This window comes from Burkholderia sp. BCC1047 (assembly GCF_902833155.1).
Classification (GTDB): Bacteria; Pseudomonadota; Gammaproteobacteria; order Burkholderiales; family Burkholderiaceae; genus Burkholderia; species Burkholderia sola.
The window spans coordinates 1-114,015 of the sequence record NZ_CADFEH010000027.1 but is presented as its reverse complement, the minus strand read 5'-3'; the positions used below and the strand labels follow the sequence as shown (position 1 = coordinate 114,015).

At 67.3% G+C, this 114,015-nt stretch carries 108 protein-coding genes and 1 tRNA gene (1 of these 109 only partly in view); 75 read left to right on the top strand and 34 right to left on the bottom strand.

Features of this window, described 5'->3' with window-relative positions; genetic code table 11:
- The 17 genes from mraZ to lpxC all read left to right on the top strand — a co-directional run.
- Positions 1-138 carry the end of a division/cell wall cluster transcriptional repressor MraZ gene (mraZ, locus tag HWX55_RS25440; RefSeq protein WP_006487094.1) on the top strand. Its footprint begins 291 nt before the window's first position, so the window shows 138 of its 429 coding nt (coding positions 292-429); its start codon lies beyond the left edge, outside the window; it ends in the stop codon at positions 136-138.
- Between the two features lie 23 nt (positions 139-161).
- On the top strand, positions 162-1,103 hold the full coding sequence (gene rsmH / locus HWX55_RS25435; RefSeq protein WP_175977713.1) for a 16S rRNA (cytosine(1402)-N(4))-methyltransferase RsmH: 942 nt from the start codon (positions 162-164) through the stop codon (positions 1,101-1,103).
- Positions 1,100-1,441, top strand: coding sequence for a cell division protein FtsL (gene ftsL / locus HWX55_RS25430; protein ID WP_089488145.1), 342 nt, complete (start codon positions 1,100-1,102; stop codon positions 1,439-1,441). Before rsmH ends, ftsL begins: the two co-directional genes overlap by 4 nt.
- Positions 1,438-3,285 carry a penicillin-binding protein 2 gene (locus tag HWX55_RS25425; protein ID WP_175977712.1) on the top strand — a complete coding sequence of 616 codons (1,848 nt, stop codon included), beginning with the start codon at positions 1,438-1,440 and terminating at the stop codon, positions 3,283-3,285. Before ftsL ends, HWX55_RS25425 begins: the two co-directional genes overlap by 4 nt.
- Positions 3,282-4,829, top strand: a complete 1,548-nt coding sequence (locus HWX55_RS25420; RefSeq protein WP_175977711.1) for a UDP-N-acetylmuramoyl-L-alanyl-D-glutamate--2,6-diaminopimelate ligase — start codon at positions 3,282-3,284, stop codon at positions 4,827-4,829. The genes HWX55_RS25425 and HWX55_RS25420 overlap by 4 nt, the downstream gene beginning before the upstream one ends.
- Positions 4,826-6,232 (top strand): UDP-N-acetylmuramoyl-tripeptide--D-alanyl-D-alanine ligase, encoded by a 1,407-nt coding sequence (murF, locus tag HWX55_RS25415; protein ID WP_175977710.1) that lies wholly within the window; start codon positions 4,826-4,828, stop codon positions 6,230-6,232. The genes HWX55_RS25420 and murF overlap by 4 nt, the downstream gene beginning before the upstream one ends.
- Positions 6,233-6,248: 16 nt before the next feature.
- Positions 6,249-7,418 (top strand): phospho-N-acetylmuramoyl-pentapeptide-transferase, encoded by a 1,170-nt coding sequence (gene mraY, locus HWX55_RS25410; protein WP_006477019.1) that lies wholly within the window; start codon positions 6,249-6,251, stop codon positions 7,416-7,418.
- 28 nt (positions 7,419-7,446) lie between these two features.
- Complete coding sequence (gene murD, locus HWX55_RS25405; RefSeq protein ID WP_175977709.1) at positions 7,447-8,955, top strand: UDP-N-acetylmuramoyl-L-alanine--D-glutamate ligase; 1,509 nt, start codon at positions 7,447-7,449, stop codon at positions 8,953-8,955.
- Positions 8,952-10,235, top strand: a complete 1,284-nt coding sequence (gene ftsW, locus HWX55_RS25400) for a putative lipid II flippase FtsW (RefSeq protein WP_174386157.1) — start codon at positions 8,952-8,954, stop codon at positions 10,233-10,235. The genes murD and ftsW overlap by 4 nt, the downstream gene beginning before the upstream one ends.
- Complete coding sequence (murG, locus tag HWX55_RS25395) at positions 10,232-11,335, top strand: undecaprenyldiphospho-muramoylpentapeptide beta-N-acetylglucosaminyltransferase (protein WP_175977708.1); 1,104 nt, start codon at positions 10,232-10,234, stop codon at positions 11,333-11,335. Before ftsW ends, murG begins: the two co-directional genes overlap by 4 nt.
- On the top strand, positions 11,332-12,729 hold the full coding sequence (gene murC, locus HWX55_RS25390; protein WP_175977707.1) for a UDP-N-acetylmuramate--L-alanine ligase: 1,398 nt from the start codon (positions 11,332-11,334) through the stop codon (positions 12,727-12,729). Before murG ends, murC begins: the two co-directional genes overlap by 4 nt.
- Position 12,730: 1 nt before the next feature.
- Positions 12,731-13,672, top strand: a complete 942-nt coding sequence (locus HWX55_RS25385; protein WP_175977706.1) for a D-alanine--D-alanine ligase — start codon at positions 12,731-12,733, stop codon at positions 13,670-13,672.
- Between the two features lie 19 nt (positions 13,673-13,691).
- A complete protein-coding gene (locus tag HWX55_RS25380; RefSeq protein WP_006477014.1) occupies positions 13,692-14,444 on the top strand; it encodes a cell division protein FtsQ/DivIB in 753 nt (250 codons plus the stop codon).
- A 26-nt stretch (positions 14,445-14,470) separates the two neighbouring features.
- Entirely contained in the window at positions 14,471-15,703 is a 1,233-nt protein-coding gene (ftsA, locus tag HWX55_RS25375) for a cell division protein FtsA (RefSeq protein WP_006487138.1), read from the top strand.
- A 112-nt stretch (positions 15,704-15,815) separates the two neighbouring features.
- Positions 15,816-17,012, top strand: coding sequence for a cell division protein FtsZ (gene ftsZ, locus HWX55_RS25370; RefSeq protein WP_006487140.1), 1,197 nt, complete (start codon positions 15,816-15,818; stop codon positions 17,010-17,012).
- Positions 17,013-17,201: 189 nt separating this feature from the next.
- A complete protein-coding gene (locus HWX55_RS25365) occupies positions 17,202-17,708 on the top strand; it encodes a peroxiredoxin (protein WP_006477011.1) in 507 nt (168 codons plus the stop codon).
- 240 nt (positions 17,709-17,948) lie between these two features.
- Positions 17,949-18,866 (top strand): UDP-3-O-acyl-N-acetylglucosamine deacetylase, encoded by a 918-nt coding sequence (lpxC, locus tag HWX55_RS25360; protein ID WP_175977705.1) that lies wholly within the window; start codon positions 17,949-17,951, stop codon positions 18,864-18,866.
- Between the two features lie 83 nt (positions 18,867-18,949).
- On the opposite strand, the gene HWX55_RS25355 is transcribed toward lpxC, so the two are convergent.
- Positions 18,950-19,426, bottom strand: a complete 477-nt coding sequence (locus HWX55_RS25355) for a DUF721 domain-containing protein (protein ID WP_006487136.1) — start codon at positions 19,424-19,426, stop codon at positions 18,950-18,952.
- Between the two features lie 256 nt (positions 19,427-19,682).
- On the opposite strand from HWX55_RS25355, the gene secA reads away from it, so the two are divergent.
- The 4 genes from secA to HWX55_RS25335 all read left to right on the top strand — a co-directional run bounded on the left by secA (position 19,683) and on the right by HWX55_RS25335 (position 25,193).
- Complete coding sequence (gene secA / locus HWX55_RS25350) at positions 19,683-22,481, top strand: preprotein translocase subunit SecA (protein ID WP_175977704.1); 2,799 nt, start codon at positions 19,683-19,685, stop codon at positions 22,479-22,481.
- Between the two features lie 142 nt (positions 22,482-22,623).
- Positions 22,624-23,865, top strand: a complete 1,242-nt coding sequence (argJ, locus tag HWX55_RS25345) for a bifunctional glutamate N-acetyltransferase/amino-acid acetyltransferase ArgJ (protein ID WP_175977703.1) — start codon at positions 22,624-22,626, stop codon at positions 23,863-23,865.
- A gap of 18 nt (positions 23,866-23,883) precedes the next feature.
- Positions 23,884-24,753, top strand: a complete 870-nt coding sequence (locus HWX55_RS25340; RefSeq protein WP_175977702.1) for an ATP-binding protein — start codon at positions 23,884-23,886, stop codon at positions 24,751-24,753.
- A complete protein-coding gene (locus HWX55_RS25335; RefSeq protein ID WP_124556623.1) occupies positions 24,750-25,193 on the top strand; it encodes an NUDIX domain-containing protein in 444 nt (147 codons plus the stop codon). Before HWX55_RS25340 ends, HWX55_RS25335 begins: the two co-directional genes overlap by 4 nt.
- 72 nt (positions 25,194-25,265) lie before the next feature.
- Here HWX55_RS25335 and HWX55_RS25330 read toward each other — a convergent pair whose 3' ends face one another.
- The 9 genes from HWX55_RS25330 to HWX55_RS25290 form a co-directional block, all read right to left on the bottom strand.
- Positions 25,266-25,466 (bottom strand): DNA gyrase inhibitor YacG, encoded by a 201-nt coding sequence (locus tag HWX55_RS25330; protein WP_021159902.1) that lies wholly within the window; start codon positions 25,464-25,466, stop codon positions 25,266-25,268.
- Between the two features lie 28 nt (positions 25,467-25,494).
- Complete coding sequence (zapD, locus tag HWX55_RS25325; protein ID WP_175977701.1) at positions 25,495-26,250, bottom strand: cell division protein ZapD; 756 nt, start codon at positions 26,248-26,250, stop codon at positions 25,495-25,497.
- Between the two features lie 109 nt (positions 26,251-26,359).
- On the bottom strand, positions 26,360-26,968 hold the full coding sequence (gene coaE, locus HWX55_RS25320) for a dephospho-CoA kinase (protein ID WP_175977700.1): 609 nt from the start codon (positions 26,966-26,968) through the stop codon (positions 26,360-26,362).
- A 1-nt stretch (position 26,969) separates the two neighbouring features.
- A complete protein-coding gene (locus HWX55_RS25315) occupies positions 26,970-27,881 on the bottom strand; it encodes an A24 family peptidase (protein ID WP_050013891.1) in 912 nt (303 codons plus the stop codon).
- Between the two features lie 46 nt (positions 27,882-27,927).
- Positions 27,928-29,139, bottom strand: coding sequence for a type II secretion system F family protein (locus HWX55_RS25310; RefSeq protein WP_175977699.1), 1,212 nt, complete (start codon positions 29,137-29,139; stop codon positions 27,928-27,930).
- Positions 29,136-30,413, bottom strand: coding sequence for an ATPase, T2SS/T4P/T4SS family (locus HWX55_RS25305; protein ID WP_175977698.1), 1,278 nt, complete (start codon positions 30,411-30,413; stop codon positions 29,136-29,138). Before HWX55_RS25305 ends, HWX55_RS25310 begins: the two co-directional genes overlap by 4 nt.
- Before the next feature lie 122 nt (positions 30,414-30,535).
- Complete coding sequence (locus HWX55_RS25300; protein WP_175977697.1) at positions 30,536-31,828, bottom strand: HlyC/CorC family transporter; 1,293 nt, start codon at positions 31,826-31,828, stop codon at positions 30,536-30,538.
- A gap of 141 nt (positions 31,829-31,969) precedes the next feature.
- Positions 31,970-32,046: transfer RNA gene (locus HWX55_RS25295), tRNA-Pro, on the bottom strand.
- A gap of 149 nt (positions 32,047-32,195) precedes the next feature.
- Positions 32,196-33,191 carry a polyprenyl synthetase family protein gene (locus HWX55_RS25290; RefSeq protein WP_175820613.1) on the bottom strand — a complete coding sequence of 332 codons (996 nt, stop codon included), beginning with the start codon at positions 33,189-33,191 and terminating at the stop codon, positions 32,196-32,198.
- A gap of 210 nt (positions 33,192-33,401) precedes the next feature.
- Here HWX55_RS25290 and rplU point away from each other — a divergent pair, with 210 nt between their 5' ends.
- From rplU to proB, 4 genes are all read left to right on the top strand, one after another.
- A complete protein-coding gene (gene rplU / locus HWX55_RS25285; RefSeq protein WP_004194344.1) occupies positions 33,402-33,713 on the top strand; it encodes a 50S ribosomal protein L21 in 312 nt (103 codons plus the stop codon).
- Between the two features lie 24 nt (positions 33,714-33,737).
- Positions 33,738-34,001, top strand: coding sequence for a 50S ribosomal protein L27 (gene rpmA, locus HWX55_RS25280; RefSeq protein ID WP_006476999.1), 264 nt, complete (start codon positions 33,738-33,740; stop codon positions 33,999-34,001).
- A 187-nt stretch (positions 34,002-34,188) separates the two neighbouring features.
- Positions 34,189-35,301, top strand: a complete 1,113-nt coding sequence (gene obgE / locus HWX55_RS25275; RefSeq protein WP_175977696.1) for a GTPase ObgE — start codon at positions 34,189-34,191, stop codon at positions 35,299-35,301.
- 97 nt (positions 35,302-35,398) lie between these two features.
- Complete coding sequence (gene proB, locus HWX55_RS25270; RefSeq protein WP_175977695.1) at positions 35,399-36,517, top strand: glutamate 5-kinase; 1,119 nt, start codon at positions 35,399-35,401, stop codon at positions 36,515-36,517.
- 98 nt (positions 36,518-36,615) lie between these two features.
- On the opposite strand, the gene HWX55_RS25265 is transcribed toward proB, so the two are convergent.
- Complete coding sequence (locus HWX55_RS25265; protein ID WP_050013884.1) at positions 36,616-37,224, bottom strand: CNP1-like family protein; 609 nt, start codon at positions 37,222-37,224, stop codon at positions 36,616-36,618.
- 13 nt (positions 37,225-37,237) lie between these two features.
- Positions 37,238-37,882 carry an RNA pyrophosphohydrolase gene (locus HWX55_RS25260; protein ID WP_050013883.1) on the bottom strand — a complete coding sequence of 215 codons (645 nt, stop codon included), beginning with the start codon at positions 37,880-37,882 and terminating at the stop codon, positions 37,238-37,240.
- Between the two features lie 218 nt (positions 37,883-38,100).
- Here HWX55_RS25260 and HWX55_RS25255 point away from each other — a divergent pair, with 218 nt between their 5' ends.
- Entirely contained in the window at positions 38,101-39,837 is a 1,737-nt protein-coding gene (locus HWX55_RS25255) for a proline--tRNA ligase (RefSeq protein ID WP_175977694.1), read from the top strand.
- Positions 39,838-39,858: 21 nt separating this feature from the next.
- On the top strand, positions 39,859-40,467 hold the full coding sequence (locus tag HWX55_RS25250) for a MarC family protein (protein WP_050013881.1): 609 nt from the start codon (positions 39,859-39,861) through the stop codon (positions 40,465-40,467).
- An 89-nt stretch (positions 40,468-40,556) separates the two neighbouring features.
- Here HWX55_RS25250 and HWX55_RS25245 read toward each other — a convergent pair whose 3' ends face one another.
- Both HWX55_RS25245 and ffh read right to left on the bottom strand, forming a co-directional pair.
- On the bottom strand, positions 40,557-41,108 hold the full coding sequence (locus HWX55_RS25245) for a hypoxanthine-guanine phosphoribosyltransferase (protein ID WP_023477519.1): 552 nt from the start codon (positions 41,106-41,108) through the stop codon (positions 40,557-40,559).
- A 94-nt stretch (positions 41,109-41,202) separates the two neighbouring features.
- The gene (gene ffh / locus HWX55_RS25240) at positions 41,203-42,570 is read right to left on the bottom strand and encodes a signal recognition particle protein (RefSeq protein WP_089434517.1); all 1,368 of its coding nucleotides are present in this window, start codon (positions 42,568-42,570) and stop codon (positions 41,203-41,205) included.
- An 89-nt stretch (positions 42,571-42,659) separates the two neighbouring features.
- Here ffh and ccsA point away from each other — a divergent pair, with 89 nt between their 5' ends.
- The 7 genes from ccsA to HWX55_RS25205 all read left to right on the top strand — a co-directional run bounded on the left by ccsA (position 42,660) and on the right by HWX55_RS25205 (position 50,594).
- Positions 42,660-43,553: a cytochrome c biogenesis protein CcsA gene (ccsA, locus tag HWX55_RS25235; protein WP_050013879.1), complete on the top strand. Its 894-nt coding sequence runs from the start codon at positions 42,660-42,662 to the stop codon at positions 43,551-43,553.
- A gap of 13 nt (positions 43,554-43,566) precedes the next feature.
- The gene (locus tag HWX55_RS25230) at positions 43,567-43,887 is read left to right on the top strand and encodes a PP0621 family protein (RefSeq protein ID WP_124556627.1); all 321 of its coding nucleotides are present in this window, start codon (positions 43,567-43,569) and stop codon (positions 43,885-43,887) included.
- Positions 43,884-44,474 (top strand): 1,6-anhydro-N-acetylmuramyl-L-alanine amidase AmpD, encoded by a 591-nt coding sequence (gene ampD / locus HWX55_RS25225; RefSeq protein WP_050013877.1) that lies wholly within the window; start codon positions 43,884-43,886, stop codon positions 44,472-44,474. Before HWX55_RS25230 ends, ampD begins: the two co-directional genes overlap by 4 nt.
- A 452-nt stretch (positions 44,475-44,926) precedes the next feature.
- Complete coding sequence (locus HWX55_RS25220; protein ID WP_175977693.1) at positions 44,927-47,929, top strand: ribonucleoside-diphosphate reductase subunit alpha; 3,003 nt, start codon at positions 44,927-44,929, stop codon at positions 47,927-47,929.
- 365 nt (positions 47,930-48,294) lie between these two features.
- The gene (locus tag HWX55_RS25215) at positions 48,295-49,506 is read left to right on the top strand and encodes a ribonucleotide-diphosphate reductase subunit beta (protein ID WP_012327871.1); all 1,212 of its coding nucleotides are present in this window, start codon (positions 48,295-48,297) and stop codon (positions 49,504-49,506) included.
- An 82-nt stretch (positions 49,507-49,588) separates the two neighbouring features.
- Positions 49,589-49,915, top strand: a complete 327-nt coding sequence (locus HWX55_RS25210) for a hypothetical protein (RefSeq protein WP_080334256.1) — start codon at positions 49,589-49,591, stop codon at positions 49,913-49,915.
- A gap of 28 nt (positions 49,916-49,943) precedes the next feature.
- On the top strand, positions 49,944-50,594 hold the full coding sequence (locus HWX55_RS25205; RefSeq protein WP_175977692.1) for a histone H1-like DNA-binding protein: 651 nt from the start codon (positions 49,944-49,946) through the stop codon (positions 50,592-50,594).
- Positions 50,595-50,847: 253 nt separating this feature from the next.
- Here the strand turns inward: HWX55_RS25205 and HWX55_RS25200 are convergent, their stop codons facing one another.
- From HWX55_RS25200 to HWX55_RS25155, 10 genes are all read right to left on the bottom strand, one after another.
- Positions 50,848-51,321: a glycine zipper 2TM domain-containing protein gene (locus tag HWX55_RS25200; protein ID WP_006476977.1), complete on the bottom strand. Its 474-nt coding sequence runs from the start codon at positions 51,319-51,321 to the stop codon at positions 50,848-50,850.
- Between the two features lie 19 nt (positions 51,322-51,340).
- Positions 51,341-52,279 (bottom strand): carbohydrate kinase family protein, encoded by a 939-nt coding sequence (locus HWX55_RS25195; RefSeq protein WP_175977691.1) that lies wholly within the window; start codon positions 52,277-52,279, stop codon positions 51,341-51,343.
- 85 nt (positions 52,280-52,364) lie between these two features.
- On the bottom strand, positions 52,365-52,868 hold the full coding sequence (gene tpx / locus HWX55_RS25190; RefSeq protein ID WP_006476975.1) for a thiol peroxidase: 504 nt from the start codon (positions 52,866-52,868) through the stop codon (positions 52,365-52,367).
- A gap of 71 nt (positions 52,869-52,939) precedes the next feature.
- Entirely contained in the window at positions 52,940-54,400 is a 1,461-nt protein-coding gene (locus HWX55_RS25185; protein ID WP_175977690.1) for a zinc-ribbon and DUF3426 domain-containing protein, read from the bottom strand.
- 45 nt (positions 54,401-54,445) lie between these two features.
- Positions 54,446-55,348, bottom strand: coding sequence for a 50S ribosomal protein L11 methyltransferase (gene prmA, locus HWX55_RS25180; RefSeq protein WP_175977689.1), 903 nt, complete (start codon positions 55,346-55,348; stop codon positions 54,446-54,448).
- A 2-nt stretch (positions 55,349-55,350) separates the two neighbouring features.
- Positions 55,351-56,718: an acetyl-CoA carboxylase biotin carboxylase subunit gene (accC, locus tag HWX55_RS25175; protein WP_050013869.1), complete on the bottom strand. Its 1,368-nt coding sequence runs from the start codon at positions 56,716-56,718 to the stop codon at positions 55,351-55,353.
- A gap of 87 nt (positions 56,719-56,805) precedes the next feature.
- Positions 56,806-57,276 carry an acetyl-CoA carboxylase biotin carboxyl carrier protein gene (accB, locus tag HWX55_RS25170; RefSeq protein ID WP_050013868.1) on the bottom strand — a complete coding sequence of 157 codons (471 nt, stop codon included), beginning with the start codon at positions 57,274-57,276 and terminating at the stop codon, positions 56,806-56,808.
- A 66-nt stretch (positions 57,277-57,342) separates the two neighbouring features.
- Positions 57,343-57,795, bottom strand: coding sequence for a type II 3-dehydroquinate dehydratase (aroQ, locus tag HWX55_RS25165; protein WP_027783493.1), 453 nt, complete (start codon positions 57,793-57,795; stop codon positions 57,343-57,345).
- 194 nt (positions 57,796-57,989) lie between these two features.
- The gene (locus tag HWX55_RS25160) at positions 57,990-58,544 is read right to left on the bottom strand and encodes a TlpA disulfide reductase family protein (RefSeq protein WP_175977688.1); all 555 of its coding nucleotides are present in this window, start codon (positions 58,542-58,544) and stop codon (positions 57,990-57,992) included.
- A gap of 7 nt (positions 58,545-58,551) precedes the next feature.
- Complete coding sequence (locus HWX55_RS25155) at positions 58,552-59,196, bottom strand: UDP-N-acetylmuramate--alanine ligase (protein WP_175977687.1); 645 nt, start codon at positions 59,194-59,196, stop codon at positions 58,552-58,554.
- A gap of 246 nt (positions 59,197-59,442) precedes the next feature.
- Between HWX55_RS25155 and mpl the strand changes: the two genes are divergently transcribed.
- The 18 genes from mpl to HWX55_RS25065 all read left to right on the top strand — a co-directional run bounded on the left by mpl (position 59,443) and on the right by HWX55_RS25065 (position 79,309).
- The gene (mpl, locus tag HWX55_RS25150) at positions 59,443-60,828 is read left to right on the top strand and encodes a UDP-N-acetylmuramate:L-alanyl-gamma-D-glutamyl-meso-diaminopimelate ligase (protein ID WP_175977686.1); all 1,386 of its coding nucleotides are present in this window, start codon (positions 59,443-59,445) and stop codon (positions 60,826-60,828) included.
- Positions 60,825-61,394: a YqiA/YcfP family alpha/beta fold hydrolase gene (locus HWX55_RS25145; protein ID WP_050013864.1), complete on the top strand. Its 570-nt coding sequence runs from the start codon at positions 60,825-60,827 to the stop codon at positions 61,392-61,394. Before mpl ends, HWX55_RS25145 begins: the two co-directional genes overlap by 4 nt.
- An 80-nt stretch (positions 61,395-61,474) precedes the next feature.
- Positions 61,475-63,565 carry an RNB domain-containing ribonuclease gene (locus HWX55_RS25140; RefSeq protein ID WP_175977685.1) on the top strand — a complete coding sequence of 697 codons (2,091 nt, stop codon included), beginning with the start codon at positions 61,475-61,477 and terminating at the stop codon, positions 63,563-63,565.
- Positions 63,562-64,428, top strand: a complete 867-nt coding sequence (gene aroE / locus HWX55_RS25135; protein ID WP_124651628.1) for a shikimate dehydrogenase — start codon at positions 63,562-63,564, stop codon at positions 64,426-64,428. Before HWX55_RS25140 ends, aroE begins: the two co-directional genes overlap by 4 nt.
- 14 nt (positions 64,429-64,442) lie before the next feature.
- The gene (gene mtgA, locus HWX55_RS25130) at positions 64,443-65,180 is read left to right on the top strand and encodes a monofunctional biosynthetic peptidoglycan transglycosylase (RefSeq protein WP_175977684.1); all 738 of its coding nucleotides are present in this window, start codon (positions 64,443-64,445) and stop codon (positions 65,178-65,180) included.
- 423 nt (positions 65,181-65,603) lie between these two features.
- Positions 65,604-67,214, top strand: a complete 1,611-nt coding sequence (locus HWX55_RS25125; protein ID WP_175977683.1) for a peptidase S10 — start codon at positions 65,604-65,606, stop codon at positions 67,212-67,214.
- A gap of 80 nt (positions 67,215-67,294) precedes the next feature.
- The gene (locus HWX55_RS25120) at positions 67,295-67,696 is read left to right on the top strand and encodes an EF-hand domain-containing protein (RefSeq protein WP_175977682.1); all 402 of its coding nucleotides are present in this window, start codon (positions 67,295-67,297) and stop codon (positions 67,694-67,696) included.
- Positions 67,697-68,046: 350 nt separating this feature from the next.
- Entirely contained in the window at positions 68,047-68,946 is a 900-nt protein-coding gene (locus HWX55_RS25115) for an IclR family transcriptional regulator (RefSeq protein WP_011694140.1), read from the top strand.
- Positions 68,943-69,968, top strand: a complete 1,026-nt coding sequence (locus tag HWX55_RS25110) for a 2-dehydro-3-deoxygalactonokinase (RefSeq protein WP_050013857.1) — start codon at positions 68,943-68,945, stop codon at positions 69,966-69,968. The genes HWX55_RS25115 and HWX55_RS25110 overlap by 4 nt, the downstream gene beginning before the upstream one ends.
- A gap of 22 nt (positions 69,969-69,990) precedes the next feature.
- Entirely contained in the window at positions 69,991-70,668 is a 678-nt protein-coding gene (locus HWX55_RS25105) for a 2-dehydro-3-deoxy-6-phosphogalactonate aldolase (RefSeq protein ID WP_124556651.1), read from the top strand.
- Positions 70,668-71,447, top strand: coding sequence for an SDR family oxidoreductase (locus tag HWX55_RS25100; RefSeq protein WP_175977716.1), 780 nt, complete (start codon positions 70,668-70,670; stop codon positions 71,445-71,447). The genes HWX55_RS25105 and HWX55_RS25100 overlap by 1 nt, the downstream gene beginning before the upstream one ends.
- A 111-nt stretch (positions 71,448-71,558) precedes the next feature.
- The gene (locus HWX55_RS25095; protein WP_050013854.1) at positions 71,559-72,554 is read left to right on the top strand and encodes an arabinose ABC transporter substrate-binding protein; all 996 of its coding nucleotides are present in this window, start codon (positions 71,559-71,561) and stop codon (positions 72,552-72,554) included.
- Between the two features lie 67 nt (positions 72,555-72,621).
- The gene (gene araG, locus HWX55_RS25090; RefSeq protein ID WP_175977681.1) at positions 72,622-74,133 is read left to right on the top strand and encodes an L-arabinose ABC transporter ATP-binding protein AraG; all 1,512 of its coding nucleotides are present in this window, start codon (positions 72,622-72,624) and stop codon (positions 74,131-74,133) included.
- A gap of 88 nt (positions 74,134-74,221) precedes the next feature.
- The gene (araH, locus tag HWX55_RS25085) at positions 74,222-75,235 is read left to right on the top strand and encodes an L-arabinose ABC transporter permease AraH (RefSeq protein ID WP_069616785.1); all 1,014 of its coding nucleotides are present in this window, start codon (positions 74,222-74,224) and stop codon (positions 75,233-75,235) included.
- Positions 75,236-75,263: 28 nt separating this feature from the next.
- Complete coding sequence (locus tag HWX55_RS25080; protein WP_175977680.1) at positions 75,264-76,073, top strand: SDR family oxidoreductase; 810 nt, start codon at positions 75,264-75,266, stop codon at positions 76,071-76,073.
- A 49-nt stretch (positions 76,074-76,122) separates the two neighbouring features.
- Positions 76,123-77,184, top strand: coding sequence for an aldose 1-epimerase (locus tag HWX55_RS25075; RefSeq protein WP_175977679.1), 1,062 nt, complete (start codon positions 76,123-76,125; stop codon positions 77,182-77,184).
- 39 nt (positions 77,185-77,223) lie between these two features.
- On the top strand, positions 77,224-78,051 hold the full coding sequence (pyrF, locus tag HWX55_RS25070) for an orotidine-5'-phosphate decarboxylase (RefSeq protein ID WP_050013849.1): 828 nt from the start codon (positions 77,224-77,226) through the stop codon (positions 78,049-78,051).
- 199 nt (positions 78,052-78,250) lie between these two features.
- Positions 78,251-79,309, top strand: a complete 1,059-nt coding sequence (locus HWX55_RS25065) for a haloacid dehalogenase-like hydrolase (RefSeq protein ID WP_175977678.1) — start codon at positions 78,251-78,253, stop codon at positions 79,307-79,309.
- 32 nt (positions 79,310-79,341) lie between these two features.
- Here the strand turns inward: HWX55_RS25065 and HWX55_RS25060 are convergent, their stop codons facing one another.
- The 3 genes from HWX55_RS25060 to thiL are packed head-to-tail and all read right to left on the bottom strand — an operon-like array spanning position 79,342 to position 81,407.
- A complete protein-coding gene (locus tag HWX55_RS25060; protein ID WP_175977677.1) occupies positions 79,342-79,842 on the bottom strand; it encodes a CinA family protein in 501 nt (166 codons plus the stop codon).
- 31 nt (positions 79,843-79,873) lie between these two features.
- Entirely contained in the window at positions 79,874-80,419 is a 546-nt protein-coding gene (locus HWX55_RS25055) for a phosphatidylglycerophosphatase A (protein WP_175977676.1), read from the bottom strand.
- Entirely contained in the window at positions 80,409-81,407 is a 999-nt protein-coding gene (gene thiL, locus HWX55_RS25050) for a thiamine-phosphate kinase (protein ID WP_175977675.1), read from the bottom strand. Before thiL ends, HWX55_RS25055 begins: the two co-directional genes overlap by 11 nt.
- Positions 81,408-81,583: 176 nt before the next feature.
- On the opposite strand from thiL, the gene HWX55_RS25045 reads away from it, so the two are divergent.
- The 3 genes from HWX55_RS25045 to HWX55_RS25035 all read left to right on the top strand — a co-directional run bounded on the left by HWX55_RS25045 (position 81,584) and on the right by HWX55_RS25035 (position 85,272).
- Entirely contained in the window at positions 81,584-83,884 is a 2,301-nt protein-coding gene (locus HWX55_RS25045; RefSeq protein WP_050013844.1) for an NADP-dependent malic enzyme, read from the top strand.
- 376 nt (positions 83,885-84,260) lie between these two features.
- Positions 84,261-84,692, top strand: coding sequence for a ribonuclease (locus tag HWX55_RS25040; RefSeq protein WP_175977674.1), 432 nt, complete (start codon positions 84,261-84,263; stop codon positions 84,690-84,692).
- 16 nt (positions 84,693-84,708) lie between these two features.
- Positions 84,709-85,272, top strand: coding sequence for a barstar family protein (locus HWX55_RS25035; protein ID WP_006476945.1), 564 nt, complete (start codon positions 84,709-84,711; stop codon positions 85,270-85,272).
- 107 nt (positions 85,273-85,379) lie between these two features.
- On the opposite strand, the gene HWX55_RS25030 is transcribed toward HWX55_RS25035, so the two are convergent.
- From HWX55_RS25030 to speE, 3 genes are all read right to left on the bottom strand, one after another.
- Entirely contained in the window at positions 85,380-86,147 is a 768-nt protein-coding gene (locus HWX55_RS25030) for a 16S rRNA (uracil(1498)-N(3))-methyltransferase (RefSeq protein WP_175977673.1), read from the bottom strand.
- 17 nt (positions 86,148-86,164) lie between these two features.
- Positions 86,165-86,581 (bottom strand): glyoxalase/bleomycin resistance/extradiol dioxygenase family protein, encoded by a 417-nt coding sequence (locus tag HWX55_RS25025; protein ID WP_069616776.1) that lies wholly within the window; start codon positions 86,579-86,581, stop codon positions 86,165-86,167.
- 87 nt (positions 86,582-86,668) lie between these two features.
- On the bottom strand, positions 86,669-87,526 hold the full coding sequence (gene speE / locus HWX55_RS25020) for a polyamine aminopropyltransferase (RefSeq protein WP_175977672.1): 858 nt from the start codon (positions 87,524-87,526) through the stop codon (positions 86,669-86,671).
- A gap of 215 nt (positions 87,527-87,741) precedes the next feature.
- On the opposite strand from speE, the gene tkt reads away from it, so the two are divergent.
- Both tkt and gap read left to right on the top strand, forming a co-directional pair.
- Complete coding sequence (tkt, locus tag HWX55_RS25015; protein WP_175977671.1) at positions 87,742-89,814, top strand: transketolase; 2,073 nt, start codon at positions 87,742-87,744, stop codon at positions 89,812-89,814.
- 86 nt (positions 89,815-89,900) lie between these two features.
- The gene (gene gap / locus HWX55_RS25010; protein ID WP_175977670.1) at positions 89,901-90,911 is read left to right on the top strand and encodes a type I glyceraldehyde-3-phosphate dehydrogenase; all 1,011 of its coding nucleotides are present in this window, start codon (positions 89,901-89,903) and stop codon (positions 90,909-90,911) included.
- Positions 90,912-90,988: 77 nt separating this feature from the next.
- On the opposite strand, the gene HWX55_RS25005 is transcribed toward gap, so the two are convergent.
- On the bottom strand, positions 90,989-91,879 hold the full coding sequence (locus HWX55_RS25005) for a LysR family transcriptional regulator (RefSeq protein WP_175977669.1): 891 nt from the start codon (positions 91,877-91,879) through the stop codon (positions 90,989-90,991).
- A 153-nt stretch (positions 91,880-92,032) separates the two neighbouring features.
- On the opposite strand from HWX55_RS25005, the gene HWX55_RS25000 reads away from it, so the two are divergent.
- Entirely contained in the window at positions 92,033-92,806 is a 774-nt protein-coding gene (locus HWX55_RS25000; RefSeq protein ID WP_175977668.1) for an SDR family NAD(P)-dependent oxidoreductase, read from the top strand.
- Positions 92,807-92,819: 13 nt separating this feature from the next.
- A complete protein-coding gene (locus HWX55_RS24995) occupies positions 92,820-93,878 on the top strand; it encodes an L-idonate 5-dehydrogenase (RefSeq protein ID WP_175977667.1) in 1,059 nt (352 codons plus the stop codon).
- A 156-nt stretch (positions 93,879-94,034) separates the two neighbouring features.
- On the opposite strand, the gene HWX55_RS24990 is transcribed toward HWX55_RS24995, so the two are convergent.
- Positions 94,035-94,757, bottom strand: a complete 723-nt coding sequence (locus HWX55_RS24990) for an FCD domain-containing protein (protein ID WP_175977666.1) — start codon at positions 94,755-94,757, stop codon at positions 94,035-94,037.
- Positions 94,758-94,967: 210 nt separating this feature from the next.
- Between HWX55_RS24990 and HWX55_RS24985 the strand changes: the two genes are divergently transcribed.
- The 3 genes from HWX55_RS24985 (at position 94,968) to HWX55_RS24975 (ending at position 97,946) form a co-directional block, all read left to right on the top strand.
- Positions 94,968-96,287 (top strand): C4-dicarboxylate transporter DctA, encoded by a 1,320-nt coding sequence (locus HWX55_RS24985; protein WP_175977665.1) that lies wholly within the window; start codon positions 94,968-94,970, stop codon positions 96,285-96,287.
- A gap of 103 nt (positions 96,288-96,390) precedes the next feature.
- Entirely contained in the window at positions 96,391-97,398 is a 1,008-nt protein-coding gene (gene alc / locus HWX55_RS24980) for an allantoicase (protein WP_175977664.1), read from the top strand.
- A 14-nt stretch (positions 97,399-97,412) separates the two neighbouring features.
- Complete coding sequence (locus HWX55_RS24975; protein ID WP_175977663.1) at positions 97,413-97,946, top strand: ureidoglycolate lyase; 534 nt, start codon at positions 97,413-97,415, stop codon at positions 97,944-97,946.
- A 91-nt stretch (positions 97,947-98,037) separates the two neighbouring features.
- On the opposite strand, the gene fur is transcribed toward HWX55_RS24975, so the two are convergent.
- The gene (gene fur / locus HWX55_RS24970; protein WP_006400349.1) at positions 98,038-98,466 is read right to left on the bottom strand and encodes a ferric iron uptake transcriptional regulator; all 429 of its coding nucleotides are present in this window, start codon (positions 98,464-98,466) and stop codon (positions 98,038-98,040) included.
- A 141-nt stretch (positions 98,467-98,607) separates the two neighbouring features.
- Here fur and bamE point away from each other — a divergent pair, with 141 nt between their 5' ends.
- The 9 genes from bamE (at position 98,608) to HWX55_RS24925 (ending at position 108,039) form a co-directional block, all read left to right on the top strand.
- Positions 98,608-99,405, top strand: coding sequence for an outer membrane protein assembly factor BamE (gene bamE, locus HWX55_RS24965; RefSeq protein WP_050013833.1), 798 nt, complete (start codon positions 98,608-98,610; stop codon positions 99,403-99,405).
- Positions 99,406-99,471: 66 nt separating this feature from the next.
- On the top strand, positions 99,472-100,269 hold the full coding sequence (gene dapB / locus HWX55_RS24960; protein ID WP_175977662.1) for a 4-hydroxy-tetrahydrodipicolinate reductase: 798 nt from the start codon (positions 99,472-99,474) through the stop codon (positions 100,267-100,269).
- A 17-nt stretch (positions 100,270-100,286) separates the two neighbouring features.
- Positions 100,287-100,955 (top strand): MotA/TolQ/ExbB proton channel family protein, encoded by a 669-nt coding sequence (locus HWX55_RS24955; protein ID WP_175977661.1) that lies wholly within the window; start codon positions 100,287-100,289, stop codon positions 100,953-100,955.
- Between the two features lie 24 nt (positions 100,956-100,979).
- Positions 100,980-101,438, top strand: coding sequence for a biopolymer transporter ExbD (locus tag HWX55_RS24950; RefSeq protein ID WP_175977660.1), 459 nt, complete (start codon positions 100,980-100,982; stop codon positions 101,436-101,438).
- A gap of 400 nt (positions 101,439-101,838) precedes the next feature.
- On the top strand, positions 101,839-104,433 hold the full coding sequence (gene leuS / locus HWX55_RS24945; protein ID WP_175977659.1) for a leucine--tRNA ligase: 2,595 nt from the start codon (positions 101,839-101,841) through the stop codon (positions 104,431-104,433).
- Positions 104,434-104,471: 38 nt separating this feature from the next.
- Positions 104,472-105,023, top strand: coding sequence for an LPS assembly lipoprotein LptE (lptE, locus tag HWX55_RS24940; RefSeq protein WP_050013828.1), 552 nt, complete (start codon positions 104,472-104,474; stop codon positions 105,021-105,023).
- 18 nt (positions 105,024-105,041) lie between these two features.
- Positions 105,042-106,136 (top strand): DNA polymerase III subunit delta, encoded by a 1,095-nt coding sequence (gene holA, locus HWX55_RS24935; protein ID WP_069616762.1) that lies wholly within the window; start codon positions 105,042-105,044, stop codon positions 106,134-106,136.
- Positions 106,137-106,321: 185 nt separating this feature from the next.
- Positions 106,322-107,593, top strand: a complete 1,272-nt coding sequence (locus tag HWX55_RS24930) for a glutamate-5-semialdehyde dehydrogenase (protein WP_175977658.1) — start codon at positions 106,322-106,324, stop codon at positions 107,591-107,593.
- A gap of 23 nt (positions 107,594-107,616) precedes the next feature.
- The gene (locus HWX55_RS24925) at positions 107,617-108,039 is read left to right on the top strand and encodes a CopD family protein (protein WP_175977657.1); all 423 of its coding nucleotides are present in this window, start codon (positions 107,617-107,619) and stop codon (positions 108,037-108,039) included.
- Positions 108,040-108,126: 87 nt separating this feature from the next.
- Here HWX55_RS24925 and HWX55_RS24920 read toward each other — a convergent pair whose 3' ends face one another.
- Entirely contained in the window at positions 108,127-108,975 is an 849-nt protein-coding gene (locus HWX55_RS24920; protein ID WP_050013824.1) for a MurR/RpiR family transcriptional regulator, read from the bottom strand.
- Between the two features lie 294 nt (positions 108,976-109,269).
- Here HWX55_RS24920 and edd point away from each other — a divergent pair, with 294 nt between their 5' ends.
- The 4 genes from edd to HWX55_RS24900 all read left to right on the top strand — a co-directional run bounded on the left by edd (position 109,270) and on the right by HWX55_RS24900 (position 113,868).
- The gene (edd, locus tag HWX55_RS24915) at positions 109,270-111,126 is read left to right on the top strand and encodes a phosphogluconate dehydratase (RefSeq protein ID WP_050013823.1); all 1,857 of its coding nucleotides are present in this window, start codon (positions 109,270-109,272) and stop codon (positions 111,124-111,126) included.
- A gap of 19 nt (positions 111,127-111,145) precedes the next feature.
- Entirely contained in the window at positions 111,146-111,772 is a 627-nt protein-coding gene (gene eda / locus HWX55_RS24910) for a bifunctional 4-hydroxy-2-oxoglutarate aldolase/2-dehydro-3-deoxy-phosphogluconate aldolase (RefSeq protein WP_006483410.1), read from the top strand.
- Positions 111,773-111,989: 217 nt separating this feature from the next.
- On the top strand, positions 111,990-113,351 hold the full coding sequence (locus tag HWX55_RS24905) for a GntP family permease (protein WP_175977656.1): 1,362 nt from the start codon (positions 111,990-111,992) through the stop codon (positions 113,349-113,351).
- 13 nt (positions 113,352-113,364) lie between these two features.
- Positions 113,365-113,868, top strand: a complete 504-nt coding sequence (locus tag HWX55_RS24900) for a gluconokinase (RefSeq protein ID WP_175977655.1) — start codon at positions 113,365-113,367, stop codon at positions 113,866-113,868.
- Positions 113,869-114,015: the final 147 nt, after the last annotated feature.

Sequence of the window (114,015 nt, the reverse complement as noted above, 5' to 3'; positions counted from 1 at the left end):
GCCGGACTGGAAAAGGAAGTCATGTTGTTGGGAATGGGTAGTCACTTCGAGCTGTGGGATTCGCAGACCTACAACGCGAAGGAGCAGGCGGCGATGGCGCAGGGCATGCCCGACGCGCTGAAGAATTTCACGTTCTGATTGCGGTGACGGAGACGCCCGCGATGGGAAACGAATTGCAGCATCGGACCGTACTGCTGGACGAAGCAGTCGAATCGCTCGTGACGCGGCCGGATGGCGTGTATGTCGACGGCACGTTCGGGCGCGGCGGCCATAGCCGCGCGGTGCTCGCGCGGCTGGCGTCGGGCGGGCGGCTGATCGCGTTCGACAAGGATCCGAGGGCGATCGAGACGGCGCAGGGCATCGAGGATGCGCGCTTCTCGATCGTGCATGACAGCTTTGCATCGATGCGGGACGCGCTTGCGGCGCGCGGCGTCGAGAAGGTGTCGGGGGTGTTGCTGGACCTGGGCGTGTCCTCGCCGCAGGTGGACGATCCGGCGCGCGGCTTCAGTTTCCGCGCCGATGGTCCGCTGGACATGCGAATGGATCCGACGCGCGGCGAGTCGGCGGCCGAATGGCTCGCGCGGGCTTCGGTGCAGGAATTGACGGAGGTGATACGGGATTATGGGGAAGAACGGTTTGCTTTTCAGATTGCAAAGGCGCTTGTTGCTCGCCGGGCAGAGTCCGACCGTCTTGGGCCTCTCGACACCACGGGCGAGCTTGCCCAAATCGTGGGTCACGTCGTCAAAACCCGTGAGAAGGGCAAGGATCCGGCAACCCGCACCTTTCAGGCTATACGGATTCACGTCAATCAAGAGCTTGCGGACCTGCAAGTCGTACTAGACGCGGCACTGTCGTTGCTGGAGCAAGGGGGGCGGCTGGTGGTCATCAGCTTTCATTCACTCGAGGACCGGATCGTCAAGCGATTCATGCAGGCGCACGCGAGTGCGCCTGCGGTCGATCGTCGCCTGCCGATCCGCGCCGTCGACCTGCCGAGCCCGCCGCTCAAGATCATCAGCCGCCAGTTTCCGAGCGAAGCGGAAGTCGCTGCGAATCCGCGCGCCCGCTCGGCCGTGATGCGCATTGCGGAGCGCGTCACGCCATGAGCCGTCTCAATATCTTCCTGCTGATCATCGTGATGGGTTGCGCGCTGTCGGTCGTCAACTCGACGAACCAGCAACGCCAGATCTTCATCCAGCTGCAGCGCGCGCAGTCGCAGGAGCGTCAGCTCCAGCAGGACTACGCGCAGCTTCAATATCAGCAGAGCGCGCTGTCGAAGACGTCGCGCATCGAGCAGCTCGCGAACGATTCGCTGAAAATGCAGCCGATTTCGACCGGTCGCACGCAATACCTGACGCTGCCGGCGGGTGCGGCGAAGGCGATCGACGCGCCGATGGCGGCATCGGCCGACACGGCCGGCAAGGGCAACGGGGGCGCGCGATGAAGCCGTCCCCGAAGCGCCAGAACGTGAAGTTCTCGTCGAGCCCCGTGCTGGGCGTGCATTTGCCGATGTGGCGCTCGAAGCTCGTCGTGTTCCTGCTGTTCATGGCGTTCGTCGCGCTGACCGCCCGGGCGTTCTGGATCCAGGGGCCCGGCAACGCGTTCTATCAGAAGCAGGGCGAAAGCCGCTACCAGCGCACGCTCGAACTGCCGGCCACGCGCGGCAAGATTCTCGACCGTAACGGGCTCGTGCTCGCGACGAGCTTGCCGGTGCGAGCGATCTGGGCGATTCCGGACGCGGTGCCCGACGATCTCGATACCGACAAGGTCAACCAGCTCGGCAAGCTCCTCGGCATGACGTCGAAGGAACTGCGCGTGAAGCTGTCGCAAGACAAGGGTTTCGTCTACGTGAAGCGCCAGGTGCCGATCGACGTCGCGGACAAGGTCGCCGCGCTCGACATTCCCGGCATCTATCAGCGCAACGAATACAAGCGCTTCTATCCGGAAGGCGAGATCACCGCTCACCTGATCGGTTTCACGAACGTCGAGGACGAAGGGCAGGAAGGCGTCGAACTGGGCGACCAGAAGATGTTGTCCGGCACGTCCGGCATGCGTCGCGTGATCAAGGACCGGATGGGGCACATCATCGAGGATGTCGCCGAGCAGATCCCGCCGCACAACGGCACCGACGTCGACCTGTCGATCGACAGCAAGATCCAGTACATCGCGTACGCGAACCTGAAGGCCGCCGTCGAGAAGTTCAAGGCGAAGGCCGGCGCGGCGATGGTCGTCGACGTGCGGACCGGCGAAGTGCTCGCGCTCGTCAACTACCCGACGTACAACCCGAACGACCGTTCGCGCATGACGGGCGAGCAGTTGCGCAACCGGATCATGACCGACGTGTTCGAGCCGGGCTCGATCATGAAGCCGTTCACCGTGTCGCTCGCGCTCGATCTGCATCGCGTGACGCCGAACACGCTCGTCGAGACGGGCAACGGGCACTTCGTGCTCGACGGCGCGCCGATCACCGACGACGCGGGTTTCGGCACGCTGACGGTCGGCGGCGTGATCCAGAAGTCGAGCAACATCGGCGCGACGAAGATCGCGATGACGATGCGGCCCGAGGAAATGTGGAATATGTATACGAGCATCGGCCTCGGCCAGGCGCCGAAGGTCGGGTTCCCGGGCGCGGTGGCCGGCCGACTGCGTCCGTGGAAGAGCTGGCGCCGCATCGAGCAGGCGACGATGTCGTACGGCTATGGCCTGTCGGTGTCGCTGTTCCAGCTCGCCCGCGCGTACACGGCGATCGCGCACGACGGCGAGCTGATGCCCGTGACCATTTTCAAGACCGACCCCAATCAGCCGATCGCGGGCACGCAGGTGTTCAATCCGACCACCGCGCGCGAAGTCCGCGCGATGCTCGAGACGGTGGTCGCGCCGGGCGGCACGTCGCCGGATGCGGTCGTGCCGGGCTACCGCGTCGGCGGCAAGAGCGGTACCGCATACAAACATGAAGGTCACGGCTACACGCGCAAGTACCGCGCGTCGTTCGTCGGGATGGCGCCGATGCCGAATCCGCGCGTCGTGATCGCGGTGTCGGTCGACGAGCCGACTGCCGGCAGCCACTTCGGCGGCCAGGTGTCGGGCCCCGTATTCTCGGCGATCGCCGGCGACACGATGCGTGCGCTGAACGTCCCGCCGAACATGCCGATCAAGCAGCTCGTCGTGTCCGACGATTCGCCGGAATCTGCTGCCGCAAAGGGCCCGCAAAAGCTGGCCGCGGGCAGCGGTGCGAAGCATATGATCGTATCCAGCACGACACGTAATTCACCAGGAGTGGTTCGATGAGCGCCGCCCGCAGTTCCCATCCGGCGCATCAGCAGATCGCAGCCGCGCTCGCGTGGCTGCGTCAGCATGTGGCCCCCGCGGCGCAACTGCATGCCGACACGCGCAGCCTGAAGGCTGGCGACGTGTTCGTCGCGTATGCGGTCGACGGGGCAGATAACCGCGCGTTCATGGCCGACGCCGTCGCACGCGGTGCGGCCGCCGTGCTGTATCAGCCGGAAGGGCTGAGCGCAGCACCGGCCGCGCCGGCCGTACCCGTCGCGCTCGCGGTGCCGGCGCTCGACCAGCTCGCCGGCGAGATCGCCAGCGGCTGGTACGGCGATCCGAGCGACAGCCTGCTCGCGATCGGCGTCACCGGCACGAACGGCAAGACGTCGTGCACGCAATGGATCGCCACCGCGCTGACGGCGTTGCACCAGCCGTGCGCGGTGATCGGCACGCTCGGCAGCGGGATGCCCGGCCAACTCGTGCCGACCGGCTTCACGACGCCCGACGCGCCGCAACTTCAGCGCAGCCTCGCGCAGTTGCGCGGCGCGGGCGCGCAGGCCGTCGCGATGGAGGTGTCGTCGCACGCGCTGCACCAGGGGCGCGTGAACGGCACGGCGTTCGACATCGCGGTGTGGACGAACCTCACGCAGGATCACCTCGACTATCACGGCACGTTCGATGCGTACGAGGCGGCGAAGGCGAAGCTGTTCGCGTGGCGCGGCTTGCGCGCGGCGGTGATCAACCGCGACGACGCAGCGGGCCGCCGCCTGCTCGAGAAGCTGGCCGGCCGCGTGCGCACGATCGCGTACGGGATCGGCGACGCATCGGCGCCCGACGCCGATCGCGAGCTGATCGCGCTCGACGTGCGCGCGACCGCGACCGGCACCGCTTTCCGCCTGCGTTCGTCGTGGGGCGACGCGGACGTCGAGGTCGGCACGCTCGGCACGTTCAACGTCAGCAACCTGCTCGCGGTACTCGGCTCGCTGCTCGCGGCCGACGTGCCGTTCGACGCGGCCCTCGGCGAAATCGAGCGGCTCGAGTCGGTCAACGGTCGGATGCAGCGGCTCGGCGGCCGGCTGCAGAACGACGAGCCGCTCGTCGTGATCGACTACGCGCATACGCCGGACGCGCTCGAAAAGACGCTCGACGCGCTGCGCCCGATCGCCGCGGCGCGTGGCGGCCGGCTCGTCTGCATGTTCGGCTGCGGCGGCGATCGCGATGCGACGAAGCGTCCGCTGATGGGCGCGATCGCGGAGCGGCTCGCCGATGAAACCGTCGTCACGAGCGACAACCCGCGCAGCGAGGATCCGCAGCGCATCATCGACCAGGTCGTCGCGGGCATGACCGCGCCCGATCGCGCTCGCCGGATCGAGGATCGCGCGAGCGCGATCCTGCAAGCCGTGCGCGGCGCCGCACGCGAGGACGTCGTCGTGCTGGCCGGCAAGGGCCACGAGGCCACGCAGGAAATCATGGGCAAGAAGCGCGCGTTCTCCGACCAGGATCACGCGCGGCTCGCGCTCGCCGCGCGCGCGACGCAGGGCAAGGGAGGCGCCGAATGACGATGCTCAGTCTCGGCGAAGCCGCCCGCCTGATTCCCGGCGCCACCGTCCACGGCGACGCGGGCGTCACGTTCGACCGCGTGTCGACCGACAGCCGCACGGTCGGCCCGGGCGACCTGTTCGTCGCGCTGAAGGGCGAGCGTTTCGACGCGCACGACTTCCTCGGCGACGTCGCCGCGCGCGGGGCGACCGCCGCGCTGGTCGCGCACGCGCCGGCGGACATTGCGATGCCGATGATCGAAGGCGGCGAAACGCGTGCCGCGCTCGGCGCGCTCGCGCACGGCTGGCGGATGCGATTCCCGCTGCCGCTGGTCGCGGTGACGGGCAGCAACGGCAAGACGACCGTCAAGGAAATGATCGCGTCGATCTTCGCGGCGGCGGTTGGCGCCGACGCGCGGCTCGCGACGGCCGGCAACCTGAACAACGACGTCGGCCTGCCGCTGACGCTGCTGCGCCTGTCGGCCGCGCATCGTCTCGCGGTGATCGAGATCGGCATGAACCATCCGGGCGAAACCGAGGTCCTCGCGCGTCTGACCGCGCCGACGGTCGCGCTCGTCAACAACGCGCAGCGCGAGCACCAGGAATTCATGGCGACGGTCGAAGCCGTCGCGCTCGAACACGCGGCCGTGATCCATGCGCTGCCGCCGGACGGCGTCGCGGTGTTCCCGGCCGACGATGCATATGCAGGCATCTGGCGCGTCGCGGCGACCGGCAACCGGATCCTCGATTTCGCGCTGCACGACGCCGAACGGCAGAACGACGCGCAGGTGGTCGGCCGCGTGCACGGCGGCGAGCTCGCGATCGACACGCCGGCGGGCGCCGTCACGGTGCGGCTGCGTGCGCTCGGCGAGCACAACGCGCGCAACGCGCTGGCCGCGACGGCCGCGGCGCTCGGCGCCGGCGTCGCGCTGTCGGCGATCCGGCAGGGGCTCGAAGCGTTCGAACCGGTCAAGGGCCGGCTGCAGGTGAAGCAGGCGAGCGTCGGCAGCCTCGCGGGCGCGACGGTCGTCGACGATACGTACAACGCGAACCCCGATTCGATGCGTGCCGCGATCGACGTGCTCGCCGCGCATCCGGCGCCGCGCGTGCTGGTGATCGGCGACATGGGCGAAGTCGGCGACGAAGGGCCGGCATTCCACCGCGAGGTCGGCGCGTACGCGCGCGAACGCGGGATCGACGCGCTGTTCGCGCTCGGCGACGCATCGCGCGACGCGTGCACCGCCTACGGCGACACGGCACGCCATTTCGGCGACGTCGGCGCGCTCGTGTCGGCGCTGCTCGCGGCCGGTTACGGCGCGCAGGCGACGGTGCTCGTGAAGGGCTCGCGGTACATGAAGATGGAGCGCGTGGTCGACGCGCTGACGAACCAACCCGCGACGGGCACCGTGCCCGCCGCACACTGAGTAGAAGGAAGGAAGCATGCTGCTGGCGCTGGCGCAATGGCTGCAAGGAGACGCAAGCTTTTTGCGCTTGTTCACGTACCTCACGTTCCGGGCGGTGATGGCCACCATCACCGCGCTGGGGATCGGGCTCGTGTGCGGACCGTGGGTGATTCGCAAGCTGACGCAAATGAAGGTCGGGCAGGCCGTGCGCAAGGACGGCCCGCAGACCCACCTCGTCAAGTCCGGCACGCCGACGATGGGCGGCGTGCTGATCCTGATCGGCATCGCGGTCGCGACGCTGCTGTGGGGTGACCTGACGAACCGGTTCATCTGGATCGTGATGCTCGTCACGTTCGGCTTCGGCGTAATTGGCTGGGTCGACGATTACCGCAAGGTCGTCCACAAGGATCCGCGCGGGATGTCGTCGCGCGAGAAGTATTTCTGGCAGTCGGTGATCGGGCTGTTCGCGGCCGTCTATCTCGCGTTCAGCGTGTCCGAGGCGAACAACGTACGCGTGTTCGACCTGTTCATGGCATGGGTGAGGAGCGGCCTATCGATGGGGCTGCCGGCGCGTGCCGACCTGATGCTGCCGTTCCTGAAGTCGATCAGCTACCCGCTCGGCGTGTGGGGCTTCATCGTGCTGACCTACTTCGTGATCGTCGGCGCGAGCAACGCGGTGAACCTGACCGACGGCCTCGACGGCCTCGTGATCATGCCGGTCGTGCTGGTCGGCGCGTCGCTCGGCGTGTTCGCGTACGTGATGGGTAGCGCGGTCTATTCGAAATACCTGTTGTTCCCGCACATCCCCGGCGCGGGCGAACTGCTGATCTTCTGTTCCGCGATGGGCGGGGCAGGGCTCGCGTTCCTCTGGTACAACACGCACCCCGCGCAGGTGTTCATGGGCGACGTCGGCGCGCTGGCGCTGGGCGGCGCGCTCGGTACGGTCGCGGTGATCGTGCGCCAGGAAATCGTGCTGTTCATCATGGGCGGCATCTTCGTCGCGGAAACGCTGTCGGTGATGCTGCAGGTGTCGTGGTTCAAGTACACGAAGAAGCGTTACGGCGAAGGGCGGCGCCTGCTGAAGATGGCGCCGCTGCATCACCATTTCGAATTGTCCGGCTGGAAGGAAACGCAGGTGGTCGTGCGTTTCTGGATCATCACCCTGATGTTGTGCCTGTTCGGTCTGACCACCCTCAAGCTGCGGTAAAGGAAAGGTAACAAGGATGTCTGGCGAGATGTTTGGAGATCGGCAACGGCCGATGGTGCTCGTACTGGGGCTCGGGGAATCGGGTCTCGCGATCGCGCGATGGTGCGCGAGGCACGGGTGCCGGCTGCGCATTGCCGATACCCGCGGCGCGCCGCCGAACCTTGCCGCGCTGCAGGCCGAAGGCATCGATGCGGAGTTCGTCGGCGGGGCGTTCACGCCCGCGCTGCTCGACGGCGGCGTCGAGATCGTCGGGCTGAGCCCCGGGCTGTCGCCGCTCGAACCCGCACTCGCCGCGCTGGTCGCGGCCGCGAACGAGCGCGGTGTCGCGGTCTGGGGCGAACTGGAATTCTTCGCGCAGGCGCTGCGCGCGCTCGGCACGAGCGGCTACCAGCCGAAGGTGCTCGCGATCACCGGCACCAACGGCAAGACCACGACCACGAGCCTCACGGGCTTGCTGTGCCAGCGCTCGGGCAAGAAGGTCGCGGTCGCGGGCAACATCAGCCCGGCGATGCTCGACCGGCTCGCGAGCGCGATCGACGAAACCGCGTTGCCCGACGTCTGGGTGCTCGAACTGTCGAGCTTCCAGCTCGAGACCGCGCGCACGTTCGCGCCCGATGCGGCCGCGATCCTCAACATCACGCAGGACCACCTCGACTGGCACGGCAGCTTCGACGCGTACGCGCAGGCAAAGGGCCGGATCTTCGGCGCGACGACGACGCGCGTACTGAACCGCGACGACGCGGCCGTGATGAAGTTCGCGCCGGCAGCCGGCGCGGCCGACGCGCCGCGCACGGTCACGTTCGGCCTGAACGAACCGACGCAGGACGGCGACTACGGGCTGTCGCGCGACAACGGCATCGCATGGCTGGTGGAAGCCGTCGATCGCGACGCGCCGGATGAAGCGACGACGACCCGCCGGCGCAAGCGCGACGCGCATACGCCCGACATCGCGCAGAAGCGCCTGATGCCAGCCGACGCGCTGCGCATCCGCGGGCTGCACAACGCGGCGAACGCGCTGGCCGCGTTCGCGCTCGCGCGGGCGATCGATCTGCCGGCCGCGCCGCTGCTGCACGCACTGCGTGAATACCGCGGCGAAGCGCATCGCGTCGAAGTGATCGCGACGATCGACGACGTCGACTACGTCGACGACAGCAAGGGCACGAACGTCGGCGCGACGGTGGCCGCGCTCGACGGGCTCGCGCAGAAGATCGTGCTGATCGCGGGCGGCGACGGCAAGGGGCAGGATTTCGCGCCGCTGGTCGCGCCGGTCGCGCGCTGGTGCCGCGCGGTGATGCTGATCGGCCGCGACGCGCCGGCGATCCGCGACACGCTCGCCGAAACGGGCGTGCCGCTTTCCGACCACGCGACGCTCGAAGGCGCGGTGCGCGCGGCGGCCGAGCTGGCCGAGCCGGGCGATGCGGTGCTGCTGTCGCCCGCTTGCGCGAGCCTCGACATGTTCAGGAACTACGCCCATCGCGCGGAAGTGTTCCGCGCGGCGGTGGATGAAGTCGCCGTCGACAAAGGAGCGACGTCATGAGCTGGTCCGATCGCCTCGTCTCCCGTTTCAACGACCGGCGCGACACCGGCGGCAATGCTGCGGGCGGCCGCGTCGCATCGGCCACGCGCGCCGCGACGGGCGGCCTCGCGAGCGTCGTCAACGGCGTGCGTCCGAGCCGTTCGCGGATGCTCGATTTCGACTATTCGCTGCTGTGGGTCGCGATCGCGCTGCTCGGGCTCGGCGTCGTGATGGTGTACTCGGCGTCGATCGCGATGCCCGATTCGCCGAAATACGCGTCGTATCACGATTACGCGTTCCTGATGCGTCACTGCGTGTCGCTTACCGTCGCGTTCATCGCGGCGGTGATCGCGTTCCGCGTGCCGGTGTCGACCTGGGATAAATACGCGCCGCATCTGTTCCTGATCGCGCTGGTCGGCCTCGTGATCGTGCTGATCCCGCACGTCGGCAAGGGCGTGAACGGTGCGCGCCGCTGGATTCCGCTCGGCATCACGAACATGCAGCCGTCGGAAATCATGAAGCTCGCGGTGACGATCTACGCAGCGAACTACACGGTGCGCAAGCAGGAATACATGCAGAGCTTCGCGAAGGGCTTCCTGCCGATGGCGTTCGCGGTCGGTCTCGTCGGCGCGCTGCTGCTGCTCGAGCCCGACATGGGTGCGTTCATGGTGGTCGCCGCGATCGCGATGGGCGTGCTGTTCCTCGGCGGCGTGAACGGCAAGCTGTTCGGCGGCCTCGTCGCGACGGCGGTCGGCACGTTCACGATGCTCGTGTGGCTGTCGCCGTGGCGTCGCGAGCGGATCTTCGCGTATCTCGATCCGTGGGACGAGCGCTATGCGCAGGGCAAGGCCTACCAGCTCACGCACTCGCTGATCGCGTTCGGCCGCGGCGAGTGGTTCGGCGTCGGCCTCGGCGGCAGTGTCGAGAAGCTGAACTACCTGCCGGAAGCGCATACCGACTTCATCCTCGCGGTGATCGGCGAGGAACTCGGCTTCGTCGGCGTGCTGGTCGTGATCCTGCTGTTCTACTGGATCGTGCGCCGCGCGTTCGAAATCGGCCGCCAGGCGCTCGCGCTCGATCGCACGTTCGCGGGCCTAATGGCGAAGGGGATCGGCATCTGGTTCGGCGCGCAGACGTTCATCAACATGGGCGTGAACCTCGGGCTGCTGCCGACCAAGGGGCTGACGCTGCCGCTCGTGAGCTACGGCGGGTCGGGCATTTTGCTGAACTGCGTCGCGCTCGCGGTGCTGCTGCGCGTGGACTACGAGAACCGGGTGCTGATGCGCGGAGGGAAGGTATGACCGCGTCGCAACGCACGCTGATGGTGATGGCAGGCGGCACCGGGGGCCACGTGTTCCCGGGGCTCGCGGTCGCGCACCGGATGGAGGCGGCGGGCTGGCGCGTCGTATGGCTCGGCAATCCGGCCGGGATGGAAGCGACGCTCGTGCCGAAGCACGGCATTCCGATGGAGTACGTGCGGTTCGGCGGGCTGCGCGGCAAGGGCCTGAAGACCAAGCTGACGCTGCCGGTCAACCTGCTGCGCGCGTGCTGGCAGAGCCTCGGCGCGCTGCGCCGCGTGCGGCCGGACGTCGTGCTCGGGATGGGCGGCTACATCACGTTCCCGGCGGGCGTGATGACCGCGCTGTCGGGGCGTCCGCTCGTGCTGCACGAACAGAATTCGATCGCGGGCCTGACGAACAAGGTGCTCGCGAAACTCGCGAAGCGCGTGCTCGTCGCATTCCCCGGCGCGCTGCCGCACGCGGAATGGACGGGTAACCCGATTCGCGCGGAACTTGCGCACACGGAACCGCCCCAAGCACGCTATGCGTCGCGCAGCGGCCCGTTGAACGTGCTGGTCGTCGGCGGCAGTCTCGGGGCCGCCGCGCTGAACGAAGTCGTGCCGCGCGCGCTGGCGCTGCTGGCGCCGGGCGAGCGCCCGCGCGTCGTGCACCAGGCGGGCGTGAAGCACATCGAAGCATTGAAGGCGAATTACGAAGCGGCCGGTTTCGCGGCCGGCGAAGACGTGCGGCTCGTGCCGTTCATCGACGACATGGCGGCCGCGTATGCGGCGGCGGATCTGGTGATCTGCCGGTCGGGCGCGATGACGGTGTCGGAGATCGCGGCGGTGGGCGTGGCGGCGCTGTTCGTGCCGTTCCCGTACGCGGTCGACGATCACCAGACGACCAACGCCGCGTTCCTCGCCGATGCGGGCGCGGCCGTGCTGGTGCAACAACGCGACCTGTCGGCGGAACTGCTCGCCGACTGGCTGCGCAGCCAGTCGCGGGCATCGCTCGCGGCGATGGCGGAACGTTCGCGCTCGCTCGCGAAGCCCGAGGCAACCGATGAAGTCGCGCGCGTGTGCGCGAAGGCGGCCGGCGCGAACCTGGAAACATTGCAATGAAACACATCGTCAAACACATTCATTTCGTCGGGATCGGCGGCGCGGGCATGAGCGGCATCGCCGAAGTGCTCGTCAACCTCGGCTACGCGGTCAGCGGCTCCGACCTGTCGCGCAATGCGGTGACCGATCGCCTCGAGGCGCTGGGCGCGCGGGTCGCGATCGGCCACGACGCGGCGAACATCGAGGGCGCGAACGCGGTCGTCGTGTCGACGGCCGTGCGCTCGGACAACCCGGAAGTGCTGGCCGCGCGCCACCAGGGCGTGCCGATCGTGCAGCGCGCGGTGATGCTGGCCGAGCTGATGCGCCTGAAGCAGGGCATCGCGATCGCCGGCACGCACGGCAAGACCACGACGACGAGCCTCGTCGCGAGCGTGCTCGCGGCGGGCGGGCTGGACCCGACCTTCGTGATCGGCGGCCGGCTGATCAGCGCCGGCGCGAACGCGCGGCTCGGCACGGGCGACTTCATCGTCGCCGAGGCCGACGAGTCGGATGCGTCGTTCCTGAACCTGTATCCGGTGATCGAAGTCATCACGAACATCGACGCCGACCACATGGACACCTACGGCCACGATTTCGCGCGGCTCAAGCAGGCGTTCATCGAATTCACGCAGCGCCTGCCGTTCTACGGCAGCGCGGTCGTGTGCGTCGACGATCCGAACGTGCGGCAGATCATCCCGTTCATCTCGAAGCCGGTCGTGCGCTACGGCCTGTCGCCGGATGCGCAGGTGCGCGCGGAAGACATCGACGCGCGCGACGGCCGGATGCATTTCACAGTGATCCGCGAAGGGCGCGCGCCGCTCGCGGTGGTGCTGAACATGCCGGGCCTGCACAACGTGCAGAACGCGCTCGCGGCGATCGCGATCGCGACCGACCTCGGCGTGTCGGACGACGCGATCCAGCTGGCGCTGGCGGAATTCAACGGCGTCGGCCGGCGCTTCCAGCGTTACGGCGACGTGCCGAGCGCGGACGGCGGCCAGTACACGCTGATCGACGACTACGGTCATCACCCGGTCGAGATGGCGGCGACGATCGCGGCCGCGCGCGGCGCGTTCCCGGGCCGCCGCCTCGTGCTGGCGTTCCAGCCGCACCGATACACGCGCACGCGCGACTGCTTCGACGATTTCGTCAACGTGCTGTCGACGGTCGACGCGCTGGTGCTGACGGAAGTCTACGCAGCCGGCGAGGCCGCGATCCCGACGGCCAGCGGCGACGCGCTGTCGCGTGCGCTGCGCACGGCGGGGAAGGTCGACCCGGTGTTCGTCGCGACGGTCGACGACGTGCCGGACGCATTGGCGAAGGTCGCGCAGAACGGCGACGTGGTAATCACGATGGGCGCGGGTTCGATCGGCGGCGTGCCGGCGAAGGTCGTGCAGAACACGCAACAGAAGGGATGACATGAGCGGGATCGATCCGAAACGTTTCGGCAAGGTGGCGGTGTTGTTCGGCGGCGAATCCGCCGAGCGCGAGGTGTCGCTCACCTCGGGCCGTCTCGTGCTGCAGGGCCTGCGCGACGCAGGCGTCGACGCGCATCCGTTCGACCCGGCCGAGCGGCCGCTGTCGGCGCTGAAGGACGAAGGCTTCGTGCGCGCGTTCAACGCGCTGCACGGCGGCTACGGCGAGAACGGCCAGATCCAGGGTGCGCTCGATTTCTACGGGATCCGCTACACGGGTAGCGGCGTGCTCGGCTCGGCGCTCGGCCTCGACAAGTTCCGCACGAAGCTCGTGTGGCAGCAGACGGGCGTGCCGACGCCGCCGTTCGAGACGGTGATGCGCGGCGACGACTACGCGGCGCGCGCGACGGACATCGTCGCGAAGCTCGGCCTGCCGCTGTTCGTGAAGCCTGCGAGCGAAGGCTCGAGCGTCGCGGTGCTGAAGGTGAAGACGGCCGACGCGTTGCCCGCCGCACTGTCGGAAGCGGCGACGCACGACAAGATCGTGATCGTCGAGAAGAGCATCGAAGGCGGCGGCGAATACACCGCGTGCATCGCCGGCGATCTCGACCTGCCGCTGATCAAGATCGTGCCGGCCGGCGAGTTCTACGACTACCACGCGAAGTACGTCGCCGACGATACGCAGTACCTGATCCCGTGCGGGCTGCCGGCGGAACAGGAAGCCGAACTGAAGCGCATCGCGCGTCGCGCGTTCGACGTGCTCGGCTGCACCGACTGGGGGCGCGCGGATTTCATGGTCGACGCGGCCGGCAATGCGTATTTCCTGGAAGTGAACACGGCCCCCGGGATGACCGACCACTCGCTGCCGCCGAAGGCCGCGCGCGCGGTCGGCATCGGCTATTCGGAGCTGGTCGTGAAGGTGCTGTCGCTCACGCTCAACGACTGACGCAGGAACGGAACGACGTATGTGGAACAACGTTCGCCAACTCAACCTTGCCGCCAGCGCGCTGTACGCGCTGCTGCTGCTCGTGTTGGCGGCGGCCGGCTGCTACTGGCTGATCCAGCGCCCGACGTTCGCGCTGCGGGAAATCCGGATCGACGGCGACACCGAGCACATCAACTCGCCGACGGTGCGCGCGGGCGTGGTCGGCCGGCTGAAGGGCAATTTCTTCACGGTCGATCTCGATACGGCGCGCGCGGCGTTCGAGCAGATGCCGTGGGTGCGTCACGCGAGCGTGCGCCGGGTGTGGCCGAATGCGCTGGCTGTCACGCTCGAGGAGTACAAACCGCTCGGGACCTGGGGCAGCGATCAGCTGGTGAGCGTCGACGGCGAGCTGTTCACCGCGAACCAGGGCGAGCTGGAGCAGGAACTGCCGGCGTTCGACGGCCCGGAAGGCAGTGCGAAGGAAGTCGTCACGCGGTATCGCGACTTCGGGAAATGGTTTGCGCCGCTGAAGGCGGCGCCGGAAGAAGTGACGCTGTCGGCGCGGTACGCGTGGACGGTGAAGCTGTCGAACGGCATGCAGGTCGAGCTGGGCAAGGAACGCAACAGCGACACGCTGCATGACCGGAGCCAGCGCCTGGTCGCCGCGTGGCCGGCCGTCACGGAGCGCTGGGGCAACGACATCGAGTACGCGGACCTGCGCTATCCGAACGGATTCGCGATTCGCGCGGCAGGCATGCGGTTCCTGACCGATACCGACAAGCGCAAGAAGTAACGAGAGATCACACGCAAGAGCACTTTATGAGCAAAGACTACAAGGATCTGCTGGTTTCCCTCGACATCGGCACGTCGAAGGTGGTGGCCATCGTCGCCGAGCTGAAGGGCGAGGGTCACTACGAGGTGATCGGTCTCGGCCAGAGCGAGTCGAAGGGTCTGAAGAAAGGTGTGGTGGTCAACATCGAGGCCACCGTGCAATCGATTCAGCGCGCGCTCGAGGAAGCCGAGCTGATGGCCGACTGCAAGATCACCAACGTGTTCACGGGGATCGCGGGCAGCCACATCCGCAGCTTCAATTCGAGCGGGATGGTCGCGATCAAGGACAAGGAAGTCACGCAGACGGACGTCGCGCGCGTGATCGAGACCGCGAAGGCGATCAACATCCCGACCGACCAGCAGGTGCTGCACATCCTCACGCAGGAATTCATCATCGACGGCCAGGAAGACGTGCGCGAGCCGATCGGGATGAGCGGCATCCGGCTGGAGGTAAAGGTGCACATCGTGACGGGCGCGGTGAGCGCCGCACAGAACATCGTCAAGTGCGTGCGCCGCTGCGGGCTGGAAGTGAACGACCTGATCCTGCAGCCGCTCGCGTCGTCGCTGGCGGTGCTGACCGAAGACGAGAAGGATCTCGGCGTGGTGCTGGTCGACATCGGCGGCGGCACGACCGACATCGCGATCTTCGCCGAAGGCGCGATCCGCCACACGGCGGTGATCCCGATCGCCGGCGACCAGATCACGAGCGACATCGCGATGGCGCTGCGCACGCCGACGCCGGATGCGGAAGACATCAAGGTCGGCTACGGGATCGCGAAGCAGGCGCTCGCCGATCCGGACGAAATGGTCGAAGTGCCGGGCCTCGGCGAACGCGGCCCGCGCACGCTGTCGCGCCAGGCGCTCGCGGCCGTGATCGAGCCGCGCGTCGAGGAACTGTTCTCGCTCGTGCAGCAGGTCGTGCGTGAGTCGGGTTACGAAGAACTCCTGAGCTCCGGCGTGGTCATTACCGGCGGCGCGTCGATGATGCCGGGCATGGTCGAGCTCGGCGAAGACATTTTCCTGAAGCCGGTGCGCATCGGTGCGCCGGAATATGCAGGCGGCCTGTCCGACGTCGTGCGCAATCCGCGCTACTCGACGGCGATGGGGCTGCTCGTCGAAGGCAGTGCGCAGCGCATGCGCGGCCGCAAGGTCGCCGTGCAGTCCGGCAACGCGGGGCAGGTGTTCTCGCGGATGAAGGAATGGTTCCTGAGCAACTTCTGAAATACCGAATCGAAATTCGCGCTGGTGCCGGCGGCTGGCGCGCGACAGGGGGTTGCCCGATCTCCTGCCGAATAACGGCCGAGTAGCAGTCATTCTCTTGACGGAGGCAACAATGGAATTCGAAATGCTGGAAACCGAGACCAACGGCACCATCATCAAGGTGGTCGGCGTTGGCGGCGCTGGCGGCAATGCCGTCCAGCACATGATCAACCGCGGCGTGCAGGGCGTCGACTTCATCGTGATGAACACGGACGCGCAGGCGCTGTCGCGTTCGCGCGCATCGTCGGTGATCCAGCTCGGCAACACGGGTCTGGGCGCCGGTGCGAAGCCGGAAATGGGTCGTGCGGCAGCGGAAGAAGCGCGCGAGCGCATCGCCGACGCACTGCGCGGCGCGCACATGGTGTTCATCACGGCCGGCATGGGTGGTGGCACGGGCACGGGCGCGGCACCGGTGGTCGCGCAGATCGCGAAGGAGATGGGCATTCTGACGGTCGGTGTCGTCAGCAAGCCGTTCGAGTTCGAGGGCGGCAAGCGCATGCGCGTCGCCGAAGCAGGCTCGCAGCAACTGGAGGATCACGTCGACTCGCTGATCGTCGTCCTGAACGACAAGCTGTTCGACGTGATGGGCGATGACGCCGAGATGGACAAGTGCTTCCAGTGCGCGGACGACGTGTTGAACAACGCGGTGGCGGGTATCGCGGAAATCATCAACGTCGACGGCCTCGTGAACGTCGACTTCGAAGACGTGAAGACGGTAATGGGCGAGCAGGGCAAGGCGATGATGGGCACGGCGACGGTTGCCGGCGTCGATCGCGCACGCCTCGCGGCGGAACAGGCCGTGGCGAGCCCGCTGCTCGAAGGCGTCGATCTGTCGGGCGCGCGCGGCGTGCTGGTCAACATCACGTCGAGCCGTTCGCTGCGCCTGTCGGAAACGCGCGAAGTGATGAACACGATCAAGAGCTACGCGGCGGAAGATGCGACGGTGATCTTCGGTGCGGTGTACGACGACGCGATGGGCGATGCACTGCGCGTGACGGTCGTGGCGACGGGTCTGGGCCGTGCGGCGAAGAAGCAGCAGTCGGCACCGATGACGCTGCTGCGCACGGGTACGGACAACCAGCCGGTCAGCGCGGTGTCGCACGGCTATGCGCCGGCGCAACACGTCAGCACGGCCGACTACGGCGCGCTCGATACGCCGGCGGTGTGGCGCAACTCGCGCGAAACCGCGGCATCGCACGTGCAAGCGCTGCAGGAGAAGGGGGTCGACACGTACGACATCCCGGCTTTCCTGCGCAAGCAGGCTGACTGACGACGCACACAGGCGAAGCCGCGGCGAAGTTGCCGCGGTAACGCCGGCGTGACGGATGCCACGGACCACGACAGGCCGCGTCGGATGCGACGCCGGGCCGGGAAAGGTGCCCTCTTCGCGTGAGCGGAGCGGGATGGGCCGTGCTGTCCGCGACACGCTGAAAAACCGTATCGCTATGAGGGACCAGCCATGATTCAAGTGGGCGACGCGCTGCCCGACGCGCAATTGTTCGAGTTCATCGACGACGCGCGCGAAGGGTGCACGCTGGGGCCGAACGCCTACAGCGTGCGCGACCAGGTTGCGGGAAAGCGGGTGGTGATCTTCGGATTGCCGGGCGCGTTCACGCCGACCTGCTCGGCGCAGCATGTGCCGGGCTACGTCGAACACGCCGAGCAACTGCGCGCGGCGGGTGTCGACGAGATCTGGTGCGTGTCCGTCAACGACGCATTCGTGATGGGCGCATGGGGACGTGATCTGCACACCGCGGGCAAGGTGCGCATGATGGCGGACGGCAGCGCGGCTTTCACTCATGCGCTGGGGCTGACGCAGGATTTGTCCGCGCGTGGCATGGGAATTCGTTCCCTGCGCTACGCGATGGTGATTGACGGCGGTGTGGTCAAGACGCTGGCCGTCGAGGCGCCGGGCAAGTTCGAAGTGAGCGATGCGGCGAGTGTTCTCGCGACGTTGACGTCCTGATCGTGCGGTGCGCCGTTGCCTTCCGGCAACGCTGCTCACCGGCCTCAGGGCAGTTGTAACACGGGCCGATGACCGGAAACGCCTCCGTTCCGGGCATTGGCCCGTCCCGTATCGGCGCGGGTAAACAGACGAAACAGATTGATACGCAGTTTCAAACAGCGTTGAATTGGGAATTACGCTATAATCTCGCCTATCGAATATAACTCCTGATTGATATCTTCAATCAAGACGAAGAAGACCATGTTGAAGCAGCGCACCATCAAATCCATCGTGAAGACCGTGGGTATCGGTCTCCACTCGGGCCGCAAGGTCGAACTGACGCTCCGTCCGGCTGCGCCGGGCACGGGTATCGTGTTCTCGCGCGTCGACCTGCCCACGCCCGTCGATATCCCGGCCTCCGCGATGTCGATTGGCGACACGCGGCTCGCGTCGGTGCTGCAGAAGGATGGCGCGCGCGTGTCGACGGTCGAGCACCTGATGTCGGCGTGCGCCGGCCTCGGCATCGACAACCTCTATGTCGACGTGACGGCCGAGGAAATCCCGATCATGGACGGCAGCGCCGCGTCCTTCGTGTTCCTGATTCAATCCGCCGGCATCGAGGAGCAGAACGCGCCGAAGCGCTTCATCCAGGTGAAGAAGCCGGTCGAAATCCGCGATGGCGACAAGTTCGCGCGTCTCGATCCGTATTTCGGCTTCAAGCTGAAGTTCACGATCGACTTCCGTCACCCGGCCGTCGACAAGACCGGCCAGGAATTGGAGGTCGATTTCGCGAATACGTCGTACGTGCGCGAGATCGCGCGCGCGCGCACGTTCGGTTTTGCCCATGAAGTCGAAATGATGCGCGAGCTGGGTCTCGCCCGCGGCGGCAGCATGGACAACGCGATCGTGCTCGACGAGTACCGGATCCTGAACAACGACGGGCTGCGCTACGACGACGAGTTCGTGAAGCACAAGATGCTCGATGCGATCGGCGACCTGTACGTGGTCGGCCATCCGCTGCTGGCGTCGTACACCGCGTACAAGTCGGGCCACGGGCTGAACAATGCACTGCTGCGCGAGCTGCTCGCGCACGAAGACGCGTACGAGATCGTGACGTTCGACGATCCGCAGGCTGCGCCGAAGGGGTTCGCGTTCGACGCGCAGACGGCCTTCGCGTGACCGGCATTCGTTACCGCAAGCGATAAAAAAGCGACCCTCGGGTCGCTTTTTTGTTGGCTGGCCGCCGCCGGCGGCCCGGGCAGTCAACGCGGTTTCGCGCCGTGCCGCGCCGCCATCCGTGCGAGCGCAGCCTGCAGCGGCGACGGTTCGAGGTGGTCGGCGAGGTCGCGCAGCGCGGCGGCGCCGGCCGACGTCATCCGCGCCTGCTTCACGTGCGGCGGCTCCGGCGCGTCCTTTGGCCGCACGCGCACGCGCAGCGTCGTCACGGGCCAGCCGCGCTTCTGGAGATCGCCGAGCAGCCGCACTTCGACTTGTCGCAGCCGGGCGGCCAGCGCATTGTGCGCGGCAAAGAGGGTCAGGGTGCCGTCCTTGATGAAGCCCGGTTCGACGTGATTCGCCAGATAGTCGGGCAGGCACGCGCCGAGGTCGCGCTGCAGCGACGCGATCTGCTCGACGCCGGCGCGCAGCGCCGCGAATGCGTCGGTACGACCGAGCACTTCGGACACGGGTTGCGGGCGATAGGCGGCGAGCGGGCCGAAACGCTTGGAAAATCGGTTCATCGAGGCTTTCTTCGAGCGCGCACGCGCGCGGACGTTGCAGCCGATTGTACCCGCGCCGGCCCGCGCACGGGCGGCTTTCGCCCACGCCCACCCGGCCCCGGCGCGCAATGGCCGTCCGGCCGGGACGCAGGCGCATGCGGCCCCGCGTGCTAAAATTCGTCGTTTGAGTCCACTAATTCGCTAAGCCGCCGAGGCTCGGGCGCCGGGGCGCGCAACACGCGCCGGGCGCCGGTGCTGCGACGCAGGATCCGATCCGATGACAACCGGTTTTCTCCAGAAAATTTTTGGCAGCCGCAACCAGCGGCTCGTCAAGCAATACCAAAAGACCGTCGCGACGATCAATGCGCTCGAAACGCAGATCGAGCAGCTGACGGACGACCAGTTGCGCGGCAAGACGGATGAATTCCGCCAGCGGGTCGCGGCCGGCGAGTCGCTCGACAAGCTGTTGCCCGAGGCCTTCGCGGTCTGTCGCGAGGCGAGCCGCCGCGTGCTGAAGATGCGGCACTTCGACGTGCAGATGATCGGCGGCATGGTGCTGCACTACGGCAAGATCGCGGAAATGCGCACCGGCGAGGGCAAGACGCTCGTCGCGACGCTGCCCGTATACCTAAATGCGCTGGCCGGCCGCGGCGTGCACGTCGTGACCGTCAACGATTACCTCGCGCAGCGCGACGCCGAATGGATGGCGCGCCTCTACAACTTCCTCGGTCTGTCGGTCGGCATCAACCTGTCCGGCATGGAGCACGACCAGAAGCAGCAGGCGTACGCGGCGGACATCACGTACGGTACGAACAACGAATTCGGCTTCGACTACCTGCGCGACAACATGGTCTACGAGACCGACGCGCGCGTGCAGCGGGCGCTGAATTTCGCGGTCGTCGACGAAGTGGACTCGATCCTGATCGACGAAGCGCGGACGCCGCTGATCATTTCGGGCCAGGCCGAGGATCACACCGAGCTGTACGTGCGGATGAACGCGCTGCCGCCGCTGCTCGAGCGCCAGATCGGCGAAGAGAAGGCCGACGGCACGGGCGTCGAGAAGCCGGGCGACTACACGCTCGACGAGAAGGCGCGCCAGGTGTTCCTGACGGAATCGGGCCACGAGAAGGCCGAGCGCCTGCTCGCCGAATGGGGTCTGATCGGCGAGGGCGAAAGCCTGTACGCGCCGCAGAACATCACGCTGATGCACCACGTGTACGCGGCGCTGCGTGCCCACACGCTGTTCCACAAGGATCAGCACTACGTCGTGCAGAACGGCGAAGTGGTCATCGTCGACGAATTCACGGGCCGCCTGATGGCCGGCCGCCGCTGGTCCGACGGCCTGCACCAGGCGGTCGAGGCGAAGGAGCACGTGAAGATCCAGAGCGAGAACCAGACGCTCGCGTCGATCACGTTCCAGAACTACTTCCGGATGTACGCGAAGCTGGCCGGCATGACCGGCACCGCGGACACCGAAGCGTACGAATTCAACGAGATCTACGGCCTCGAGACGGTCGTGATCCCGACCAACCGCCCGCCGAAGCGGATCGACAAGCAGGACCAGATCTACAAGACGGCCAAGGAGCGCTACGACGCGGTGATCCGCGACATCCGCGACTGCTACGAGCGCGGCCAGCCGGTGCTGGTGGGCACGACCTCGATCGAGAACTCCGAGCTGCTGTCGCACCTGCTGAAGCAGGCCGGGCTGCCGCACGAAGTGCTGAACGCGAAGCAGCACGAGCGTGAAGCGGCGATCGTCGCGGAAGCCGGCCGTCCGAAGCGCATCACGATCGCGACCAACATGGCCGGTCGCGGTACCGACATCGTGCTCGGCGGCAACGCCGAGAAGCAGGCCGCGTTCATCGACGCCGACGACGCGATCCCGGCCGACGAAAAGGCACGCCGCATCAAGCAGCTGCACGACGAGTGGGAAACGCTGCACGAGCAGGTGAAGGCCGCAGGCGGCCTGCACATCATCGGCACCGAGCGCCACGAATCGCGCCGGATCGACAACCAGCTGCGCGGCCGTGCGGGCCGCCAGGGCGATCCGGGCTCGTCGCGTTTCTACCTGTCGCTCGACGATCCGCTGCTGCGCATCTTCGCGGGCGACCGCGTGCGCTCGATCATGGATCGCCTGAAGATGCCGGAAGGCGAGGCGATCGAGGCGGGCATCGTCACGCGGTCGATCGAATCGGCGCAGCGCAAGGTCGAAGCGCGCAACTTCGACATCCGCAAGCAGCTGCTCGAATACGACGACGTGTCGAACGACCAGCGCAAGGTGATCTACCAGCAGCGCAACGAACTGCTCGAGGCGCACGACATCACCGAGACGATCACCGCGATGCGTCACGGCGTGATCACCGAGGTCGTCCGCCAGTTCGTGCCGGAAGGCAGCATCGAAGAGCAGTGGGACGTGCCCGAGCTCGAGGAAGCGCTGCGCAACGACTGGCAGCTCGATCTCGCGATCCAGGAAATGGTGAACGAGTCGTCGTCGATCACGGCCGAGGAGATTCTCGACGCGGTGACGACGGCCGCCGACGAGCAGTACGACGCGAAGGTCGCGCTGGTCGGCCGCGAATCGTTCAGCGCGTTCGAGCGTTCGGTGATGCTGCAGACGGTCGACCGCCTGTGGCGCGAGCACCTCGCGGCGCTCGACCACCTGCGCCAGGGCATCCATCTGCGCGGCTATGCGCAGAAGAACCCGAAGCAGGAGTACAAGCGCGAGGCGTTCGAGCTGTTCGCCGCGATGCTCGACGCGATCAAGCAGGAAGTCACGCGCATCGTAATGAACGTGCAGATCCAGTCGCCGGAGCAGCTGGAAGAAGCCGCCGAGCAGATCGAGGAGCGCGGCGGTCATCTCGAGAACGTCGAATACCAGCACGCCGACTACGCGGACGCCGGTGCGCCGGTCGCGAACGTCACGGCAGCCGCGGCGGCCACGGCGACGGCCGACATGGTCGGCAGCGCGATGACGCACAGCGGCCCCGGCGGCGAAATGCCGAAGGTCGGCCGCAACGATCCGTGCCCGTGCGGCAGCGGCAAGAAGTACAAGCAATGTCACGGGAAGCTGTCATGATCGTCGGCGGCGCGCGTCACGCGTGCCGCGTCGTTCGCAGCTTCGAGTCAGTGATGTGAGTTGTGGCGGCCCGCGTGGGGCCGCCGGTTCTTCCAATCGATGCCGGCACGCGCCAGCATTTTCCATCCGGCAGGTGTGCCCCATGGCTGTCAATTTTCCGTCGATCGATCCCGCCCAACTGCATCCCGTCGCCGGCGTCACGCTCGGCTGGGCGGAAGCGAACATCCGCAAGCCGAATCGCAAGGACGTGCTGGTCATCTCCGTCGAAGAAGGTGCGGCGGTCGCGGGCGTATTCACCGAAAACCGTTTCTGCGCAGCGCCGGTCACCGTCTGCCGCGAGCATCTGGCGAAGGTCCGTGCGGGCGGCGCGGGCATCCGCGCGCTGGTCGTGAATACGGGCAATGCGAACGCGGGCACCGGCGAGCCGGGCCTCGTGAACGCACGCGAGACCTGCACGGAGCTCGCGCGTCTCGCGGGCATCGCGCCGGCGCAGGTGCTGCCGTTCTCGACCGGCGTGATCCTCGAGCCGCTGCCGATCGACCGCCTGAAGGCCGGCCTGCCGGCCGCGCTCGCGAACCGCCAGGCCGCGAACTGGTTCGACGCCGCGCAGGCGATCATGACGACCGACACGCTGCCGAAGGCGACGTCGCGCCAGGTGACGATCGATGGTCACACGGTCACGCTGACCGGCATCAGCAAGGGCGCGGGCATGATCAAGCCGAACATGGCGACGATGCTCGGCTTCCTTGCGTTCGATGCGAACGTCGCGCAGCCGGTGCTCGACACGCTCGTGAAGGAAGTCGCCGACCGCTCGTTCAACTGCATCACGATCGACGGCGACACGTCGACCAACGACTCGTTCATCCTGATCGCGTCGGGCAAGAGCACGCTGCCCGCGATCACGTCGACCGATTCGCCCGCCTATGCGGCGCTGCGCGACGCGGTGACGGACGTCGCGCAGGTGCTGTCGCAACTGATCGTGCGCGACGGCGAAGGCGCGACGAAATTCATGACGGTGCAGGTCGAAGGCGGCAAGAGCGTCGCCGAATGCCGCCAGATCGCGTACGCGATCGGCCATTCGCCGCTCGTGAAGACGGCCTTCTACGCATCCGACCCCAACCTGGGCCGGATTCTCGCGGCGATCGGCTATGCGGGCGTCGCGGATCTCGACGTCGGCAAGATCGACCTCTATCTGGACGACGTGCTCGTCGCGAAGGCGGGCGGCCGCAACCCGGCCTACCAGGAAGAGGACGGCCAGCGCGTGATGAAGCAGAGCGAGATCACGATCCGCGTGCTGCTCGGCCGCGGCGACGCGCAGGCCACCGTCTGGACGTGCGACCTGTCGCACGATTACGTGAGCATCAACGCGGATTACCGCTCCTGATCGGAGCGCCCGAACGACATGGACAAGCTTGAACAGTTTCTGACGCGCGCGGAGGCGCTGCTCGGCCGTCTCGAAGGAATGCTGCCGCCCGCACCGGCGGCCATCGACTGGAACGCGGCCCACGCGTTCCGCTGGCGCAAGCGCCAGGGGCGCGGTTTTCTGCAGCCGGTACCGGCCGTGTCGTCGATCACGCTCGGCGACCTGCACAACATCGATCGCCAGAAGGCGCTGATTGACCAGAACACGCGGCAGTTCGTGCAGCGCAAGCCGGCCAACAACGTGCTGCTGACCGGCGCACGCGGCACCGGCAAGTCGTCGCTGATCAAGGCGTGCCTGAATGCGTACGCGAACGACGGGCTGCGCCTGATCGAAGTCGACAAGGACGACCTGCACGATCTCGGCGACATCGTCGACCTGATCTCGCAGCGTCCGGAGCGGTTCATCGTGTTTTGCGACGATCTGTCGTTCGAGGACGGCGAATCGGGCTACAAGGCGCTGAAGGTCGCGCTCGACGGGTCGATCGCCGCGCAGTCGGACAACGTGCTGATCTACGCGACGTCGAACCGCCGCCATCTGCTGCCCGAGTACATGAGCGACAACGAGTCGTACAAGCATCTGCCGGACGGCGAGATTCATCCCGGCGAAGTCGTCGAGGAGAAGATCTCGCTGTCGGAGCGCTTCGGCTTGTGGGTCAGCTTCTATCCGTTCAAGCAGGACGACTACCTCGACATCGTCGCGCACTGGCTGCGTCACTTCGGCTGCCCGGATGCGGAGATCGAGACCGCGCGCGGCGACGCGCTCGTATGGGCGCTCGAGCGCGGCTCGCGTTCGGGCCGCGTCGCGTGGCAGTTCGCACGGGACTGGTCGGGCCGCAAGGAGCAGGCATGAGCGCGGATCAGGCACAGGGCGCCGTGCGGGCGCCGGACGGTCGCAAGGTGACCGAAGTCGCGGTCGGCGTGATGGTGCAGCCGGACGGCCGGTATCTGCTCGCGCAACGCCTGCAGGGCAAGCCGTACGAAGGTTACTGGGAGTTTCCGGGCGGCAAGCTGGAGGCCGGCGAAAGCGTCGAGGACGCGCTGGCGCGCGAGCTGCACGAGGAACTCGGCATCGACGTCACGGCCAGCCACCGCTGGCACACGCTCGAGCACGATTATCCGCACGCGTACGTGCGGCTCTATTTCTGCAAGGTGACGGGCTGGACGGGCGAGCCGCACAGCAAGGAAGGGCAGGCGTTCGTGTGGCAGCAACTGCCGGTCGAGGTCGCGCCGCTGTTGCCGGCGGCGCTGCCGGTGCTCGAACTGCTCGAGAAGGAAGCGGCGTCGCAATGACGCCGCGGCGGCCCGCCTGAAACGCGGGCCATATCAGCGGACGGCGCGGCGGACGGCGGCGTCGCGCGCCGCTCAGCTGTCGCGGCGGTTGTCCGTGCCGTCTTCTTCCGACGACGGACCCTCGTCGGAGGAACCGCCGATCCGATACTTTTCCGCGGCCCATGCGCCGAGGTCGAGCTGCTTGCAGCGGGCCGAACAGAACGGGCGGAACTTGTTTTCAGGCGTCCAGCGCACTTCTGCGCCGCACGAAGGACATTTCACGACGGTAGTCATACGAAAGCATTGAACCGGCACGCGGCCGTTACAGATTACACAGTGTCAGATGGAACGGCACGTCGATGTCCACCGCGCGCGGCCGTACATCGCCGTCCTGCATGGTGAACCGCACCCACAGCATGTATTTGTTGGCGCTCGCCTCGGGAATCACGCGCAACTCCGGCGACACGCGCACCTGCATCAGCTGGTAGCTGCGGCCGGACAGCATCTGCTGGTAGCTGCCCTGCATCGCCATGACCTTCGACGCCTGACCCGATTCGCGCGCGAGCCGCAGCACGATCGTCGCGGCGTCGCGCAACGGCAGCATCGGCAGGATCCACTTCGCGATGTCCTGGCGCCGCTGCTCCGCGGGCCATTGCTGCCACGCGTAGTACGACGGCAGGTCGAACTTGCACGTGCCGCCCGGAATCACCGCGCGGCTGCGGATGCTGGCGAGCCACTCGTTGTCGACGAGGTGCTGGCCGGTCTTGCCCTGCATCTGCGCGAGATTCGCGAGCGTCTGCTCGATTTCGCCGAGCACGGCCTCGAGCGCGTTCTGCTCGATGCCCGGATTGCCGCGAAAGGGGGCGAGCGTCTGGCGTTGACGTTCGAGCTCCTTCATCAGATCCGATTTCAGGTCCGCGCGGCCCGTTACCTCGGCGATTTCGAACAGCGTCGTCAGCGCGACGTGGTGTTCACGCGGGTCCTCCTGAGCCAAAAAGAACGTGAAGCGCTCGAACAGATCTTCGAGACGCAACAGCGTGCGAATTCGCTCGTTGAACGGATACTCGTAAAGAATCAAGCGCGCTCGCCTCTTGGGTAGGGATTGAAACAATGAAGGACATTCTAATGCCCCCTCTCTACCCTAGCAACGCGCCAATTTCGTACACCATCACGATTGCGCGCGATGCTCACTGCGCGGCGGCCGCGAATTCGACATAGCGTTGGTGCAGTGCATCGACCTGCGCGGCGAGCGCGCCGGGCGTGAGCGCGTCGTTGACGATCACGTCGTCGGCCGCCGCGAGGCGGGCTTCGCGCGTCGCCTGGCGCGCGATGATCGCTTCGACCTGTTCGCGCGTGAAACCGTTGCGCCGCATCACGCGCGCGATCTGCGTTTCGACCGGGCAGTCGACGACAAGCACGCGATCGCTGCGCGCCTTCCAGGTGCCCGACTCGACGAGCAGCGGCACGACGAACATCACGTACGGGCCCCGCGCTTCGCGCGCGTCGCGATCGGTCTCCGCGCGGATCAGCGGATGCGTGATCGCTTCGAGGCGCCGGCGCGCGGCGTCGTCGCTGAAGATCAGCGCGCGCATCTTCGCGCGATCGAGCGAGCCGTCGGCGGCCACGAAGTCGCGCCCGAAAGCCTGCTCGATCGCGGGCATCGCGAGGCCGCCCGGCGCGGTGATGCGGTGGGCAATCAGGTCGGTATCGACGAGCGATGCGCCACGGGCGCCGAACAGGTCGGCAACGGTCGTCTTGCCGCTGCCGATGCCGCCCGTGAGTCCTACGGAAAACATGTCAGCCTCCGAGCGCCGCATAGAAAGGGGTGCCGAAAAACAGCGTGGCGACGCCGCCGGCCGCGAGGAACGGGCCGAACGGAATCGGCTCCTCGAAGCGCATGCGGCCGCGCCAGGTCGCGACGAGCCCGACGATCGCGCCGGTCACCGCCGCGAACAGCACGACCTGCGGCAGCGCGGCCCAGCCCATCCATGCGCCGAGCGCGGCAAGCAGCTTCAGGTCGCCGAAACCGATGCCCTCGATGCCGCGCAGCCATTTGAACAGCCAGTAGATCGACCACAGGAACAGGTAGCCGGCCATCGCGCCGATCACGGCCGAGCGCAGCGACGTGAAGGTGCCGCCGAGGTTCAGCACGAGCCCTGCCCACAGCAGCGGCAGCGTCATCGAGTCGGGCAGGTAGCCGGTCCGGATATCGATCGCGCTCATCGAGAGCAGCGCCGCGCACAGCGCGAACGCGGCAAGCGCGGCGACGGTCGGGCCGAACGCCGCGAGCGAGCCGGCAGCGAGCCCTGCGCACGCGATCTCGACGAGCACGTAGCGGATGCCGATCGCATGGCCGCAGCGCCGGCAGCGCCCGCGCAGCATCAGGTAGCTGACGAGCGGAATGTTTTCCCACGCGCGCAATACGTGGCCGCAATGCGGGCAGGCACTGCGCGGGCGCCACAGATCGTAGCGCGGCGGATAACCGTCGTCGGGCGGGGCGCTCGCGGTGCCCGTCGCCTCGGCGATCTCGGCCTGCCACGCGCGCTGCATCATCACGGGCAACCGGTGCACGACCACGTTCAGGAAGCTGCCGATGCAAAGGCCGACGACGACCGCGAACGCATACTGCAGCGCGGGCGGCAGCATCGCCAGCGCGAGCAGCGTGCTCTCGGGCGAATCGGAAACGGCGGACAGGGGCGCGGGCGTCATGAGGCTCAAGGTTCGGACTTAAAAGGCGACAGAATCGGTTGCGATGCTACACCACGTTGCCGAGTTGAAGGATCGGCAGATACATCGCGATCACGAGGCCGCCGACGAGTGCGCCCAGCACGATCACGATCAACGGTTCGCCGAGCGCCGCGAGCGCATCGAGGCGCGCGTCCAGCTGGCGTTCGCACAGCGCGGCGATGTCGGCGAGCATCGTGTCGAGCGCACCGGTTTCCTCGGCGACGGCGATCGGCTGCACGACGTCGTCCGGAAAGCAGCCGGCCGAATGCATCGCATCGGCCAGACGTACGCCGCGCAACACGCGTGCGGCGATGTGCGCGGTGGCGTGCGCGAACACCGGATGACCGGCCGTGCGCTCCAGCGTGGCGAACGCATCGGCGAGCGGCACGCCGGCGCCGAGCAGGGTCGCCAGCGAACGGCACCAGCGTGCGGCGGCGTACCGCTCGAGCGCGCTGCCCGCGAGCGGGGCGCGCAGCAGGCGTCGCGCGAGCGCGTGACGCAGCGCGGCCGAGCGCCGCAGCGCGTGCCGCGCGGCAAGGCCCGTGGCGGCCGCGCCGGCCAGGAGTACGCCGCCCCACGCCGACAGCGCGGAGGACAGCGCGAGCAGCGCGCGGGTCGGCGCGGGCAGCGCGGCGCCGAAACCGTCGAAGATCTGCCGGAAGGTCGGCACGACCCACATCATCAATGCAGCGGAGATCGCGAGCCCGAACAGGATGACGGCGGCCGGATACGCGAGTGCGGCGCGCAGCTTGCGCCATTGTGCATCGGCGCGCTCGCGGTGTTCCGCGACCCGTGTCAGCACGACGCCGAGCGAACCGGACGCTTCGCCGACCTCGATCAACTGACGATACAGCGTGCCGAATTGCGATGGATAGCGTGCGAGCGCATCGGCGAAGCGCCGGCCGCCGACGATCTCGCGGGCGAGAACCGCGGCAATGCGCGGCACGCCGTCGCGCGTGCGGGTGCGCGCGAGCATCTCGAGCGACGGCGCGAGCGGCAGGCCGGCCTGCAGCAGGCTCGCGAGCTGGCGCGTGAAGCGCGTGATGTCGCGCGCGGCCGCCGTAGGCGGACGGGCCGGCCCGCGGACGTCGAGCGACAGTACCGCGATGCCGTCGCGCGCGAGCGTGGCGCGCGCGGCCGCGGCGTCGAACGCGATGACGATCCCGCGGCGTGGCGAGCCGTCGCGATGGCGGCCGCGCCATGCGAAGCGGGTTTCGCGCGGCGGCGTGCGCACGTTCACGCGGCGGGGGTGGCGGCGATGGCTTCCGCGACGCTCGTCGTGCCGTCCATGACGCGCGCGAATGCCGCGTCGCGCAGCGTGCGCACGCCCTCGGCCGCCACGCAGTGCGCGAGTTCGCCGACACTCGCCCGCGCGACGATGCGCTCGGCCAGCGCGGGCGAGACCGGCATCGTCTGATGCAGGCCGATGCGGCCGCGATAGCCGATCCCGTGACAGGCGGAACAGCCGCGCGCGACGAACGGCCGCCAGCCGGCCGCCAGCGCCGCCGGGTCGCAGCCGGCTTCCCGCAGCGCGCGCGCCGATGCGTCCGAAGGTGCGCGGCAGTGGACGCACAGGCGCCGGACGAGGCGTTGCGCGGTGACGAGGTGCAGCGCGGCGGCGAGGTTGTACGGCGCGACGCCGATGTCGAGCAGCCGCGCGACGGCGGCCGGCGCGTCGTTCGTGTGCAGCGTCGACAACACGAGATGGCCGGTCTGCGCGGCCTTGATCGCGACGTCGGCCGTCTCCGCATCGCGAATCTCGCCGACCATGATGACGTCCGGGTCCTGTCGCAACAGCGCGCGCAGCGCCGTCGCGAACGTGAGCCCCGCCTTGTCAGCGACGCCGACTTGATTGATTCCGTCGAGCTGGATCTCGGCGGGATCCTCGACCGTGCAGACGTTGTGCGCGTCGCGATCGAGCATTTGCAGCGCGCAGTAGAGCGACAGCGTCTTGCCGCTGCCGGTCGGGCCCGTAACGAGCACGAGGCCATGCGGCGCGCGGATCGCGGCCTCCATCGCGGCCGCCTGCCGCGCATCGAAGCCGAGGTTGGCCAGCGTGAGATCGGGCGGCAGCGTTTCGAGCCGCCGCAGCACGAGCTTTTCGCCGAACAGCGTGGGCAGCGAACTGACACGATAGTCGCCGCGCGTGCCGCCGTCGATCGCGATGCGCAGCCGGCCGTCCTGCGGAAGCCGCCGCTCGGCGATGTCCATGCGCGAGAGCACCTTGATCCGCGTGACGAGCGCATCGCGCAGGTGCAGCGGCGGTCGCGCGTGTTCATGCAGCACGCCGTCGATGCGCAGACGGATGCGCCAGCCGGCTTCGAACGGCTCGACGTGGATGTCCGATGCGTCGCGCACGCGCGCCGCGTGCAGCGTGTCCGTCAGCAGCCGTACGGCGGGGGCATCGTCGAGCTGGGCCGCATCGAGTGCATGGGGCGCGTCGGCGGGCGGCGCGTCGGCCTGCGCGGGCGCCGACCGCGCGTGTAGCGACGCCGCGGAGGAAGGAAAGTGCATGTGAGCCGGCACGCTGGCCGCCAGTTGACCGTGATGCGCAGATCATCGCGCGTCGCGGTCGGCGCCGGCAGTCGGCCGTTCGGCTAGCGCCAGCGCTAGCCCGTTATTAGCGTGAACCGGCCCTAGCGCGAGGCGGCGCGCCCGGTGCGCGTGCCGCGCGGCTTGAAGAGCTTGACGGTGCGTACTGCCTGATCGTCGCTGCGCATCACCTCGAGCATCACGTCGCCGATTTTCAGGCACACGTCGTCTTCCGGAATTTCCTCGAGGATCTCGAGCACCAGTCCGTTCAGCGTCTTCGGCCCGTCGGTCGGCAGTTTCAGGTGCAGCCAGCGGTTCAGTTCGCGCAGCGGCATGCTGGCCGACACGATGCATTCGCCGTTCTCGTCCCAGCCGCCCGCGCGTTCGCTGCGCGGCATCGACGTCGTGAATTCGCCGATCAGTTCCTCGATGATGTCCTCGGGCGTGACGAGCCCTTCGAGTTCGCCGTACTCGTTGACGACGAGCGCGGTGCGCTGCCGGGTTTCCTGGAAGAACTGGAGCTGCTGGACCACCGGCGTGCCGGACGGCACGTAGTACGGTTCGGCGAGCAGCGCGCGCAGCGTCTCGCGGTCGAAATCCTGGTTGTGCAGCCCGGTGAGCGTCTTGCGCACGTGCAGCACGCCGAGCACCTTGTCGATGTCGCCTTCGTAGACCACGAGCCGGTTGTGATAGCAGGTTTCGAGCTGATGCAGGATGTCGTCGAGCGGTGCGTAGAAGTTGAGCGATTCGATCTGGCGGCGCGGCACCATCACGTCGTCGACCGTGATGTTCTCGAGGTCGAACAGGTTGAGCAGGATACTGCGGTGCTTGGTCGGCATGAAACTGCTCGATTCGAGCACGATGGCGCGCAGCTCGTCGGCCGACATCCGCTGGTCGCGGCCCTTCTTCGTGTTGATGCGCAGCACCCACAGCACGCCGTTCGCGAGCGCGTTGACGAACCAGACGACTGGCTTGAACACGCGCATCAGCGGGGCGATCACGAGGCTCGCGGGCAGCGCGATGCGTTCGGGGAACGTCGCGCCGACGATCTTCGGTGCGATTTCCGCGAATACGATGATCAGGAACGCGACGACGCCGGTCGCGATCGACAGCGCGAGGTTGTTGCGGCCGAACGTATGCAGCGCGAGCGATGTCGTGAGGACCGGGATGATCGTGTTGAACAGGTTGTTGCCGATCAGGATCACGCTGAGCAGCAAGTCAGTGCGCGTGAGCAGCCCCTGCGTGGTTTTCGCGCCGAGTACGCCTTGGCCGGCGAGATGCTTCAGCCGATGGCGGTTGAGCGCCATCATCGCGGTCTCGGAAATGGAAAAGAAGCTGGAACAGAGAAGAAGCAGGAAGACGGCGCCGATTTGCGCCCATAAGGGAATTTGGTCCACGCGTTGGAAAGGGCAGTGAAGGACAGGGATGGGGGAAATATAGCAGAGGCCGGCGACCGCGATGTGTCGCGCGCGACACGAGGGGCCCGCGGCGGCCGGACGAAAAAAAACCGTGCACGCGGTGCACGGTTTTTTTAAATCTGGTCGGGGTGAGAGGATTCGAACCTCCGGCCTCTACGTCCCGAACGTAGCGCTCTACCAGGCTAAGCTACACCCCGATTTTTGCTCTTCCGACTTCGCCGTCTTCGTTAAGAATCGCTACGTCGTCACAAGCAAGAACGTAACTATAACGATGTTTTTTCTAAAAGGGAATACTTTGATGAAGAAAATTTTCGAGACAACGCATCGCTTCGCGTTCGCGGCGTGGTTACGATTGCCGCGACGTCGAGTATGAGCACAACCCGAGCAGGCTTTCCTTGTAGATCGAATCGGGGAACGCGGCAATTGCCGCGGCTGCCGCCTGTGCTTCCTGGCGTGCGCATTCGAGCGTGTGATCGAGCGCGCCCGAACGCGTGATCGCTTCGAAAATCGTGTCGAAGCGATCGGTGCCGCCGTGTTCGATCGCCTCGCGTGCGAGCGCCGACTGTTCGGGCGTGCCGCGTTCGATCAGATAGATGAGCGGCAGCGTCGGCTTGCCTTCGCGCAGGTCGTCGCCGGCATTCTTGCCCATTGCCTCGGCGGTGCCCGCATAGTCGAGCCAGTCGTCCATGATCTGGAACGCGGTGCCGATCCGGCGGCCGTATTCGGCGGCGGCGGCCTCGGTCGGCGCATCGGCGCCCGCGAGCACCGCGCCCAGGCGCGCCGACGCCTCGAACAGCTTGGCCGTCTTGTAGCGGATCACCTGCATGTAGCGCGCTTCGTCGACGTCCGCGTCGTGCATGTTGAGGAGCTGCAGCACCTCGCCTTCCGAAATGATCGTCGTCGCTTCGGACAGGATCTCCATCACGCGCATCTTGCCGACGCCGACCATCATCTCGAACGAGCGCGAGTAGAGGTAGTCGCCTACCAGCACGCTCGCCGCGTTGCCGAACAGCGCATTGGCCGTCTGGCGGCCGCGGCGCAGCTCGGATTCGTCGACGACGTCGTCATGCAGCAGCGTGGCCGTGTGGATGAATTCGACGACGGCGGCCAGCACGTGCCGCTGGTGCGACGTTTCGCCGAGCGCGCCGGCGACGAGCAGCAGCAACGCCGGACGCAGCCGCTTGCCGCCCGCGCCGATGATGTATTCGGCGATCTGGTTGATCAGCAGCACGTCGGACGCGAGGCTTTGCCGGATAACGCGATTCACCTGCTCCATGTCGCTGGTGATCGGGGCGAGCAGGTGGGCGGCGCTGAGGGTGGGGGAGGCGGTGGACGACGACATGATGATGGAATTGGGTGATGCCGCGGATTATAAGTCGAATCCGCGATATGCCGGTCTGTCAGACGTACCAGCGGCGCGATTTTGGCCGTCCGGCCGAGGCCCACGCGCGGCAATCGTCGATCGGCTTTGACTTGGGTGCTAAGCCCATGTATAATCACGTGTTTTCCGCGCGTGGTGTGCGGAAAAATTGGATCCAGAGTGAGGTTCTCAATGTACGCGGTCATAAAAACCGGCGGCAAGCAGTACAAGGTTGCCGTTGGCGAAAAACTCAAAGTAGAACAGATACCGGCTGACATTGACGCTGAAATCACGCTCGACCAGGTTCTCGCAGTGGGCGAAGGCGAATCGATTCAGTTCGGTACGCCGCTGGTCAGTGGGGCTTCCGTCAAGGCCACCGTTGTGTCGCACGGTCGTCATGCCAAGGTCACCATCTTCAAGATGCGTCGCCGGAAGCACTACCAAAAGCACGGCGGCCACCGCCAGAACTACACTGAGCTGCGCATCGACGCGATCAACGCGTAAGCGCCTCGGTAAAGGAGCAATCAGATGGCACACAAAAAGGCAGGCGGCTCTTCCCGGAACGGCCGCGACTCCGAGTCGAAACGTCTCGGCGTGAAAGTGTACGGCGGCCAGGCAATCAACGCTGGCGGCATCATCGTGCGTCAGCGCGGTACGCGCATGCACGCTGGCGAGAACGTCGGCATGGGCAAGGATCACACCCTGTTCGCGCTGGTCGACGGTCACGTCAAGTTCGCGACGAAGGGCGCGGACAAGAAGCATCTGGTCATCGTCGTCCCGGCGGCTGCCTAAGTCAGGCACCCACGGGCTTCGTAGCCGAAAGGCCCCGCAGTCTTCGCGGGGCCTTTTTTTATTGGGTCGCCGGGCGCATGTGCGCGCCGGCGACCCTCGTGCAACCGGCATACGATCGGCCGAACGGCAGATTGTTCAAGCGTGCCGGCGCGCGGCACAATAGCGGAAATACTGGGCGGAGTGACGAATGAAGTTCATTGACGAAGCACGAATCGAAGTCATCGCCGGCGACGGAGGCGATGGCAGCGCGTCGATGCGCCGCGAGAAATTCGTCCCGTTCGGCGGGCCGGACGGTGGCGACGGCGGCCGGGGCGGCAGCGTTTATGCGATCGCCGACCGCAACATCAACACGCTGATCGACTACCGTTACGCGAAGAAGCACCTCGCGCGCAACGGCGAAAACGGTCGCGGCTCGGATTGCTACGGCAAGGGCGGCGACGACGTCACGCTGCGCATGCCGGTCGGCACGATCATCAGCGACATGGAAACGGGCGAGCTGATTGCCGATTTGACCGAGCACGACCAGCAGGTGATGCTCGCGCAGGGCGGCGCCGGCGGCCTCGGCAACCTGCACTTCAAGTCGAGCACGAACCGCGCGCCGCGCCAGAAGACCGACGGCAAGCCGGGCGAGCGGCGCATGCTGAGGCTCGAGCTGAAGGTGCTCGCCGACGTCGGTCTGCTCGGCATGCCGAACGCGGGCAAGTCGACCTTCATCTCGTCGGTGTCGAACGCGAAGCCGAAGATCGCCGACTACCCGTTCACGACGCTCGCGCCGAATCTGGGCGTGGTGCGGGTCGGCCCGAGCAAGAGCTTCGTGATCGCCGATATCCCGGGGCTGATCGAAGGGGCGGCCGAAGGCGCGGGCCTCGGGCATCAGTTCCTGCGTCACCTGCAGCGTACCGGCGTGCTGCTGCATCTGGTCGATCTCGCGCCGTTCGACGAAAGCGTCGATCCGGTCGCGGAGGCGACGGCGATCGTCGGCGAACTGCGCAAGTACGACGAGGCGCTCTACGAGAAGCCGCGCTGGCTCGTGCTCAACAAGCTCGACATGGTGCCGGAAGACGAGCGCGAGGCGCGCGTCGCGGATTTCCTCGACCGTTTCGGCTGGGACGGCCCGGTGTTCGAGATCTCGGCGCTGACGGGCCAGGGCTGCGAAGCGCTGTGCTACGCGATCTACGACTACCTCTCCGAACATTCGGACGCGCATCGCGCGGCGGAGGCGGAGGATCTCGCGGCGGACGTGCGTTTCCGCGATGCGCCGCCGGCGAAGGGCGGCGCGGCCCCGGGCGACGACGCCTGAACGGTCGGGCGGTCAGGTCACGCGCCGGGCGTGCCGCCCGGCGTCGGCGTTCCATCGCGCCCGGTGGGCCGGCATCATATACAGGAGACAGTGCAGGATGCGTTCGATCATCGCGGATTCGAAGCGATTGGTGGTGAAGGTGGGCTCCAGCCTCGTGACCAACGACGGCAAAGGGCTCGATCATGCTGCAATCGGCCGCTGGGCGGCCCAGATCGCCGCGTTGCGTGCGCAGGGCAAGGAAGTCGTGCTCGTCAGTTCGGGCGCGATTGCCGAAGGCATGCAGCGACTCGGCTGGAGCAAGCGGCCGCGGGAAATCGACGAGTTGCAGGCCGCTGCCGCGGTCGGCCAGATGGGGCTCGCGCAAGTCTACGAGAGTCGCTTCACCGAGCACGGGATCCGCACCGCGCAGATCCTGCTCACGCACGCCGATCTGGCGGATCGCGAGCGCTACCTGAATGCGCGCTCGACGCTGCTCACGCTGCTGCGGCTCGGCGTCGTGCCGATCATCAACGAAAACGACACGGTCGTCACCGACGAAATCAAGTTCGGCGACAACGACACGCTCGGCGCGCTCGTCGCGAACCTGATCGAAGGCGATGCGCTGATCATCCTCACCGATCAGTCGGGGCTGTTCACGGCCGATCCGCGCAAGGACCCGAATGCGACGCTCGTCGGCGAGGCCAATGCGGGCGCGCCGGAGCTCGAGGCGATGGCGGGCGGGGTCGGCTCGAGCCTCGGTCGCGGCGGGATGCTGACGAAGATCCTCGCGGCGAAGCGTGCGGCGCACAGCGGCGCGAATACCGTGATCGCGAGCGGCCGGGAGTCCGACGTGCTTGTGCGTCTGGCGGCCGGCGAGGCGATCGGCACGCAACTGATCGCACGAACCGCGCGGATGGCGGCGCGCAAGCAATGGATGGCCGACCATCTGCAGGTGCGCGGCCACGTCGTGATCGACGCGGGCGCGGTCGAGAAGCTGACGGCCGGCGGCAAGAGCCTGCTGCCGATCGGCGTGATCGACGTGCAGGGCGCGTTCGCGCGCGGCGAGGTGATCGCGTGCGTCGGCCCGGACGGGCGCGAGGTGGCGCGCGGGCTCACGAACTACAGCAGCGCGGAAACGAAGCTGATTCACCGCAAGCCGAGCGGCGAGATCGAGACCGTGCTCGGCTACATGCTGGAGCCCGAACTGATCCATCGCGACAACCTCGTGCTGGTGTGATCGCTGGCCTGATGCCGTCGTTCAAATGAAAAAGCCCGCGCGATGCGGGCTTTTTTGTCCGGCGGGAGGGCGATGCGGGCGACCCGCATCGCGTGCCGTCAGCGCAACTGCGTCATCGCGGTGCGGTGGAACCGGATGTTTTCGAGGATCTGCCGGGTCGAGCCTTGCGGCATCTTGTTCGCGCAGAAGTAGTCCTGGTAGAGCGCGGAGTGGTAGGCGTTCAGCTCGCCGTTCTCGATGCGCCGCCAGTCGTTCTCGACGGTGCGATCCCAGCCGTTGTGGTCCGAGTTCAGGCCGGCGTACTGGCGCCATTCGTAGGTGTCGCAGCGGATGCCTTCGTAGTTCACGTTGCGCGCACCGGCCGGGCTCGTGACGACGACTGCGTAGCGCACGACGCCGTCGCTGCCGACCTCGAGCGACTTCGCATCGACGAAGAACTTCAGCGGCGTGTTCTGCGACACGTTGAACGGCAGCAGATCGCCCGTTTGCGGCAGCGGCGGCAGCGTGTCGACGGCGTTTTCCTTCCAGGTTCCCTGACGGTCGAGCAGGTACACGAACTCGCTGTCATCCTTGTTGGACGGCGCTTTCGAGTTCGCGCAGCCGGCCAGAGCGGCCATCGCGGCGATCGATGCGAGCGCGAGAGCAATCGCTTTCAATATGCATTCCTCGTAAAAAAAGGGCGCGACACCAAGGTCGCGCCCGGTCATGCAGTCCGACTCGTCACTTGCCGACGATCACGTGGGGCGGCATCTCGTCGAGCGTGCTCGCTTCCACTTCGATCTCCGAACAAACCACCGATGCGTCGACAATCGTCAGCGTTTGAGCCTGTGCGCCAATGACGCGCGGATAGCGCGACACACGCGGCCCGCGCGGCTTCTCGGCTCGCTGCGCCGGGCGGCGCAGGAAGCGCGACAGTTCCGTCAGCGCCAACTGATAGACATCCCGCTTGAACTCGATCACCGCATCGAGCGGTACCCAATACTCGTTCCAGCGCCACGCATCGAACTCCGGGTGGTCGGTCGCGCGCAAGCAAATGTCGCAATCGCGTCCGACCATCCGCAGCAGGAACCAGATCTGCTTCTGGCCGCGGTAATGACCGCGTACTTCGCGTTTGATGAACTTGTCAGGCACCTCGTAACGCAACCAGTCGCGGGTGCGGCCGATTATCTTGACGTGTTCCGGATGCAGGCCGGTTTCCTCGTGCAGTTCCCGGTACATCGCCTGCATGGGGGTCTCGCCGTACTTGATCCCACCTTGAGGAAACTGCCAGGAATGCTCGCGGAGCCGCTTGCCCCAAAACACCTCGTTGCGCGCGTTCAAGAGGATGATGCCGACGTTCGGGCGAAAGCCTTCACGATCCAGCATACAACCACCTTCGAATCCTTTAAAATTGCTTTGATTATAAACAGATAACGGGCGCTGCGCACCGTGACGGAGCGAATCCGCGCGGGGCACACCGGCTGAATTGTCCCTGATTAGTCTGCTACGTCATCTGCGCCATCGTCGTTCGCGGCGCGCCGCTTTTTCACCTTGAAACTTTTTCGGGCGCCCCGCCTGGGGGCGCCGTTTTTGGAACCGTCCGCATGAAAGCTTCCCGTTTCTTTATCGGCACCCTGAAAGAGGCACCCGCCGACGCAGAGATCGTCAGCCACAAGCTGATGGTCCGCGCCGGCATGATCCGTCGCGTCGCCGGCGGCATCTACAACTACCTGCCGGTCGGCCTGCGTTCGATTCGCAAGGTCGAGGCGATCGTGCGCGAGGAAATGAACCGGGCGGGCGCCATCGAGCTGCTGATGCCGGCCGTGCAGCCGGCCGAGCTGTGGCAGGAGTCGGGCCGCTGGGAGCAGTACGGCCCCGAGCTGCTGCGCTTCAAGGACCGCAAGGACAACGATTTCGTGATCGGGCCGACGCACGAGGAAGTCGTCACCGACATCGCGCGCAACCAGATCAAGAGCTACCGGCAGATGCCGGTGAACTTCTACCAGATCCAGACGAAGTTCCGCGACGAGATCCGCCCGCGCTTCGGCGTGATGCGCGGCCGCGAATTCATCATGAAGGACGCGTATTCGTTCGACAAGGATGCGGCCGGCCTGAACGAGTCGTACCGCAAGATGTACGACGCGTACGTGCGCATCTTCACGCGCCTGGGCCTCGAGTTCCGCGCGGTCGCGGCCGACAGCGGCTCGATCGGCGGCAACTTCTCGCACGAGTTCCACGTGATCGCCGACACCGGCGAGGACGCGATCGCGTACTGCCCGACGTCCGAATTCGCGGCGAACGTCGAGGCGGCCGAAGCGCTGCCGCTGACGCCTGAGCGCGCGGCGCCGGCCGAAGCGATGGAAAAGGTCGCGACGCCCGGCAAGGCGAAGTGCGAGGCCGTCGCCGAACTGCTGGCGATCCCGCTCGAGCGCACGATCAAGTCGATCGTGCTCGCGACCGACAACGAAGGCGCCGAGCCGACCATCTGGCTCGTGATGCTGCGCGGCGATCACGACCTGAACGAGATCAAGGTGTCGAAGCTGCCGGGCCTGAAGAACCACCGCTTCGCGACCGAGCAGGAAATCGTCGAGTGGTTCGGCACGCCGCCGGGCTATCTCGGCCCGGTCGGCACGAAGAAGCCGGTGAAGGTGATCGCCGACCGTACGGTCGCGAACATGAGCGATTTCGTCGTCGGTGCGAACGAGGTCGACTATCACATCGCGGGCGTGAACTGGGGCCGCGACCTGCCGGAGCCGGACGTCGCCGACGTGCGCAACGTGAAGAAGGGCGATCCGTCGCCGGACGGCAAGGGCGCGATCGACATCTGCCGCGGCATCGAAGTCGGCCACGTGTTCCAGCTCGGCACCAAGTACTCGGAAGCGATGGGCGCGACGTTCCTCGACGAGTCGGGCAAGCCGCAGCCGATGCTGATGGGCTGCTACGGCGTGGGCATCACGCGCATTCTCGGCGCGGCGATCGAACAGAACTTCGATGAGAAGGGCATCATCTGGCCCGAGTCGATCGCGCCGTTCGAGGTCGTGCTGTGCCCGATGGGCTATGACCGCAGCGACATGGTGCGCGAGACGGCCGACAAGCTGTACGCGGAACTCGTCGCGGCCGGCATCGACGTGATCCTCGACGATCGCGGCGAGCGCCCGGGCGTGATGTTCGCCGACTGGGAGCTGATCGGCGTGCCGCATCGTCTCGTGATCGGCGAGCGCGGCCTGAAGGAAGGCAAGATCGAGTACCAGGGCCGCCGCGACGCCGAAGCGACGCTGCTGCCGGCCGACACGGCCGCGGCGACGGTCGCCGAGAAGATCCGCGCCGCGCTCGCGCACTAAGCGCGGCGACCGGGGGACACGATGGAATACACGTTCCTGTCGGCCACCGTGCTCCTCGTGCTGATCACGGATCCGCTCGGCAACATCCCGCTGTTCATCACGGCGATGCGGGATGTGCCGCGCGAGCGGCGCGTGAAGCTGATCCTGCGCGAAGTGGGGATCGCGTTCGTGATCCTGCTGTTCTTCATGCTGGTCGGCGACCGCTTCCTGCGGATGATGAGCCTCACCGACCTGTCGCTGCGGCTCGGTGGCGGGATCGTGCTGTTCCTGATCGCGCTGCGGATGATCTTCCCGCATCCGGACGGCGCGCTCGGCAGCGATCCGCGCGCGGGCGGCGAGCCGTTCATCGTGCCGCTCGCGATTCCGGCGCTGGCCGGGCCGTCCGCGCTCGCGACGGTGATGCTGCTGACGTCGCAGGCGCCCGGCAAGATGCTCGAATGGGTCGGCGCGCTGACGGTCACGATGATCGTCTGCGCGATCACGCTGGTGCTGGCCGAACGGATTCAGGCGTGGCTCGGCGAGCGGACCGTCGCCGCGTTCGAGCGGCTGATGGGCCTCGTGCTCGTCGCGATCTCGGTCGAGATGCTGCTGGCGGGCATTCGCGCGTTCGTGCACCAGTTGCAGCCGTAGCGCGGGCGGCGCGGCGGGCCGACGAAAAAAAGCGGCGCTCCGGGCAACCGGAGCGCCGCTTTCTATTTATATAGCGGACAGCGCGGCGATCAGACGTTCGCGGTCAGCGCGCGGATCGTCGGCAGGTTGCGCCAGTAGCCCTTCGCGTCCATCCCGCAGCCGAACACGTAGCGATCCGGCACCGAGAAGCCGCAGAAGTCGGGGTGCAGCGGTTTCGCCTTCGCGAGCGTCTTCTCGCACAGCACGGCCGACATGAAGCGCTTCGCGCCCATGTCGAGGATGCGGTCGCGGATCGCGGCCATCGTCTCGCCTTCGTCGAGGATGTCGTCGAGTACGAGCACGATGCGGTCCTTCACCGATTCGCGCGGCGCGACGCGCCAGTGCATCTCCGGGCTGCCCTGTGTCGTGTTGCGGTAGCGGGTCAGGTGGATGTAGTCGAATTCGAGCGGGAAATCGAGATGCGGCAGCAGCATCCCGGTAAACACCGCGGCGCCGCCCATCACCGAGAGAACGAGCGGGAACGCGTCGCCGATCTCGGCGCGGATCGCGTCGGCCATCTTCGAGATCGACGCATTGACGGCGTCGGCCGAGACGATCTCTTCGGAGTGGTCGAAAATGTGGAGGGCTTCTTCGCGGTTCATGTGTTCTGGCGGGCAGTCGGTATACAAATAAGGATGAAGCAGAACGGCAGGCGCGCGCTACGGCAAAAACCCGCGCGCCGGCCGACGGACGAAATCAGCGCATGCCGGGCATCATGCCTTTCAGGCCGCGCATCATCTTCTGCATGTTGCCGCCCTTCAGCTTCTTCATCATCGTACGCATCTGGTCGTACTGGTTCAGCATCCGGTTGACTTCCTGCACCGGCACGCCCGCGCCGGCCGCAATGCGGCGCTTGCGCGTCGCCTTGATGATTTCGGGTTTCGCGCGCTCGGCGGGCGTCATCGAGCTGATGATCCCTTCCATCCGGCGGATCGACTTCTCGGCCTGGCCCATGTCGGCGCCGGCCGCCGCCTGCTGGAATTGCGCGGGGAGTTTGTCCATCAGCGACGACAGGCCGCCCATGTTCTTCATCTGCGAGATCTGCGCGCGGAAATCGTTCAGGTCGAAATCGCCGCCTTTCTTGACCTTGTCGGCGAGCTTCTGCGCGGCCTGGACATCAACGCCGCGCTGCGCTTCCTCGACGAGCGCGAGGATGTCGCCCATGCCGAGGATCCGGTTCGCCATCCGGTCGGGGTGGAACACCTCGAGGCCGTCGAGCTTCTCGGCGACGCCGACGAACTTGATCGGCTTGCCCGTGACGTGACGCACCGACAGCGCGGCGCCGCCGCGCGAGTCGCCGTCGAGCTTGGTCAGCACGACGCCGGTCAGCGGCAGCGTGTCGTTGAACGCCTTCGCGGTGTTGACGGCATCCTGGCCGAGCATCGCGTCGACGACGAACAGCGTTTCGGCCGGCTTCAGCACGCCGTGCAGCGCGGCGATTTCCTGCATCATCGCTTCGTCGATGCCGAGGCGGCCGGCCGTGTCGACGAGCAGCACGTCATGGTAGTGGCGCTTCGCCCAGTCGACGGCCGCCAGCGCGATGTCGACGGGCTTCTGGTCCGGCGTGGACGGGAAGAAGTCGGCGCCGACCTGCTCGGTCACCGTTTTCAGCTGCATGATCGCGGCCGGACGATACACGTCGCACGACACCGTGAGCACCTTCTTCTTGTACTTCTCGCGCAGCAGCTTCGCGAGCTTGCCCACGGTCGTGGTCTTGCCCGCGCCCTGCAGGCCGGCCATCAGGATCACCGCGGGCGGCGTGACCGCGAGATTCAGCTCGGCGGCCTTGCCTTCGTAGTCGCCGCCGATCACGGCGGTCAGTTCCTTCTGGACCACGCCGACGAGCGCCTGGCCCGGCGACAGGCTGCTGATCACTTCTTCGCCGAGCGCCTTTTCCTTGACCTTGGCGATGAATTCGCGAACGACCGGCAGCGACACGTCGGCTTCCAGCAGCGCGAGACGCACCTCGCGGAGCATCTCCTGCGTGTTGGCCTCGGTGAGCCGGGCCTCGCCGCGCAGCGTCTTGACGACGCGCGCCATCCGTTGAGTGAGATTGTCGAGCATGGGGAGCGATGGACAGTGGGGCCCGAAGGCGCGGCGGAACCGAACAAAGGGAGCCGTCGCGGGAAGGGGGCCTAGTGTAAACTTCGAACATGGATATTGTACTGTATGCCCTCACCGCATTCCTGTACGGCGGCCTCGCCGTCGCAGGCTGGCGCACGCATCGCCAGGGCGCGACGCCGCTCGTCGCGAGCGTGCCGGCCGTGCCGGTCCCTGCATCGGCTGCGTCCGGGATGAGCGGGGCCGGCCGCGCGCTGCTGTTCGCCGCGCTGCTCGCGCACGGCGTGCTGCTCCACATGACGATCTTTCCGAACGACGCGATGGTGTTCGGCTTCGCGTTCGCGCTGTCCGCGATGTTCTGGCTCGGCGCCGGCATCTACTGGATCGAGAGCTTCTTCTTCCCGCTCGACAGCCTGCGCCTGCTGGTGCTGCCGCTCGCGTGCGGCGCGTCGCTGCTGCCGCTCGTGTTCGGCGGCGTGCGGGTGCTGCCTTATGCAGCCGCGCCGCTGTTCAAGCTGCATTTCCTGATCGCGAACATCGCGTACGGCCTTTTCGCGATCGCCGCGCTGCATGCGATCCTGATGCTGATGGTGGAGCGGCGCCTGCAGTCGCTGCGGCACGGCGGGCGCGACGGCTCGACCGGCTGGATCGCGAGCTGGCTCGAAACGCTGCCGCCGCTGCTCACGCTCGAGAAGTTGCTGTTCCGCCTGATCGGCGCCGGCTTCGTGCTGCTGACGCTGACGCTCGCGTCGGGCATCCTGTTCAGCGAACAGGTCGACGCGCGCGCGTTGCGGCTCGACCACAAGACGGTGTTCGCGATCCTGTCGTGGCTGATGTTCGGCGGTCTGCTGGTCGCCCGCAAGACGTCGGGCTGGCGCGGCCGCGGCGCCGCGCGCTGGGTGCTCGTGTCGTTCGCCGCGCTGCTGCTCGCGTATGTCGGCAGCCGGTTTGTGTTCGAGGTGCTGCTGCACCGCTCCGTGGTTTGACCGCAGGTTTCCGATGCGACAGATTCTTCTCCTGATCCTTCTCTTCTTTGCCGGTTCCTGGCTCGCGCGCAAGCTGCGCCACGCGCAGGAACAGGCGCAGGCGCGCACCGGCCGCGGCGCCGGTTACGACGGCGCGCCTGGTGCCGGTGCCGGTGGTGGCGCCGCGCGCCCGAACGGCGACGCGCGGTCGCTGCCCGAGCCGATGGTGCGTTGCGCCGAATGCGGCGTGCATGCGCCGAAGGGCGACGCCGTCGCCGCGAGCGGCGAATACTTCTGCAGCGCCGAGCATGCGCAGCGCCACGCCACGCGCGTGAACGGCCGCGACGCGCGATGAGCGACGCGCCGGTGTTGTCGGTCGACGCGAACGGCTGGGTGCGCGAAGCGCGCCATGCGCCGTCGCCGAACTTCGAGGCGCGGCCCGCGGGTGCGGCGCCGACGCTCGTGGTCGTCCACAACATCAGCCTGCCGCCCGGCGAATTCGGCGGCGACGCGATCGAGGCGCTGTTCCTGAATCGCCTCGACTGCGATGCGCACCCCTATTACCAGCGCCACCTGCGCGGCGTGCGCGTGTCCGCCCATTTCCTGATCCGCCGCGGCGGCGAACTCGTGCAGTTCGTGTCGTGCGACGAGCGCGCGTGGCACGCGGGCTCGTCCGAGTTCTTCGGCCGCACCCGCTGCAACGATTTCTCGATCGGCATCGAGCTCGAAGGCGCGGACGACGTGCCGTTCGACGATGCGCAATACGCGGTGCTCGCCGCGCTCTCCCGCGCGCTCGCCGCGCACTATCCGGTCGACGCGTTCGCGGGTCACTCGGACGTCGCGCCGGGCCGCAAGACCGACCCGGGCCCGCACTTCGATTGGCAACGCTTCGCGAGCGATGCCGGTTTTTCCGCCGAATACTTTCCTTTCCGTCAGCACTGATCGCGGGGTTTTTTGAGCGGAGAAAGTTTTTTCTCCGACCAATGCCTTGCCGTGTCTGCGCGCGAGCGATGTCAAGACCTTCGCCGCAAATTATCCGTTTGGACGTCCTCCGAATGTCCACTATACTTGGTGCCAGTTGAGCGGTTCTGTACTAGATATAGTGTGTGTCGCAGGGGAAAACCCGAGCGGCACCGGCCGGCGGGCAACGTCGGCGGACAGGGTTCTCACGGCGGCGCGTCAGGCCGGGCGGTCCGGGCGTCGCGACCAGCGCAGCGAACATCGACGGGGCAGGGTACACATGACGAAGCACACGACCGGCTGGGTTGTCGCGCATCGACCGAACCGGCTTCCCCGGCGCATCGCTCGCCTCTTACCGCTCGCGCACCGCATTGCGCAGCGTTCGTTTTAATCCGCGGTTCTCTCCGCACCATCCAACACCAGGAGCTTTGCACATGCAAACCACCGACAACGCGACGTCCCAGTACGAGAGCGCCTCGAGCCGTCCGCTCGGCGGGACCGAACAGGGCGCGAAGGCGCTCGCGCCGCAGGCCACGTTCGCCGACTACAAGGTGATCCGCCGCAACGGCAGCGTGGTGTCGTTCGAACCTTCGAAGATCGCGATCGCGGTGACCAAGGCTTTCCTGGCCGTCAATGGCGGGCAGGGCGCGGCATCGGCGCGCGTGCGCGAGCAGGTCGAACAACTGACGCACAACGTCGTTCGCGCGCTCGTGCGCAGCCGCCCGAACGGCGGTACGTTCCATATCGAAGACATCCAGGACCAGGTCGAACTCGCGCTGATGCGCGGCGGCGAGCACAACGTCGCGCGTGCGTACGTGCTGTATCGCGAGAAGCGTCACCTCGAGCGCCAGCATGCGGGCGAGGAAGCGGCGGCAGCGGGCGGCGAGTCGACCACCGGCATCAACGTCGTCGACAACGGCGTCACGCGCCCGCTCGACCTGAACGCGCTGCGCGCGCTGATCGTGTCGGCATGCGACGGCCTCGGCGCTGCGGTTAACCCTGACCCGATCGTCGCGGAGACGGTGAAGAACCTGTACGACGGCGTGCCGATGAGCCAGGTCTACGACTCGGCGATCCTCGCGGCGCGCACGATGATCGAAAAGGATCCGGCGTACAGCCAGGTCACGGCCCGCATCCTGCTGCACACGATCCGTCGCGAGATTCTCGGCGAGGAAGTCGTGCAGGCCGAGATGTCGACCCGCTACGCCGAATACTTCCCGCAGTTCCTGAAGCGCGGCGTCGACGCTGGCCTGCTCGACGACAAGCTGCTGCAGTTCGACCTGAAGCGCCTCGGCGAAGCGCTCGACGCGAACCGCGACCTGCAGTTCGGCTACCTCGGCCTGCAGACGCTGTACGACCGCTACTTTCTGCACGTCGAAGGCACCCGCATCGAAATGCCGCAGGCATTCTTCATGCGCGTCGCGATGGGCCTGTCGCTGAACGAGATCGACCGCGAAACGCGCGCGATCGAGTTCTACAACGTGCTGTCGAGCTTCGACTTCATGAGCTCGACGCCGACGCTCTTCAACTCGGGCACGCACCGCTCGCAGCTGTCGTCGTGCTACCTGACGACGGTCGCGGACGATCTCGACGGCATCTACGAAGCGCTGAAGGAAAACGCGCTGCTGTCGAAGTTCGCCGGCGGCCTCGGCAACGACTGGACGCGCGTGCGCGCCCTCGGCTCGCATATCAAGGGCACGAACGGCAAGTCGCAAGGCGTGGTCCCGTTCCTGAAGGTCGTGAACGACACGGCCGTCGCGGTGAACCAGGGCGGCAAGCGCAAGGGCGCGGTCTGCGCGTACCTCGAATCGTGGCACCTCGACATCGAGGAGTTCCTGGAGCTGCGCAAGAACACCGGTGACGACCGCCGCCGTACGCACGACATGAACACGGCGAACTGGATTCCCGACCTGTTCATGAAGCGCGTGATGGAAGGCGCCGACTGGACGCTGTTCTCGCCGTCGACCTGCCCGGATCTGCACGACAAGTTCGGCGCCGAATTCGAGAAGGCTTACACGGCTTACGAAGACAAGGTCGCGCGCGGCGAGATCAAGCTGTTCAAGAAGATCCCGGCGCAGCAGCTGTGGCGCAAGATGCTCGGCATGCTGTTCGAGACGGGCCACCCGTGGATCACGTTCAAGGATCCGTGCAACGTGCGCTCGCCGCAGCAGCACGTCGGCGTCGTCCATTCGTCGAACCTGTGCACGGAAATCACGCTGAACACGAGCGACACCGAAATCGCGGTGTGCAACCTGGGCTCGGTGAACCTCGTCGCCCACCTGGTGAAGCAGGCCGACGGCAGCTACGCGCTCGACCACGACAAGCTCAAGCGCACGATCAGCGTCGCGATGCGCATGCTCGACAACGTGATCGACATCAACTACTACGCGGTGCCGAAGGCGCGTAACTCGAACCTGAAGCACCGCCCGGTCGGCATGGGCATCATGGGCTTCCAGGACTGCCTGCACCTGCTGCGTACGCCGTACGCGTCGCAAGAGGCGGTCGAGTTCGCCGACCGTTCGATGGAAGCCGTCTGCTACTACGCGTACTACGCGTCGACCGAGCTGGCCGAAGAGCGCGGCCGCTACTCGAGCTACCGCGGCTCGCTGTGGGATCGCGGCATCCTCCCGCAGGACACGCTGAAGCTGCTGACGGAAGCGCGCGGCGGCTACGTCGAGGTCGACACGTCGGAGTCGCTCGACTGGACGACGCTGCGTTCGCGGATCGCCGCGCACGGCATGCGCAACTCGAACTGCGTCGCGATCGCGCCGACGGCGACGATCTCGAACATCATCGGCGTGTCGGCCTGTATCGAGCCGACCTTCCAGAACCTGTACGTGAAGTCGAACCTGTCGGGCGAATTCACGGTGGTGAACGAGTACCTCGTCCGAGACCTGAAGGAACGCGGCCTGTGGGACGAAGTGATGGTCGCCGACCTGAAGTACTTCGACGGCATGCTGTCGCGCATCGACCGCATCCCGGCCGACCTGCGCGCGATCTACGCGACCGCGTTCGAGGTCGACCCGACGTGGCTGGTCGAAGCGGCATCGCGTCGCCAGAAGTGGATCGACCAGGCGCAGTCGCTGAACATCTACATGGGCGGCGCGTCGGGCAAGAAGCTCGACGAGACCTACAAGCTCGCATGGCTGCGCGGCCTGAAGACGACCTACTACCTCCGCACGATGGCGGCGACGCACGTCGAGAAGTCGACGGTCGCACACGGCGCGCTGAACGCAGTGCCGACGGGCGGTGCGGGCGGCGGCTCGGGCAGCGGCGGCGCGCAAGGCGCGGCGGGCGGCTTCGGTGCGGCGGGCGGCGGTGCGTCGTCGGGCGCGGTCAACGCGGCGCCGGCACTCGCGCCGGTCGAAGCGGATGGTCCGGTGTGCACGATGCGTCCGGGCGACCCCGGCTTCGACGAGTGCGAAGCGTGCCAGTAACGCAGTGCGCCTGACCTGAGAAGCAGGCATGAGCGGCGCACACGACGACCGATCGAGGTTGAAGTGTGCGCCGCGCTCAACTAAAAAAATGATAAGGAATCTGTAACGCGACACCTGCGTTGCAGGCAATGACAAGCGATCGAAACATCTCCGACGGCGTCGCGTTTCGATCGGCGTTCGATGCGTCGAGCGCACCTCGCGATACACGCGCGACTCACATCGCGCGCTGCATGAACGACGATGCGTTGCTCAAAGTGTTGTATCGAGGTCGCAACGCGAATCGAAAAAAGGATTTTTCGTGAGCGAACCCTTTTATCGCTCAGGAAAAGATGGTACAAACCGTTCTAAATTGATGGTGAGAATTTATGCTCAACTGGGATGACGAGAAGACTGCCGTAACCCCCGCGAGCGGAGCGCAGCAAAACGCGATGCGCACCTCCGCCGGGATGGCTGTCGGAATGCAGGCTGCAACGCCTGCCGCCCATCAGGTCCGTGACATTTTCGAAGGCGATCTTGCGGTGCCGCCGCAAGCATCGGCTGTTCCCGCCGGCGGTACGGAAGCGCGGGTCAATGTCGCCGACAAGCGCATCATCAACGGCCAGACTGACGTCAATCAGCTGGTGCCGTTCAAGTACAAGTGGGCGTGGGAAAAGTATCTGGCCGGTTGCGCGAACCACTGGATGCCGCAGGAAATCAACATGTCCCGCGACATCGCACTGTGGAAGGACCCGAACGGTCTGACCGAGGACGAGCGCCGCATCGTGAAGCGCAACCTCGGCTTCTTCGTGACGGCCGATTCGCTCGCGGCGAACAACATCGTGCTCGGCACATACCGCCACATCACGGCGCCGGAGTGCCGGCAGTTCCTGCTGCGCCAGGCGTTCGAGGAAGCGATCCACACGCACGCGTACCAATACATCGTCGAATCGCTCGGCCTCGACGAAGGCGAGATCTTCAACGCGTATCACGAGGTCACGTCGATCCGCGCGAAGGACGAATTCCTGATCCCGTTCATTCATACGCTGACGGACCCGGCCTTCAAGACCGGCACGCTCGAAGCGGATCAGAAGCTGCTGAAGTCGCTGATCGTGTTCGCCTGCATCATGGAAGGCCTGTTCTTCTATGTCGGGTTTACGCAGATCCTCGCACTCGGCCGCCAGAACAAGATGACGGGTGCTGCAGAGCAATACCAGTACATCCTGCGCGACGAGTCGATGCACTGCAACTTCGGCATCGACCTGATCAACCAGATCAAGCTCGAGAACCCGCATCTGTGGACCGCGGAATTCCGCGCCGAGATCCGCGAGCTGTTCAAGCAGGCTGTCGAACTCGAATACCGCTACGCCGAGGACACGATGCCGCGCGGCGTGCTGGGTTTGAACGCGTCGATGTTCAAGAGCTATCTGCGCTTCATCAGCAACCGCCGTTGCCAGCAGATCGGCCTCGACCCGCTGTATCCGAACGAGGAAAACCCGTTCCCGTGGATGAGCGAGATGATCGACCTGAAGAAGGAACGCAACTTCTTCGAGACGCGTGTGATCGAGTATCAGACGGGGGGCGCGCTGTCCTGGGAATAACCCGCAGCAGCGAACCCGTTACATGATGGAGCAGCCGGTGGCCTCTCGGCCCTGGCCCAAGGTTTAGGAGCAAGAACGCCTGATGCAAAGCATGCCCGGTGCCTTAACGGCCCAACGATACGACAGGCACTTTGCGAACCCTTCAGTGGGATGGGCAAACTTCCCTCCGGAAAAAGCGGACGGCCGTGTGGCGGTCCGCTTGATCAAGCGATTAGGGGTAGCGGCGCGAGGTGCGCCGGCTACCGACTTGATTTGGCGCGCGAGGCCATGGGGTCACGCGCGCCATACCGTATTCATTAGCGTAAGCGCGCGGTATCTGCGTACGCCGATGAATAGCCCGCTTCGAAGCGCACGTCCTGAACAGCGTCCGCGGGAAGCGGGTTTTGACGAAGGGTGTAGTTTGAACTGACTCTCATCTGAACCTGAAGGAGAACAACATGGCTACTGCCAAGAAGAAACCGGCTGCTAAGAAGGTTGCTGCCAAGAAGACCGTTGCGAAGAAGGCTGCTGCGCCGGCGAAGAAGGCCGCAGTGAAGAAGGTTGCTGCGAAGAAGGTCGCGGTGAAGAAGGTTGCCGCGAAGAAGGCAGCACCGGCGAAGAAGGCCGCTGCAAAGAAGGTCGCAACGAAGAAGGTCGCAGCGAAGAAGGTTGCAGCCAAGAAGGTCGCAGCGAAGAAGGCGGCACCGGCCAAGAAGGCCGCCGCGAAGAAGGTTGCAGCCAAGAAAGTCGCAGTGAAGAAGGTTGCTGCGAAGAAGGCGGCACCGGCGAAGAAGGCTGCCGCCAAGAAGGCCGCACCGGCGAAGAAGGCTGCTGCGAAGAAGGCCGCGCCGGCGAAGAAGGCTGCTGCCAAGAAGGCCGCGCCTGCGAAGAAGGCTGCCGCGAAGAAGGCTGCGCCCGCCAAGAAGGCTGCCCCTGCGAAGACGGCTGCCGCTCCGGCGAAGAAGGCTGCTGCGCCGAAGAAGGCCGTCGTGAAGAAGGCTGCGCCGGCAACGACCGCGTCGACCGCATCGGTTGCGCCGGCATCGGGCGTGAAGACCGCGCTCAACCCGGCAGCAGCATGGCCGTTCCCGACCGGCAGCCGTCCGTAATCGCGGCTGAGCAGCATCACCCGGACACTCATGTGGTGTCCGTGGGTTGAGTAGCGCTACTCAATCAGTCCCGCCATCTGGCTCAGGTGGCGGGATTTTTTTCGTCCGCATGAGGCGTCGATGAGCCGCCGCCAGGTCGCCGCTCGGCTCGCCGATGCGAGTGCGAACCGGAAACGGACGGACGAAAAAAAACGCATGCGCGGCTTCGCACATGCGTTCGACCGCGGCTTGCGCCGCGTGCTGAGGATACCGGTTAGTGCGTGACGCGCGTGACGCCGCCGCTCGACAGCAGGCGTACGCGCTCGCCGGCGCGGAACGCTTCGCCGCTGGCTGCCTGCGTGATCGAGCGCAGATCGCCGTTGTCGAGGCGCACGGTAATTTCGACACCGTTCGCCGTGCTGAGGTTTTCGCCGACCGCGTTACCCGCGACCGCGCCGACGAGGCCGCCGGCGATCGCCGTCAGGATCGAGCCTTTGCCGCCGCCGATCGCGCTGCCCGCGACCGCGCCGAGCGCGCCACCGCCGAGCGTGCCGATCGCGCTGCCGCCGCCGTCGGACTGGATGCGCACCGCACGGACGCTTTCGACCGTGCCCATGCGGACCGTCTGTTCGCGCTGCGCCTGGCCGACGCTATAGACATCCGCCGAACCGGGTGCCGTGAAGCAGCCGGCGAGAGTCAGCGTGGCCGTCAGCATGGCCGCGAGCGTGAGGGTTTTTTTCGTCAACATCTTTGCTCTCCCACAATATTCATTTGAGACTGTAACCGAACGCAGTCTCGAAGCGCGCGTCGATTTCGGCGCGCGTCAGGTCGTAAGTCTGGGGCCCTTGATGGGCGATCTTGAGCGAGCCCATCAGGCTCGCGAGGCGGCCGGTGGTTGCCCAGTCGAGGCCGTGCTCGATGCCGTAGAGCAGGCCGCCCCGGAACGCGTCGCCGCAGCCGGTCGGATCGGCGATGCGCTCGGCCGGCACGACCGGAATCTGCTCCGCACCCTGCTTGTGGCGGATGGTCGCGCCGTGCTCGCCACGCGTGATGACGAGCGCGTCGACCCGGCTGGCGATTTCATCTTCGGACCATCCCGTCTTGTCGCTCACCAGCTTGGCCTCGTAGTCGTTGACCGCTACATAGGTCGCAAGTTCAATGCTGCGGCGCAGCGTCGCACCGTCGAACAGCGGCAGGCCCTGGCCCGGATCGAACACGAACGGCACACCGGCCTTGGCGAGCTCTTCCACGTGCTGGACCATCCCGTCGAAGCCGTCCGGGCCGACGATCGCGAGCTTGATGTCCGGCGCGTCGCCCGCATGGTTCAGGTGCGATTGCATCATCGCGCCCGGGTGGAACGCCGCGATCTGGTTGTTGTCGAGATCGGTCGTGATCATCGCCTGCGCGGTGTACGTATCGGGCAGCACGCGAACGTGGTCGCGGCGCAGGCCGAGCTGGTCGAGCCGGTCGAGATACGGCTGCGCATCCAGCGCGCCCATCGTCCCCATGATGCGTGCATCGCCGCCGAGCAGGTGCAGCGCGTACCCGATGTTGCCCGCGCAGCCGCCGAATTCGCGGCGCATCGTCGGCACGAGGAAGCTCAGGTTGATGAGGTGCACCTGGTCGGGCAGGATGTGCTCGCGGAACCGCCCTTCGAAGGTCATGATGGAGTCGTAGGCGATCGAGCCGCAAATCAGCGTAGCCAAGGTGTGCGTTCCTGTAGAAATGAGGGGCCCTGCGCGACAACGCCGCGCGAAGGGCGCGGCGCGGCAGGGGAAAGCGGAAGAAAGCTTACTTCAGTGCGGCGAGCGCTGCATCGTAGTTCGGCTCGTCCTTGATTTCGCCGACGAGTTCCGCATGGATCACCTTGTCCTGCGCGTCGAGCACGACCACCGCGCGTGCGGTCAGGCCGTTCAGCGGGCCGCTCGTCACGTCGACGCCGTAGGCGTTCGCGAACGCGCGGCCGGTGCGGAACGTCGATGCCGTCACGACGTTCGCGAGGCCTTCGGTCGTGCAGAAGCGCGTGGCGGCGAACGGCAGGTCGGCGGACACGACGATCACGACCGTGTTGTCGAGCGACGACGCGGCTTCGTTGAACTTGCGGGTCGACGTCGCGCAGGTCGGCGTGTCCAGGCTCGGCACGATGTTCAGCACCTTGCGCTTGCCGGCGAAGCTGGCGAGCGACAGATCGGCGAGATCCTTGCCGACCAGCTTGAAATCGGCCGCTTGCGCGCCGACGGCCGGGAACGTGCCGGCGAGATCGATCGGGTTGCCACCCAGCGTAACTTTGCTCATGTTCGTGCTCCGAAATAGCGCGCCGCTCCGGCGCGCGGGTTGAGACGGGCGCGCAAGCGCGCCGCGACGCGTCACGGATAGAAGATCTGGACGCGGAAATTCGAGGCGGGCGTGCCGTTCGTTTCGACGCGGACGACCATCGTCTGCGTCGTGCCGGGCGGCAGCCCGGCGTCGATCGGCGTGCCCGGGCGCACGTAGTCGCGCGGCGCGAGCACGCGGCGCACGGTGACGTGATTGGTGTCGTCGAGCAGCGTGAGTTCGAGCGACGGGTACGCGAGCGCGACGCGGTAGCGGTTCGTCAGCGGTACCTTCAGTTCGAGCTCGCGCGGGCCGTCGAGCTGGCGGAGGTCGGTCGCGTCGAGCCGCAGCCCGTCGATCGCGCGCGGCGGCGTGACCGTGCAGCCGAGCGGCGCGCACGCCTGCCGGAACCAGCCCTGCGTGACGGGCCAGTAGATCATCAGCGTTTCGCGCTGCCACCACGCCAGTTGCGCGGCGAGCAGCCCGACCAGCGCGGTCGCGACGAGGCCGCCGAAAAAGCCGCCGAGCATCCCGCGTCGCTGCGGCGCGCGCGTCTCGCGCGTGACGGCGAAGTGCGGGCGATCGTCGTCGGTCAGGGCGGCGGGGAAGGGGGCGACCGGCTGGGCGACCGGCTGGACGGCCGGTTGGACGTCGGGCTGGGCCGGCGGTTGGGTGACCGTCCGGGCGACCGGTTCATCGGCTGCCGCCGCGGTCGACGCGTTGTCGTGCCGGGTGAAGGTGCCGGGTTCCGATGCGGTCTCGGCTTCGGTGAAGGCCGGCGCGGGCGTGAACGCGAAACGGGGTTCGCGCGGCGCGCGTTCGTTGTCCGCCGCCACGAAGTGCGTGGGGACGACGGGTTCGATCGGCGCGGATTCGACCGGTTCGGCGGCGGTTTCCGTGTCGGACGGAACGTGAGCGACGAAGCGGGGCTCGTGCGGATCGCGCTCGACGGGCGCGATGGGTACGGGCGACGGCGCGGCCTCTTCGGTTTCGTGCGGTTCGTGCCGCGTCTGCGGCGAAGGCGGTTCGGCCGGTTGCTCGACGGCAGCCGAAGCATCGAGCTCGGCCGGCGACGACGCGAACGGCTCGGGCGTAGCCGACAGGTGGACGACGCCCGCTTCCGTGGACGGCAGCGCGAGCGGTATCAACGGCTCGGTGCGCACGGTGTCGACGCTGTGCTGCAGCGACGGATCGACGCCGGCGTCGAGCCACGGCGCCCACATGTCCCAGCCTTCCGGCTTGTAATCCGCGCCGGTCGGCGATTCGGGCGGCGCGTCGGCGGTGAACAGCCGGGCCGGGGCGGCCTGCGGATGTGTGTCGCCGCCGTGCGGCGCGGCAGCCGGTTCGGTCAATGCCGGCTCGGGCTGCGGCGCGTACTCGGGAACGAGCGATTCGGCGGCGTTGAAGACTTCGTGGCAATGGCCGCAGCGCACGAGCCCCTGATGCAGCGAGAGCTGTTCCTGCTGCAGCCGGAAGACGGTTTCGCAATGAGGGCAGCGCGTCGCAAGAAGCATGTCGAGCCGGGCGGCCTGCTGGCCAGAGTGAAGGACAGCGCTATTCTAATGGCTTTCGCGGCGCGTTCCGGCAAGGCATACCCAGCCTTCGTGTTCGCGCCAGACCGAGATGTCGACGTAGCGCGCATAAACGGCCGCGACTTCGTCCGCCTGGCGCGCGAGCACGCCCGACAGCGCGATGCGCCCGCCCGGCTTGACCTTCGATGCGAGCATCGACGCCATCAGCTTCAGCGGATTCGACAGGATGTTCGCGACGACGATGTCGAATTCGCCGTCCGGGCACGCATCGGGCAGCCCGTACGTGACTTCCGCCCGGTTGCGTTCGCTGTTCTGGCGCGCCGATTCGACTGCCTGCGGATCGATGTCGATGCCGATCACGGGGTTCGCCCCGCATTTCTTCGCGAGGATCGCGAGAATGCCCGAGCCGCAGCCGTAGTCGAGCACCGACTGACCGGGCTTCACCGACTGCTCGAGCCACTCCATGCACAGACGGGTCGTCGGATGGCTGCCGGTGCCGAATGCGAGGCCGGGGTCGAGCTCGAGGACGAGCGCATCGGGATCGGGTGCGTCGTGCCACGACGGCACGACCCAGATCCGCTCGCCGATCGGAATCGGCTCGAACTGCGACTGCGTGAGCCGCACCCAGTCCTGCTCCTCGACTTCGCGCACGACGAACTTCGGCGTGTCGGCGAGGCCGATCTCGTTCGCGGCCGCCGCGAGCAGCACGGCCGGCTCGTGATCGGCCGACAGCAGCGCGACCACGCGCGAGTGTTGCCACGCGGTGCGATCGGGCACGAGGCCCGGCTCGCCGAAGAGCGGCTGTTCGTCGGGCGTGTCGGCGTCGGCGTCCTCGACGGACACCGACAGCGCGCCGAGATCGAGCAGTGCGTCGGACAGGGCCTCCGCATGCTCGCGGGCCAGTTCGACGACGAGTTCGCGATAACTCATGCTTACGCTTCTTCCGGTGCGACCTGCTGCTTCTGCGCGAGCCGGTTTTCGAGGTAATGGATGCTGGTGCCGCCTTCGACGAACTTCGCGTCGATCATCAGCTCGCGGTGCAGCGGGATGTTGGTCTGGATGCCTTCGACGACCATTTCCGACAGCGCGATGCGCATCCGGCGGATCGCCTGCTCGCGCGTCGCGCCGTAGGTGATCAGCTTGCCGATCATCGAATCATAGTTCGGCGGCACGAAATAGCCATTGTAGGCGTGCGAATCGACGCGCACGCCGGGGCCGCCCGGCGTATGCCACGACGTGATCCGGCCCGGCGACGGCGTGAACTTGAACGGATCTTCGGCGTTGATCCGGCATTCGATCGCATGTCCGCGGAACTGGATGTCGCGCTGGCGCAGCGTGAGCTTCTCGCCGGCCGCGATGCGGATCTGTTCCTGCACGATGTCGACGCCGGTGATCAGTTCCGATACCGGGTGCTCGACCTGCACGCGCGTGTTCATCTCGATGAAGTAGAACTCGCCGTTTTCGTACAGGAATTCGAACGTGCCCGCGCCGAGGTAGCCCATCTTCTTGCATGCGTCCGCGCAGCGATCGCCGATGCGGTCGATCAGGCGGCGCGGAATGCCGGGCGCCGGCGCTTCCTCGATCACCTTCTGGTGGCGGCGCTGCATCGAGCAATCGCGCTCGCCGAGCCAGATCGCGTTCTTGTGCGCGTCCGACAGCACCTGGATCTCGATGTGGCGCGGGTTCTCGAGAAACTTCTCCATGTACACCTGCGGGTTGCCGAACGCACGGCCGGCTTCCTCGCGGGTCATGTTGACCGCGTTGACGAGCGCGGCCTCGGTGTGCACGACGCGCATCCCGCGCCCGCCGCCGCCGCCCGCCGCCTTGATGATGACCGGATAGCCGATCGCGCGCGCAATCTTGACGATCTCCTTCGGATCGTCCGGCAACGCGCCTTCCGAGCCCGGCACGCACGGCACGCCGGTCTTGATCATCGTCTGCTTCGCGGTGACCTTGTCGCCCATCATGCGGATCGTTTCCGGGCGCGGGCCGATGAACGTGAAGCCCGACTGCTCGACGCGCTCCGCGAAATCGGCGTTCTCGGACAGGAAGCCGTAGCCGGGGTGGATCGCCTCGGCATCGGTGACTTCCGCGGCGCTGATCAGCGCCGGCATGTTCAGGTAGCTCAGGTTCGACGGGGCCGGGCCGATACAGACGGCTTCGTCCGCGAGGCGCACGTACTTGGCTTCCTTGTCGGCTTCCGAGTACACGACCACCGTCTTGACGCCGAGTTCGCGGCACGCGCGCTGGATGCGCAGCGCGATTTCACCGCGGTTGGCAATGAGGATTTTTTCAAACATAGCGAGTATTCGTCTCTTCGAGGGGCGCGCGAACGGCGCCTGGCGAGCATCTCGGCGGCGCGCGGCCGGCAGGGCCGCGCGGCGGGCTTAGCCGATCACGAAAAGCGGCTGGCCGTATTCGACGGCCTGGCCGTTCTCGACGAGGATCTCCTTGATCACGCCGGCCTTGTCCGACTCGATCTCGTTGAGCAGCTTCATCGCTTCGATGATGCAGATCGTCTGGCCTTCCTTGACCGTGTCGCCGGCCTGCACGAACGGGTCGGCGCCCGGCGACGGCGCGCGATAGAACGTGCCGACCATCGGCGACGTCACGACGTGGCCCTGCGGGACGGCCGGTGCGGCGGCTGCGCCGGCGGCCGGCGCCGCGCCGTCGGTCGGCAGCGCGGCCGACGGAGCCGGCGCGCTGACTTGCGGGGCATACCCAGCCGTCGGCTGCACGTAGACCGGCGGCGCGTTCTTGACGATGCGCACCTTGCCTTCGCCTTCCGTCACTTCCAGCTCGGAGATGCCGGATTCGGAAACGAGGTCGATCAGAGTTTTCAGCTTACGAAGATCCATCGGGAATTCCCCTTTCAATACGTGAAAGCGCCGGTGAGGGGCCGGCGCTGAATCTAGATCGCGAAATCAGCCGCGCGACGCGCCTTGCAGCTTGTCCAGCGCGTACTCGAGCGCGTACAGATAACCTTTCCAGCCGAGCCCGCAGATCACGCCTTCGGCCTGGTCGGAAAAGTAGGAGTGGTGCCTGAACGCTTCGCGGCGATGCACGTTCGACAAGTGAACCTCGACGAACGGGATGCCGACGCCGGCGATCGCGTCCCGGATCGCAACGCTCGTGTGCGTATACGCGGCCGGATTGATCAGGATGAAATCGGTCTGTTCCTCCCGCGCGGCCTGGATGCGGTCGACCAGCGCGCCTTCATGGTTGCTCTGGAACGACGACAGTTCGGCGCCGGCTTCCCGGGCGCGCGCGGCAAGCGCCTGATCGATCTGCGCGAGCGTGACGCGGCCGTACACCTCCGGTTCCCGGGTGCCGAGAAGGTTCAGGTTGGGGCCGTGCAACACCAGCAATCGTGTCATGGTCGCTTCTATTTCTGCGGAATTGCGCGAACTTTAGCGCTATTTAGAGAAATTTGTCTAGTTTTGCCGAACGGCCAGGCGCGCCGGACCTGCAAGAATTACCGGCGCAGGCGCAAAGTATCCGCGAATTCACGCGAAATTGCCGCGATCGACCTGCAAATCGTCGCCAACGCGCGGGCTGCCGTTCGGACCGATTACAGTGCGTCGAGCGTCTTTTTCAGCTCGGCCGGTTGGATTTGTCCCAATTTTGTCTCGCGAATCTTGCCGGTTTCGTCGATGACGACGGTAAACGGCAGCGCGCCGGCGGTATTTCCGAAATTGCGGGCCAGATCGGCGCCTGCGTAGCCGCTGACGAAGACCGGGTAGTCGACCTTCACCTTCTGCAGGAAGTTCTTCACGTTCTGCTCGGAATCGACGCCGACTCCGACGAAACGGATGCCTTTCTGCTTGTACTGATGTGACAGTGCGACGAGCTCGGGCATCTCCTCGACGCATGGGCCGCACCATGACGCCCAGAAATTGACGACGACTTTCTGGCCCTTGAAGGAAGCGAGCGACGCCGGCTTGCCGTCGACGCCGGTCAGCGACGCGGCCCACAACTGATCGACCGGACTGCCCTGCGCGGCGGGGGCGGCGACGGCGACACCGTTGTCGGCGCTGCCGCCGCGGAACCAGTGGCCGGCGGCGAGCCCGCCGGCGATGGCGGCGGCCGCGACCACCGCGAGCGCCAACATGCGTTTCATCATCATCGTTGAATCATCTCGGTTCGGAAGGAGCCTGACCTGCGTCGACGAGCGCGCGCAGCGCCGCGGCGTCCGCGCGGGCGACGCGGCCGCGCGCGTCGGCCTTCACCGCGCCGCGCAGGTCGTCGCTCGCATACAGCGCAAGATGGATGCCGATCGCATCCACGTCGCGCCGCGGGCGCCACAGGAAACTGAGCGTCTCGACGTCGCCGCGGCCCGCGAAATGCCGCGTCTCGGACACGTCGTACTGGACGTTCTGGTTCAGCAGGTAGATCGCGACGTCCTTCGGGTTGTCGGTGAAGGCCTGCAAATGGATATCCGAATGCGCGTTCGCGGTGCCGTTCAGCACGGCGCCCGTCACATAAGGATGGAACTCGGCGAGCCGGCCCATCCAGTCGAGCGCGATTTCGCGCAGGCGCCGCAGTTCGTCCGGCTGCGTGTCGCTCTGGAACAGCGCGAGGTACTCGCGCAGTTCTTCCTCGATCTGGTCGTTATCCGGCAGCCATTCGCCGGCAACGCGCGAATCGCCCAGTAACTGGCGCGCGGCCTTGCGCTTCGCGCCGGCATAGTCCTGGCCGTCCTCCGCGATCAGGCGGGCGGCGGACTGGGCGATTTCCTCGCGGACGCGCCGCGGGTCGACAAGAGGTTTGCGAGACATGATCCGGCAATCATACTCGATCGCCACGGCGCCCGAGCACGGGTGCGGCGGCCCGCCGTCCGAGGGCGTCGGCGCCGTTCGCGCGCATCGTTCGGGCCGCCGGGCATCGCAGGCCGTCAGTTACAATACTGCTCTTTGTGTCGCGGCCAGGTCGTTGGCCGGGCGCCGGCCGCACGGCCTCGCCGGCGCGCCGCACACGCATCCTTTCCGAATCGACGGCGCCCGGCGGCGCGAAAGCATTCATCTATGCACATCCACATTCTTGGCATCTGCGGCACCTTCATGGGCGGTCTCGCCGTACTCGCACGCGAGGCGGGCCACACGGTGACGGGTTGCGACGCGGGCGTCTATCCGCCGATGAGCACGCAGCTCGAGGCGCAGGGCATCACGCTGATCGAGGGCTACGGCGCCGAGCAGATCGACCTGAAACCGGACCTGTTCGTGATCGGCAACGTCGTCACGCGCGGCAATCCGCTGATGGAGGCAATCCTCGATCGCGGCCTGCCTTACGTGTCGGGTCCGCAGTGGCTCGGCGAGCACGTGCTCGCCGGCAAGTGGGTGCTCGCGGTCGCGGGCACGCACGGCAAGACGACCACGTCGTCGATGCTCGCATGGCTGCTGGAAGATGCCGGCCTGAACCCGGGCTTCCTGATCGGCGGCGTGCCGCTGAACTTCGGCGTGTCCGCGCGGCTCACCGATTCGAGCTTCTTCGTGATCGAAGCCGACGAGTACGACACGGCATTCTTCGACAAGCGCTCGAAGTTCGTGCACTACCGGCCGCGCACCGCGGTACTGAACAACCTCGAATTCGATCACGCCGACATCTTCCCCGATCTCGCCGCGATCGAAACGCAATTCCACCATCTCGTGCGCACCGTGCCCGGCGTCGGGCGGATCGTCACGAACGGCCGCTCGGATGCGCTCGAGCGCGTGCTCGCGCGCGGCTGCTGGAGCGAGGTCGAGCGTTTCGGCGTCGACGGCGGCTGGCAGGCGCTGCCGGCCGAGGACGGCGTGCCGGTCGACGAACGCTTCGCGGTGTATTCGCAGGCCGAGCGCGTCGGCGAAGTCGCGTGGCTGGTGCAGGGCGACCACAACCGGATGAACGCGCTCGCGGCGATCGCCGCCGCGCGCCACGTCGGCGTGCCGCCCGCGCAGGCGGCCGTTTCTCTTGCATCGTTCCGCAACGTGAAGCGCCGCATGGAAGTGCGCGGCAGCGTGGACGGCGTGACCGTCTACGACGATTTCGCGCACCATCCGACCGCGATCGACACCACGATCGCCGGCCTTCGTGCACGCATCGGCCGCCAGAATGCCCGCATCCTCGCCGTGCTCGAGCCGCGCTCGAACACGATGAAGCTCGGCGTGATGAAGTCGCAATTGCCGGCGAGCCTCGCCGATGCCGATCTCATATTCGGCTACGGTGCGCCGACCGGACGCGATGCGCTCGGCTGGAATCTCGCCGAGGCGCTCGCGCCGCTCGGCGAGCGCGCGCGCGCATTCGACGATCTGCATCTGCTGGTGAAGGCGGTGGTCGAGGCCGCGCGTCCGGGCGACCACGTGCTCGTGATGAGCAACGGCGGCTTCGGCGGCGTGCACCAGAAGCTGCTCGACGCGCTCGGGAGCCGCCCGTGATCCTGTATCTGCACGGCTTCCGGTCGTCGCCGGAATCGCAGAAGTCGCGGCTGCTCGCCGCGCGGATGGCCGAACTCGGCCGCGCCGACGAGTGGCGGTGCCCGTCGCTGTCGGTGTCGCCGCTGGAGGCGATCGCGGTGGCGGAAGCCGAGGTCGCGGGCGCGCGCGACGTGACCGTGATCGGTAGCTCGCTCGGCGGGTATTACGCGACGTGGCTCGCCGAAAAGCATGGCTGGAAAGCCGTGTTGCTGAATCCGGCGATCGTGCCGCAGCGGGATCTGGAACAACATCTGGGCGAGCAGCCGCTGTGGCACGGCGGCGGCACGATCGTCGTCGAGCGCCGCCACCTGCACGAACTCGACGCGCTGCGCGTGCCGGCGATCACGCGCGCCGACCGCTACTATCTGTTCGCGGCGACCGGCGACGAAGTGCTCGATTACCGCGAGATGCTCGCCCATTACCCGGGCGCGAAAACCCGCGTGATCGACGGCAGCGACCACGGAATCAGCGAATTTGCCGACTATGTCGACGACGTTCTCGCGTTTTGCGACGGAAAGACGTCATAAACCGGCCACGTGCCGATCGAATTCCCATCATCATGCGGCGCCGCCGACGCGGCGCCCGGCAGTCTGAACGAGAGTACTGAGTGAACGTTTTCTTCGAGGAATCGGGCAGTTTCAAGGCGGGCAGCGTGCTGTCGCGCCAAGGCGACGCATTTCAGGTCGAGTTGCCCGGCGGGCGGCGCGCGAAGGTGCGCGCGAAAGACGTGCTGATCGAATTCGACAAGCCGGCTGCAGGCGAACTGATGCAGGAGGCCGACACGGCCGCGCAGCAGATCGATCTGGATTTCCTGTGGGAATGCGCGCCGGCGGACGAGTTCGCGTATACGGCGCTCGCCGCCGAGTACTTCGGCGCGACCTACGGCCCGGTCGAGCGCGCGGCGCTGGTGCTGCGGCTGCACGGCTCGCCCGTCTATTTCCGCCGCAAGGGGCGCGGCCAGTACCAGCGCGCGCCGGAAGAGCAACTCAAGATGGCGCTCGCGTCGCTCGAGCGCAAGCGCCAGCAGGCGCTCGTGCAGGCGCAGTATGAAGAGGAACTGAAGGCGGGCAAGCTGCCGGAAGCGTTCGCGGGCAAGGTGCTCGGGCTGCTGACGCGGCCGGACAAGAATTCGATCGAATACAAGGCGATGGAAGCGGCGGCCGGCGCGCGCGGCGTGTCGCCGGCGCGGCTGATGCTCGACTGCGGCGGCATCGAGTCGCCGCGTGCGCTGCACGAAGCGCGCTTCCTCGCGGAATTTTTCCCGCACGGCACCGGCTTTCCGCCCGTCACGGTCGGCCCGCTGCCGGACGACCTGCCGCGCGCGAACGTCGAGGCGTTCTCGATCGACGACATCACGACGACCGAAATCGACGACGCGTTCTCGGTCGAGCACCTGGCCGACGGCCGGGTGCGGATCGGCGTGCACATCGCGGCGCCGGCGCTCGGCATCGTGCGCGGCGATCCGGTCGACGCGATCGCGCGCGCGCGCCTGTCGACCGTCTACATGCCGGGCGACAAGATCACGATGCTGCCGGACGACGTCGTCGACGTGTTCACGCTGAAAGAGGGCGATTACCGGCCGGCGCTGTCGCTGTACATCATCGTCAACCGCGACACGCAGGACATCGTCGCGAACGAGACCCGCGCCGAGCTCGTGTTCGTGAAGAACAACCTGCGCCACAACACGCTCGACGAGCTCGTCAACGAAGAGACGCTCGCGGCCGGCACCGGCGACTATCCGCACAAGGACGACATCGCCGTGCTGTGGCCGCTCGCGCAGGCGCTGTTCGAGAAGCGCCAGGTCGCGCGCGCGGGCTACGGCCTGAAGCGCGAGGTGCAGCGCAACACCGACTACAACTTCTACGTCGAAGGCGAGCACGTGACGATCACGCCGCGCCGCCGCGGCTCGCCGCTCGACCTGATCGTGTCCGAGCTCGCGATCCTCGCGAACTCGACCTGGGGCGCGTTCCTGCACGACCACACGGTGCCCGGCATCTACCGGTCGCAGCGCGGCTTCGGCGCGCCGGGCCCGAAGCGCACGCGGATGCAGACGACGGCCGCGCCGCACGAAGGCCTCGGCGTCGCGCAGTACGCGTGGAGCACGTCGCCGCTGCGCCGCTACGTCGACCTCGTGAACCAGTGGCAACTGCTCGCGTGCGTGCAGCACGGCGTCACCGCGAAGCTCGCCGCGCCGTTCAAGCCGAAGGACGCCGATCTCTACGCGGTCGTGCAGGGCTTCGACGATACGTACACGGCCTATGCCGACTACCAGCGCCGGATGGAGTACTTCTGGTGCCTGCGCTGGCTCAAGCAGGAGCAGAAGAAGCAGGTCGTCGCGAGCGTCGTCAAGGGCGATCTCGTGCGCCTCGAGGAAATCCCGCTGCTGCTGCACGTGCCGGGACTCGGCGTGCATGCGCGCGGCACGCGCGTGCTGCTCGACGTGATGTCGCTCGACGAACTGACGATCGAGGCGTCGGTGCGTCTGCTGAACGTGCTCGACGCGCCGACCGTGACGAGCGGCGATACGGCCGAGGCCGACGAAGAGGATGATGCCGAAGGCGGCGACGACACGCTGGTCGACGCGCAAGACGCGTCGGCGCAAACCGAGGCCGAAGCGCTGGCCGAATCGGGCGACGCGACGGCACAGGGTGGCGAAGCCGCGAGCGGCAACGACGGCGAAGAGGGACGCGCATCATGAACGCAGTTGCGTCGACGAGCGGCACGGACCGCTATGTCGTGTTCGGCAACCCGGTGGCGCACAGCAAGTCGCCGTTCATCCACGCGCAGTTCGCCGCACAGACCGGCGAGCCGATCGAGTACGCGCACCGGCTCGCGCCGGTCGACGGGTTCGAGGCCGCCGTGCGCGCGTTCGTCGCCGAAGGCGGTCGCGGCGCGAACGTGACGGTGCCGTTCAAGCTCGACGCGCATGCGCTCGCCGACACGCTGTCGCCGCGCGCGGCGGCGGCAGGCGCGGTGAACACGCTGCGCATCGACGCCGACGGCCGCCTTTACGGCGACAACACCGACGGCGTCGGCCTCGTGCGCGACATCGAAGCGAATCTCGGCGTGTCGCTCGCGGGTGCGCGCATCCTGCTGCTCGGCGCGGGCGGCGCCGCGCGCGGCGTCGTGCTGCCGCTGCTCGACCGCGCGCCGCTGTCGATCGGAATCGTGAATCGCACCGCGAGCAAGGCCGAGGCGCTCGTCGGCCAGTTCATGCAGGCCGCGCACGATGCCGGCTGCACGCTCGCGGGCGGCGGCCCCGGCGTCGTGCGGGCCGAGCCGTACGACGTGGTGATCAATGCGACGGCCGGCAGCCTCGATGCCGCGCTGCCGGAATGCGACGCGGCCGCGTTCGGCGCCGGCACGCTCGCGTACGACATGATGTACGGCGCGCAGCCGACCGTGTTCATGCAGCACGCGGCGTCGCTCGGCGCGCGCACGGCCGACGGGCTCGGGATGCTGGTCGAGCAGGCGGCCGAATCGTTCTTCATCTGGCGCGGCGTGCGGCCGGACGGCGCACCGGTGCTGGCCGCGCTGCGCCAGGCGCTCGCGGCGAGCTGAACGGAGCGCGGCACGTGGCGGCGGTGAGCGGCACGCAGCGTACGCGGACGGTGAGCGTCGCGCGCTGGATCGTCTATGCGGGATCGGTGTTCGCGCTCGCGTGGCTCGCGACGCAGCTGTTCTATCTCGCGCAGATCGCGCTGTGGTCGTTCGTGAACCCCGGCTCGACCGCGTTCATGCGCACCGACGCGTGGTGGCTGTCGCGCGACACGCCGCCCGCGCAGATCCGGCACCAGTGGGTGCCGTACGACCAGATCTCGCGCAACCTGAAGCGCGCGCTGATCGCGTCCGAAGATTCGACCTTCGCGACCAACAACGGCTACGACGTCGACGCGATCCTGCAGGCGTGGGAGAAGAACAAGGCGCGCGGCAGGATCGTCGCGGGCGGCTCGACGATCACGCAGCAGCTCGCACGCAACCTGTTCCTGTCGCGCGAGAAAAGCTACATCCGCAAGGGGCAGGAGCTGATCATCACGTGGATGCTCGAAACGGTGCTCGACAAGGAGCGCATTTTCGAGATCTACCTGAATTCGGTCGAATGGGGGCGCGGCGTGTACGGCGCGGAAGCGGCCGCCCGCTATTACTACAAGATTCCCGCGAGCCGGCTCGGCGCGTGGCAGTCGGCGCGTCTCGCGGTGATGCTGCCGAAGCCGCGCTGGTTCGATGCGCATCGCGGCTCGGCCTACCAGGCGCAGCGCGCGGCGGTCATCGCACGCCGGATGGGCGCGGCCGAGCTACCCCAATCCGAGTAAGCGGCGCGCCCGCGTCGCTGCGTTGTCCGTTCTGCCGTTCGCGCAGGATTGCTGCGTTGCAGCGCATTCGTGTCGCCCCCATTTCGGGCCGCATCCTTTAGACGAATCCGTCTATTTCGCTTTGCTGAGCAATATCGGCGACTGCCTGTTTTTGTTGAGCGTCATCGCACGAAACTGGTGCTTTTTTAGTCGTTACCAGTAAACGAGAAAGTCGATGAAAGCGACGTGAAATGCAACGTTTCGCGAATCGAAGCATTCCTGAAAGGTGTGCGCTGCACTGCTTGCGCGCCGAATATTTCCAAATTTTTCAAAGCCGGCGGGCTCGCGTATATTGGCCGGCGCCTCGGCTCATCGGCCGCAATCGAGGCGGGGGGCGGCTTATCCGGCTGCTCGACAAAAAAACATCCGAGAAGGAACGCAACGATGCCAGCGAGCAAAGCGAAGCTGTTGTTGGGAGTGGTGTGTTCTTCGCTGATACTGACGGCCTGCAATGACGACGTGACGTCGTCGTCTGCAGCGAGCGCCGCCAATTCAGCCGACCCTGCCGGTCAGGTCGACCGCGCGTACAACGATCCAAACAGTTATTCGTCGAGCGCGAACGCGTCGCTCGATGCCTCCGCCGCGGTCGAAAAGGCCGCCGTCACGCACCATCAGATCACGCTGAACGGCAAGACGATCCGGTACACGGCCACGGCCGGCCACCTCGTCGCACGCAATCCGCAGACGGGCGCGCCCGAAGCCTCGTTCTTCTACGTCGCGTACACGGCCGACAACCAGCCCGCGGCGAAGCGGCCCGTCACGTTCCTGTACAACGGCGGCCCCGGCTCGGCGTCGGTGTGGCTGCACCTCGGCTCGTTCGGCCCGCGCCGGATCCAGACCGGCGACCCGAACGCGAACGCGTCGACGTTCCCGTTCGTCGACAACCAGGAAACCCTGCTCGACACGACCGACCTCGTGTTCGTCGACGCGATCGGCACCGGCTTCTCGGAAGCGGTCGCGCCGAACACGAACCAGACGTTCTGGGGCGTCGACCAGGATGCCGGCGCGTTCCGCGATTTCGTGACGCGCTACCTGAGCGTGAACCAGCGCAACGATTCGCCGAAATACCTGTTCGGCGAATCGTACGGGACGCCGCGCACCGACGTGCTCGCGAACCTGCTCGAGACGGCCGGCGTGAAGCTCGACGGCATCGTGCTGCAGTCGTCGATCCTGAACTACAACACGAACTGCGACATGGCGAGCGACTATGTCGGCAACTCGAACAACGGCGCGAGCCCGGTGAGCTGCGCCGGCTTCGTGCCGTCGTACGGCACGGTCGGCGCGTATTACCAGCTCGACAACCCGAACCCGTCGAACCTGCCGCAGTATGCGGACCAGATGCGGCTGCTGACGGCCGGCAGCTACGCGCCCGCCGTGAACGCGTACCTCGCGAGCCATACGCCGCCGCCGCCGAATCTCGTCACGACGATGGCGAATTCGACCGGCGTGAAGCAGGCGTTGTGGAATGCGGACTTCAACGTGGTCCCGACCTTCTTCGACAACAGCTTCCAGCTGTCGCTGGTGCCGGGCACGCTGATCGGCCGCTACGACGCACGCGTGAACGTGCCCGTGTCGAGCCCGCTCGCGGCGGACGGCGATCCGTCCAGCTCGTTCATCACGAAGCCGTTCACCGACACGATCGGCAGCTACCTGCCGAACGAGCTGAAGTACACCGCGCAGTCGGCCTACTCGGTGAGCAGCAATGCGATCAACACGTGGGACTGGACGCACGACGGCCTCGCGATGCCCGACACGATCCCCGATCTGGCCGCGGCGCTGACGCTGAACCCGGCGCTGAAGGTGCTGTCGCTGAACGGCTATCACGACATCGCGACGCCGTTCTACCAGACCGAGCTCGACCTCGCGCGGCTCGGCACGCAACCGAACCTGACGATCAAGGACTATCAGGGCGGGCACATGGTCTATCTCGACGATACGTCGCGTCCGCAGGAGAAAGCCGACCTCGTGACCTTCTACAACGCGGCCGCGCACTGATTGCGCGACGCCGGCGACGGGCGCCCTCGGCGGCGCCGCTCGCCGGCAGTCGACGACCTCATTCCAGACTGGAGCCTGACATGAAGAATCGTTTCATCGTCGTTGCCGCGGCGCTCGCATGCGTCGGCGCCGCCGCATCCCTCTCCGCGTTCGCGCAGGCGAGCGACGCCGTCGCCGCGCCCGCGCGCGCGCGCCAGGCGCAGCTCGGCGATCCGTACGTGCCGCCGGCCGCGCGCCACGTGACCGCCGGCACGCAGACCACCGGCGCCGCGCTGCATGCGCAGGTGGTGCGCAAGCTCGCGCGGCAGTTCAGCGCGGCCGACACGCAGAACACGGGTTCGATTACCGAGTCGCAGGCGCGCGCGGCCGGCCTCGGCTATGTCGCGAACCACTTCCGGCAGATCGACGCGGGCGGCAGCGGCCGCGTGTCGTTCGCCGACGTACAGCGCTACATGCAGGCGCGCAGCACGAGCCAGCAGTAAGCGCGGGACGCGACGAACAAACGGGGGCGGAACCTGCGACACCGCAGGTCCCGCCCCCGTGCGCATGGCGCGGCCGGCGCATCGAGCCCGCTGCCGATTCCGCTTGAATTCTCATTATCTGGACAACGCATTCAAATATTGGAGTCGAGTGCGTGCGCTCCTACAATCCGAAGCACATCGACAGCTTCGGACCCACGCATCGCGTGGCGCCCGTCGCACACGGAGACACCTTCCATGAAGTTCGCCGGGCGCCTTACTCGGTGCATCGACCGCCGCCATGCCGCCGCACCGGACGCAGTTCCGGCGCCGCGTGAGCGGCTTCACCGATTCCGTTGAAGACGCCCCGTTCCATGACCAAGATGCCAGACTCTCTTGCCCTCGACGCCCGGCGCGCGATGCCGGCCGATACGTCGCTGACCGACAGCATCGGCGCGACCAGCACGCCGCTCGACCTCGCCGCGCAGCAGGCCGGCACGCAGACGCTGCTGCGCGGCCTCGCGATCCTCGAGGCGATCGCGAACGGTGCGCGCGACATGCGCGCGATCGGCGCCGCGCTCGGCACGACGCGCAGCACGACGCACCGTCTCGTCAGCAGCCTCGTGCAGGCGCGCTATCTGCGTCAGGTGCAGGGCGGCTACCTGCTCGGCCCGAAGCTGATCGAGCTCGGCACGATCGCGCTCGAGCAGATGCCGCTGACCGCGGTGGCGCGCCCGCATCTGGAAGCACTCGCGGAAGCGACGCTCGACACGATCCATCTCGGCGTGCGCGACGGCGACGACGTGCTGTACATCGACAAGATTCCCGGCACGCGCGGCCTCGAGATGCGCTCGCGCGTCGGCCACCGGATGCCGCTCGCGTCGACCGGCATCGGCAAGGCGATGATGCTCGACCTCGATCCGGATCTGTGGCGCTCGCTGTTCGAAGCCGCGCGGCGCGCGCTGGCCGGCGTCAACTTCAAGCCCGACAACCGGCCCGAGACGAGCGCGTTCCTGCAGCGCATGGCCCATTACGCGGCCGGCGGCTATACGTTCGATCTCGAGGAAAACGAAGCGTCGATCCGCTGCGTGGCCGCGCCGATCCGCGACGCATCGGGCGCGATCGTCGCGGCGGTGTCGGTCGCGAGCACGATTCCGTACATGCCGCACGACCGCATGGACGAACTGATTCCGCTCGTGCAGCGCGAAGCGCGAGCCATTTCCGCGGAGCTGGGCTGGAGCCCGCCGCAGGGTACCCGCAGGATCAAACGATGACGACTTCGACCCGGCCCGTTCCGGATGCCAGTTCCGCCTCCCCGTCGCTGATCGCGCTCGACTGGGGCACCACGTCGCTGCGCGCGTATCTGTACGACGCGCACGGCGTGCCGATCGACACGCGCAGCCGGGCGGCCGGCGTGATGCACGTGCCGGGCGGCGGCGCGCGTGCGTTCGACGCGGTGTTCGAGGAAGCGTGCGGCGACTGGCTCGACCGCACGCCCGGCCTGCCGGTGCTCGCCGCCGGGATGGTCGGCAGCGCGCAGGGCTGGCGCGAAGCGCCGTACGTCGCGGTGCCGGCCGGCGCCGACGCGCTCGTCGCAGGTCTCATCACCGTGACGACGGCGCGCGGCACGACGGTTTCGATCGTGCCGGGCGTGATCGCGACGGGCGAATTGCCCGACGTGATGCGCGGCGAAGAAACGCAGATCGTCGGCGCGCTCGCGAGCGATCCCACGCTTGGCGCCGATCGTTCAGGGGTACTGATCGGCCTGCCGGGCACGCATGCGAAATGGGCGTGGGTGAAGGACGGGCTGATTGAACGCTTCCAGACCTTCATGACCGGCGAGCTGTTCGCGGTGCTGCGCGACCACACGATCCTCGGCCGCACGATGCGCGCGGGCGAATCGCCCGATCGCGCGGCGTTCTTGCGCGGCGTGGCGGTCGCCCGCGGCGCGCAGCGCACGGGCCTGCTCGCGACGATTTTCAGCACGCGCACGCTGGGGCTGACCGACCGGCTCGCCCCCGATGCGCAGGGCGACTACCTGTCCGGCCTGCTGATCGGCCATGAGCTGAACGCGCTCGACGCGATGCTCGCGGAGCGCGGCATCGCGCTCGCGGACCAGCCGCTGCTGCTGATCGGAGACGACGCTTTGTGTTCGCGCTACGTCGATGCGCTCCGGGTATTCGGCCATATGCATGCGCGTGTCGCCCCGCATGCGACCGAGCGCGGCCTGTGGCGGATCGCGTCGCGCGCCGGGCTCGTGCGCGCGGACGGCGAGCCCGTCTGTGCCGACCAGTGAACTGCTTGAAGAGGAATTGCCGATGCCGTCCGACCTGACCTTGCCCGCACCGTACATGCCCCACGCCGCATTGATGCGTGCGTTCGACGCGTGTCCGCTGATCGCGATCATGCGCGGCATCACGCCTGCCGAAGCGGCCGACCATGGCCGTGCGCTGTACGAAGCCGGCTTCCGGATCGTCGAGGTGCCGCTCAACTCGCCGGAGCCGTTCGACAGCATCGCGGCGCTGCGGCGTGCGCTGCCTGACGACATGATCGTCGGCGCGGGCACCGTGCTGCGCGCCGAGTACGTCGACCGCGTGCAGGACGCGGGCGGCGCGCTGATCGTGATGCCGCACAGCGACGCGGCCGTGATCCGCCGCGCGCGCGAGCGCGGGCTCGCGAGCGCGCCGGGCGTCGCGACGCCGACCGAAGCGTTCGCGGCGCTGACGAACGGCGCCGACGTGCTGAAGATGTTCCCGGCCGAGCAGCTCGGCGTGACGGTCGTGAAGGCCTGGCGCGCGGTGATCGACCGCGCGGTGCCGCTGATTCCTGTCGGCGGGATCGCGCCGGACAACATGCAGCCGTTCCTCGACGCCGGCGCGAACGGCTTCGGGCTTGGCTCGGCGCTGTACCGCCCCGGCCAGTCGGCGGACACGACCGCGGCGAATGCGCGCGCGTTCCAGGCCGGCTTGCGCGTCGCGCGCGGCGGAGCCGCATGATGGGCCGCCTCGCGGGCAAGGTCGCGATGGTGACGGGTGCGGGCCGTGGCATCGGCGCCGCGATCGCGCGTGCGTTCGTGCGCGAAGGCGCGGCCGTCGCGCTCGTCGATCTCGACTTCCCGCAGGCGCAGCACACGGCCGCCGCGATCGCACGCGAATGCAACGGCGCGCGCGTGCTGCCGCTGCAGGCGGACGTCGCGCGGCAGCAGGCGGTGCGCGACGCGCTCGCGCAGACGGAAGCGGCGTTCGGCCCGCTCGACGCGCTCGTGAACAACGCGGGCATCAACGTGTTCGCCGATCCGCTGACGATGACCGACGACGATTGGCGCCGCTGCTTCGCGGTCGATCTCGACGGCGTGTGGCACGGCTGCCGCGCGGCGCTGGAGGGCATGGTCGAGCGCGGTCGCGGCAGCATCGTGAACATCGCGTCGACGCATGCATTCAGGATCATCCCGGGCTGCTTTCCGTACCCGGTCGCGAAGCACGGCGTGCTCGGCCTGACGCGTGCGCTCGGCATCGAATACGCGGCGCGCAACGTACGCGTGAACGCGATCGCGCCGGGCTACATCGAGACGCAACTGACGCGCGACTGGTGGGACGCGCAGCCCGATCCGGCCGCCGCGCGCGCCGAGACGCTCGCGCTGCAGCCGATGAAGCGGATCGGAAAACCGGAGGAGGTCGCGATGACGGCCGTGTTCCTCGCGTCCGACGAGGCGCCGTTCATCAATGCCGCGTGCATCACCGTCGATGGCGGGCGCGCGGCGCTGTATCACGACTGACACGATTGACGTAACGATTCGAAAGACCGCACGTGCGACGGCCGCGCGCACGCTGCGTCGAAACCAACAAGCGGCTGCATCCTGTTCGATGAAAACAAGGAGACACTGGAGATGAAACGCAGAACGTTCGTAACGCTGGCCGCTGCGGCCGCGGTGGTGATGGGCAGCCCGGTCGCGCACGCGGCCGACCCGGTCAAGATCGGCTTCCTCGTGAAGCAGCCGGAAGAGCCGTGGTTCCAGGACGAGTGGAAATTCGCCGAGATCGCCGCGAAGCAGAAGGGCTTCACGCTCGTGAAGATCGGCGCGCCGTCCGGCGAGAAGGTGATGAGCGCGATCGACAACCTGTCCGCGCAGAAGGCGCAGGGCTTCATCATCTGCACGCCCGACGTGAAGCTCGGGCCGGGCATCGTCGCGAAGGCGAAGTCGCACAACCTGAAGATGATGACGGTCGACGACCGCCTCGTCGACGGCGCGGGCAAGCCGATCGACGCGGTGCCGCACATGGGAATTTCCGCGTACAACATCGGCAAGCAGGTCGGCGACGGCATCGCGGCCGAGATCAAGAAGCGCGGCTGGGACATGAAGGACGTCGGCGCGATCGACATCACGTACGAGCAGCTGCCGACCGCGCACGACCGCACGAGCGGCGCGACCGACGCGCTAGTCGCCGCCGGCTTCCCGAAGGCGAACGTGATCGCGGCGCCGCAGGCGAAGACCGACACCGAGAACGCGTTCAACGCGGCGAACATCGCGCTGACCAAGAACCCGCAGTTCAAGCATTGGGTCGCATACGGCCTGAACGACGAGGCCGTGCTCGGCGCGGTGCGCGCGGCCGAAGGGCGCGGCTTCAAGGCCGACAACATGATCGGCATCGGCATCGGCGGTTCCGATTCGGCGTTGAACGAGTTCAAGAAGCCGCAGCCGACGGGCTTCTACGGCACCGTGATCATCAGCCCGAAGCGCCACGGCGAGGAAACCTCGGACCTGATGTACACCTGGATCACGCAGGGCAAGGCGCCGCCGCCGTTGACGCTGACGACGGGCATGCTCGCGACGCGCGACAACGTGTCGAAGGTGCGCGAGGAGATGGGGCTCGCGTCGAAGTAAGCGGCCCGCCGGCTGCCGCGGCGACGCGGCGGCCGGCGGTCGATGGATCTGGAAGTGGGGAGACGACGTGTCAGCGGCACTGCGTTTTGACAATATCGGCAAGGTATTTCCCGGCGTGCGCGCACTCGACGGCATTTCGTTCGACGTGCATGCGGGCGAGGTGCATGGCCTGATGGGCGAGAACGGCGCGGGCAAGTCGACGCTGTTGAAGATTCTCGGCGGCGAATATCAGCCCGATGCGGGCAGCGTGCTGGTCGACGGCCAGCCCGTGCAGTTCGCGAATGCGGCCGCGTCGATCGCGGCCGGCATCGCGGTGATTCACCAGGAATTGCAGTATGTGCCCGACCTGACGGTCGCGGAGAACCTGTTGCTCGGCCGCCTGCCGAACGCGTTCGGCTGGGTCAGGAAGCGCGAGGCGAAGCGTTACGTGCGCGAGCGGCTCGCCGAGATGGGCGTGGATCTCGATCCCGACGCGCGGCTCGGGCGGCTGTCGATCGCGCAGCGGCAGATGGTCGAGATCTGCAAGGCGCTGATGCGCAATGCGCGCGTGATCGCGCTCGACGAACCGACGAGCTCGCTGTCGCATCGCGAGACGGAAGTGCTGTTCAAACTGGTCGACGACCTGCGCGCGCAGGGCCGTGCGCTGATCTACATCTCGCACCGGATGGACGAGATCTACCGGCTGTGCGATGCATGCACGATCTTTCGCGACGGGCGCAAGATCGCGTCGCACGAAGCGCTGGCCGACGTGCCGCGCGAGCGGCTGGTCGCCGAGATGGTTGGGCGCGAGATCGCGGACATCTACCATTACGCGCCGCGCGCGCTCGGCGACGTGCGGTTCTCCGCCGAAGGCGTCGATGGCCCGGCACTGCGCGAACCGGCGAGCTTCTCGGTGCGCGCGGGCGAGATCGTCGGCTTCTTCGGGCTCGTCGGCGCGGGCCGCAGCGAACTGATGCGGCTCGTGTACGGCGCGGACCGCCGGCGCGCGGGCGTGCTGACGCTCGACGGCAAGCGCATCGACGTGAAGCGCACCGGCGACGCGATCCGCCACGGCATCGTGCTGTGCCCCGAGGACCGCAAGGAAGAAGGGATCATCGCGATCGCGTCGGTCGCCGAGAACATCAACATCAGTTGCCGCCGCCATTCGCTGCGCGCGGGGCTGTTCATCAACGGCAAGACCGAGAGCGAAACGGCCGACCGCTTCATCCAGCGGCTGAAGATCAAGACGCCGAACCGGCGGCAGAAGATCCGCTTCCTGTCGGGCGGCAACCAGCAGAAGGCGATCCTGTCGCGCTGGCTCGCGGAGCCCGACCTGAAGGTCGTGATCCTCGACGAGCCGACGCGCGGGATCGACGTCGGCGCGAAGCACGAGATCTACGACGTGATCTACCGGCTCGCGGAGCGCGGCTGCGCGATCGTGATGGTGTCGTCGGAACTGCCGGAAGTGCTCGGCGTGTCCGACCGCATCGTCGTGATGCGCGAAGGCCGGATCGCCGGCGAGCTGCCGCGCGCCGACGCGAACGAGCACGCGGTGCTGAACCTCGCGCTGCCGCAGACGAGCGCGGTCGAGGCGGCCTGACGCGGCCGGCTACGTCCGGACAAGCCCGGGACATTCGAATCGAACACGCGCGGCGCGGGCCGCGCGATGCAGGAGCAGGAGACACACCATGCAAGCCAACGAAAACCTTGCCAGCGCCGCAGTGAAGTCGGCCGACGCGCTGGTACCGCAGCAGAGCGACCGCCAGAAGTGGTGGCAGCATCTGACCGAATACAGCCTGATCGCGATCTTCGCGGTGATGTTCATCACGATGTCGCTGACCGTCGATCACTTCTTCTCGATCGACAACATGCTCGGCCTCGCGCTGTCGATCTCGCAGATCGGCATGGTCGCGTGCACGATGATGTTCTGTCTCGCGTCGCGCGACTTCGACCTGTCGATCGGCTCGACCGTCGCGTTCTCGGGCGTGCTGTGCGCGATGGTGCTGAACGCGACCGACAACACGTTCGTCGCGATCGTCGCCGCGGTCGCGGCCGGCGCCGCGATCGGCTTCGTGAACGGCGCGGTGATCGCGTATCTGCGGATCAACGCGCTGATCACGACGCTCGCGACGATGGAGATCGTGCGCGGGCTCGGCTTCATCGTGTCGAAGGGGCAGGCGGTCGGCGTGTCGTCGGATACGTTCATCGCGCTCGGCGGGCTGTCGATGTTCGGCGTGTCGCTGCCGATCTGGGTCACGCTGCTGTGCTTCATCGGCTTCGGCGTGCTGCTGAACCAGACCGTCTATGGCCGCAACACGCTCGCGATCGGCGGCAACCCGGAAGCGTCGCGGCTCGCGGGGATCAACGTCGAACGCACGCGCGTGTACATCTTCCTGATCCAGGGCGCGGTGACAGCGCTCGCGGGCGTGATTCTCGCGTCGCGCATCACGTCGGGCCAGCCGAACGCCGCGCAGGGCTTCGAGCTGAACGTGATCTCCGCGTGCGTGCTCGGCGGCGTGTCGCTGATGGGCGGCCGCGCGACGATCTCGGGCGTCGTGATCGGCGTGCTGATCATGGGCACCGTCGAGAACGTGATGAACCTGCTGAACATCGACGCGTTCTACCAGTACCTGGTGCGCGGCGCGATCCTGCTCGCGGCCGTGCTGCTCGACCAGCTGAAGAACCGCGGCGTACGCGACTGACCGACCTGTTTCCACGGAGACGATCCGCATGACCATCGATACATCAGTGCACGGCGCGAACACGGCGGCGAGCGACGCGCGCTTCGCGCGCTACCCGAGCCTCGAGGATCGCGCGGTGCTGATCACGGGCGGCGCGACCGGCATCGGCGCGTCGTTCGTCGAGCACTTCGCCGAACAGGGCGCGCGCGTCGCGTTCGTCGACCTCGACGCGGCGGCCGGCGCCGCGCTGGCCGAACGCCTCGCGCACGTGCGGCATGCGCCGCTGTTCCTGTCGTGCGACCTGACCGACGTCGATGCGCTGCGCGGCGCGATCGACGCGATCCGCGCGCGCATCGGCGCGATCGCGGTGCTCGTGAACAACGCGGCGAACGACGCACGCCATGCGATCGGCGACGTGACGCCCGCGTCGTTCGACGCGGGCATCGCGGTGAACCTGCGTCACCAGTTCTTCGCCGCGCAGGCGGTGATCGACGACATGAAGCGGCAGGGCGGCGGCGCGATCATCAATCTCGGCTCGATCAGCTGGATGCTGAAGAACGGCGGCTATCCCGTCTACGTGATGGCGAAGGCGGCCGTGCAGGGCCTGACGCGCGGCCTCGCGCGCGATCTCGGCCCGTTCGGCATCCGCGTGAATTCGCTGGTGCCCGGCTGGGTGATGACCGACAAGCAGCGCCGGCTGTGGCTCGACGACGCGGGCCGCGCCGCGATCAAGGCCGGCCAGTGCATCGACGCCGAGCTGCTGCCGGCCGATCTCGCACGGATGGCGCTGTTTCTCGCGGCCGACGACAGCCGGATGATCACCGCGCAGGACGTGATCGTCGACGGCGGCTGGGCCTGACCGCTCGCACGACCTGCATCGTTTCTTCGACGAAGGAAAGGAGCTCACCATGACCGCCACGTCCTCGCGCGCATCGTCGTCCACCAGCCAGTCGCGCCGCGCGCGCCTGGCGGCCGCCGCCCAGCCGGTCAGCCCCGGCCCGCAGACGGCCGTGTTCGCGCAGGGCGTCGGCGCCGCGCATGCGGCGGTCGTCACGCTGTCGAACGCATCGCTGCGGCTCGACGTGCTGCCGCATCTCGGCGGCGGTATCGCGCGCTTCGACTGGCGCGGCGACAACGGCGTGCTGATGCCGGTGTTCCGCCGGTGCGAGCACCCGGAGACGGCGACGGACCCGAACGAGCTCGCGTGCTATCCGCTGCTGCCGTACTCGAACCGGATCGGCGACGGGCGCTTCGAATGCGACGGGCGCAAGGTGGCGGTGCCGCGCAACCGCCGCGACGAGCCGCTGCCGATCCATGGCGACGGCTGGCTCGCGCCGTGGCAGGTGGACGATGCGACCGACACGTCGCTGCAACTGTCGCTCGACCGCGCCGCCGGCGCGCCGTACGCGTTCCGGGCGATCCAGTCGTTCGAACTCGACGACGCGACGCTGTCGATCGCGTTGACGATCGAGAACGCGGGCCGCGCGCGGCTGCCGTTCGGGCTCGGCGTGCATCCGTTCCTCGTGCGCGATGCGGCGACCGAACTCGCCGCGGCGGCGGGCGGGCTGTGGTTGTCGGGCGCCGATTTCCTGCCGGTGCGGCACGTCAGCGTGCCGCCGGCCTGGCAGTTCGGCGTCGCGTATCCGCTGCCGGCCACGCTCGTCAATCACGCGTTCACCGGCTGGGGCGGCCACGCGACGGTGAGCTGGCCGCGCCGCCGGCTGTCGCTGACCGTCGCGGCCGACGCCGACGCGTACGTGCTCTATACGCCGCCGGGCGCGGATTTCTTCTGCTTCGAGCCGGTCGATCATCCGATCAATGCGGTGAACCTGCCGGGCGGCGCGACCGCGCACGGGATGACGCTGCTCGCGCCCGGCGAGCGGCTCACGCGGCGTTTCGTGTTCACCGTCGGACGCACCGATGCGCGCAGCAATGCCGCGACACGCGAGGGACACCGGCGACGCGGGTAAAATACGCGGTCTACCAACGGTTTGCCGCGAGTATCCGCCATGTCTTCCCCGCTTACTTTCATTGAATCGCTGCGCGCCGCGTGGCAGCGCACGAATTCGCTGCTGTGCGTCGGCCTCGATCCCGAGCCGTCGCGCTTTCCCGTGCAGTTCGACGGCCAGCCCGACGCGATCTTCGAATTCTGCCGGCAGATCGTCGACGCGACCGCGCAGTACGCGAGCGCGTTCAAGCCGCAGATCGCATACTTCGCCGCGCATCGCGCGGAAGACCAGCTCGAGCGGCTGATCGCGCATATCCATCTCCAGCATCCGGGCCTGCCCGTGATCCTCGACGCGAAGCGCGGCGACATCGGCAGCACGGCCGAGCAGTACGCGCGAGAAGCGTTCGAGCGCTATCGCGCGGACGCCGTCACGGTGAACCCGTACATGGGCTACGACTCGGTCGAGCCGTACTTCGAGCATGAAGGCAAGGGTGTGATCGTGCTGTGCCGCACGTCGAACCCGGGCGGCTCGGACCTGCAGTTCCTCGATACGAACGGGCGGCCGCTGTACCAGGTCGTGGCCGATCTCGCGGCGAACAAGTGGAACGCGCGGAACGGCCAGCTCGGCCTCGTGGTCGGCGCGACGTTCCCGAAGGAAATCGAGATCGTGCGCGGGATCGTCGGCGACATGCCGCTGTTGATCCCCGGCATCGGCGCGCAGGGCGGCGACGTGCAGGCGACCGTCAACGCGGGCCGCACGGCCGACGGCACCGGGATGATGATCAACTCGTCGCGCGCGATCCTGTACGCGAGCAAGGGCGAGGATTTCGCCGAAGCCGCGGCGCTCGCCGCGCAGAAGACGCGCGACACGATCAACGCGCATCGCTGAAATACCGGCCGCCCGCCCCGGGCGGCCTTCGACCGCCGCGCCCGCGTCCGCGGGCCGCGCGCGTTCATCGCGTGTTCGCCGTCCTGGCGCACGCGAACAATTTCCCGTCGCTTCCGTATCGCATATGCGCAATTTAGTCGCGCGATGCTGCCGGTTGTCACCGATTCGTCACAAAAATGTCAAGAAAAGGAGCGACGCCATGCCCAAGCTGTCCCGCCGTCTTCTGAGCGCGTTCGCCGCGTCGCTGTGCATGACGTTCGCCCATGCGGCGGATCTGTCGCACTGGCCCGCCGACAGCGCGAAGGCGCTGAACGCGATGATCGCCGCGCACGCGAACCGCGGCGACTACGCGGTGTTCGACGCCGACAACACGACCTACCGCTATGACCTCGAGGAAGCGCTGCTGCCGTATCTCGAGAACCATGGGGTGCTGACGCGCGATTCGCTCGATCCGTCGCTGAAGCTGATCCCGTTCAAGGATTCCGCCGACTACCAGGAATCGCTGACGAGCTACTACTACCGGCTCTGCGAGATCGACGACCTGGTCTGCTATCCGTGGATCGCGCAGGCGTTTGCCGGGCAGTCGCTCGCCGACCTGAAGCGCCACATCGACGCGATGCTCGCCGACGGCAAGCCGATTCCGATCCGCTACTGGCAGGGCGACAAGGTGGTCGACGGCACGGTGAATCCGCCGCGCTTCTTCCGCGGGATGCAGGAGCTGTACAACGCGCTGCGCGAGAACGGGATCGACGTCTACGTGATGACGGCCGCGCACGAGGAGCTCGCGCGGCTCGTGCTGGCCGACCCGAAGTACGGCTACAACGTGAAGCCGCAGAACGTGATCGGCGTGACGACGCTGCTGCGCAACCCGGCGACCGGCGCGCTGACGACGTCGCGGCTGCAGATCAAGGCCGGCAAGTACGACGAGGCTGCGAACCGCAATCTCGTGATCACGCCGTTCCTGATGAACCCGATGACGTGGTACGAAGGCAAGCTCGGTTCGATCGCCGGCTGGATCGATCAGTGGAAGAAGCCGGTGCTCGTCGCGGGCGACACGCCGACGTCCGACGGCTACATGCTGCTGAACGCGACCGACGTCGCGCGCGGCGGCGTGCGCGTGTGGGTCAACAAGAAGGACAAGCAGATGACGCAGATCCGCGCGTGGTCGGACGAATCGGCCGCGAAGCAGAAGGCGCTCGGGCTGCCGGTGACGGCGGACAAGAACTGGATCGTCGTGAAGCCCGACGCGATCCAGTAAGCGAGCAGGGCGGGCGCGGCACGCGCGCCCGATCAACGTTCGCGTTCGTCGAGCAGCTTCAGCAGCCCGCGCAGCGCATGCGCGGCCGCCTGCGTGCGGATCTGTTCGCGGTCGCCCTTGAACACGAGCGTTTCGACGTCGGTATGCAGCCGGTTGCTCCAGCCGAACGACACGGTGCCGACCGGTTTCTTCTCGCTGCCGCCGCCCGGGCCCGCGATGCCGGTGACGGACAGCGCGACCTGCGCGCGGCTGTTGCGCAGCGCGCCTTCGGCCATCGCGCGCGCGACGGGCTCGCTGACCGCGCCGTGCTTGTCGATCAGGTCGGCCGGCACGCCGATCATCTCGATCTTGGCCTGGTTCGAATACGTGACGAAGCCGCGCTCGAACCACTGGCTGCTGCCGGAAATGTCGGTGATCGCCGCGGCGATCATCCCGCCGGTGCAGGACTCGGCGGTGGCGAGCGTCAGGTGCTCGTCACGCAGCTTGTTGCCTGCGCGGATCGCAAGCTGGTGGACGACGGAATCGGTTGGCATGCGCGTCGGGAAACGGGAGTCGGGAAATCGGTCAGCCGGCGACGGAGCGCCACAGCGCGATCACCAGCAGCGTCATGAACGCGGCGACGAGGTCGTCGACCATGATGCCGAGCCCGCCTTTCAGGCGGCGGTCGAAGTAGCGGATCGGCGGCGGCTTGAGCATGTCGAAGAAGCGGAACGCGACGAACGCCCACAGCTGGCCGACGAAGGTCGCAGGCGTGACGAACAGCATCACGAGCCAGATCGCGACGATCTCGTCCCAGACGACGGCGCCCGGATCGGACACGCCGGCCTTCTTCGCGGTGAAACCGGTGACCCAGGTGCCGGCCACGAAGCCGACGGCGATCAGCGCCCACCATTCGGGCACCGTCAGGTAGCGGTTGAGCACGACGAACGTGAGCCAGCCGAACAGCGAGCCGAACGTGCCGGGCATGATCGGCGCGAGCCCGCTGCCGAAGCCGAGCGACACGATATGCGCCGGGTGCGACAGCATGAAGCGGGCCGTCGTGCGGGTCGGCGCGGACGGCGCGGCGCCGGGCTCGGCCGCGGCGTGCGCGGGCGTCGGATCAGTCTGCATGGAAGTGGTCGAAACCGTGCAACGTGAGAGCGAGGGGCGCGCCGGCGGCGTCGCGCCACGCGATGGCGGGTTGCGCCGACGGCGCGGACAACGCGCGTATTGTACCGATTCGCGTGACCGGCACGCCGGCCGTGGCGCCCGCCGCTTCGACCGCCGCGCGGGCCGCGACCGGCGCCGTGAAGCACAGTTCGTAGTCGTCGCCGCCGGCCAGCGTGCAGCGGCGCTGCACGTCGGGCGGCAGCGTCGCGAGCGCGGCCGAGCGCGGCACCGCGTCGGCGTCGATCTCGGCGCGCACGTTCGAGCGCGTCAGGATGTGCTGGAGGTCGCCGGCGAGGCCGTCGGAGAGATCGAGCGCCGCGTGCGCGACGCCCGCGAGCGCTAGGCCGAGCGCGACGCGCGGCTCCGGACGCTCGAGCGCGCGCCGGAATGCGGCGGCTTCATCCGCGCCGGCCGTCCATTCGTCGCGGGCGACGCCGAGCCCCGCGCGCGCGTCGCCGAGCGTGCCGGACACCCAGACGTCGTCGCCGTCGCGCGCGGCATCGCGCCGCAGCGCCGCGTCGGGCGCGACTTCGCCGAATACGGTCACGCACAGGTTCAGCGGCCCGCTCGTCGTGTCGCCGCCGATCAGTTCGCAGCCGTATCGCTCGGCCAGCGCGAACAGGCCGTCGCTGAACGCCTCGAGCCACGCCGCGTCGGCGCGCGGCAGCGCGCATGCCAGCGTGAACGCGCGCGGCTCGGCGCCCATCGCCGCGAGGTCCGACAGATTGACCGCGAGCGTCTTGTGGCCGAGCGCGTCCGGCGCGACATCGGGGAAGAAGTGGCGGCCTTCCACCAGCATGTCCGTCGAAATGGCCAGCAATTTCCCGGATCGGGGCGCGATCAGCGCGCAATCGTCGCCGATGCCGAGCGTCGACGCGCGGGCGCCCTGCGCGGCGCGGCGCGTGAAGAAGCGTTCGATCAGCGAGAACTCGGAGAGGGCGGCTGGCACGGCGGGCGATCCGAAACGGTTGAAGGAACGGCATTGTACGAGGCGGGCGGCGGCGCGCCTGTACCATCCAGTTCATTTTTGTCGCGACTGTCGCACCCGAATCGCCGGTCTGGCGGCCGATGATTGGCGCTACAATGCCGTCGAACAGTTATTCTAATCCGCCCGTCACGAGACACATGTCCACCCAAGCCTCCTCCAAAGCCAAGCTGCGCGAAGCCGCGCTCGACTATCACGAATTTCCGACCCCCGGCAAAATCGCGATCGCCCCGACCAAGCAGATGATCAACCAGCGCGACCTCGCGCTCGCGTATTCGCCGGGTGTGGCGTACGCGTGCGAGGAGATCGTCGAGAATCCGCTGAACGCCGCGCGCTTCACCGCGCGCAGCAACCTGGTCGGCGTCGTGACGAACGGCACGGCGGTGCTCGGTCTCGGCAACATCGGCCCGCTCGCGTCGAAGCCGGTGATGGAAGGCAAGGCCGTGCTGTTCAAGAAGTTCGCGGGCATCGACGTGTTCGACATCGAGCTGAACGAGTCGGACCCGCACAAGCTCGTCGACGTGATCGCCGCGCTGGAGCCGACCTTCGGCGGGATCAACCTCGAAGACATCAAGGCGCCGGACTGCTTCATCGTCGAGCGCGAAGCGCGCAAGCGGATGAAGATCCCGGTGTTCCACGACGACCAGCACGGCACCGCGATCGTCGTGGCCGCGGCCGTCACGAACGGGCTGAAGGTCGTCAACAAGGACATCAAGAAGGTCAAGCTCGTCGCGTCCGGCGCCGGCGCGGCCGCGCTCGCGTGTCTCGACTTGCTGGTCGACATCGGCCTGCCGCTCGAGAACATCACGGTGACCGACCTGGCCGGCGTGGTCTACAAGGGCCGCACCGAGCTGATGGATCCGGACAAGGAGCGTTTCGCGCGCGAAACCGACGCCCGCACGCTGGCCGAAGTGATCGACGGCGCGGACATCTTCCTCGGCCTGTCGGCCGCGGGCGTGCTGAAGCAGGAGATGGTGAAGGGCATGGCCGAGCGCCCGCTGATCCTCGCGCTCGCGAACCCGACGCCGGAAATCCTGCCGGAAGCGGCGCTCGAAGTGCGCCCCGACGCGATTCTCGCGACCGGCCGCACCGACTACCCGAACCAGGTCAACAACGTCCTGTGCTTCCCGTTCATCTTCCGCGGCGCACTCGACGTCGGCGCGACGACGATCACGCGTGAAATGGAGATCGCGGCCGTCAATGCGATCGCCGAACTCGCGCAGCACGAGCAGAGCGACATCGTCGCGACCGCGTACGGTATCCAGGATCTGTCGTTCGGGCCCGAATACCTGATTCCGAAGCCGTTCGACCCGCGCCTGATCGTGAAGATCGCGCCGGCCGTCGCGCAGGCCGCGATGGACGGCGGCGTCGCGACGCGCCCGATCGAGGACATGGACGCGTACAAGCAGCATCTGCAGCAGTTCGTGTATCACAGCGGCACGACGATGAAGCCGATCTTCCAGATCGCGCGCGCCGCGCCGGAAGAGAAGAAGCGCGTCGTGTTCGCGGAAGGCGAAGAAGAGCGCGTGTTGCGCGCCGTTCAGATCATCGTCGACGAAAAACTCGCGAAGCCGATCCTGATCGGCCGTCCGTCAGTGATCGAGCACCGTATCCAGCGCTACGGCCTGCGCCTGAATCCGGGCGTCGACTTCACGGTCGTCAACACCGAGCACGACGAGCGCTACCGCGACTTCTGGCAGACGTATCACAAGCTGATGGCGCGCAAGGGCATCAGCGAGCAGCTCGCGCGCGTCGAGATGCGCCGCCGCACGACGCTGATCGGCTCGATGCTGGTGAAGAAGGGCGAAGCGGACGGGATGATCTGCGGCACGATCAGCACCACGCACCGCCACCTGCACTTCATCGACCAGGTGATCGGCAAGCGCCCGGGCTGCAGCGTATACGCGGCGATGAACGGCCTCGTGCTGCCCGGCCGCCAGATTTTCCTGGTGGATACGCACGTGAACGTCGATCCGACCCCGGAAGAGCTGGCCGAAATCACGATCATGGCCGCGGAAGAAGTGCGCCGCTTCGGCATCGAGCCGAAGGTCGCGTTGCTGTCGCATTCGAATTTCGGCACGAGCAACGCCCCTTCGGCGAAGAAGATGCGCGATACGCTCGCGATCCTGCAGGAAACCGCGCCGGAGCTGAAGGTCGACGGTGAGATGCACGGCGACGTCGCGCTCGATGCGGCGCTGCGCAAGGAAATCCTGCCGGAATCGACGCTCGAAGGCGACGCGAACCTGCTGATCCTGCCGAACATCGACGCCGCGAACATCGCGTACAACCTGCTGAAGACGGCTGCGGGCAACAACATCGCGATCGGGCCGATCCTGCTGGGCGCCGCGGAGCCGGTGCACGTGCTGACCGAATCGGCGACCGTTCGTCGCATCGTCAACATGGCGGCGCTGCTGGTCGCTGACGTCAACGCCGCGCGCTGAGCCGGAACGACCACGCGGCGCCGGTCGAACCGGCGTCGCGGGTCGGGTGAAATTGTAAACAAAGGCAAAAAGAGGCGTGCCCGCAAGGGGCACGCCGCGGGCAGGGCGCAACCGCGCTTCCCATAAGCAACAGCAGCATCGCTCCACTCCGGGTAATGAGTGCGGCAAGGAGGCAGAGACCTGCCGGACGAGCGATGCCGCTCGCATTTTATCTCATGTAAGATAAATGTAGTGCAATTTCGGTAAGAAATACGGAATCTCGAGTGCCGCGAGGCTTTCGATTCCCAAACGGACATTGATTCGCGCGGCCAATAACGCTACGCTAACGCCTTTGTTGGTCGTCAACTACTTGATTTAACAGCGGGAACCCTGGTTCATGGCACGCAAGTGGCTCCGCAACGGCGCGCTCGCGTCCGTCTTCGCGATGTTCGCGATGGGTATCGTCGGCACGCCGACGGGCAGTCTGGTTTCCGCCGCTTACGCACGGGAGGCCGTTCCGGCCGACGTGGCCGCGAGCGGGGTCGATACGATCCCGACCGCCCGTCTTCCGCGCGAGGCCGTGACCACGCTGGGCCTGATCGGCGCCGGCGGTCCCTATCCGTACGAGAAAGACGGCGTCGTGTTCGGCAATCGCGAGCGAATCCTGCCGAAGGCGAAGCGCGGCTATTACCATGAGTACACGGTGCCGACGCCGCGTGCGCGCAATCGCGGCGCGCGCCGGATCGTCTGTGGCGGGCCGTTGCGCCGGATCGACAACTGTTATTACACGGGCGACCACTACAACAGTTTTAAACGTATTGTTGAATGACTTCGGGACGAATGGCATGAGCGACTCCATCTACGCGCACGATACGGCGGCGGCGGAACTGTTCGCGGCCGGCGACGGCAATCTGTTTCAGCGTGTGATTCAGCTGCACGCGGCGGCGCAGGCCGGCGGCACGCCGGAGCAACAGGAAGCCGAGCCCGGGCTTTCATCGAACGAGGAGCCTATGAGCCTTTTCACGACCGTGCGACCCAATCTCGTGCAGTCGATCCGCGCGTTCCGCGTGCAGGATCTCGCCGACGAAGCCGGTCGGCTCGGCCAGCATTTCCTGTATGCGTATTGCGGCGCCGCGCAGTCGAAGCAGGAAGTCATGGAAACGATCGCGACCTCGTTCCTGTTTCCGAAGCATTTCGGGAAGAACTACGACGCGCTGTATGACTGCCTCACCGACCTCGTCGCGAAGGCCGGCGCGCAGCCCGGCTTCGTGATCGTCCTCGAAGGGCTGCCGATCGCGCAGAAATTCGACAAGGAAGGGCGCGAAACGCTGCTCGACGTGTTCCGCGAGGCGGCCGAATTCTGGGCCGAGCGCAAGGTCGCGTTCCGCGTGTTCTACTCGTTCGCGTAAGCGCACGGTCGGCCCGCGCGGCCGATTCGGTAACAAGCCCGCTTCGAGCGGGCTTTTTTGCGTGTGCGATTCTCGCTCGGCTGCATGGCGCGGCGCGCTGACGCGCTTTACCACCCACCCCAGCGCGCGGCCAACGCCGCGAGCACGGCCGCGCCAGCCGTCTCGGTACGCAGCACGCGCGGCCCGAGCGACAGCGCGGTGAACCCGCGTGCGCGGGCCGCATTTTCCTCGTCGGGCGACAGCCCGCCTTCGGGTCCGATCAGCAGCGTGACGGCCGCCGCGGGCGGCGCGTCGGGCAGCGATGCGAACGGGATGCTCGCGCGCGGCGACAGCAGCAGCCGCAGCTCGCCGTCGGCCGGCGCGGCCGGCAGCGCATCGAGCCACGCGTGGAAGCCGGCGACCGGCGCGACGTCGGGCACGCGGTTGCGTCCGCATTGCTCGCACGACGCGCGCACGACGCCGCGCCAGTGCGCGACGCGCTTGTCCGCCCGTTCGCCGGACAGCTTCACGACCCCGCGCGCGGTCGACAGCGGCACGACCGCCGCGACGCCGAGCTCGACGGCCTTCTCGATCACCCAGTCCATCTTGTCGCCGCCGGCGATCCCCTGCGCGAGCGTCACGCGATAGGGCGGCTCGGCCTCGACGGGCTCGAACGTATCGACCTGCGCGAGCGCGCTGCGCTTGTCGACTTCGACGAGCCGTGCGCGGTACTGGCCGCCCGTGCCGTCGAACAACGCGAGCACGTCGCCGGGCTGCAGGCGCAGCACCTGCACGTGGCGCGCGACGTCGGCCGGCAACGCGAGCGTGGCGTCGGCGCGCAGCGCGGCGTCGACGAAAAAGCGCGGCACGGCCGCGGTGGTGGTGGCTTCGTTCATGCGTGTGGCGGTTTCGGTCATGCGTCGAGACGGCACCCGAGCGCCCAGCGGTAGCCGTCGAGATCCTCGATCTGCGCGAACCGGTCGCCCCAGAACTGATCCTGCGGCGCGCTCAGCGATTTCGCGCCCGCGTCGAGCGCGCGCTGCCAGGTGGCGTCGACGTCGTCGACGTACAGATAGAACGATTGCGGCGCGGTGGCGTTCGCGCGCTTCGGCGTGAGCGCGGGCGAACCGAACGCGCCTTCGGGCGCGAACATCACGATCAGCTGGCCGCGATAGGCCATCTCGACGTGCATGATCGCGCCGTCCTCGTCGTGCACGTCGCGTACGGTGAAGCCGAATGCGGCCTTGAAGAACTCGATGGCCGCGCGCGCGTTGCGTACGGCCAGGTAGGGCGTCAACCAAGGCACGTTGGCCGGACGTGGATCGGTCATGAAAATCTCCTGTTGCACGGTGTCGGCGCTTGCGCGCCTGCGCCGGTCTCATGCTGGAACAGCGGGACGGTGCGGCCGTCCGGATGTTCAGCGGCGAACGCCCAGTGTATCGCGCAGCGCGCGCGGCAGGGTAAAGAGGGACGCATGCAGCCGCGCATCGTAATAGCGCAAGCCGTCGACGCGGCGGGCCGCGAGCCGTTCGTCGACGTCGTGCGCGAACAGCGCGGCCGCATCGAGCGTGTCGCTCGCGATCGCCATCAGCCACTGCGAGCCGTACAGCGGCACGTGCGCGGACAGCAGATCGACGACCGCGAAGCTCGCGCGCAGGTCGTCGAGCAGCGCGGCGATGCGCGCCGCATGGAACACCGGCGAGCCGAGATGCATCGAGATCGCGCCGCAGCGCGTGAGGATCCGCTTGAGCCGCGCGTAGAACTCGCGCGTGTAGAGGCCGGCCGCCGGCGAATCGGGCGGCGTGAGGTCGAACACGACGAGATCGAAATGCTCGACCGTCGACGCGACGAAATGCGCGGCGTCGCCGATCACGACCTCGACGCGCGGGGCGTCGAGCGCGCCCTGGTGCACGTCGTCGAGATAGCGGCGCGCCATCCCGACCACCTCGTCGTCGAGTTCGGCGATCACGATCCGCTCGATGCACGCGTGCTTGAGCAACTGGCGTGCGGCACCGCCGTCGCCGCCGCCGAGCACGAGCGCCTTCCTCGGCGACGGATGCGCGAGCGCGGCCGGGTGCGTCATGCACTCGTGATAGACGAACTCGTCGCCGACCGACGTCATCGGCCGGCCGTCCAGCGTGAACAGCCGGCCGAGCTGCGGCGTTTCCCAGACTTCGATCTGCTGGTGCGCGGACGCGACGTGCGCGAGCCGCCGCGCATTCGGGAAGCCGTAGGTGGCGTCGGGCGTCGGGTGAAAGAGAAGGGTGGTGCTCACGGGCGGGCCGCTGGGGCAGGCAGTTCCGACGCCTGAATTATAGGCGGCGGGCGGTTTGACGGAAAACCGTGCCGGAACACTACGCGCCGACAAGGGAAATGTCGGCCCATCTGTTAAAATGACGAGCTTTGCAGCCCCGTCCGTTGGCTCCGTCCGCTTCGCGTCCGTCAGGCGCCGCACCGCGCGCCGGGAACGATTGACGCTCGAGCTTCCGGATGCCGCCGTGCCCCCGTTTCCTCGACTCGTTCTCCGGACTCGACATGACGACTTCGTCTCCCGCCTCCACCACCCTGATGGCCAACGCGATCCGTGCGCTCGCGATGGACGCCGTCCAGCAAGCGAACTCCGGCCACCCCGGCATGCCGATGGGCATGGCCGAAATCGGCGTCGCACTGTGGTCGCGCCACCTGAAGCACAACCCGACGAACCCGCACTGGGCCGACCGCGACCGTTTCGTGCTGTCGAACGGCCATGGCTCGATGCTGCTGTACTCGCTGCTGCACCTGACCGGCTACGACCTGCCGATCGAAGAGCTGAAGAACTTCCGCCAGCTGCACTCGAAGACGCCGGGCCACCCGGAATACGGGATCACGCCGGGCGTCGAGACGACCACCGGCCCGCTTGGCCAGGGTCTCGCGAACGCGGTCGGCATGGCGCTCGGCGAAGCGCTGATGGCCGACGAATTCAACCGTGACGGCGCGAAGATCGTCGATCACCACACGTACGTGTTCCTCGGCGACGGCTGCCTGATGGAAGGCATCTCGCACGAAGCCTGCTCGCTCGCGGGCACGCTGAAGCTGAACAAGCTGATCGCGCTGTACGACGACAACGGCATCTCGATCGACGGCGACGTCGTGAACTGGTTCCACGACGACACGCCGAAGCGCTTCGAGGCGTACGGCTGGAACGTGATCCCGAACGTGAACGGTCACGACGTCGACGCGGTCGACGCGGCCATCGCGAAGGCGAAGCTGTCGGACAAGCCGACGCTGATCTGCTGCAAGACGGTGATCGGCAAGGGCGCGGCCACGAAGGCCGGCGGCCACGACGTGCATGGCGCTGCGCTCGGCGCGGAAGAAATCGCGAAGACGCGCGCGGCGCTCGGCTGGACCTGGGAGCCGTTCGTGATTCCGCAGGAAGTCTATGCGGCATGGGACGCGAAGGAAGCCGGCAAGCGCGCCGAGTCCGAATGGGACGCGACGTTCGCGGCCTATCGCGCGAAGTTCCCGGCAGAAGCCGCCGAATTCGAGCGCCGGATGGCGAACAAGCTGCCGGCCGACTGGGCCGAGAAGGCTGCCGCGATCATCGCCGGCGCGAACGAGCGCGCCGAGACGGTCGCGACCCGCAAGGCGTCGCAGCAGGCGATCGAAGGCCTCGCCGCCGCGCTGCCCGAGCTGCTCGGCGGCTCGGCCGACCTGACCGGCTCGAACTTGACCAACTGGAAGGCGTCGAAGGCGGTGCGCGCGAATCCGGAAGGCGCGGGCGTGCTGCTCGGCAACCACATCAACTACGGCGTGCGCGAATTCGGCATGAGCGCCGCGATCAACGGCCTCGCGCTGCACGGCGGCCACAAGCCGTTCGGCGGCACGTTCCTGACGTTCTCCGACTACAGCCGCAACGCGCTGCGCGTGGCCGCGCTGATGAAGGTGCCGTCGATCTTCGTGTTCACGCACGATTCGATCGGCCTCGGCGAAGACGGCCCGACGCACCAGTCGATCGAGCACGTGTCGAGCCTGCGCCTGATCCCGAACCACGACGTCTGGCGTCCGGCCGATACGGTCGAGACGGCCGTCGCATGGACCCACGCGGTCGCCGCCGACCGTCCGTCGAGCCTGATCTTCAGCCGCCAGAACCTTGCGTTCAACCCGCGTACCGATGCGCAGATCGCCAACATCGAGAAGGGCGGCTACGTGCTGAAGGACTGGGATGAAGAGATCGTCGCGCGCAAGATCATCCTGATCGCGACGGGCTCGGAAGTCGAACTCGCGATGAAGGCTGTCGAACCGCTCGCGCAGCAGGGCATCGCGGCGCGCGTCGTGTCGATGCCGTCGACCAACGTGTTCGACCGCCAGGACGCGGAATACCGCGAACGCGTGCTGCCGCACGGCGTGCGCCGCGTCGCGATCGAAGCAGGCGTGACGTCGTTCTGGCACAAATACGTCGGCCTCGACGGCGGCGTCGTCGGGATCGACACGTTCGGCGAATCGGCGCCGGCCGGCGTGCTGTTCAAGTACTTCGGCTTCACCGTCGAGCACGTCGTCGAGACAGCCAAGGCCGTGCTGGCCTAAAAGCCTACGCGACGCGCGCCACCCGTTGCGCGCGTCGCCCCGTGAAGCTGCACGAAACGAATTTTTTCAGCCATCAGGAGATAACCATGACGATTCGCGTCGCAATCAACGGCTACGGCCGTATCGGCCGCAACACGCTGCGCGCGTTCTATGAAAACGGCAAGAAGCACGATCTCGAGATCGTCGCGATCAACGACCTGGGCGATGCGAAGACCAACGCGCACCTGACCCAGTACGACACCGCGCACGGCAAGTTTCCGGGCGAAGTGTCGGTCGACGGCGACTACCTCGTCGTGAACGGCGACAAGATCCGCGTGCTGGCAAACCGCAACCCGGCCGAACTGCCGTGGGGCGAGCTGGGCGTCGACGTCGTGATGGAATGCACGGGTTTCTTCACGACGAAGGAAAAGGCGAGCGCGCACCTGAAGGGCGGCGCGAAGAAGGTGATCATCTCGGCGCCGGGCGGCAAGGACGTCGACGCGACGGTCGTCTACGGCGTGAACCACGACGTGCTGAAGGCCGAGCACACGGTCATCTCGAACGCATCGTGCACGACGAACTGCCTCGCGCCGCTCGTCAAGCCGCTGAACGACAAGATCGGCCTCGAAACCGGCCTGATGACGACGATCCATGCGTACACGAACGACCAGGTGCTGACGGACGTCTATCACGAAGACCTGCGCCGCGCGCGTTCGGCGACGCACAGCCAGATCCCGACGAAGACGGGTGCTGCATCGGCCGTCGGCCTCGTGCTGCCGGAACTGAACGGCAAGCTCGACGGCTACGCGATCCGCGTCCCGACGATCAACGTGTCGATCGTCGACCTGTCGTTCATCGCGAAGCGCGACACGACGGTCGAGGAAGTCAACGCGATCATGAAGGAAGCATCGGAAGGCGCGCTGAAGGGCATCCTCGGCTACAACGACGCACCGCTGGTATCGATCGACTTCAACCACAACCCGGCTTCGTCGACGTTCGACGCGACGCTGACGAAGGTGTCGGGCCGCCTCGTGAAGGTGTCGAGCTGGTACGACAACGAGTGGGGTTTCTCGAACCGCATGCTCGATACGGCAATCGCATTCGCGAACGCGAAGTAATCGCGCACGTCGCTCGGCCGCTGCAAGGCGGCCGGCGTGGCGAACGAACCCGGCCCGGGGCTTCCCGGCCGGGTTTTTTATTGGCCGGCGTTCGCCGTCACCTGCTCGATCGCGTCGACGAACGCCCGCTTCAGCGGGCTGTCGAGATCGGTCCACGCGAGGCCGATGCCGCTGCGGTGACCGGCCAGATCGAGTGGCCGCGCGAGCACGTTCGGCGGCAGCGCGCTCGCCGCCTGCGCCGGGATCAGCCCGATCCCCATTCCCGCCGCGACGAGCGCGAGCATCGTCGTGAATTCGCCGAACTCCTGCGCGATCTCGAGCGTCGTGCCTGCACGGCTCAGCGCGAGTAGCATGTCGTCGTGAAAGCCAGGCGCATAGCGGCGTGCGAGCACGAACGCGGGGTGGCCGCGCAGGTCGGCCGGCGCGATCGCATCGCGCGCGGCCAGCGGATGGTCGAGCGGCAGCGCGACGACGAACCCTTCCTCGAGCACCACGCGCGTGTCGATGCCCGCATACGCGGCCGGCAGCCGGATCATCCCGAAGTCGATCCGCCGGTCGCGTAGCGCGCCGATCTGGTCGGGCGTCGGCATGTCCTTCAGTTCGAGCGCGATCAACGGATAGCGTTCGCGCATCGTGCGCAGCACGGCCGGCAGCAGCGCCGGCAACACCGACGACACGAACGCGATCCGCAGCGTGCCGATTTCGCCGCGGCTCGACAGCCGCGCCATCTGTTCCGCGCGCGCGGCCTGCTGCAGCGTCGCCCGCGCTTCGGGCAGGAATACGCGCCCGGTGTCGCTCAGCTCGACCTTGTGCCGGTCGCGCTCGAACAGGCGCGCGCCGAGTTCCGCCTCGAGCGCCTTGATCTGCATGCTCAGCGCGGGCTGCACGATGCACAGGCGCTGCGCGGCGCGCCCGAAATGCAGGTCTTCCGCGAGCGTGACGAACGCGCGCAATTGCTTGAGTTCCATGGGCGGTGGCGAGTACGGGAGAACGGTAATCAATTTTCATGATAACCGGATCAAAAAAGACCATTGGCGCGGACCCGGCCGGCGGCCGAAGATACCGTCAACGCGAGATCGGCCGCGACGGGCAGCCGGCTCGACTGGCACGAGGAGACATCCATGACTCACGCGCTTGACCGGTTCCGCCTCGACGGCCGCCGCGCGCTGATTACCGGCTCCGGCCGCGGGATCGGGCTGACGCTCGCCCGCGGGCTCGCGGAAGCCGGCGCGGCAATCGTCATCAACGATCGCAATGAAGAGAAGGCCGCGACGCTCGCGCACCAGTTTCGCGACGAAGGCTTCGCGGCCGACCATGCGGTGTTCGACGTGGCCGAGCACGCGCAGGTACGCGCGGCGGTCGACGATTTCGAGGCGCGCGTCGGCGCGATCGACATCCTCGTGAACAACGCGGGCATCCAGCGCCGCGCGCCGCTCGACGCATTCGACCCGGACGACTGGCATGCGCTGATGCGCGTGAACCTCGACGGCGTGTTCAACGTCGCGCAGGCCGTCGCGCGGCACATGATCGCGCGCGGCCGCGGCAAGATCATCAACATCTGCTCGGTGCAGAGCGAGCTCGCGCGGCCGACGATCGCGCCGTATGCGGCGACCAAGGGCGCGGTGCGGATGCTGACCAAAGGGATGTGCGCCGACTGGGCGCGCCACGGCATCCAGGCGAACGGCCTCGCGCCCGGCTATTTCGAAACCGAACTGAATTGCGCGCTGGTCGATGACGCCGCGTTTTCGGACTGGCTGTGCAAGCGCACGCCGGCCGGCCGCTGGGGGCAGGTCGACGAGCTGTGCGGCGCGGCGATCTTCCTCGCGTCGGCCGCATCCGATTTCGTGAACGGGCAGACGCTGTTCGTCGACGGCGGGCTGACGAGTGCGGTCTGACAAGGAGACTGTCGTGCGTATGCGTTGCATGTGTGTCGTGATCCACGGGCCGAACGACCTGCGGGTCGAGGAGCAGGACGCGGGCGAGATCGGGCCGGGCCAGGTGCGCGTGGACGTCGCGATGGGCGGCATCTGCGGCTCCGACCTCCATTACTTCCGGCATGGCGGCTTCGGCGCGATCCGGCTGCAGCAGCCGATGGTGCTCGGCCACGAGGTCGCCGGCACGGTCGCGGAAGTGGCGCCGGACGTGACGTCGGTGCAGGTCGGCGATCGCGTCGCGGTCAATCCGAGCCGGCCGTGCGGCGCATGCCGCTACTGTCTGGAGGGGCTGCCGAACCAGTGTCTCGACATGCGCTTCTACGGCAGCGCGATGCGGATGCCGCACGTGCAGGGCGCGTTCCGCAACGCGCTCGTGTGCGACGCGGTGCAGTGCGTGAAGGTCGCCGATCACGTGCCGCTGTCGCTCGCGGCGCTCGCCGAGCCGTTCGCGGTCGGGCTGCACGCTGTGTCGCGGGCAGGCCCGCTGATCGGCAAGCGCGTGCTCGTGTCGGGTTGCGGGCCGATCGGCGTGCTGGCGGTCGCGGCGGCGCGCGTGCACGGCGCGGCGGAGATCGTCGCGACGGATGTCGTCGAAGCGCCGCTCGCGGTGGCGAGCGCGCTCGGCGCGGATCGCACGATCAATGCGGCGGCCGATGCCGGCTGGGTCGAGCGCTACAGCGCCGACAAGGGCACGTTCGACGTGATGATCGAGTGTTCGGGCAATGCGCGCGCGCTGCGCGACGGGCTCGACGTGATGCGGCCGCGCGGTGTCGTCGTGCAGCTCGGGCTCGGGGGCGACGTGAGCCTGCCGCAGAATGTGGTGGTCGCGAAGGAGCTGTCGATCTGCGGCTCGTTCCGCTTCCACACGGAATTCGCGCTCGCGGTGCAGTTGATCAACGCGGGGCGCGTCGATCTGCGGCCGGCCGTCACGCGCGTGTTTCCGATGCGCGACGCGAACCTCGCGTTCGAACTGGCGGGCGATCGCCAGCGTGCGATGAAGGTGCTGATCGATTTCGCGAACGAGGGCGCGTGACGGTGCGGCGTTAGCGTCGCGACGGCAGCGACGCCCTGGGCAAACGGGCACGCCCGCGATGCGCGGCGCGTGCCTTTTTCGTCGTGCGGCGGAAACGGATTGCCGGCCCGCCGCATGACTGCGTGACCGGCCGCGTGCCGACGCGGCGCCGGAGGATTACGCGCCGGGCGTCGGGAAGAACACGCCTGCGCGCTGCGCGGCGTTCGCGATGTGCGTTTCGATCGCGGTGCCGGCGGCGGCCGCATCGCGCGCGATCAGCGCGTCGACGATCGCGCGGTGCTCGTGCCACGTCGACAGCAGCAGCTCGCGCCGGTAGAACGGCATGCGCTGGCTTTCCTTCATGATGTCCGCGCTGCTGCGCAGGATCGACTCGATCGCCGCGTTGCCGGCCAGATGGATGATCCGCATGTGGAAATCGAAGTCGAGTCGCGATGCCTCGTCGAGCGCGCTTTCGGTCAGCGCGACGTGCAGGTCGGCGAGGTTGTCCTCGAACCACGCGATGTCTTCGTCGCTGACCACGTGCGCGGCCATCCGTGCGGCGAAGCCTTCGAGCGCATAGCGCATCTGGTAGGTGTCGGGCGGCGACGACTGCTCGGCGAATTGCCACGGATGCGCGGCCGACGCCTGCGCGCTTTCGACGTACACGCCCTTGCCCGCGCGGATGCGCAGCATCCCGAGCGCCTCGAGCGTCGACAGCGCCTCGCGCAGCGACGCGCGGCTGATCTCCAGCTCCTCGGAGAGCTGGCGCTGGGCCGGCAGCAGGCTGCCGACCGGATACACGCCTGCCTCGATCCGGTCGCGGATCGTCGCGATGGCGGCGTCGGTCACGGTGTGCGGAACGTTCTTCATGATATGAGCGATGGCCGGTCTGACCAGCATTGTAATGCGCACGCGGGCGGCGCATGAGCGGCCTACGGGTAAGCCACGATCGAGCCGATTTCGGTGCGTTCCGACCCCGCCGAGGGGCGGGAAATCCCTATTTTGTTCGTCCTTGACGCCACTATATCGGCTTCCTACTATCGACCATAACATCACTGGTCTTACCAGTATGAACAGACGAAACTGCAACCGTTGGATCGGGAGAGCGCCGTGTCGAAATTCCTCAATTCGCTGTTTGGCCGGGTAGTCGTCGCATTGATACTAGGGGTCGCGCTCGGCGCGTTCTTCCCGCATTTCGCCGAGTCGCTGCGTCCGCTCGGCGACGGCTTCCTGAAGCTGATCAAGATGGTCATCGGCCCGATCGTGTTCTGCGTCGTGGTCAGCGGGATGGCCAATGCGGGCGACCTGAAGAAGGTCGGCCGGGTCGGCCTGAAGGCCGTCGTCTACTTCGAGGTGATGACGACGCTCGCGCTCGGCATCGGGCTCGTCCTCGCCTGGGTCACGCGCCCGGGCGTCGGGATGAACATCGACCTGCGCTCGCTCGACGCGGCGTCGCTGTCGACGTACGCGAAGAACGCCGAAAGCCTGAAGGACACGGCCGGCTACCTGATGAAGATCATCCCCGACACCGCGATCGACGCGTTCGCGAAGGGCGACATCCTGCAGATCCTCGTGTTCGCGGTGCTGTTCGGCTCCGCGCTGTCGCTGCTCGGCGACAAGGCGCAGCGCGTCAATTCGCTGATCGAGGAACTGTCGCACGTGTTCTTCAAGATCATCGGCTTCATCATCAAGCTCGCGCCGCTCGGCGTGCTTGGCGCGATCGCGTTCACGACCGGCAAGTACGGCGTTGCGTCGCTCAAGCAGCTCGGCTACCTCGTCGCGGTGTTCTACCTGAGCTGCTTCGTGTTCGTCACGGTCGTGCTCGGCGTGGTGATGCGGCTCGCGGGCTTCTCGGTGTTCAAGCTGATCCGCTACCTGCGCGAGGAACTGTCGATCGTGCTCGGCACGGCGTCGTCGGATGCGGTGCTGCCGCAGGTGATGAGCAAGCTCGAGTACATGGGCATCAAGGATTCGACGGTCGGCCTCGTGATCCCGACCGGCTATTCGTTCAACCTCGACGGCTTCTCGATCTACCTGACGCTCGCCGTGCTGTTCATCGCGCAGGCCACCAACACGCCGCTGTCCACGCACGACCTGATCGTCGTGCTGCTCGTGTCGCTCGTCACGTCGAAGGGCGCGCACGGCATCCCCGGCTCGGCGATCGTGATTCTCGCGGCGACGCTGTCGGCGATTCCCGCGATTCCGGTGCTCGGCCTCGTGCTGATCCTGCCGGTCGACTGGTTCGTCGGCATCGCCCGCGCGCTGACCAACCTGATCGGCAACTGCGTCGCGACGGTGGTCGTCGCGGTGTGGGAGAACGACATCGACCGCGCTCGGGCGACGCGCGTGCTGAACCGCGAGCTGCGCTACGTGGCCGATGCGCCGGGCGGCGCCGCACCGGTCGCAGGTGATCAGGCCCACGCGCTCTGAATACACTCTCGCGCGGCGCGGCTTCCCCGGCCGCACCGCGCGACCGACCTTCATACGACCGGCGCGCTGATGCGCCGGCGCTTCTCAAAATAATGGAGACGACATGGCAGCCCCCATCCTCGATCCGAACGCGCCGGCTTTCACGCGGCGCTACATGAACCTCGCCGACCCGCGCCTGGGCGCGCAGGCGCTCTTCGCCAGCGACGAATTCTTCGCGCCGAAGGAGCGGATGCTCAATCCCGAGCCGGCCGTGTTCATTCCCGGCAAGTACGACGACCACGGCAAGTGGATGGACGGCTGGGAAACGCGCCGCAAGCGTACGACCGGCCACGACTTCTGCGTGGTGCGTCTCGCGCGGCCGGGCGTGATTTATGGCGTCGATCTCGATACGAGCCACTTCACCGGCAACTTCCCGCCGGCCGCGTCGATCGACGCGTGCGCGGTGGACGGCGACACGCCGCCGGACGACGCCGAGTGGCGCACGATCGTCCCCGCGACGACGCTGCAGGGCAATTCGCATCACTACGTGAGCGTCGACGATGCGCGGCCGGTCACGCACCTGCGTGTGAACCTGTATCCGGACGGCGGGCTCGCGCGGCTGCGCGTGTACGGCCAGCCGCAGCGCGACTGGCGCCACGTGCCGGCCGGCGAACTGGTCGATCTCGCGGCGATCGAGAACGGCGGCTATCTGGTGGCCGCGAACAACCAGCACTTCGGCCCGGCCTCGCAGATGCTGATGCCGGGGCGCGGCGCGAACATGGGCGACGGCTGGGAAACGCGGCGGCGCCGCGAGCCGGGCAACGACTGGGCGATCGTCGCGCTCGCGCGGCCGGGCATCATCCGGCGCGTCGAGGTCGACACGGCATTCTTCAAGGGCAATTTCCCCGACCGCTGCTCGCTGCAGGCCGCGCACGTGACGGGCGGCACCGACGATTCGCTCGTCACGCAGGCGATGTTCTGGGCCGAACTGCTCGGCGAGCAGAAGCTGCAGATGGACCGCGTGCACACGTTCGATCAGCTCGCGAAACTCGGCCCCGTCACGCACGTGCGGTTCAACATCTTCCCGGACGGTGGCGTGTCGCGCCTGCGTCTGTGGGGCGAGCCGGCTTGAAGGAGGGCAGCGGCATGAGCGGAACCCCGATCCTGCGCGTCGAGCGCCTGACCCGCGAAGCGTTCGCGCCGTTCGGCGACGTGATCGCGCTCGAAGGCGCGCGGCATTTCCCGATCAACGGCGGCACGACCGAGCGCTTTCACGATCTCGCGACGATCGACGTGTGCGCGGACGGCGGCCGGCCGCTCGTCAGCGTGTTTCGTGCGCAGCCGCGCGCGCTGCCGGTCGCGGTCACGCTGATGGAGCGCCACCCGCACGGCAGCCAGGCATTCATCCCGCTCGCGGCGGTGTCGCGCTACGCGATCGTCGTCGCGCCGGCCGGCGAATTCCGGCCCGACGCGATGCGCGCGTTCCTGGCCGAGGGCTGGCAGGGCGTCAATTATGCGAAGGGCGTCTGGCACCATCCGCTGCTCGCGCTCGATGCGGTCAGCGATTTCGTGATCGTCGATCGTGGCGGCCCGCAGCCGAACTGCGACGAGATCCCGCTGGAACGCGCGTGGGCGCTCGATTTCGAGCCGGCCTGCGCGTGCGCCGAAGGGTTTTCGTAAGCATGCCGGGCGCGCGGCACGCGCGCCGAAAAAGCACACGGCCCGGGCGGCGAGATGCCGGCCGGGCCGTGCTGTGTGCGGGTGGCGCGATTCAGTGCTTGCGGTGCGGGCAGTTCTCGGTCGTGCACGAACCGTACATCGCGAGCGAGTGCTCCTGGAGCCGGAAGCCGCGCTCCTTCGCGATCGCCTGCTGGCGGCTCTCGATCTCGGCGTCGAAGAATTCCTCGACGCGGCCGCAATCGAGGCACACGAGGTGGTCGTGGTGCGAACCTTCGTTCAGCTCGAACACCGCCTTGCCGGACTCGAAGTTGCTGCGCGACAGCAGGCCGGCCTGCTCGAACTGCGTGAGCACGCGATAGACGGTGGCGAGCCCGATGTCGAGCTGCTCGTTGAGCAGGTTGCGGTAGACGTCTTCGGCCGTCAGGTGGCGCACGGGGCTCTGCTGGAAGATCTCGAGAATCTTGAGGCGCGGTAGGGTGGCCTTTAGCCCGATATTCTTGAGATCCGTCGGATTGGTCATGGCTAGGCATCCCTAGAGTACAATGCAGGGCTTCAATGTTACCGGCTTTTCGCCGTTCCAGATATACGCGCGGCCTGCACGCGGGCCAGCACGGTGAAGGAAATGATCCCAGAATCGCTTTCGCACTTTCAGAGGAGTCGCATGCGGAGTGCCATCATCGCTGCCGCCGCCGTCGTCGCGCTGGCGGGTTGTTCGTCGTACGACAGCGTGACGCAGCGCATCGCGCAGAGCATCACGCCGTATCGGATCACCGTCGTGCAGGGCAACTTCGTGTCGCAGGAGAAGGCCGCCCAGTTGCAGGTCGGCATGACGCGCGAGCAAGTCCGCGCGCTGCTCGGCACGCCGCTGCTCGCGGACATGTTCCACGCGGATCGCTGGGATTACCTCTTCTACTTCAAGCGCGGCTCGACGTCGATCGTCCAGCAGCGCGACCTCGTGGTGACCTTCGCGGGCGATCGCGTCGCGAGCTGGACCGGCGCCGACAACCTGCCGTCCGAGCTCGACCTGCTCGCCGACATCGACGGCGACCGCGGCGGCAAGAAGGCGAAGGCCGCTGCCGCGGCGAAGAAGGCGTCCGAAGCCGCTGCGGCCGCGAGCGCCGCGCAGGCTGCCGCTGCCGCGAGCCCGGCTACCGAGCCGGCGCCGGGCGCGGTGGTCGACCAGGATGCGAATGCCCAGGCGGCGCGCGCGGCGAACCGCGCGACCAACCAGGTGTCGGGGCAGGGTTCCGGTTCGCGCCGGTTCACGCCGGCCGCGCAGGCCTCGGGCGGCGCGCCGGTGCCGGGCGGCCAGCCGCCGGGCGCCGCGCCGGCGATCCAGCCGCAGTTCCAGTTCCATCGTCCGCCGCAGCCGAACGCGACGAACGAAGCGGCGCCGCCGGTCGGCCCGCAAGGCTCGGACAACCTGCAGAACCAGCCGCTCACCGCACCGGCGCAGTAAGCGACCGGCGTGCGGAAACGGGGCGGCATGCGCCGCCCGCCTTTAGACCTGTCGTGTAAGAAAGCCATGAAGATTGCGATTGCCGGCGCATCGGGCCGAATGGGCCGGATGCTGATCGAAGCCGTTCTCAACGATGCCGACGCGCAGCTCGTCGGCGCGCTCGACCGCGCCGGTTCGCCGTTCCTCGGCCAGGACGCCGGTGCGTTCCTCGGCAAGGACACCGGGGTCAAGCTGACCGACGACCTCGACGCCGTGTTCGCGCAGGCCGACTATCTGATCGATTTCACGCGTCCGGAAGGCACGATGGCCCACATCGAGGCCGCGTTGCGCCACGACGTGAAGCTCGTGATCGGCACGACCGGCTTCAGCGCCGAGCAGAAGGCCGAGTTGCAGGCCGCGGCGGGCAAGATCGGCATCGTGTTCGCGGCGAACATGAGCGTCGGCGTGAACGTCACGCTGAAGCTGCTCGAATTCGCGGCGCAGCATTTCTCGCACGGCTACGACATCGAGATCATCGAAGCGCATCACCGCCACAAGGTCGACGCGCCGTCGGGCACCGCGCTGATGATGGGCGAGGCCGTCGCCGGCGCGCTCGGCCGCTCGCTCGACGACTGCGCGGTGTATGGCCGCCATGGCGTGACGGGCGAGCGCGATCCGTCGTCGATCGGCTTTGCCGCGGTGCGCGGCGGCGACATCGTCGGCGACCACACCGTGCTGTTCGCCGGGATCGGCGAGCGCATCGAGATCACGCACAAGTCGTCGAGCCGCGTGTCCTACGCGCAGGGCGCGTTGCGTGCGGTCCGCTTCCTGTCGGCGCGCGGCGCCGGCCTGTTCGACATGCAGGACGTGCTCGGCCTGCGCTGACCCGCGAGGAAACTCCGATGGCGATTCCCACCGGCGTTGCCCACTACCTCGAAAGCGGCGATGCGATCACGCATGCCGTCTCCTATGTGCTGCTGGCGATGTCCGTCGCCAGCTGGTGCTTCCTCTTGATGAAAGCCTGGCTGCTGGTCCGCGCGAAGCGGCAGGGGCCGCGCGCGCTCGCCGCGTTCTGGCGCGCGCCGTCGCTCGATGCGGGCATCGCCGCGCTGGCTGGCGCCGATCGCGAGCGCGTGTTCGTGCCGCTCGCCGAAGCCGCGCGCGACGCGGCCGACGACCACGACCCGGCCGCGCTGGCCGCGCGCGTCGAGCGCAGCGAACGCGTGCTGCGCGCGTTGCGTCACGCGATGCTGCGCTCGCAGCGGCGCCTCGAATTCGGCCAGGTGCTGCTCGCGTCGATCGGCAGCACCGCCCCGTTCGTCGGGCTGCTCGGCACCGTGTGGGGCATCTATCACGCGCTCGGCAGCATCGCCGCGAGCGGGCAGGCGCAGATCGAGAACGTCGCGGGGCCGGTCGGCGAGGCGCTGATCATGACCGCGTTCGGACTGGTCGTCGCGATTCCCGCGGTGCTCGCGTACAACATCCTCGGCCGGCTCGTCCGGCAACTCGCCGAGGAACTCGACGGCTTCGCGCGCGATCTGCACGTATTCGTGTGCGCGCAGGGCGCCTGACGCGCCGGCTCCGGAGGAACGACCATGGCATTCGGCGGGCTCGAGCACCACAAGACGTCCGCGCCGATGGCGGAGATCAACATGACGCCGCTGATCGACGTGATGCTCGTGCTGCTCGTCATCTTCATCATCACCGCGCCGCTGATGACGCACGCGATCCGGCTCGACCTGCCGAAGGTCGCGGCGAGCGTCGCGCGCGACACGCCGCAATCCGTCACGCTGTCGATCGACGACGCGGGCAAGCTGTACTGGGACGACGCGCCCGTGGCGCTCGACGCGCTGCCTGAGCGGTTCAAGGCCGCCGCCGCGAGCGCAGCGCCGCCCGAGCTGCGGCTGCGCGCGTCGCGCGCGACGCGCTACGACGTGATCGCGCAGGTGATGGGCGCCGCGCAGGCCGCGGGCCTCACGCGGATCGGCTTCGTGACCGACGTGCCGCCGGCGGGGAGCGCCGCCGCACCGGCCGCCGCCGGCGCGAAACCCTGATACGCCGTCGTTGCGGGTCATAGGGCCTGTTCACGCTAATAACGGGCTTGCGAACGTGCCTTTGCGCCCCTCCCCCAAGGGGACTTCCTTCGGGCGCAGGCAAGAAGAGAGGAGGCGCAATAGCCGTAGCTATTGCAACGACGAACGACGCCGCCATGCGGGCGCAAAGGCACGTTCCCCTGTTTGGAAAAATTCATTCGCGGGGCCAGCGCAAGCCCGTTATTAGCGTGAACAGGCCCTAGCCCGCGAGACCGGCCGTGTGGGCCCGCCCGGGCGGTATAATCGACGTTTTTCCCGGCCCGGAACCGGTTAGCCCGTTCCCGTGCCGGGCACGCACGAATTTCGATCCAATCCTGCGCGCGAGCCGTCGCGCCGCTTAAAGCCTAGCCCGAACCACACCATGCACGAGAGATACGTACCCGCCGACGTCGAAGCCGCCGCCCAGGGCGACTGGCGCGCAGCCGATGCCTACAAGACGAAGGAAGATTCGCAGAAGCCGAAGTTCTACTGCGTGTCGATGCTGCCGTACCCGTCCGGCAAGCTGCACATGGGTCACGTGCGCAACTACACGATCAACGACGTGATGTACCGCTATCTGCGGATGAACGGCTACAACACGCTGATGCCGATGGGCTGGGATGCGTTCGGGATGCCGGCCGAGAACGCCGCGATGGCGAACGGCGTGCCGCCCGCGAAGTGGACCTACGACAACATCGACTACATGAAGGGCCAGATGCAGTCGATGGGCCTCGCGATCGACTGGTCGCGCGAAATCGCGACGTGCAAGCCCGAGTACTACAAGTGGAACCAGTGGCTGTTCCTGAAGATGCTCGAGAAGGGCATCGCGTACAAGAAGACGGGCACCGTGAACTGGGACCCGGTCGACCAGACCGTGCTCGCGAACGAGCAGGTGATCGACGGCCGCGGCTGGCGCTCGGGCGCGCTCGTCGAGAAGCGCGAGATCCCGATGTACTACCTGCGCATCACGCAGTACGCGGATGAGCTGCTGAACGATCTCGACGGCCTCGGCTGGCCCGAGCGCGTGAAGATCATGCAGCAGAACTGGATCGGCAAGAGCTTCGGCGTAAACTTCGGCTTCCCGTACGAACTCGACGGCGAGCAGAAGCTGCTGCGCGTGTTCACGACGCGCGCCGACACGATCATGGGCGTCACGTTCTGCGCGATCGCGGCCGAGCACCCGCTCGCCACGCGCCTCGCACAGGACAAGCCGGAACTGCTCGCGTTCATCGAGGAATGCAAGCGCGGCGGCGTGGCCGAAGCCGACGTCGCGACGATGGAGAAGAAGGGCGTCGCGACCGGTTTCTCGGTCAAGCACCCGCTGACCGGCGAGCCGGTCGAGGTGTGGATCGGCAACTACGTGCTGATGAGCTATGGCGAAGGCGCGGTGATGGGCGTGCCGGGCCACGACGAGCGCGATTTCGCGTTCGCGAAGAAATACGATCTGCCGATCAGGCAGGTGATCGCGAGCGAAGGGCAGACGTACTCGCTCGACGCATGGCAGGAGTGGTACGGCGACAAGGACACCGCGGTCTGCGTGAACAGCGGCAAGTACGACGGCCTGCGTTACGCGGAAGCGGTCGACGCGGTCGCGGCCGACCTGAGCGCCGGCGGCTTCGGCGACAAGCAGGTCACGTGGCGCCTGCGCGACTGGGGCGTGTCGCGCCAGCGCTACTGGGGCACGCCGATCCCGATCATCCACTGCCCGTCGTGCGGCGACGTGCCGGTGCCGGAAGCCGATCTGCCGGTCGTGCTGCCGGAAGACCTCGTGCCGGACGGCTCGGGCAACCCGCTCGCGAAGTCCGAAGCGTTCCTGAACTGCACGTGCCCGAAGTGCGGCGCGGCCGCGAAGCGCGAAACCGACACGATGGATACCTTCGTCGATTCGTCGTGGTACTTCTCGCGCTACACGGCGCCGGACGCCGAGACGATGGTCGACGCGCGCACCGATTACTGGATGCCGATGGATCAATACATCGGCGGCATCGAGCACGCGATCCTGCACCTGCTGTATTCGCGCTTCTGGACCAAGGTGATGCGCGACCTCGGCCTCGTGAAGTTCGGCGAGCCGGCGAAGAACCTGCTCACGCAGGGGATGGTGCTGAACGAGACGTACTACCGCGAGGACGCGGCGGGCAAGAAGACCTGGTACAACCCGCTCGACGTGACGGTCACGCACGACGACAAGGGTCGCCCGGTCGGCGCGACGCTGAATGCGGACGGTCAGCCGGTGGTGCTCGGCGGCATCGAGAAGATGTCGAAGTCGAAGAACAACGGCGTCGATCCGCAGCTGCTGATCGACCAGTACGGCGCCGATACCGCGCGCCTGTTCACGATGTTCGCGGCGCCGCCCGAGCAGCAGCTCGAGTGGTCGGGCGCGGGCGTCGAAGGCGCGAGCCGCTTCCTGCGCCGCGTGTGGAGCTTCGGCGCCGGTAATCGCGAAGCGCTCGCCGCGCGCGCCGGTTTCGACGCGGCGACGCTCGGCGACGCCGACAAGGCGCTGCGCCGCGAGATCTACAGCGTGCTGAAGCAGGCCGATTTCGACTACCAGCGCCTGCAGTACAACACGGTCGTGTCGGCCGCGATGAAGATGCTGAACGCGATCGACGGCGCGAAGGGCGCGACGCCGGCCGTGCTGCGCGAGACGTACGGCGTGCTGCTGCGCGTGCTGTACCCGGTCGTGCCGCACGTCACGTTCGAGCTGTGGAAGGCGCTCGGCTACGCGGACGAATTCGGCCCGCTGCTCGATGCGCCGTGGCCGAAGGTCGACGAGGCCGCGCTCGAGCAGGCCGAGATCGAACTCGTGCTGCAGGTGAACGGCAAGGTGCGCGGCGCGCTGAAGGTCGCGAAGGACGCGAGCCGCGACGCGATCGAAGCGGCGGCGGTGGCCGACGAGGCATTCGCGAAATTCAGCGACGGCAAGCCGGCGAAGAAGATCGTCGTCGTGCCGGGCCGCCTCGTGAACATCGTCGTCTGACGGCCGCCGGCCGTCGGACGTACCCAGAAGGAGCGAAGGTGATCCGCAGATCGTTTTTGATGCTCGTCGGCAGCGCGGTCGTGCTGTCGGCATGCGGCTTCCAGTTGCGCGGCCAGCAGGACTACGCGTTCAAGCACCTGTTCGTGGCCGGCGCGCCGGCGTCCGTCGGGGCGCGGCTCACGCGCCTCGTCGAGGCCGGCAGCGACACGAAGATCGTCAAGTCGCCGGACGACGCCGACGCCGTGCTGCGCATGTGGGAGTCGCGTGGCCAGAACACGCTGACGCTCAACAAGTACGGCTCCGCGCAGGAATACGCGCTGTTCTACACGCTGAACTACACGCTGACGAGCAAGGACGGCACCGTGCTGATCCCGCCGAGCGCGATCGCGCTGAACCGCGCGATGACGTACAGCGACCAGTACACGAACGCGAAGGCGCAGGAAGCCGACATCCTGTACGGCGACATGCAGAACGACGCGGTCGACCAGCTGATGCGGCGTCTCGCGATCGTCCATTCGCTGACGCCGGCGCCGGAGGACGTGGTGCCGGGCGTGGCGCCGCGCGCGCCGCTGCCGCCGCCGCCGCTCTGATCGCGGGCGCACGCAGCGATGCAATTGCGACTTGATGCGCTGGAGCCGCACCTCGCGAAGGGGTTGGCCGGGCTCTATACCGTCTACGGCGACGAGCCGCTGCTCGCGCAGGAAGCGTGCGACCGCATTCGTGCGGCCGCGCGCGCGGCCGGCTTCACCGAGCGTTCGGTGCATACGGTCGAGCGCGGCTTCGACTGGAGCGTGCTGCTCGGCGCGACCCAGGCGATGTCGCTGTTCGGCGAGCGCCAGCTGATCGAGCTGCGCATTCCGTCGGGCAAGCCCGGCAAGGAAGGCGCCGATGCGCTGAAGACGCTCGCGGCCACGCCCAATCCGGACGCGCTGATGCTCGTCACGTTGCCGCGCCTCGACGCGGCCACGCAGAAATCCGCGTGGTTTACCGCGCTGCAGAACGGCGGCGTCGCGCTGAAGATCGATCCGGTCGACCGCGCGCAACTGCCGAACTGGATCGGCCAGCGCCTGTCGATGCAGGGCCAGCGCGTCGCATCCGGCGACGACGGGCGCCGCGCGCTGCAGTTTATCGCCGAGCGCGTCGAGGGCAACCTGCTCGCCGCGCACCAGGAAATCCAGAAGCTCGGGCTGCTGTATCCGCAGGGCGCGCTGTCGTTCGAGCAGGTGCACGACGCGGTGCTGAACGTCGCGCGCTACGACGTGTTCAAGCTGAACGAAGCGATGCTCGCCGGCGACGCCGCGCGGCTCGCGCGGATGATCGACGGGCTGAAGGGCGAGGGCGAGGCGATCGTGCTCGTGATGTGGGCCGTCGTCGAGGAGCTGCGCACGCTGCTGCGGATCAAGCGCGGCACGACGGCCGGCAAGCCGCTCGCGACGCTGCTGCGCGAGAACCGCGTGTGGGGGCCGCGCGAGCGGCTGATCGCGCCCGCGCTGAACCGCGTGTCGGAAGCGGTGCTCGAAAAGGCGCTCGCGTTCGCCGCGAAGCTCGACCGGCAGGTCAAGGGGCTCACGGCGGTCACGCCGGGCCGCCGCACGCAGGACGAACCGCCGCCCGATCCGTGGGACGGTCTGTTCCAGCTCGCGATGACGGTCGCGGGCGCCCGCGGCGAGCGACCGCCGACCGCGGGTCGCGTGCGACGCTAAGTCCCGTTCGGGCCTTCAGCGCGCGCTGCGCAACCTGCTTACAATGCTTCGATGACCGGGGCGCCGCCCTGCGCGGCGCGGTTTTGCGGCCGTTACCCCGGCCGGATGGTCGTCCCCGGATAGCCGTCCCCCGCTTCCCCCACGAATTCATGCCGCTCCGCGCGGCTCGCTTCTCGAGTCACACGATGGATATCGATCAGTACATGACCGACCTGGGCCGTCGCGCCCGGCACGCTTCCCGCGCGATGGCGCGCGCCAGCACGGCTGCGAAGAACGCGGCGCTCGACGCCGTGGCCCGCGCGATCGAACGCGACGCGCAGGCGCTGAAGGACGCGAATGCACGCGACGTCGCCCGCGCCCGTGAAAAGGGGCTCGATGCGGCGTTCGTCGACCGCCTGACGCTGTCGGACAAGGCGCTGAACACGATGGTCGAAGGGCTGCGTCAGGTTGCGTCGCTGGCCGATCCGATCGGCGAGATCGGCAACCTGAAGTTCCGCCCGAGCGGGATCCAGGTCGGCCAGATGCGCGTGCCGCTCGGCGTGATCGGGATCATCTACGAATCGCGCCCGAACGTGACGATCGACGCGGCCGCGCTGTGCCTGAAGTCGGGCAACGCGACGATCCTGCGCGGCGGCTCCGAAGCGCTCGAGTCGAACGCGGCGCTCGCGAAGCTGATCGGCGAAGGGCTCGAGGCGGCGGGCCTCCCGCAGGACGCGGTGCAGGTCGTCGCGACGGCCGATCGCGCGGCGGTCGGCAAGCTGATCACGATGACCGAATTCGTCGACGTGATCGTGCCGCGCGGCGGCAAGAGCCTGATCGAACGACTGATCAACGAGGCACGCGTGCCGATGATCAAGCACCTCGACGGCATCTGCCACGTGTACGTCGACGATCGCGCCGATCTCGACAAGGCGCTGACCGTCTGCGACAACGCGAAGACGCACCGCTACGGCACCTGCAACACGATGGAGACGCTGCTCGTGTCGAGCGGCATCGCCGCGAAGCTGCTGCCGCCGCTCGGCAAGCTGTATCGCGACAAGCAGGTCGAACTGCGCGTCGATGCGGCCGCGCGCGCGGTGCTCGCCGATGCGGGCGTCGGACCGCTCGTCGACGCGACCGAAGAGGACTGGCACACCGAGTATCTGGCGCCGGTGCTTGCGATCAAGGTCGTCGACGGCCTCGACGCCGCGATCGAGCACATCAACCATTACGGCTCGCATCACACGGATGCGATCGTCACCGCGGATCACGACCGCGCGATGCGCTTCCTGCGCGAAGTCGATTCGGCGAGCGTGATGGTCAACGCGTCGACGCGCTTCGCGGACGGTTTCGAATTCGGCCTCGGTGCGGAAATCGGCATCTCGAACGACAAGCTGCACGCGCGTGGCCCGGTCGGCCTGGAAGGGCTGACGTCGCTGAAGTACGTCGTGCTCGGGCACGGCGAAGGCCGTCAGTAAGTCAACCGCGAGGCGCACAATCGATGGCAATGCTCTGGGTCAAGACGTTCCATGTCGTTCTGATCGCCGCGTGGTTCGCGGGGCTGTTCTACCTGCCGCGCATCTATGTGAACCTGGCCATGGAGACCGATCCGGCCGCGGTGCGGCGCCTGCTGCTGATGGCGCGCAAGCTGTTCCGCTTCATGACGATGATCGCGGTGCCCGCGCTCGCGTGCGGGCTGTGGCTGTGGCTCGTGATCGGCATCGGCCAGGGGCAGGGCTGGATTCACGCGAAGGTGACGGTCGTGCTGCTGCTGATCGTCTATCACGCGTATTGCGGGCACCTGCTGCGGGTGTTCGAGCGCGGCGAGAACCGCCGCACCGACAAGTGGTATCGCGTGTTCAACGAGTTGCCGGTGCTCGGCATGCTCGTGGCGGTCGCGCTGGTCGTGATCAAGCCGTTCTGAGTTCGCGGCAACTCACGGCCGGCGGTCGATGCGCAACGGCGCCCCTCGGGGCGCCGTCGTTCGTTTACGCGCGGCGTTCCGCGACGACTAGTCCTTCGTCGGGTCGTCGATCCGGCGTCGCGTGATCGCTTCCTTCGCGCGGCCGACGCGCTCCATCAGCGCCGGCCCGCGCGACAGCGCGACGCCGACCGCGAGGATGTCGCCGATCGCGAGATGCGACATCCGCGACGTCATCGGCGAGAACACGTCCGTTTCCTCGGCGACGTTCGACGCGAGGCTGACCGTCGCGAGCTTCGCGAGCGGCGAATGGCTCTGCGTGATCGCGACGACTTTCGCGCCGCATGCGAGCGCGGAGCGCGCGGCGTCGACGATGTCGCGCGTGCGGCCGGTGTTCGAGATCGCGACGACGACGTCGTGCGGCCCGAGCAGCGCCGACGACATCGAGAACGTGTGCGGATCCGAATACGCGACGCTCGGCACGCCGAGCCGGAAGAACTTGTGCTGGATGTCCTGCGCGGCGATGCCCGAGCCGCCGGCGCCGTAGAACTCGATCCGCGACGCGTTCGACAGCAGCGCGATCGCGTCGGCGACGCTGCCCGCCGACAGGCTGTTGCGCACCTCGATCAACGCGCCGATCGTGCGGTCGAACACCTTGCCGATGATGCCGGGCGCCGGCTCGTCGGGCTCGACGTCGCGGTACACCGACGACACGCCCGGCGCGACGCTCTGCGCGAGCCGGATCTTGAATTCGCGAAAGCCGCTGCAGCCGAGCGCCTGGCAGAAGCGCGCGATGGTCGGCTGGCTGACGCCCGCGCGGGTCGACAGCTCGGTCATCGCGAGGTCGAGCACCTCGCGCGGCGCGGCGAGGATGTAGTCGGCGAGCTTGCGCTCGGACGGGCGCAACTCGGCGCGGATCGCTTCAATGCGAGGCAGCATGGGACGGCACGTGGAAATCGGGTTCGGATGAGCGAGTGTATCGCAATCGAATTGTAGAAAATCTACATGAAAATACTAGCGCAATTGCAGCGGTTTCGATGTGAGGTTAGCCACGCGAATTAGGGTTTTCACTGATTAAAGCCTTGCTGGTGGCGGGAATAAGGGTTGCGGGGAAACCGATCCGCATTGCGTGCTTGTAGTTTTTCTACTAGACTTGCTTCGTTCGATCGACGAAGCTCGATCGTCCCCACGATTCCAACCGCCGGTGTCGGCCGGCATACAGGAGCGCCCAGCATGACGTCGCTGCACCCCACTCTGGCGAAGGTCACCGAACGCGTGATCGCCCGCAGCCAATCGACCCGTTCCGCCTATCTGCAGCGCATCGACGGCGCGCAAGGCAAGTTCCCGGCGCGCGGCGCGCTGTCGTGCGCGAACCTCGCGCACGGCTTCGCGGGCCTCGAGGGTAACGACAAGTTCTCGATCAAGGCGATTCGCGAGCCGAACATCGGCATCGTGTCCTCGTACAACGAGATGCTGTCCGCGCACGCGCCGTACAAGGATTTCCCCGAGATCATCAAGGCGGCCGCGCGCGAAAACGGCGGGGTCGCGCAGTTCGCGGGCGGCGTGCCGGCGATGTGCGACGGCGTCACGCAGGGCAACCCGGGGATGGAGCTGTCGCTGTTCTCGCGCGAAGCGATCGCGATGGGCACGGCGATCGCGCTCACGCACAACATGTTCGACGCGGCGCTCTGCCTCGGCATCTGCGACAAGATCGTGCCGGGCCTCTTGATCGGCGCGCTGCAGTTCGGCCACCTGCCGACGATCTTCGTGCCGGCCGGCCCGATGACGAGCGGCCTGTCGAACGACGACAAGGCGAAGATCCGCCAGCAGTTCGCGACCGGCCAGGTCGGCCGCGACGCGCTGCTCGAAGCCGAATCGGCCGCGTATCACGGTCACGGCACCTGCACGTTCTACGGCACCGCGAACAGCAACCAGATGCTGATGGAGCTGATGGGGCTGCACCTGCCGGGCTCGGCATTCGTTCACCCGCACACGCCGCTGCGCACCGCGCTGACGGCCGAGGCCGCGCGCCGCGTGCTCGATCTGACCGTCGAGCGCGGCCAGTACACGCCGATCGGCCATGTGATCGACGAAAAGGCGATCGTCAACGGGATCGTCGCGCTGCTCGCGACGGGCGGCTCGACCAACCACACGCTGCACCTCGTCGCGATCGCGCGCGCGGCCGGCATCCTGATCGACTGGAACGACTTCGACGAGCTGTCGGCCGTCGTGCCGCTGCTCGCGAAGATCTACCCGAACGGCAAGGCCGACGTGAACCATTTCCATGCGGCGGGCGGTGTCGCGTTCCTGGTGCGCAACCTGCTCGAAGGCGGGCTGCTGCACGAGGACGTGACGACGGTCGCCGGCAAGGGGCTTGCGCACTACACGAAGGAGCCGAAGCTGATCGACGGCAAGCTGACGTGGGTCGACGGCGCGGCCGAGAGCCACGACACGAAGGTGCTGCGCGGCATTCGCGACCCGTTCCAGCCGGACGGCGGCCTGCGCCTGATGCAGGGCCGGCTCGGCCGCGGCGTGATCAAGATCTCGGCGGTCGCGCCCGAGCACCGCAAGGTGAAGGCGCCCGCGATCGTGTTCGACTCGCAGGAAGCCGTGCAGGCCGCGTTCGATCGCGGCGAGCTGAAGCGCGATTTCGTCGCGGTGGTGCGCTTCCAGGGCGCGCGCGCGAACGGCATGCCCGAACTGCACCGTTTGACGCCGCTGCTCGGCGTGCTGCAGGATCAGGGCTTCCACGTCGCGCTGGTCACCGACGGTCGCATGTCGGGCGCGTCGGGCAAGGTGCCGGCCGTGATCCACGTGTCGCCGGAAGCGCTGCTGGCCGGCCCGATCGGCAAGGTGAAGACGGGCGACATGCTCGTGATCGACGCGGAAGCCGGCGTGCTCGACATCGAGGTCGACGACGCCGAGTGGCACGCGCGCCCGGTCGCGCAGCCGCAGCACCAGGCCGAGAACGAAGTCGGGTTCGGCCGCGAACTGTTCGGCGTGTTCCGCGCGGCGGCCGCACCGGCCGAGCAGGGCGCATCGGTTTTCGGGACGCTGGTCGGCGAAACGGCCGCCAGCGTCGCCGCATGAATTTCAAGGAGCCAATTCAATGAAGACGATTGCTGAAATCGTGAAGCTGGGCCCGGTCATTCCGGTGCTCGCATTCGACTCGGTCGAGCAGGGCGAAAACGTGTCGCGCGCATTGCACGCGGGCGGCGTGAAGGTGCTCGAGATCACGCTGCGCACGCCGGCGGGCCTCGAGGCGATCCAGCGCGCGAGCCAGCTCGCGGACGACATCGTCGTCGGCGTCGGCACGATCACGAAGCCCGAGCACTGCGCGCAGGCGAAGCGCGCGGGCGCGACGTTCGGCGTGTCGCCGGGCCTGACGAAGGAGCTGCACCTCGCGTCGCTCGACGCGGGCCTGCCGCTGTTGCCGGGCGTGATGACGCCGAGCGACATCATCCAGGCGCTCGAATTCGGCTACGACATCGTGAAGTTCTTCCCCGCGCAGCAGGCGGGCGGCGTGCCGATGCTGCAGGCGTTCCACGGCCCGTTCCCGGCGCTGAAGTTCTGCCCGACCGGCGGCATCACGGTCGATACCGCGCCGAACTTCCTGAAACTGCCGAACGTCGTGTGCGTCGGCGGCTCGTGGCTCACGCCGAAGGCCGCGCTCGCCGCGCAGGATTGGGCCGAAGTCACGCGCCTCGCGCAAGCGGCGAGCCAGCTGCCGCGCTAAAGCTTGTACAAAACGACGATTCAGCCCTCGGAAAGCAAGCGTTAGTGCTTGTTTTACCGAGGGTTTTTGCTGATGGAACCGGTTCTATCCGCGGATCGCAAAGATAAGTAAAATTCAGCGTCCTGACGGGGGGGTACCCCCGTGTTTCGGAGACCTGCATAGCCGGGCATACTCGCAACGACTCGCCCGGTTCGAACAATTCTAGGAGGAGTGCCACATGGGGGCCGTCCAAGGCAGCATGCTGCTCGTATTCACGCTGATCGCGATTGCCGCGCTGATCCTGATGATCGCGCGCTACAAGATCTACCCGTTCCTGGTGCTGATCATCGTTTCGCTCGGCCTCGGCCTCGTCGTCGGCATGCCGATGGACAAGATCGTCAAGTCGTTCGAAACCGGTACCGGCGGCACGCTTGGCCACATCGCGATCGTCGTCGGCCTCGGCACGATGCTCGGCAAGATGATGGCCGAATCGGGCGGCGCCGAGCGGATCGCGACCACGCTGATCGACTGGTTCGGTGAAAAGAACATCCACTGGGCGATGATGTTCGTCGCGATCATCGTCGGCCTGCCGGTGTTCTTCGAAGTCGGCTTCGTGCTGCTGATCCCGATCGCGTTCAACGTCGCGAAGCGCACCGGCAAGTCGCTGCTCGTCGTCGGCCTGCCGATGGTGGCCGGCCTGTCGGTCGTGCACGGGCTGATCCCGCCGCACCCGGCCGCGCTGCTGGCCGTCCAGCAATACGGCGCCGATATCGGCAAGACGATCGCGTTCGGCCTCGTCGTCGGCGTGCCGACCGCGATCATCGCGGGCCCGCTGTTCGCGCTGATGATCTCGAAGTTCGTGAAGCTGCCAGAAAACAACCCGCTCGCATCGCAATTCGTCGATTCGCGTACGGACGGCGGCAAGCGCGAACTGCCGAGCTTCGGCATCACGCTGTTCACGATCCTGCTGCCCGTCGTGCTGATGCTCGTCGGCAGCTGGGCCGACCTGGTGTTCACGCCGAAGTCGCTGCCGAACAACCTGCTGCGTTTTGCCGGCAACTCCGACGTCGCGCTGCTGATCGCCGTGCTCGTGAGCTTCTTAACCTTCGGCGCGAAGCAGGGCTTCAACCGCGACCAGATCCAGAAATTCTGCGGCGAGTGCCTGGCGCCGATCGCCGGCATCACGCTGATCGTCGGCGCGGGCGGCGGCTTCGGCGGCGTCCTGCGCGACAGCGGGATCTCGCAACAGATCGTCGAAACCGCGAAGCACGCGCATCTGTCGCCGCTGCTGCTCGGCTGGTTCGTCGCGGCGCTGATGCGTCTCGCGACGGGGTCGGCGACGGTCGCGATGACGACGGCCTGCGGCATCGTCGCGCCGATCGCGGCGGCGTCGGGCGCGGCGGTGCGTCCGGAGCTGCTGGTGCTCGCGACGGGCTCGGGCTCGCTGATCTTCTCGCACGTCAACGACGGCGGCTTCTGGCTGATCAAGGAATATTTCGGGATGACGGTCGGCCAGACGTTCAAGACCTGGTCGCTGCTTGAAACCATCATCTCGGTGCTCGGTCTGAGCTTTACGCTGTTGCTGAGCGTGGTTCTGTAACAAGGGGTAGTCAATGATTCTGATCGCAATGGGCGTGTCGGGCGCGGGCAAGTCGCTGATCGGCGAAATGCTGGCGGAACGCCTGTCGTGCAGCTATACCGATGGCGACGCGTTTCACAGCGCGGCGAACAAGGAAAAGATGCACCACGGCATTCCGCTGACCGATGAAGACCGCTGGCCGTGGCTGCGCACGATTCGCGCGGCCATCGAGGAAAAGCAGCGCGCGGGCGAAACCGCCGTGTTCACGTGCTCGTCGTTGAAGCGGTCGTACCGCGACGTGCTGCGCGGCACCGACACCGACGTGCGGTTCGTGTATCTGAAGGGGTCGTTCGAGGTGCTGCAGGAACGCCTGAAGAGCCGCACCGGCCATTTCTTCGATCCGTCGCTGCTGAAGAGCCAGCTCGACACGCTCGAGGAGCCGGGCCCGGACGAAGCGATCGAGGTCAGCATCGAGCTGACGCCAGAGCAGATCGTCGATCAGGTCATGCTGAAGATCGGCCTCGCGCATCAGCACTGAGCGCGGTTCGCGGTCATCGTCATCGAAAAAGGCGCCTTCTGAACTGCACCCCAAAAGTTGGACACTAGTCCAACCTTTGGGGTGTTTTACATGACGAAGTACAACGAGCAGTTCAGACAAGGCATCGTTGACGAGTATCTGGCCGGC

Bases quoted from the DNA above. Each gene is read 5' to 3' on its own strand.
- rsmH (WP_175977713.1), top strand. From the start codon at position 162: ATGGGAAACGAATTGCAGCATCGGACCGTACTGCTGGACGAAGCAGTC.
- ftsL (WP_089488145.1), top strand. From the start codon at position 1,100: ATGAGCCGTCTCAATATCTTCCTGCTGATCATCGTGATGGGTTGCGCG.
- HWX55_RS25425 (WP_175977712.1), top strand. From the start codon at position 1,438: ATGAAGCCGTCCCCGAAGCGCCAGAACGTGAAGTTCTCGTCGAGCCCC.
- HWX55_RS25420 (WP_175977711.1), top strand. From the start codon at position 3,282: ATGAGCGCCGCCCGCAGTTCCCATCCGGCGCATCAGCAGATCGCAGCC.
- murF (WP_175977710.1), top strand. From the start codon at position 4,826: ATGACGATGCTCAGTCTCGGCGAAGCCGCCCGCCTGATTCCCGGCGCC.
- mraY (WP_006477019.1), top strand. From the start codon at position 6,249: ATGCTGCTGGCGCTGGCGCAATGGCTGCAAGGAGACGCAAGCTTTTTG.
- murD (WP_175977709.1), top strand. From the start codon at position 7,447: ATGTTTGGAGATCGGCAACGGCCGATGGTGCTCGTACTGGGGCTCGGG.
- ftsW (WP_174386157.1), top strand. From the start codon at position 8,952: ATGAGCTGGTCCGATCGCCTCGTCTCCCGTTTCAACGACCGGCGCGAC.
- murG (WP_175977708.1), top strand. From the start codon at position 10,232: ATGACCGCGTCGCAACGCACGCTGATGGTGATGGCAGGCGGCACCGGG.
- murC (WP_175977707.1), top strand. From the start codon at position 11,332: ATGAAACACATCGTCAAACACATTCATTTCGTCGGGATCGGCGGCGCG.
- HWX55_RS25385 (WP_175977706.1), top strand. From the start codon at position 12,731: ATGAGCGGGATCGATCCGAAACGTTTCGGCAAGGTGGCGGTGTTGTTC.
- HWX55_RS25380 (WP_006477014.1), top strand. From the start codon at position 13,692: ATGTGGAACAACGTTCGCCAACTCAACCTTGCCGCCAGCGCGCTGTAC.
- ftsA (WP_006487138.1), top strand. From the start codon at position 14,471: ATGAGCAAAGACTACAAGGATCTGCTGGTTTCCCTCGACATCGGCACG.
- ftsZ (WP_006487140.1), top strand. From the start codon at position 15,816: ATGGAATTCGAAATGCTGGAAACCGAGACCAACGGCACCATCATCAAG.
- HWX55_RS25365 (WP_006477011.1), top strand. From the start codon at position 17,202: ATGATTCAAGTGGGCGACGCGCTGCCCGACGCGCAATTGTTCGAGTTC.
- lpxC (WP_175977705.1), top strand. From the start codon at position 17,949: ATGTTGAAGCAGCGCACCATCAAATCCATCGTGAAGACCGTGGGTATC.
- HWX55_RS25355 (WP_006487136.1), bottom strand. From the start codon at position 19,426: ATGAACCGATTTTCCAAGCGTTTCGGCCCGCTCGCCGCCTATCGCCCG.
- secA (WP_175977704.1), top strand. From the start codon at position 19,683: ATGACAACCGGTTTTCTCCAGAAAATTTTTGGCAGCCGCAACCAGCGG.
- argJ (WP_175977703.1), top strand. From the start codon at position 22,624: ATGGCTGTCAATTTTCCGTCGATCGATCCCGCCCAACTGCATCCCGTC.
- HWX55_RS25340 (WP_175977702.1), top strand. From the start codon at position 23,884: ATGGACAAGCTTGAACAGTTTCTGACGCGCGCGGAGGCGCTGCTCGGC.
- HWX55_RS25335 (WP_124556623.1), top strand. From the start codon at position 24,750: ATGAGCGCGGATCAGGCACAGGGCGCCGTGCGGGCGCCGGACGGTCGC.
- HWX55_RS25330 (WP_021159902.1), bottom strand. From the start codon at position 25,466: ATGACTACCGTCGTGAAATGTCCTTCGTGCGGCGCAGAAGTGCGCTGG.
- coaE (WP_175977700.1), bottom strand. From the start codon at position 26,968: ATGTTTTCCGTAGGACTCACGGGCGGCATCGGCAGCGGCAAGACGACC.
- HWX55_RS25315 (WP_050013891.1), bottom strand. From the start codon at position 27,881: ATGACGCCCGCGCCCCTGTCCGCCGTTTCCGATTCGCCCGAGAGCACG.
- HWX55_RS25305 (WP_175977698.1), bottom strand. From the start codon at position 30,413: ATGCACTTTCCTTCCTCCGCGGCGTCGCTACACGCGCGGTCGGCGCCC.
- HWX55_RS25290 (WP_175820613.1), bottom strand. From the start codon at position 33,191: ATGTCGTCGTCCACCGCCTCCCCCACCCTCAGCGCCGCCCACCTGCTC.
- rplU (WP_004194344.1), top strand. From the start codon at position 33,402: ATGTACGCGGTCATAAAAACCGGCGGCAAGCAGTACAAGGTTGCCGTT.
- rpmA (WP_006476999.1), top strand. From the start codon at position 33,738: ATGGCACACAAAAAGGCAGGCGGCTCTTCCCGGAACGGCCGCGACTCC.
- obgE (WP_175977696.1), top strand. From the start codon at position 34,189: ATGAAGTTCATTGACGAAGCACGAATCGAAGTCATCGCCGGCGACGGA.
- proB (WP_175977695.1), top strand. From the start codon at position 35,399: ATGCGTTCGATCATCGCGGATTCGAAGCGATTGGTGGTGAAGGTGGGC.
- HWX55_RS25265 (WP_050013884.1), bottom strand. From the start codon at position 37,224: ATGACCGGGCGCGACCTTGGTGTCGCGCCCTTTTTTTACGAGGAATGC.
- HWX55_RS25260 (WP_050013883.1), bottom strand. From the start codon at position 37,882: ATGCTGGATCGTGAAGGCTTTCGCCCGAACGTCGGCATCATCCTCTTG.
- HWX55_RS25255 (WP_175977694.1), top strand. From the start codon at position 38,101: ATGAAAGCTTCCCGTTTCTTTATCGGCACCCTGAAAGAGGCACCCGCC.
- HWX55_RS25250 (WP_050013881.1), top strand. From the start codon at position 39,859: ATGGAATACACGTTCCTGTCGGCCACCGTGCTCCTCGTGCTGATCACG.
- HWX55_RS25245 (WP_023477519.1), bottom strand. From the start codon at position 41,108: ATGAACCGCGAAGAAGCCCTCCACATTTTCGACCACTCCGAAGAGATC.
- ffh (WP_089434517.1), bottom strand. From the start codon at position 42,570: ATGCTCGACAATCTCACTCAACGGATGGCGCGCGTCGTCAAGACGCTG.
- ccsA (WP_050013879.1), top strand. From the start codon at position 42,660: ATGGATATTGTACTGTATGCCCTCACCGCATTCCTGTACGGCGGCCTC.
- HWX55_RS25230 (WP_124556627.1), top strand. From the start codon at position 43,567: ATGCGACAGATTCTTCTCCTGATCCTTCTCTTCTTTGCCGGTTCCTGG.
- ampD (WP_050013877.1), top strand. From the start codon at position 43,884: ATGAGCGACGCGCCGGTGTTGTCGGTCGACGCGAACGGCTGGGTGCGC.
- HWX55_RS25220 (WP_175977693.1), top strand. From the start codon at position 44,927: ATGCAAACCACCGACAACGCGACGTCCCAGTACGAGAGCGCCTCGAGC.
- HWX55_RS25215 (WP_012327871.1), top strand. From the start codon at position 48,295: ATGCTCAACTGGGATGACGAGAAGACTGCCGTAACCCCCGCGAGCGGA.
- HWX55_RS25210 (WP_080334256.1), top strand. From the start codon at position 49,589: ATGCAAAGCATGCCCGGTGCCTTAACGGCCCAACGATACGACAGGCAC.
- HWX55_RS25205 (WP_175977692.1), top strand. From the start codon at position 49,944: ATGGCTACTGCCAAGAAGAAACCGGCTGCTAAGAAGGTTGCTGCCAAG.
- HWX55_RS25200 (WP_006476977.1), bottom strand. From the start codon at position 51,321: ATGTTGACGAAAAAAACCCTCACGCTCGCGGCCATGCTGACGGCCACG.
- tpx (WP_006476975.1), bottom strand. From the start codon at position 52,868: ATGAGCAAAGTTACGCTGGGTGGCAACCCGATCGATCTCGCCGGCACG.
- HWX55_RS25185 (WP_175977690.1), bottom strand. From the start codon at position 54,400: ATGCTTCTTGCGACGCGCTGCCCTCATTGCGAAACCGTCTTCCGGCTG.
- prmA (WP_175977689.1), bottom strand. From the start codon at position 55,348: ATGAGTTATCGCGAACTCGTCGTCGAACTGGCCCGCGAGCATGCGGAG.
- accC (WP_050013869.1), bottom strand. From the start codon at position 56,718: ATGTTTGAAAAAATCCTCATTGCCAACCGCGGTGAAATCGCGCTGCGC.
- accB (WP_050013868.1), bottom strand. From the start codon at position 57,276: ATGGATCTTCGTAAGCTGAAAACTCTGATCGACCTCGTTTCCGAATCC.
- aroQ (WP_027783493.1), bottom strand. From the start codon at position 57,795: ATGACACGATTGCTGGTGTTGCACGGCCCCAACCTGAACCTTCTCGGC.
- HWX55_RS25160 (WP_175977688.1), bottom strand. From the start codon at position 58,544: ATGATGATGAAACGCATGTTGGCGCTCGCGGTGGTCGCGGCCGCCGCC.
- HWX55_RS25155 (WP_175977687.1), bottom strand. From the start codon at position 59,196: ATGTCTCGCAAACCTCTTGTCGACCCGCGGCGCGTCCGCGAGGAAATC.
- mpl (WP_175977686.1), top strand. From the start codon at position 59,443: ATGCACATCCACATTCTTGGCATCTGCGGCACCTTCATGGGCGGTCTC.
- aroE (WP_124651628.1), top strand. From the start codon at position 63,562: ATGAACGCAGTTGCGTCGACGAGCGGCACGGACCGCTATGTCGTGTTC.
- HWX55_RS25125 (WP_175977683.1), top strand. From the start codon at position 65,604: ATGCCAGCGAGCAAAGCGAAGCTGTTGTTGGGAGTGGTGTGTTCTTCG.
- HWX55_RS25120 (WP_175977682.1), top strand. From the start codon at position 67,295: ATGAAGAATCGTTTCATCGTCGTTGCCGCGGCGCTCGCATGCGTCGGC.
- HWX55_RS25115 (WP_011694140.1), top strand. From the start codon at position 68,047: ATGACCAAGATGCCAGACTCTCTTGCCCTCGACGCCCGGCGCGCGATG.
- HWX55_RS25110 (WP_050013857.1), top strand. From the start codon at position 68,943: ATGACGACTTCGACCCGGCCCGTTCCGGATGCCAGTTCCGCCTCCCCG.
- HWX55_RS25105 (WP_124556651.1), top strand. From the start codon at position 69,991: ATGCCGTCCGACCTGACCTTGCCCGCACCGTACATGCCCCACGCCGCA.
- HWX55_RS25100 (WP_175977716.1), top strand. From the start codon at position 70,668: ATGGGCCGCCTCGCGGGCAAGGTCGCGATGGTGACGGGTGCGGGCCGT.
- HWX55_RS25095 (WP_050013854.1), top strand. From the start codon at position 71,559: ATGAAACGCAGAACGTTCGTAACGCTGGCCGCTGCGGCCGCGGTGGTG.
- araH (WP_069616785.1), top strand. From the start codon at position 74,222: ATGCAAGCCAACGAAAACCTTGCCAGCGCCGCAGTGAAGTCGGCCGAC.
- HWX55_RS25080 (WP_175977680.1), top strand. From the start codon at position 75,264: ATGACCATCGATACATCAGTGCACGGCGCGAACACGGCGGCGAGCGAC.
- HWX55_RS25075 (WP_175977679.1), top strand. From the start codon at position 76,123: ATGACCGCCACGTCCTCGCGCGCATCGTCGTCCACCAGCCAGTCGCGC.
- pyrF (WP_050013849.1), top strand. From the start codon at position 77,224: ATGTCTTCCCCGCTTACTTTCATTGAATCGCTGCGCGCCGCGTGGCAG.
- HWX55_RS25065 (WP_175977678.1), top strand. From the start codon at position 78,251: ATGCCCAAGCTGTCCCGCCGTCTTCTGAGCGCGTTCGCCGCGTCGCTG.
- HWX55_RS25060 (WP_175977677.1), bottom strand. From the start codon at position 79,842: ATGCCAACCGATTCCGTCGTCCACCAGCTTGCGATCCGCGCAGGCAAC.
- HWX55_RS25055 (WP_175977676.1), bottom strand. From the start codon at position 80,419: ATGCAGACTGATCCGACGCCCGCGCACGCCGCGGCCGAGCCCGGCGCC.
- HWX55_RS25045 (WP_050013844.1), top strand. From the start codon at position 81,584: ATGTCCACCCAAGCCTCCTCCAAAGCCAAGCTGCGCGAAGCCGCGCTC.
- HWX55_RS25040 (WP_175977674.1), top strand. From the start codon at position 84,261: ATGGCACGCAAGTGGCTCCGCAACGGCGCGCTCGCGTCCGTCTTCGCG.
- HWX55_RS25035 (WP_006476945.1), top strand. From the start codon at position 84,709: ATGAGCGACTCCATCTACGCGCACGATACGGCGGCGGCGGAACTGTTC.
- HWX55_RS25030 (WP_175977673.1), bottom strand. From the start codon at position 86,147: ATGAACGAAGCCACCACCACCGCGGCCGTGCCGCGCTTTTTCGTCGAC.
- HWX55_RS25025 (WP_069616776.1), bottom strand. From the start codon at position 86,581: ATGACCGATCCACGTCCGGCCAACGTGCCTTGGTTGACGCCCTACCTG.
- tkt (WP_175977671.1), top strand. From the start codon at position 87,742: ATGCCGCCGTGCCCCCGTTTCCTCGACTCGTTCTCCGGACTCGACATG.
- gap (WP_175977670.1), top strand. From the start codon at position 89,901: ATGACGATTCGCGTCGCAATCAACGGCTACGGCCGTATCGGCCGCAAC.
- HWX55_RS25005 (WP_175977669.1), bottom strand. From the start codon at position 91,879: ATGGAACTCAAGCAATTGCGCGCGTTCGTCACGCTCGCGGAAGACCTG.
- HWX55_RS25000 (WP_175977668.1), top strand. From the start codon at position 92,033: ATGACTCACGCGCTTGACCGGTTCCGCCTCGACGGCCGCCGCGCGCTG.
- HWX55_RS24990 (WP_175977666.1), bottom strand. From the start codon at position 94,757: ATGCTGGTCAGACCGGCCATCGCTCATATCATGAAGAACGTTCCGCAC.
- alc (WP_175977664.1), top strand. From the start codon at position 96,391: ATGGCAGCCCCCATCCTCGATCCGAACGCGCCGGCTTTCACGCGGCGC.
- HWX55_RS24975 (WP_175977663.1), top strand. From the start codon at position 97,413: ATGAGCGGAACCCCGATCCTGCGCGTCGAGCGCCTGACCCGCGAAGCG.
- fur (WP_006400349.1), bottom strand. From the start codon at position 98,466: ATGACCAATCCGACGGATCTCAAGAATATCGGGCTAAAGGCCACCCTA.
- bamE (WP_050013833.1), top strand. From the start codon at position 98,608: ATGCGGAGTGCCATCATCGCTGCCGCCGCCGTCGTCGCGCTGGCGGGT.
- dapB (WP_175977662.1), top strand. From the start codon at position 99,472: ATGAAGATTGCGATTGCCGGCGCATCGGGCCGAATGGGCCGGATGCTG.
- HWX55_RS24955 (WP_175977661.1), top strand. From the start codon at position 100,287: ATGGCGATTCCCACCGGCGTTGCCCACTACCTCGAAAGCGGCGATGCG.
- HWX55_RS24950 (WP_175977660.1), top strand. From the start codon at position 100,980: ATGGCATTCGGCGGGCTCGAGCACCACAAGACGTCCGCGCCGATGGCG.
- leuS (WP_175977659.1), top strand. From the start codon at position 101,839: ATGCACGAGAGATACGTACCCGCCGACGTCGAAGCCGCCGCCCAGGGC.
- holA (WP_069616762.1), top strand. From the start codon at position 105,042: ATGCAATTGCGACTTGATGCGCTGGAGCCGCACCTCGCGAAGGGGTTG.
- HWX55_RS24930 (WP_175977658.1), top strand. From the start codon at position 106,322: ATGGATATCGATCAGTACATGACCGACCTGGGCCGTCGCGCCCGGCAC.
- HWX55_RS24925 (WP_175977657.1), top strand. From the start codon at position 107,617: ATGGCAATGCTCTGGGTCAAGACGTTCCATGTCGTTCTGATCGCCGCG.
- HWX55_RS24920 (WP_050013824.1), bottom strand. From the start codon at position 108,975: ATGCTGCCTCGCATTGAAGCGATCCGCGCCGAGTTGCGCCCGTCCGAG.
- edd (WP_050013823.1), top strand. From the start codon at position 109,270: ATGACGTCGCTGCACCCCACTCTGGCGAAGGTCACCGAACGCGTGATC.
- eda (WP_006483410.1), top strand. From the start codon at position 111,146: ATGAAGACGATTGCTGAAATCGTGAAGCTGGGCCCGGTCATTCCGGTG.
- HWX55_RS24905 (WP_175977656.1), top strand. From the start codon at position 111,990: ATGGGGGCCGTCCAAGGCAGCATGCTGCTCGTATTCACGCTGATCGCG.
- HWX55_RS24900 (WP_175977655.1), top strand. From the start codon at position 113,365: ATGATTCTGATCGCAATGGGCGTGTCGGGCGCGGGCAAGTCGCTGATC.